The 110523-nt window shown below is 61.4% G+C and carries 112 protein-coding genes, 3 pseudogenes and 1 riboswitch (2 of these 116 running past the window's edge); of the genes and pseudogenes, 38 read left to right on the top strand and 77 right to left on the bottom strand.

The window, feature by feature from the left end:
* The 5 genes from RHEC894_RS12545 to RHEC894_RS12565 form a co-directional block, all read right to left on the bottom strand.
* A protein-coding gene (locus RHEC894_RS12545; protein ID WP_085737507.1) for a glycoside hydrolase family 2 protein crosses the window boundary here: on the bottom strand, window positions 1–421 show its 5' end (the start). 2039 nt of this gene lie to the left of the window's left edge; the window shows 421 of its 2460 coding nt (coding positions 1–421); it begins with the start codon at window positions 419–421; its stop codon lies off the left edge, out of view.
* 275 nt (window positions 422–696) lie between these two features.
* Window positions 697–1803, bottom strand: coding sequence for an ABC transporter ATP-binding protein (locus RHEC894_RS12550; protein WP_085737508.1), 1107 nt, complete (start codon window positions 1801–1803; stop codon window positions 697–699).
* Between the two features lie 4 nt (window positions 1804–1807).
* Complete coding sequence (locus RHEC894_RS12555) at window positions 1808–2752, bottom strand: carbohydrate ABC transporter permease (RefSeq protein WP_085737509.1); 945 nt, start codon at window positions 2750–2752, stop codon at window positions 1808–1810.
* Window positions 2745–3650 carry a sugar ABC transporter permease gene (locus RHEC894_RS12560; protein ID WP_085737510.1) on the bottom strand — a complete coding sequence of 302 codons (906 nt, stop codon included), beginning with the start codon at window positions 3648–3650 and terminating at the stop codon, window positions 2745–2747. Before RHEC894_RS12560 ends, RHEC894_RS12555 begins: the two co-directional genes overlap by 8 nt.
* 179 nt (window positions 3651–3829) lie before the next feature.
* Entirely contained in the window at window positions 3830–5068 is a 1239-nt protein-coding gene (locus tag RHEC894_RS12565) for an ABC transporter substrate-binding protein (RefSeq protein WP_085737511.1), read from the bottom strand.
* A 454-nt stretch (window positions 5069–5522) separates the two neighbouring features.
* Here RHEC894_RS12565 and RHEC894_RS12570 point away from each other — a divergent pair, with 454 nt between their 5' ends.
* Window positions 5523–6566, top strand: a complete 1044-nt coding sequence (locus tag RHEC894_RS12570; RefSeq protein WP_085737512.1) for a LacI family transcriptional regulator — start codon at window positions 5523–5525, stop codon at window positions 6564–6566.
* Between the two features lie 165 nt (window positions 6567–6731).
* Here the strand turns inward: RHEC894_RS12570 and RHEC894_RS12575 are convergent, their stop codons facing one another.
* Entirely contained in the window at window positions 6732–7130 is a 399-nt protein-coding gene (locus RHEC894_RS12575; RefSeq protein ID WP_085737513.1) for a hypothetical protein, read from the bottom strand.
* 452 nt (window positions 7131–7582) lie between these two features.
* Here RHEC894_RS12575 and RHEC894_RS12585 point away from each other — a divergent pair, with 452 nt between their 5' ends.
* Genes RHEC894_RS12585 through RHEC894_RS12595 form a run of 3 tightly spaced genes read left to right on the top strand, consistent with a single transcriptional unit; the run spans window position 7583 to window position 9850 of the window.
* Window positions 7583–8197 (top strand): C39 family peptidase, encoded by a 615-nt coding sequence (locus RHEC894_RS12585; RefSeq protein WP_085737515.1) that lies wholly within the window; start codon window positions 7583–7585, stop codon window positions 8195–8197.
* Window positions 8198–8230: 33 nt separating this feature from the next.
* Window positions 8231–9307, top strand: coding sequence for a D-alanine--D-alanine ligase family protein (locus RHEC894_RS12590; protein WP_085737516.1), 1077 nt, complete (start codon window positions 8231–8233; stop codon window positions 9305–9307).
* Between the two features lie 3 nt (window positions 9308–9310).
* Entirely contained in the window at window positions 9311–9850 is a 540-nt protein-coding gene (locus tag RHEC894_RS12595) for an AAA family ATPase (protein WP_085737517.1), read from the top strand.
* 18 nt (window positions 9851–9868) lie between these two features.
* Here RHEC894_RS12595 and RHEC894_RS12600 read toward each other — a convergent pair whose 3' ends face one another.
* The 5 genes and pseudogenes from RHEC894_RS12600 to gndA form a co-directional block, all read right to left on the bottom strand.
* Entirely contained in the window at window positions 9869–10486 is a 618-nt protein-coding gene (locus RHEC894_RS12600; protein WP_010068552.1) for a class I SAM-dependent methyltransferase, read from the bottom strand.
* A gap of 97 nt (window positions 10487–10583) precedes the next feature.
* On the bottom strand, window positions 10584–11093 hold the full coding sequence (locus tag RHEC894_RS12605; protein WP_085737518.1) for a GNAT family N-acetyltransferase: 510 nt from the start codon (window positions 11091–11093) through the stop codon (window positions 10584–10586).
* Between the two features lie 34 nt (window positions 11094–11127).
* Window positions 11128–11622, bottom strand: coding sequence for an N-acetyltransferase (locus tag RHEC894_RS12610; protein WP_085737519.1), 495 nt, complete (start codon window positions 11620–11622; stop codon window positions 11128–11130).
* A 132-nt stretch (window positions 11623–11754) separates the two neighbouring features.
* Window positions 11755–11914 (bottom strand): annotated as a pseudogene (locus RHEC894_RS33370) (carbon-nitrogen hydrolase family protein); the annotation flags it as partial.
* Between the two features lie 81 nt (window positions 11915–11995).
* Complete coding sequence (gndA, locus tag RHEC894_RS12620; RefSeq protein ID WP_206427856.1) at window positions 11996–13447, bottom strand: NADP-dependent phosphogluconate dehydrogenase; 1452 nt, start codon at window positions 13445–13447, stop codon at window positions 11996–11998.
* A 210-nt stretch (window positions 13448–13657) separates the two neighbouring features.
* Between gndA and RHEC894_RS12625 the strand changes: the two genes are divergently transcribed.
* The 3 genes from RHEC894_RS12625 (at window position 13658) to RHEC894_RS12635 (ending at window position 15269) form a co-directional block, all read left to right on the top strand.
* A complete protein-coding gene (locus RHEC894_RS12625) occupies window positions 13658–14440 on the top strand; it encodes a helix-turn-helix domain-containing protein (RefSeq protein ID WP_085738964.1) in 783 nt (260 codons plus the stop codon).
* A gap of 70 nt (window positions 14441–14510) precedes the next feature.
* Window positions 14511–14909, top strand: coding sequence for a polyketide cyclase (locus tag RHEC894_RS12630; protein ID WP_085737521.1), 399 nt, complete (start codon window positions 14511–14513; stop codon window positions 14907–14909).
* Entirely contained in the window at window positions 14910–15269 is a 360-nt protein-coding gene (locus tag RHEC894_RS12635) for a VOC family protein (protein ID WP_085737522.1), read from the top strand. It abuts the gene before it with no gap.
* A gap of 43 nt (window positions 15270–15312) precedes the next feature.
* On the opposite strand, the gene RHEC894_RS12640 is transcribed toward RHEC894_RS12635, so the two are convergent.
* The 7 genes from RHEC894_RS12640 to RHEC894_RS12670 form a co-directional block, all read right to left on the bottom strand.
* Window positions 15313–16029, bottom strand: a complete 717-nt coding sequence (locus RHEC894_RS12640) for a PAS domain-containing protein (RefSeq protein ID WP_085737523.1) — start codon at window positions 16027–16029, stop codon at window positions 15313–15315.
* Window positions 16030–16266: 237 nt separating this feature from the next.
* Complete coding sequence (locus tag RHEC894_RS12645) at window positions 16267–17202, bottom strand: lipid A biosynthesis lauroyl acyltransferase (protein WP_085737524.1); 936 nt, start codon at window positions 17200–17202, stop codon at window positions 16267–16269.
* A gap of 7 nt (window positions 17203–17209) precedes the next feature.
* Window positions 17210–18238 (bottom strand): zinc-binding dehydrogenase, encoded by a 1029-nt coding sequence (locus tag RHEC894_RS12650; RefSeq protein ID WP_085737525.1) that lies wholly within the window; start codon window positions 18236–18238, stop codon window positions 17210–17212.
* Window positions 18239–18389: 151 nt separating this feature from the next.
* The gene (locus tag RHEC894_RS12655; RefSeq protein WP_085737526.1) at window positions 18390–19676 is read right to left on the bottom strand and encodes a beta-ketoacyl-ACP synthase; all 1287 of its coding nucleotides are present in this window, start codon (window positions 19674–19676) and stop codon (window positions 18390–18392) included.
* A gap of 12 nt (window positions 19677–19688) precedes the next feature.
* Window positions 19689–20894, bottom strand: coding sequence for a beta-ketoacyl-ACP synthase (locus RHEC894_RS12660; protein ID WP_085737527.1), 1206 nt, complete (start codon window positions 20892–20894; stop codon window positions 19689–19691).
* Complete coding sequence (locus tag RHEC894_RS12665; RefSeq protein WP_085737528.1) at window positions 20891–21373, bottom strand: 3-hydroxyacyl-ACP dehydratase FabZ family protein; 483 nt, start codon at window positions 21371–21373, stop codon at window positions 20891–20893. Before RHEC894_RS12665 ends, RHEC894_RS12660 begins: the two co-directional genes overlap by 4 nt.
* A gap of 180 nt (window positions 21374–21553) precedes the next feature.
* Window positions 21554–21832: an acyl carrier protein gene (locus RHEC894_RS12670; RefSeq protein WP_003540486.1), complete on the bottom strand. Its 279-nt coding sequence runs from the start codon at window positions 21830–21832 to the stop codon at window positions 21554–21556.
* 418 nt (window positions 21833–22250) lie between these two features.
* On the opposite strand from RHEC894_RS12670, the gene RHEC894_RS12675 reads away from it, so the two are divergent.
* Window positions 22251–22973 (top strand): Crp/Fnr family transcriptional regulator, encoded by a 723-nt coding sequence (locus RHEC894_RS12675; RefSeq protein WP_010068658.1) that lies wholly within the window; start codon window positions 22251–22253, stop codon window positions 22971–22973.
* On the opposite strand, the gene RHEC894_RS12680 is transcribed toward RHEC894_RS12675, so the two are convergent.
* The 8 genes from RHEC894_RS12680 to RHEC894_RS12715 all read right to left on the bottom strand — a co-directional run bounded on the left by RHEC894_RS12680 (window position 22963) and on the right by RHEC894_RS12715 (window position 29824).
* Complete coding sequence (locus RHEC894_RS12680) at window positions 22963–23391, bottom strand: L,D-transpeptidase (RefSeq protein WP_085737529.1); 429 nt, start codon at window positions 23389–23391, stop codon at window positions 22963–22965. The two genes, RHEC894_RS12675 and RHEC894_RS12680, sit on opposite strands and share 11 nt — an antisense overlap.
* Window positions 23392–23538: 147 nt before the next feature.
* Complete coding sequence (locus RHEC894_RS12685) at window positions 23539–23739, bottom strand: hypothetical protein (protein ID WP_003579852.1); 201 nt, start codon at window positions 23737–23739, stop codon at window positions 23539–23541.
* Window positions 23740–23875: 136 nt separating this feature from the next.
* On the bottom strand, window positions 23876–24856 hold the full coding sequence (gene cbiB, locus RHEC894_RS12690; RefSeq protein ID WP_085737530.1) for an adenosylcobinamide-phosphate synthase CbiB: 981 nt from the start codon (window positions 24854–24856) through the stop codon (window positions 23876–23878).
* Window positions 24853–25875 carry a threonine-phosphate decarboxylase CobD gene (gene cobD / locus RHEC894_RS12695; RefSeq protein WP_085737531.1) on the bottom strand — a complete coding sequence of 341 codons (1023 nt, stop codon included), beginning with the start codon at window positions 25873–25875 and terminating at the stop codon, window positions 24853–24855. The genes cbiB and cobD overlap by 4 nt, the downstream gene beginning before the upstream one ends.
* Window positions 25872–27179, bottom strand: a complete 1308-nt coding sequence (locus RHEC894_RS12700; protein WP_085737532.1) for a cobyrinate a,c-diamide synthase — start codon at window positions 27177–27179, stop codon at window positions 25872–25874. The genes cobD and RHEC894_RS12700 overlap by 4 nt, the downstream gene beginning before the upstream one ends.
* Window positions 27176–28015: a uroporphyrinogen-III C-methyltransferase gene (gene cobA, locus RHEC894_RS12705; protein WP_085737533.1), complete on the bottom strand. Its 840-nt coding sequence runs from the start codon at window positions 28013–28015 to the stop codon at window positions 27176–27178. The genes RHEC894_RS12700 and cobA overlap by 4 nt, the downstream gene beginning before the upstream one ends.
* 309 nt (window positions 28016–28324) lie before the next feature.
* Entirely contained in the window at window positions 28325–29275 is a 951-nt protein-coding gene (locus RHEC894_RS12710; RefSeq protein ID WP_085737534.1) for a nucleoside hydrolase, read from the bottom strand.
* Window positions 29276–29404: 129 nt separating this feature from the next.
* Entirely contained in the window at window positions 29405–29824 is a 420-nt protein-coding gene (locus RHEC894_RS12715) for a cobalamin biosynthesis protein (RefSeq protein ID WP_085737535.1), read from the bottom strand.
* Window positions 29825–29925: 101 nt separating this feature from the next.
* On the opposite strand from RHEC894_RS12715, the gene RHEC894_RS12720 reads away from it, so the two are divergent.
* Window positions 29926–30711, top strand: a complete 786-nt coding sequence (locus RHEC894_RS12720; protein ID WP_010068964.1) for a TSUP family transporter — start codon at window positions 29926–29928, stop codon at window positions 30709–30711.
* Window positions 30712–30734: 23 nt separating this feature from the next.
* On the opposite strand, the gene cobO is transcribed toward RHEC894_RS12720, so the two are convergent.
* From cobO to cobU, 4 genes are read right to left on the bottom strand one after another with little or no spacing between them, the layout of a single operon-like run.
* Window positions 30735–31373 carry a cob(I)yrinic acid a,c-diamide adenosyltransferase gene (cobO, locus tag RHEC894_RS12725; RefSeq protein ID WP_010068963.1) on the bottom strand — a complete coding sequence of 213 codons (639 nt, stop codon included), beginning with the start codon at window positions 31371–31373 and terminating at the stop codon, window positions 30735–30737.
* Entirely contained in the window at window positions 31373–35407 is a 4035-nt protein-coding gene (gene cobN, locus RHEC894_RS12730) for a cobaltochelatase subunit CobN (RefSeq protein WP_085737536.1), read from the bottom strand. The genes cobO and cobN overlap by 1 nt, the downstream gene beginning before the upstream one ends.
* A gap of 4 nt (window positions 35408–35411) precedes the next feature.
* The gene (cobW, locus tag RHEC894_RS12735; protein ID WP_085737537.1) at window positions 35412–36461 is read right to left on the bottom strand and encodes a cobalamin biosynthesis protein CobW; all 1050 of its coding nucleotides are present in this window, start codon (window positions 36459–36461) and stop codon (window positions 35412–35414) included.
* Window positions 36462–36465: 4 nt separating this feature from the next.
* Window positions 36466–36990, bottom strand: a complete 525-nt coding sequence (gene cobU / locus RHEC894_RS12740; protein ID WP_085737538.1) for a bifunctional adenosylcobinamide kinase/adenosylcobinamide-phosphate guanylyltransferase — start codon at window positions 36988–36990, stop codon at window positions 36466–36468.
* A 298-nt stretch (window positions 36991–37288) separates the two neighbouring features.
* Window positions 37289–37685: riboswitch (cobalamin riboswitch) on the bottom strand.
* A gap of 223 nt (window positions 37686–37908) precedes the next feature.
* On the opposite strand from cobU, the gene RHEC894_RS12745 reads away from it, so the two are divergent.
* On the top strand, window positions 37909–39699 hold the full coding sequence (locus RHEC894_RS12745; protein WP_085737539.1) for a chloride channel protein: 1791 nt from the start codon (window positions 37909–37911) through the stop codon (window positions 39697–39699).
* Between the two features lie 6 nt (window positions 39700–39705).
* On the opposite strand, the pseudogene RHEC894_RS12750 reads toward RHEC894_RS12745, so the two are convergent.
* A pseudogene (locus RHEC894_RS12750) lies at window positions 39706–40979 on the bottom strand (adenylate/guanylate cyclase domain-containing protein).
* Here RHEC894_RS12750 and RHEC894_RS32990 point away from each other — a divergent pair.
* A complete protein-coding gene (locus RHEC894_RS32990; RefSeq protein ID WP_010065205.1) occupies window positions 40930–41070 on the top strand; it encodes a hypothetical protein in 141 nt (46 codons plus the stop codon). The pseudogene RHEC894_RS12750 and the gene RHEC894_RS32990 overlap by 50 nt on opposite strands.
* A gap of 37 nt (window positions 41071–41107) precedes the next feature.
* Here RHEC894_RS32990 and RHEC894_RS12755 read toward each other — a convergent pair whose 3' ends face one another.
* Together RHEC894_RS12755 and RHEC894_RS12760 are read right to left on the bottom strand one after the other, a co-directional pair.
* Entirely contained in the window at window positions 41108–41878 is a 771-nt protein-coding gene (locus RHEC894_RS12755) for an SDR family oxidoreductase (RefSeq protein WP_085737540.1), read from the bottom strand.
* Window positions 41879–42053: 175 nt separating this feature from the next.
* Window positions 42054–43508, bottom strand: coding sequence for a cobyric acid synthase (locus RHEC894_RS12760; protein ID WP_085737541.1), 1455 nt, complete (start codon window positions 43506–43508; stop codon window positions 42054–42056).
* A gap of 565 nt (window positions 43509–44073) precedes the next feature.
* Between RHEC894_RS12760 and RHEC894_RS12765 the strand changes: the two genes are divergently transcribed.
* Window positions 44074–45075 carry a glycine betaine ABC transporter substrate-binding protein gene (locus RHEC894_RS12765; RefSeq protein ID WP_206427857.1) on the top strand — a complete coding sequence of 334 codons (1002 nt, stop codon included), beginning with the start codon at window positions 44074–44076 and terminating at the stop codon, window positions 45073–45075.
* Between the two features lie 34 nt (window positions 45076–45109).
* A complete protein-coding gene (locus RHEC894_RS12770; protein ID WP_085737542.1) occupies window positions 45110–45460 on the top strand; it encodes a hypothetical protein in 351 nt (116 codons plus the stop codon).
* 98 nt (window positions 45461–45558) lie between these two features.
* Here the strand turns inward: RHEC894_RS12770 and RHEC894_RS12775 are convergent, their stop codons facing one another.
* Complete coding sequence (locus tag RHEC894_RS12775) at window positions 45559–45714, bottom strand: entericidin A/B family lipoprotein (protein ID WP_004680588.1); 156 nt, start codon at window positions 45712–45714, stop codon at window positions 45559–45561.
* A gap of 99 nt (window positions 45715–45813) precedes the next feature.
* Window positions 45814–46755, bottom strand: coding sequence for a LysR family transcriptional regulator (locus RHEC894_RS12780; protein ID WP_010069198.1), 942 nt, complete (start codon window positions 46753–46755; stop codon window positions 45814–45816).
* Window positions 46756–46827: 72 nt separating this feature from the next.
* On the opposite strand from RHEC894_RS12780, the gene RHEC894_RS12785 reads away from it, so the two are divergent.
* Complete coding sequence (locus RHEC894_RS12785) at window positions 46828–47046, top strand: hypothetical protein (protein ID WP_085737544.1); 219 nt, start codon at window positions 46828–46830, stop codon at window positions 47044–47046.
* Between the two features lie 42 nt (window positions 47047–47088).
* On the opposite strand, the gene RHEC894_RS12790 is transcribed toward RHEC894_RS12785, so the two are convergent.
* On the bottom strand, window positions 47089–47697 hold the full coding sequence (locus RHEC894_RS12790; protein WP_010069200.1) for a LysE/ArgO family amino acid transporter: 609 nt from the start codon (window positions 47695–47697) through the stop codon (window positions 47089–47091).
* A 100-nt stretch (window positions 47698–47797) separates the two neighbouring features.
* Between RHEC894_RS12790 and RHEC894_RS12795 the strand changes: the two genes are divergently transcribed.
* Window positions 47798–48691 carry a LysR family transcriptional regulator ArgP gene (locus RHEC894_RS12795; protein ID WP_085737545.1) on the top strand — a complete coding sequence of 298 codons (894 nt, stop codon included), beginning with the start codon at window positions 47798–47800 and terminating at the stop codon, window positions 48689–48691.
* A gap of 70 nt (window positions 48692–48761) precedes the next feature.
* On the opposite strand, the gene RHEC894_RS12800 is transcribed toward RHEC894_RS12795, so the two are convergent.
* Together RHEC894_RS12800 and greA are read right to left on the bottom strand one after the other, a co-directional pair.
* On the bottom strand, window positions 48762–49115 hold the full coding sequence (locus RHEC894_RS12800) for a hypothetical protein (protein WP_010067297.1): 354 nt from the start codon (window positions 49113–49115) through the stop codon (window positions 48762–48764).
* A 138-nt stretch (window positions 49116–49253) separates the two neighbouring features.
* Window positions 49254–49736 carry a transcription elongation factor GreA gene (greA, locus tag RHEC894_RS12805; RefSeq protein ID WP_010067296.1) on the bottom strand — a complete coding sequence of 161 codons (483 nt, stop codon included), beginning with the start codon at window positions 49734–49736 and terminating at the stop codon, window positions 49254–49256.
* A 235-nt stretch (window positions 49737–49971) separates the two neighbouring features.
* On the opposite strand from greA, the gene RHEC894_RS12810 reads away from it, so the two are divergent.
* On the top strand, window positions 49972–50691 hold the full coding sequence (locus tag RHEC894_RS12810) for an MgtC/SapB family protein (protein ID WP_085737546.1): 720 nt from the start codon (window positions 49972–49974) through the stop codon (window positions 50689–50691).
* Between the two features lie 36 nt (window positions 50692–50727).
* On the opposite strand, the gene RHEC894_RS12815 is transcribed toward RHEC894_RS12810, so the two are convergent.
* The 4 genes from RHEC894_RS12815 to RHEC894_RS12830 form a co-directional block, all read right to left on the bottom strand.
* Complete coding sequence (locus RHEC894_RS12815; RefSeq protein WP_010069176.1) at window positions 50728–50913, bottom strand: DUF3008 family protein; 186 nt, start codon at window positions 50911–50913, stop codon at window positions 50728–50730.
* Window positions 50914–51074: 161 nt separating this feature from the next.
* A complete protein-coding gene (locus tag RHEC894_RS12820) occupies window positions 51075–51284 on the bottom strand; it encodes a DUF2945 domain-containing protein (protein WP_010069177.1) in 210 nt (69 codons plus the stop codon).
* A gap of 50 nt (window positions 51285–51334) precedes the next feature.
* Complete coding sequence (locus tag RHEC894_RS12825; RefSeq protein ID WP_010069178.1) at window positions 51335–51568, bottom strand: DUF2171 domain-containing protein; 234 nt, start codon at window positions 51566–51568, stop codon at window positions 51335–51337.
* An 80-nt stretch (window positions 51569–51648) separates the two neighbouring features.
* Window positions 51649–52143, bottom strand: coding sequence for a hypothetical protein (locus tag RHEC894_RS12830; protein WP_010069179.1), 495 nt, complete (start codon window positions 52141–52143; stop codon window positions 51649–51651).
* Window positions 52144–52464: 321 nt separating this feature from the next.
* Between RHEC894_RS12830 and RHEC894_RS12835 the strand changes: the two genes are divergently transcribed.
* Complete coding sequence (locus RHEC894_RS12835) at window positions 52465–52665, top strand: hypothetical protein (protein WP_085737547.1); 201 nt, start codon at window positions 52465–52467, stop codon at window positions 52663–52665.
* 93 nt (window positions 52666–52758) lie between these two features.
* On the opposite strand, the gene RHEC894_RS12840 is transcribed toward RHEC894_RS12835, so the two are convergent.
* Entirely contained in the window at window positions 52759–55551 is a 2793-nt protein-coding gene (locus RHEC894_RS12840) for a DEAD/DEAH box helicase family protein (RefSeq protein WP_085737548.1), read from the bottom strand.
* A 448-nt stretch (window positions 55552–55999) separates the two neighbouring features.
* Between RHEC894_RS12840 and RHEC894_RS12845 the strand changes: the two genes are divergently transcribed.
* The gene (locus RHEC894_RS12845; protein ID WP_085737549.1) at window positions 56000–57022 is read left to right on the top strand and encodes a GlxA family transcriptional regulator; all 1023 of its coding nucleotides are present in this window, start codon (window positions 56000–56002) and stop codon (window positions 57020–57022) included.
* Between the two features lie 55 nt (window positions 57023–57077).
* On the opposite strand, the gene RHEC894_RS12850 is transcribed toward RHEC894_RS12845, so the two are convergent.
* The 4 genes from RHEC894_RS12850 to RHEC894_RS12865 form a co-directional block, all read right to left on the bottom strand.
* Complete coding sequence (locus RHEC894_RS12850; protein WP_085737550.1) at window positions 57078–58409, bottom strand: diguanylate cyclase; 1332 nt, start codon at window positions 58407–58409, stop codon at window positions 57078–57080.
* A 183-nt stretch (window positions 58410–58592) separates the two neighbouring features.
* Window positions 58593–59423: a response regulator gene (locus RHEC894_RS12855; protein WP_085737551.1), complete on the bottom strand. Its 831-nt coding sequence runs from the start codon at window positions 59421–59423 to the stop codon at window positions 58593–58595.
* Between the two features lie 202 nt (window positions 59424–59625).
* Window positions 59626–60267, bottom strand: a complete 642-nt coding sequence (locus RHEC894_RS12860) for a TetR/AcrR family transcriptional regulator (protein WP_010067722.1) — start codon at window positions 60265–60267, stop codon at window positions 59626–59628.
* A gap of 19 nt (window positions 60268–60286) precedes the next feature.
* The gene (locus RHEC894_RS12865) at window positions 60287–60790 is read right to left on the bottom strand and encodes a DinB family protein (protein ID WP_010067723.1); all 504 of its coding nucleotides are present in this window, start codon (window positions 60788–60790) and stop codon (window positions 60287–60289) included.
* 199 nt (window positions 60791–60989) lie between these two features.
* On the opposite strand from RHEC894_RS12865, the gene arsC reads away from it, so the two are divergent.
* Window positions 60990–61424, top strand: coding sequence for an arsenate reductase (glutaredoxin) (gene arsC, locus RHEC894_RS12870; protein WP_085737552.1), 435 nt, complete (start codon window positions 60990–60992; stop codon window positions 61422–61424).
* On the opposite strand, the gene RHEC894_RS12875 is transcribed toward arsC, so the two are convergent.
* The 7 genes from RHEC894_RS12875 to RHEC894_RS12910 form a co-directional block, all read right to left on the bottom strand.
* Entirely contained in the window at window positions 61417–61683 is a 267-nt protein-coding gene (locus RHEC894_RS12875) for a hypothetical protein (protein ID WP_085737553.1), read from the bottom strand. The two genes, arsC and RHEC894_RS12875, sit on opposite strands and share 8 nt — an antisense overlap.
* 112 nt (window positions 61684–61795) lie before the next feature.
* Window positions 61796–64327 (bottom strand): mechanosensitive ion channel family protein, encoded by a 2532-nt coding sequence (locus RHEC894_RS12880; RefSeq protein WP_085737554.1) that lies wholly within the window; start codon window positions 64325–64327, stop codon window positions 61796–61798.
* A 187-nt stretch (window positions 64328–64514) separates the two neighbouring features.
* A complete protein-coding gene (locus tag RHEC894_RS12885) occupies window positions 64515–65066 on the bottom strand; it encodes a DUF924 family protein (RefSeq protein WP_085737555.1) in 552 nt (183 codons plus the stop codon).
* Between the two features lie 96 nt (window positions 65067–65162).
* Window positions 65163–66227 (bottom strand): histidine kinase dimerization/phosphoacceptor domain -containing protein, encoded by a 1065-nt coding sequence (locus tag RHEC894_RS12890; RefSeq protein WP_085737556.1) that lies wholly within the window; start codon window positions 66225–66227, stop codon window positions 65163–65165.
* A 278-nt stretch (window positions 66228–66505) separates the two neighbouring features.
* Window positions 66506–67951: an MFS transporter gene (locus RHEC894_RS12895; protein ID WP_085737557.1), complete on the bottom strand. Its 1446-nt coding sequence runs from the start codon at window positions 67949–67951 to the stop codon at window positions 66506–66508.
* Window positions 67952–68436: 485 nt separating this feature from the next.
* Window positions 68437–69165: an alpha/beta hydrolase-fold protein gene (locus RHEC894_RS12905; RefSeq protein ID WP_010069530.1), complete on the bottom strand. Its 729-nt coding sequence runs from the start codon at window positions 69163–69165 to the stop codon at window positions 68437–68439.
* Window positions 69162–70121 (bottom strand): acetylxylan esterase, encoded by a 960-nt coding sequence (locus tag RHEC894_RS12910; protein WP_085737558.1) that lies wholly within the window; start codon window positions 70119–70121, stop codon window positions 69162–69164. Before RHEC894_RS12910 ends, RHEC894_RS12905 begins: the two co-directional genes overlap by 4 nt.
* A gap of 269 nt (window positions 70122–70390) precedes the next feature.
* Between RHEC894_RS12910 and RHEC894_RS12915 the strand changes: the two are divergent.
* Window positions 70391–71151: pseudogene (locus RHEC894_RS12915) on the top strand (IS5 family transposase).
* A 123-nt stretch (window positions 71152–71274) separates the two neighbouring features.
* On the opposite strand, the gene RHEC894_RS12920 reads toward RHEC894_RS12915, so the two are convergent.
* Window positions 71275–71892 carry a DUF1442 domain-containing protein gene (locus RHEC894_RS12920; protein WP_085737559.1) on the bottom strand — a complete coding sequence of 206 codons (618 nt, stop codon included), beginning with the start codon at window positions 71890–71892 and terminating at the stop codon, window positions 71275–71277.
* A 280-nt stretch (window positions 71893–72172) separates the two neighbouring features.
* Between RHEC894_RS12920 and RHEC894_RS12925 the strand changes: the two genes are divergently transcribed.
* The 3 genes from RHEC894_RS12925 (at window position 72173) to RHEC894_RS12935 (ending at window position 74013) form a co-directional block, all read left to right on the top strand.
* Entirely contained in the window at window positions 72173–72943 is a 771-nt protein-coding gene (locus RHEC894_RS12925) for a siderophore-interacting protein (protein ID WP_010067573.1), read from the top strand.
* 134 nt (window positions 72944–73077) lie between these two features.
* Window positions 73078–73575: a MarR family transcriptional regulator gene (locus tag RHEC894_RS12930; RefSeq protein WP_085737560.1), complete on the top strand. Its 498-nt coding sequence runs from the start codon at window positions 73078–73080 to the stop codon at window positions 73573–73575.
* A gap of 27 nt (window positions 73576–73602) precedes the next feature.
* Window positions 73603–74013 (top strand): NUDIX domain-containing protein, encoded by a 411-nt coding sequence (locus tag RHEC894_RS12935; RefSeq protein WP_085737561.1) that lies wholly within the window; start codon window positions 73603–73605, stop codon window positions 74011–74013.
* 49 nt (window positions 74014–74062) lie between these two features.
* Here RHEC894_RS12935 and RHEC894_RS12940 read toward each other — a convergent pair whose 3' ends face one another.
* From RHEC894_RS12940 to RHEC894_RS12965, 6 genes are all read right to left on the bottom strand, one after another.
* Entirely contained in the window at window positions 74063–75109 is a 1047-nt protein-coding gene (locus tag RHEC894_RS12940) for a DUF3095 family protein (protein ID WP_085737562.1), read from the bottom strand.
* Between the two features lie 107 nt (window positions 75110–75216).
* Window positions 75217–75612 carry an Ohr family peroxiredoxin gene (locus tag RHEC894_RS12945; RefSeq protein WP_085737563.1) on the bottom strand — a complete coding sequence of 132 codons (396 nt, stop codon included), beginning with the start codon at window positions 75610–75612 and terminating at the stop codon, window positions 75217–75219.
* 180 nt (window positions 75613–75792) lie between these two features.
* Window positions 75793–76416 carry a hypothetical protein gene (locus tag RHEC894_RS12950; protein WP_085737564.1) on the bottom strand — a complete coding sequence of 208 codons (624 nt, stop codon included), beginning with the start codon at window positions 76414–76416 and terminating at the stop codon, window positions 75793–75795.
* Window positions 76417–76533: 117 nt separating this feature from the next.
* A complete protein-coding gene (locus tag RHEC894_RS12955; RefSeq protein ID WP_010067496.1) occupies window positions 76534–76881 on the bottom strand; it encodes a hypothetical protein in 348 nt (115 codons plus the stop codon).
* 100 nt (window positions 76882–76981) lie between these two features.
* On the bottom strand, window positions 76982–78331 hold the full coding sequence (locus RHEC894_RS12960; RefSeq protein ID WP_085737565.1) for an extensin family protein: 1350 nt from the start codon (window positions 78329–78331) through the stop codon (window positions 76982–76984).
* 146 nt (window positions 78332–78477) lie between these two features.
* Window positions 78478–80298 (bottom strand): methyl-accepting chemotaxis protein, encoded by a 1821-nt coding sequence (locus tag RHEC894_RS12965; RefSeq protein WP_085737566.1) that lies wholly within the window; start codon window positions 80296–80298, stop codon window positions 78478–78480.
* A 272-nt stretch (window positions 80299–80570) separates the two neighbouring features.
* Here RHEC894_RS12965 and RHEC894_RS12970 point away from each other — a divergent pair, with 272 nt between their 5' ends.
* Together RHEC894_RS12970 and RHEC894_RS12975 are read left to right on the top strand one after the other, a co-directional pair.
* Complete coding sequence (locus RHEC894_RS12970) at window positions 80571–80957, top strand: acyl-CoA thioesterase (RefSeq protein WP_085737567.1); 387 nt, start codon at window positions 80571–80573, stop codon at window positions 80955–80957.
* Window positions 80958–80981: 24 nt separating this feature from the next.
* Window positions 80982–81569 carry a hypothetical protein gene (locus RHEC894_RS12975; RefSeq protein ID WP_085737568.1) on the top strand — a complete coding sequence of 196 codons (588 nt, stop codon included), beginning with the start codon at window positions 80982–80984 and terminating at the stop codon, window positions 81567–81569.
* 346 nt (window positions 81570–81915) lie between these two features.
* On the opposite strand, the gene RHEC894_RS12980 is transcribed toward RHEC894_RS12975, so the two are convergent.
* The 3 genes from RHEC894_RS12980 to RHEC894_RS12990 all read right to left on the bottom strand — a co-directional run bounded on the left by RHEC894_RS12980 (window position 81916) and on the right by RHEC894_RS12990 (window position 85176).
* The gene (locus RHEC894_RS12980; protein ID WP_085737569.1) at window positions 81916–83100 is read right to left on the bottom strand and encodes a DUF1501 domain-containing protein; all 1185 of its coding nucleotides are present in this window, start codon (window positions 83098–83100) and stop codon (window positions 81916–81918) included.
* A 95-nt stretch (window positions 83101–83195) separates the two neighbouring features.
* Window positions 83196–84707, bottom strand: a complete 1512-nt coding sequence (locus tag RHEC894_RS12985) for a DUF1800 domain-containing protein (RefSeq protein WP_085737570.1) — start codon at window positions 84705–84707, stop codon at window positions 83196–83198.
* A gap of 121 nt (window positions 84708–84828) precedes the next feature.
* Window positions 84829–85176 (bottom strand): DMT family protein, encoded by a 348-nt coding sequence (locus tag RHEC894_RS12990; RefSeq protein ID WP_085737571.1) that lies wholly within the window; start codon window positions 85174–85176, stop codon window positions 84829–84831.
* 275 nt (window positions 85177–85451) lie between these two features.
* On the opposite strand from RHEC894_RS12990, the gene RHEC894_RS12995 reads away from it, so the two are divergent.
* On the top strand, window positions 85452–86408 hold the full coding sequence (locus RHEC894_RS12995; RefSeq protein WP_010068352.1) for an RDD family protein: 957 nt from the start codon (window positions 85452–85454) through the stop codon (window positions 86406–86408).
* Between the two features lie 49 nt (window positions 86409–86457).
* Here the strand turns inward: RHEC894_RS12995 and RHEC894_RS13000 are convergent, their stop codons facing one another.
* The 3 genes from RHEC894_RS13000 to RHEC894_RS13010 form a co-directional block, all read right to left on the bottom strand.
* Window positions 86458–87711 (bottom strand): MFS transporter, encoded by a 1254-nt coding sequence (locus tag RHEC894_RS13000; RefSeq protein WP_085737572.1) that lies wholly within the window; start codon window positions 87709–87711, stop codon window positions 86458–86460.
* A 416-nt stretch (window positions 87712–88127) separates the two neighbouring features.
* Window positions 88128–88928: a class I SAM-dependent methyltransferase gene (locus RHEC894_RS13005; protein WP_085737573.1), complete on the bottom strand. Its 801-nt coding sequence runs from the start codon at window positions 88926–88928 to the stop codon at window positions 88128–88130.
* Between the two features lie 122 nt (window positions 88929–89050).
* Complete coding sequence (locus RHEC894_RS13010; RefSeq protein ID WP_085737574.1) at window positions 89051–89932, bottom strand: NmrA/HSCARG family protein; 882 nt, start codon at window positions 89930–89932, stop codon at window positions 89051–89053.
* Window positions 89933–90033: 101 nt separating this feature from the next.
* On the opposite strand from RHEC894_RS13010, the gene RHEC894_RS13015 reads away from it, so the two are divergent.
* On the top strand, window positions 90034–90948 hold the full coding sequence (locus RHEC894_RS13015; RefSeq protein WP_085737575.1) for a LysR family transcriptional regulator: 915 nt from the start codon (window positions 90034–90036) through the stop codon (window positions 90946–90948).
* Between the two features lie 154 nt (window positions 90949–91102).
* Here RHEC894_RS13015 and RHEC894_RS13020 read toward each other — a convergent pair whose 3' ends face one another.
* The 4 genes from RHEC894_RS13020 to RHEC894_RS13035 all read right to left on the bottom strand — a co-directional run bounded on the left by RHEC894_RS13020 (window position 91103) and on the right by RHEC894_RS13035 (window position 93376).
* The gene (locus tag RHEC894_RS13020; protein WP_085737576.1) at window positions 91103–91354 is read right to left on the bottom strand and encodes a hypothetical protein; all 252 of its coding nucleotides are present in this window, start codon (window positions 91352–91354) and stop codon (window positions 91103–91105) included.
* Window positions 91355–91425: 71 nt separating this feature from the next.
* On the bottom strand, window positions 91426–91803 hold the full coding sequence (locus RHEC894_RS13025; protein ID WP_085737577.1) for a response regulator: 378 nt from the start codon (window positions 91801–91803) through the stop codon (window positions 91426–91428).
* 336 nt (window positions 91804–92139) lie between these two features.
* Entirely contained in the window at window positions 92140–92508 is a 369-nt protein-coding gene (locus RHEC894_RS13030; RefSeq protein WP_085737578.1) for a DUF4087 domain-containing protein, read from the bottom strand.
* An 82-nt stretch (window positions 92509–92590) separates the two neighbouring features.
* Window positions 92591–93376 carry a DUF899 family protein gene (locus RHEC894_RS13035; protein ID WP_085737579.1) on the bottom strand — a complete coding sequence of 262 codons (786 nt, stop codon included), beginning with the start codon at window positions 93374–93376 and terminating at the stop codon, window positions 92591–92593.
* A 224-nt stretch (window positions 93377–93600) separates the two neighbouring features.
* Here RHEC894_RS13035 and RHEC894_RS13040 point away from each other — a divergent pair, with 224 nt between their 5' ends.
* Entirely contained in the window at window positions 93601–94368 is a 768-nt protein-coding gene (locus RHEC894_RS13040; RefSeq protein ID WP_085738967.1) for an adenylate/guanylate cyclase domain-containing protein, read from the top strand.
* A 150-nt stretch (window positions 94369–94518) separates the two neighbouring features.
* Window positions 94519–94974 carry a DUF805 domain-containing protein gene (locus tag RHEC894_RS13045; RefSeq protein ID WP_010066983.1) on the top strand — a complete coding sequence of 152 codons (456 nt, stop codon included), beginning with the start codon at window positions 94519–94521 and terminating at the stop codon, window positions 94972–94974.
* 48 nt (window positions 94975–95022) lie between these two features.
* Here RHEC894_RS13045 and RHEC894_RS13050 read toward each other — a convergent pair whose 3' ends face one another.
* A complete protein-coding gene (locus RHEC894_RS13050) occupies window positions 95023–95412 on the bottom strand; it encodes a hypothetical protein (protein WP_085737580.1) in 390 nt (129 codons plus the stop codon).
* 454 nt (window positions 95413–95866) lie between these two features.
* Between RHEC894_RS13050 and RHEC894_RS13055 the strand changes: the two genes are divergently transcribed.
* Window positions 95867–97606 carry a rhomboid family intramembrane serine protease gene (locus tag RHEC894_RS13055; RefSeq protein ID WP_085737581.1) on the top strand — a complete coding sequence of 580 codons (1740 nt, stop codon included), beginning with the start codon at window positions 95867–95869 and terminating at the stop codon, window positions 97604–97606.
* A 161-nt stretch (window positions 97607–97767) separates the two neighbouring features.
* Here RHEC894_RS13055 and RHEC894_RS13060 read toward each other — a convergent pair whose 3' ends face one another.
* Window positions 97768–98022, bottom strand: a complete 255-nt coding sequence (locus RHEC894_RS13060; RefSeq protein WP_348630141.1) for a DUF982 domain-containing protein — start codon at window positions 98020–98022, stop codon at window positions 97768–97770.
* Window positions 98023–98345: 323 nt separating this feature from the next.
* Here RHEC894_RS13060 and uvrB point away from each other — a divergent pair, with 323 nt between their 5' ends.
* From uvrB to RHEC894_RS13080, 3 genes are all read left to right on the top strand, one after another.
* Complete coding sequence (gene uvrB, locus RHEC894_RS13065; protein ID WP_085737582.1) at window positions 98346–101426, top strand: excinuclease ABC subunit UvrB; 3081 nt, start codon at window positions 98346–98348, stop codon at window positions 101424–101426.
* Between the two features lie 594 nt (window positions 101427–102020).
* Complete coding sequence (locus RHEC894_RS13075) at window positions 102021–103205, top strand: XRE family transcriptional regulator (RefSeq protein WP_085737584.1); 1185 nt, start codon at window positions 102021–102023, stop codon at window positions 103203–103205.
* Window positions 103189–103590, top strand: a complete 402-nt coding sequence (locus RHEC894_RS13080) for a hypothetical protein (protein ID WP_085737585.1) — start codon at window positions 103189–103191, stop codon at window positions 103588–103590. Before RHEC894_RS13075 ends, RHEC894_RS13080 begins: the two co-directional genes overlap by 17 nt.
* Window positions 103591–103656: 66 nt before the next feature.
* On the opposite strand, the gene RHEC894_RS33905 is transcribed toward RHEC894_RS13080, so the two are convergent.
* The 3 genes from RHEC894_RS33905 to tnpB form a co-directional block, all read right to left on the bottom strand.
* Entirely contained in the window at window positions 103657–103962 is a 306-nt protein-coding gene (locus RHEC894_RS33905; RefSeq protein WP_010069757.1) for a hypothetical protein, read from the bottom strand.
* Window positions 103962–105527, bottom strand: a complete 1566-nt coding sequence (locus tag RHEC894_RS13090; RefSeq protein ID WP_010069756.1) for an IS66 family transposase — start codon at window positions 105525–105527, stop codon at window positions 103962–103964. Before RHEC894_RS13090 ends, RHEC894_RS33905 begins: the two co-directional genes overlap by 1 nt.
* 72 nt (window positions 105528–105599) lie before the next feature.
* Entirely contained in the window at window positions 105600–105947 is a 348-nt protein-coding gene (gene tnpB, locus RHEC894_RS13095) for an IS66 family insertion sequence element accessory protein TnpB (RefSeq protein WP_010069755.1), read from the bottom strand.
* 505 nt (window positions 105948–106452) lie between these two features.
* On the opposite strand from tnpB, the gene RHEC894_RS13105 reads away from it, so the two are divergent.
* The 5 genes from RHEC894_RS13105 to dusA all read left to right on the top strand — a co-directional run bounded on the left by RHEC894_RS13105 (window position 106453) and on the right by dusA (window position 109858).
* Window positions 106453–106713 carry a hypothetical protein gene (locus RHEC894_RS13105; RefSeq protein WP_010066276.1) on the top strand — a complete coding sequence of 87 codons (261 nt, stop codon included), beginning with the start codon at window positions 106453–106455 and terminating at the stop codon, window positions 106711–106713.
* 68 nt (window positions 106714–106781) lie between these two features.
* On the top strand, window positions 106782–107168 hold the full coding sequence (locus tag RHEC894_RS13110; protein ID WP_085737586.1) for a GNAT family N-acetyltransferase: 387 nt from the start codon (window positions 106782–106784) through the stop codon (window positions 107166–107168).
* Window positions 107169–107246: 78 nt separating this feature from the next.
* On the top strand, window positions 107247–107714 hold the full coding sequence (locus RHEC894_RS13115; RefSeq protein WP_085737587.1) for a DUF3828 domain-containing protein: 468 nt from the start codon (window positions 107247–107249) through the stop codon (window positions 107712–107714).
* Window positions 107715–108461: 747 nt separating this feature from the next.
* Entirely contained in the window at window positions 108462–108674 is a 213-nt protein-coding gene (locus tag RHEC894_RS13120) for a cold-shock protein (protein ID WP_003540801.1), read from the top strand.
* Between the two features lie 182 nt (window positions 108675–108856).
* The gene (dusA, locus tag RHEC894_RS13125; protein WP_085737588.1) at window positions 108857–109858 is read left to right on the top strand and encodes a tRNA dihydrouridine(20/20a) synthase DusA; all 1002 of its coding nucleotides are present in this window, start codon (window positions 108857–108859) and stop codon (window positions 109856–109858) included.
* 18 nt (window positions 109859–109876) lie between these two features.
* Here the strand turns inward: dusA and RHEC894_RS13130 are convergent, their stop codons facing one another.
* Window positions 109877–110523: the 3' portion of a trypsin-like peptidase domain-containing protein gene (locus RHEC894_RS13130; protein ID WP_085737589.1), read on the bottom strand. Its footprint extends 313 nt past the window's final position; 647 of the gene's 960 nt are visible here — the last part of the coding sequence; its start codon lies beyond the right edge, outside the window; it ends in the stop codon at window positions 109877–109879.

Consider the following 110523-nt stretch of genomic DNA (forward strand, 5'->3'; position numbering starts at 1 on the left):
TCTGCCGCTCGGCGCCAATGGCGGGGTTGGAGGCAAAGACGATGCGGATCGAGTTGTCGCCTGATTTCAGCATGCTCGAGACATCGGGCCGGTAGCGGCGGAAGCTGTTATCAGCCTCAAGCGCCAGGAAGCCGTTGACATAGACACTGGCGACCGTATCGAGATAGTCGATATCGAGATACCAGTCGCCTTCGACCTCCTGTAGCGTAAAGCTGCGCTCGGCCGCCCATTCGCGCTCGGCGACCCATTGCACCTTTTCCTCGTTGCGGCCGAAATAGGGATCTGGGATCAGCCCTGCCCGGTGGAGCGCGGTGTGTACATCGCCCGGCAGGACGATCGCGGTGCGGATCTCCCCGTCGACGGAAGCGAGATGCCACGAACCGGAAAGGTCGATGCTGGAGGGGGGCTGTTGTTGCGTCACGATTTCATTCCGATTTTGAAAGCATTGTGGTCTTGGAAGGAAGGGCAAATGTCACCGCTCGGCGGCCTTTCTAGTCGTTCGTCAGAGACGTTTCGTTTTTCTCCTCATCCGCCCACCCCCACTCTCCGTCATCCTCGGGCTTGACCCGAGGATCTACACCGCACCCACCTGCGGCAGCGGGCATGGATCCCCGGGTCAAGCCCGAGGATGACGGAGAGCGGGGTTGGTCTTTTCGTCAAACTCGCCTGGCTAGCGGCCTCAATCCACAGAACCTCCTAAAGCCGCAGCTCGCTCTCGGCATCGAATACCGAAGCCAGCGTCATGTCGAAGGCGAGCTTTACCTTGGCTCCGACGTTGAAGCGGCGTGCGCCGTTGACGCGGACCGACATCGTGTGATCGGCATGTTTCAGCCACAGAAGATTGTCGGCGCCCATCGGCTCCTCGATATCGACGGTGGCGTCATGTTCTTCGCCGCCGGCATTCTCGTTGACCTTGATGTGTTCGGGGCGAACGCCGAGCACCACCTTGCGGCCGGGCTGCAATGTCTCGTTGGCGTCATAGGCAGCGAGCGAGAAAATGACGCCGTTGGCGGAAAAGGCAATGCCGTCGCCTGCCTTGACCAGCTCGCCACGCAGGAAATTCATCGACGGCGAGCCGATGAAGCCGGCGACGAAGAGATTGCGCGGCCTGTTGTAGATCGTCGTCGGGTCGTCGAGCTGCTGGATGATGCCGCTCTTCATGATGGCGATGCGATCAGCCAGCGTCAGCGCCTCGATCTGGTCATGGGTGACGTAGATCATCGTGTTCTTCAGCGACTGGTGCAGCCGCTTGATTTCGACGCGTAGCTCCGATCGCAGCTTGGCGTCGAGATTGGACAGCGGCTCGTCGAACAGGAAGACGTCGACATCGCGCACCAGCGCCCGGCCGATCGCAACGCGCTGGCGCTGGCCGCCGGATAGTTCGGCCGGCTTGCGCTTCAGGAGCGGCTGGATCTGCAGGATTTCGGAGGCACGCGCCACGCGCTTGTCGATCTCGGCCTGCGGCACCTTGGCGACACGAAGCCCGAAGGAGAGGTTCTTCTCGACGGTCATCTGCGGATAGAGCGCATAGGACTGAAACACCATGCCGATGCCGCGGTCCTTCGGTTCCTCCCAGGTGACGTTCTTGCCCTTGATGAAGATCTGGCCTTCCGAGGCGTCGAGCAGCCCGGCGATGCAGTTCAGCAAGGTCGACTTGCCGCAGCCGGACGAACCGAGCAGCACCAGGAATTCGCCGTCGTTAATATCGAGGTTCAGATCCTTCAGCACGCTGACCGCGCCGAAGTTCAGCGACAGATCCTTGATCGAGACACTTGCGTTAGAGACACTTGAGTTCATGTTCATGGGATCAACCCTTCACTGCGCCGGCGGCGATGCCACGGACGAAAAGCCGGCCAGAGACGAAATAGACGATCAGCGGCACGAGACCGGTGAGGATCGTTGCCGCCATGTTGACGTTGTATTCCTTCACGCCCTGGACGGAATTGACGATGTTGTTGAGCTGCACGGTCATCGGATAGGTGTCCGGCCGGGTGAAGACGACGCCGAACAGGAAGTCGTTCCAGATACCGGTCACCTGCAGGATCATCGCAACGACGAAGATCGGCAGCGACATCGGCAGCATGATCTTCAGGAAGATCTGCCAGAAGCCCGCCCCGTCGACACGCGCCGCCTTGAACAGCTCCTCCGGCAGCGACACGAAATAATTGCGGAAGAGCAGCGTCAGGATCGGCATGCCGAAGATCGAATGGACGATGACGAGGCCGGTCAGCGTGCCGTAAATGCCGATTTCGCGCAGAATGATGACGATTGGGTAGATCATCACCTGATAGGGAATGAACGCCCCGATGATGAGGATCGAGAAGAAAAGCTCGGATCCCTTGAAGCGCCAGTTGGCAAGCGCATAACCGTTCACCGAGGCAATCGCGATCGAAATGACGACCGATGGCACGGTGATACGCACCGAATTCCAAAAGCCGCGCGACAGGCCATCGCAGTTGAGGCCGGTGCAGGCCTCAGCCCAGGCCTTGACCCAAGGTTCGAAGGTGATCTCCATCGGTGGCGAGAAGATGTTGCCGAGACGGATTTCCGGCATGCCCTTCAGTGACGTCACGACCATCACATAGAGTGGCAGCAGGTAATAGAGCGCCGCCACACCCAGCGTTCCGTAGAGTATGATGTTGCGCGACGACAGAGCCGGGCGCGGCTTGGCGCCGCTCGGGCCTTCGCCGAGCCTCGGCGCAACGGCGTCGAGGCCGGCGGCCGTGCTATTGAGAGTTTCGATATTAGCCACGCTTGCGCCCTCCTCCGAATTCCAGATAGGCCCACGGAACGATGATGATCGCGACAGTGACGAGCATCATGGTCGAGGCGGCAAAGCCCTGCCCCAGATTCTGCGCCTGGAACATGTAGTCGTAGACATATTTCGCCGGCACTTCCGAAGAGATGCCCGGCCCGCCCGAGGTCTGCGCGACGACGAGGTCGTAGACCTTGACGATGCCGGAAGCGATGATGACGATCGTCGTGATGAACACCGGCCGCATCATCGGAATGACGATGAAGAGATAGGTCTTCCACATGGGGATGCCGTCGACACGCGCCGCCTTCCAGATATCCTCGTCGATGCCGCGCAGGCCGGCAAGCATCAGGCACATGACGAGGCCCGTTCCCTGCCACAACGCCGCGATCAGAATGCCGTAAATGACGATTTCGGGCGTATAGAGCGGGTTGAAGGTGAAGCTCGTCCAGCCCAGCGAACGCACCACCGACTGAATGCCGAAATCCGGATTCAGAACCCATTGCCAGACGAGGCCGGTCACGATGAAAGACAGCGCGAAGGGATAGAGGAAAATGGTGCGGAAGGTATTTTCGAAACGGATCTTCTGATCCATCAGCGCGGCGAGCATGAAACCGATCACCAGGCTGAAGATCAGCGAGAGCACGCCATAGAGGGCGAGATTTTCAATCGCCGTCACCCAGCGGGGTGCTGCCCAGAGGCGCTCATACTGATCGATGCCGACAAAGCTCAACCGCGGAAGCAGCTTGGAATTGGTGAAGGAATAAAAAACCGTCCAGAACGTGCCGCCGACAAAGATCACCAGCGCTGTCAGGATCATGGGAATGGATGCAATCTTGGCATTCAGATTGCGCAGTAACTTGTTTGGCCGGCCTGCTTGCGCTTGACCCGTCATGAATACTCCTCCTCAAATCGCAATTGCGACCTGTGACGAAACGGCATGGCGCCGTCTGTCGTCCCCACGTCCGAAATCTGCTGAAGATACCGGGAGATGCCGCCTGCCGGACCATCAAAATCGTCCGAAGCGGATCCGGCCCCATAGGAGCCGGATCGCAAAGGCAGCGAATCTACCGATCAGTCAGCCGAAGCGATGATCCCGGCGAAACGCTTCTGAGCGTCTTCCGGCGTCATCGACGGATTGGCGAAGAATTCGGAGAAGAGGTCTTCCTTCTGCTTCTGGCTGTCGGCCGAAAGCAGCTGGTCGGTACCCTGAATGACGTTGCCCTTCGCCAGGATGTCGAGACCCTTCTTCATGCAATCGTTAGCGGCGGCAAGATCGACGTCGCCGCGAACCGGCAACGAGCCCTTTTTCAGATTGAAGGCAACCTGCGTTTTGGGATCGAGCAGGGTTTTGGCAAGGACTGCCTGCGCCTTCGACTTTTCCGCGTCCTTCAGGAGCGGGAAGTAGAAGGCATCGCCGCCGGTCGAGATGATCTCGTTGACGCCGAGACCCGGCAGGCAGGTGTAGTCGGTGCCGGCTTTCTGGCCGGCGAGAGCGAATTCGCCCTGCGCCCAGTCACCCATGATCTGGCCACCGGCCTTGCCCGTGATGACGAGATTGGTCGCCTGGTTCCAATCCTGGACGTTGCTGCCCTTCGACATGCGGCGGGCATCGTCGGCGGCCTTGAAGACCTTGGCGATCTCGGGACCGGCAGCGACTTCCGCATCCTTGTCCTTGAAGACCTTGTTGAAGACGTCCTTGCCGGCAACCGCGACCATCAGCACGTCGAAGGCGCCTGTCGCCTGCCATGGCTGACCGCCGACGGCGAGCGGAATGATACCGGCCTTTTCGAGAGCCGGAGCGGCCGCGACGAATTCGTCCCAGTTCTTCGGAACCTCGACGCCGGCCTTCTTGAAGGCGGCGTTCGAAAGCCACAGCCACTGCCAGGAGTGGATGTTGACGGGAGCGCAATAGATCTTGCCGTCGATGGTGCAGGAATCGAGCAGGCTCGACGGACGAATAATGTCTTTCCAGTGCTCGGCGGTCGCCACATCGGTCAGGTCGCGCATCAGGCCGGCCTGGACGAGTTCTTCCGCCTGGCGGCCATGGTTGAACTGGGTGGCACCCATCGGGTCGCCGCCGGTAATGCGGCTGATCATGATCGGGCGCGCCGTACCGCCGGAACCGGCGATGGCACCGTCGACCCAGTGGTTGCCGGTGGCGTCGAACGCCTTTGCCAGTTCGGCGACAGCAGCGGACTCGCCGCCGGATGTCCACCAATGGGTGACTTCGAGATCGGTGGCGCTGGCGCTGGCGCTGATCGGAAGCGCAGCGGAAGCGGCAAGCATAGCCGCCATCATACGAATTTTCATGAGTTCTCCTCCCTCACTGAAACGTTGCCGGAAAAGCTTAGATCAATCGATTTCCTCACGCAACTGTCAGCCGGCAAATTTTTCCCGAGCAACTGGAATTGCAGCTTCTGCCTGTTTTCAATCGAAGCGCCACGCCCTCTTCATCGATGCAAAATCAGCTCTTCTCGCATATGCGTTGTCGCTATATAATATTGAATATATTATACAAATTTCAACGCGTCGATTCATGAACTGAATTATCGATTTCGCAGCCGCGGAAAAACCGGGGAAGAATTGCCGATTCAACCTGAGCGCACAATGCCGCAGCGCACACAAGAAAAAGCACTCGACATTTCTACTGTATCGTTACAGATTTGCATTTCTTAGGGAGGCGCGATTTTGGCAGGCGCGGGCTTACGGCGCTTGAAAAAGCCTCTATAAGCGACACCAATTCGCGCGAGGCAGGCCTACAGGGATGGAAAACAAGGGAAATTTCGGGCAAGCGGCATCGGCGCCAGCGGCGCGCGAGCGTCCGACATTGAAGACGATCGCCTTCATGACCGGCCTTGGCGTCACGACGGTGTCGCGCGCGCTGAAAGATGCGCCTGATATTGGGGCGGAAACCAAGGAACGGGTGCGTATGGTCGCCCGCCAACTCGGCTACCAACCGAACAGGGCGGGCGTGCGCCTGCGCACCGGCAAGACCAACGTCATCGCCCTCGTCCTCAGCATCGATGAGGAGATCATGGGCTTTTCGAGCCAGATGGTCTTCGGCATTTCCGAAGTGCTGTCCGGCACGCCCTATCATATTGTCGTCACGCCGCACTCCCACAGCAAGGACCCGATGCTGCCGGTGCGCTATATCCTCGAGACCGGTTCGGCTGACGGCGTCATCATCTCGCGCATCGAGCCGGACGATCCGCGTGTAAGGCTTTTGACCGAACGCGGCATGCCCTTTGCCACGCATGGCCGCACCGATGCGGGTCTCACGCATCCCTTCCACGATTTCGACAATGAAGCCTTCGCCCACAAGGCGGTGGAAAAACTCGTCAAGCGCGGCCGCCGCCGCATCGCCCTGCTGCAGCCTCCGAGCAAACTCACCTATTACGCCCATATCCGCATCGGCTTCCAAACCGGCCTGCACGATTACGGCGCCGAGGAAGTGCCGCTGCGCATCAACACCGACGCGCCGCTCGCCGACATCCGCGACGTCGTCGAGGTGATGATGCGCTCGGCCAACGCACCCGACGGCATCGTCTGTTCGGCCGGCAGCGCGGCGATCGCCGTCAATGCCGGCATCGAAGCCGCCGGCAAGGCCCTCGGCCGCGATCTCGACATGGTCTCCAAGCAATCGGTGCCGATCCTCAACTGGATCCGCCCCGAAATCATCACCGCCCAGGAGGACGTGCGCCAGGCCGGCCGCGAAATGGCCAAGGCCGTCATCGCCCGCATCGACGGCGTCGAACCGGAACTGCTGCAGAGCATCAGCCAGCCGGTCTGGCCGGAGGGTGACAGGTAGGGTGATGGCGGAATGAGAGCGAAGAAGAGCCGCAGCGTGGTGACTGGCGGCTGCTGTGGATATTGCCACGCCGCTAGCCAGTAAAAGCCGGCGACTGCTTTCAGCCCGAAGCGGCCAATGCGCAAGGATTGCAGTTTGGTTCAGTCCAGGTGCTGTGGTAAGCGGTTAGCAGGGGGCGCTTACTTTGTTCGCCACTCGCCAAGCCAAGGACTTTTCCACGCGAGCGATCTCGATCCTCGACGCTTTGCCTTTCTCAAGTATCAGCATAGCCGGTGTTGAACCATATGCACATGCTCTTCGAAGAGCCTTGAGAACAGGGCCGTTTATGAGCAGATAATTACCAAGATCAACACAGTTAGGTTCGCCTGTGTCAATCAGATTGCCGTTGGAATCACACCGCTCAGTGTAGTGAAAATTGTTTGCTGCAGCTGAAAGCCGATTAACGGCAGCGGTCGCGCTGAACATGTCCCAGAAGAGACATGTGATAAGAAAGATACAGCCGACGAGCACGCTGACCCTGTAAAGGCCAAGAGCAAGACTAGGGTTGGCTTCATCATCCTGCATATATGCGCCTCGGCTTTGGGGCAGACGTAGAATACGACGGATACTATCGGCTTTGAAGATGATCGCAATGTCCGCTATTGGCGCAAACGAACCCGTCGCCAGACCCCAATGATCCTTTCACTTATCGACAGATATCGGCGTGAGGCCAACCGGGAGCCCCGGATCAGCCTTCCTTCACATTCCTCGGCACGCTCCTCGCCAATTGCTCCAGCACTGCCACAATCTTCGGGTCGCGACCCTCGCCGCGCCGCGTGATCGCGTGGATGCCGCGAGATGCGAGTGGCGCCAGCGGTTTGACGACCAGCCTACCGCCGAAATCGCGAAGCGCCAGGCCGGCATCACCGCTGGGCGATCTGCTGGGAAACGGCCGAGGATGAAATGCCGAGTGCATCGCTCGAAAAAAGCCTTGATTGCCGGCCATCTCGCATGGAGCCACGGGGAATATCGACGGAATGCATGAAAGCAGCGTGCCTTATTTCAGCCAATGGGAAACGCCCGCCATGACGCTGCCGGTGCTTGCCGAGGGGCCGCAGGCGCTGCTCAGCGATCCGCTCTGGCGCCATTCGGGAGCCGCGACCATTGAGGAATATGCGCACTGGGCGGTGAATGTCTGCGGCATGGCCTGCCTGAAGATGATCCTCGCCGCGCGCGGCGAGATCCATCCCACCCTCGAACTCGCCCGCACCTGCACGGTTTACGGCGGCTATGTCGTCAACGAGATCGACGCTTCGATCAAGGGGCTGATCTACGCGCCCTTCGTCCGCTTTGTGAGCGAATGTTTCGGGCTCGGCGCCGAGACAATGACCAACGTCGAGACGTCAGCCATCCCGGAACTTCTGTCGAAACGCCGCTTCTTCATCGCCTCCGTGCATTCGGCCATCCGCTGGCCGGAGCAGGAGCCGCCGTCGAGGGGCGGACATCTCGTGCTGGTGACATCAGCCTCGCAGGAGACGATCCGATTCCACAATCCGTCCGGCCATGACGCGGCAAGCCAGGCCGATGTCACGCTGCCGCTTACCGTCTTCGATCGTTTCTTTGCCAATCGCGGCATATCGGTCGAGGCCTGATCTTTCCGACATCCCATCGCTTCGGAGGCTTTCATGACCCCTTCCCCCAACAGGCTGCGCATCGCCGTGCTCTTCGGCGGCCGTTCGGCCGAGCACGAAGTTTCCATCCTCTCGGCGACCAACGTCATGGCCGCGCTGGAACCGGAGAAATATGACGCCCTTCCGGTCTTCGTTACCCGCGAGGGACAATGGCTGCTGAGCAGCTTCGAGAACGGCCGGCTGGCGACACCCTCGTCAGGCACGGAAATCTGCCTCGTGCCGGGCGGCCACGGGCGCATGCTGGCCATGTCAGCCCAGGGCGCGCCGCATGAATTACCGGGGATCGACATCCTGTTTCCCGTGCTGCACGGCCCGCATGGCGAGGATGGATCGGTGCAGGGCGCAGCTGAAGTGGCCCGCGTACCGCTCGCCGGCTGCGGCATCCTCGGTTCAGCCGCGGCCCTCGACAAGGATATCGCCAAGCGCCTGCTGCGGGCGGCAGGCCTGCCGGTGGCGCGCGCCGTGACAATCCATGCGGGTGCCGCCCCTTCGCTTTCTGTGCTCGAAGGCGAACTCGGCCTGCCGCTCTTCATCAAGCCGGCACGACAGGGATCGTCGGTCGGCGTCGCCAAGGTCCATGCCAGCCAGGAATTCGCCGCAGCGCTCGAGCAGGCCTTCCGCCATGACCGCACCCTGCTTGCCGAGGAATTCGTCGCCGGCCGCGAGATCGAATTCAGCGTGCTGGAGGATACCGACGGCAAGCTCTTCGTCTCGCGTCCGGGCGAGATCGTGCCGGCGGAAAGCCATGGCTTCTACAATTACAACGCCAAATATATCGACGAGAACGGCGCCGCGCTGAAAGTACCGGCCGACCTGCCGTCAGAGATCGAGGCCGCCATGCGCGACATGGCCGCAAAGGCTTTCCGGGCCGTCGGCTGCGACGGCATGGCACGTGTCGATTTCTTCCTGACATCGGACATGCGCTTCGTCATCAACGAGCTCAACACCATCCCCGGCTTCACCGATATCAGCATGTACTCCAAGGCAATGGCGGCAAGCGGCGTCAGCTATGCCGAGATCATCGACCGGCTGGTGGCACACGGCATGGCGCGCGCCCGCAGGGTAGACTAGATCATGAGCAGGTCGGTTCTGATTTCCGGATGTTCCGGCGGCGGAAAATCGACGCTGCTTGCGGAACTTGGCCGTCGCGGTCATAGGATCGTCGACGAACCCGGCCGGCGGATCGTCAAGCAGGAGCTCGAAGGCGATGGTGTTGCCTTGCCTTGGGTCGACATGGCGGCCTTCGCCCGCCGTGCGATCGAAATGACGATTGCCGACCACGCGGCCGTCGCACGGCAGCCGGGCTGGACGTTCTTCGATCGTGGGTTGATCGACGCAGCGGCAGCGCTTCAGCACCTGACCGGAGAACCGATCCTGGAAAGGTTGAGCGCCGCCTACCCTTACGACAGACGCGTTTTTCTCACGCCGCCATGGCCTGAGATCTACGTGAGCGACCCTGAGCGGCGCCATGGCTTCGACGAGGCCATCGCCGAATATGATCGGCTGGCCGCGATCTATCCGACGCTCGGCTACGAGGTCGTCATACTGCCGAAGATGCCGGTCGTCGACCGGGCCGATTTCGTGCTCGACCGCCTGTCTCAGGGAGCGAATTAGCGGCGTCTCGGCCGTATCTCAGCGCCTGTGAAGAACACACCACTGGAAAGACTGCCGGCCGCCGCCGGGCGTTGTATGCTCTTCGCGCCAGTCGCGCTCCAGCATGAAGGCGGGCGAGAACTCCGCCGCCAGCGCGGCCGCGTCGTAGCGCTGGACCGGCAAGCCGCTGCACCGTTCCGGCCCGTCCGGCGCGAAGGTCGCGATGATCACGACGCTGCCCGCCGCCGTGCCGGCTTCGAGCGCGTGGCGATAGGCAAGCCGCTGCTCCGGCTCGGTGAGGAAATGAAAAACGGCGCGGTCATGCCATACGTCGTAGCGGCGCCAGGGTCTCCATATGGTGATATCAGCCACCACCCAGGCGACGCGGATGGCATCGTCGCCCAGCCGCGCCTTCGCGACATCCAGTGCCGGTGCGGCAATATCGAGAACGGTAAGGTCGGACCACCCGCGTTCGATGAGACGATCGACGAGGCTCGACGCGCCGCCGCCGACATCGATCAGCGAAACCGCAATCGGGAGCTGCAGCGACTCAAGCGCCTTGAGGGAGGGTTCCGGTGTCGGCTGATACCAGCTGACGCTGTCGGCTGCCTTCGTGCGATAGACCTCGTCCCAATGCTCCCGCTTCGCATCCGTCATCGGCTATCCCCATCTCTTGCAGCATCCGATGCTGACCTATCGATATGTAAGGATTGAGACGTCGGTCACCAACCGCTCTGCGGCCCGAGAGCCGGACTCAGGAAGCGAGGTGACGATAGACGAGATCGGCAGGATCGGTTCGGGGCGCTACGGGATCAAGATGCGCGCCCAACCGCTCGGCAACGGCCACGGACGCGGCATTGCCGGGAGCGATGTAGCTGACGAGCGACGGCAGCTTGAGTGTCTCGAAAGCCCAGCCGCGCAACGCAAAGGCCGCCTCCGTCGCATAGCCCCTGCCCTCATGCCCTTCGTAGACGAACCATCCAAGCTCCTTGTCCGGAAAGAGCGGCCCATGATTGATCCCCACCTGGCCGACACACTCGCCCGTTTCGGCAAGATCGATCATCAGCGCCCCATGCCCGAAAAGCCGCCACAACGCGATATCGTGGCAGAACATCCCCCACGCTGCCCGCAGATCGAACGGGCCGCCCATTCCAATCGAGCGCGGCGAAGCCATGATCCCGGCATAGGCGGCAAAATCATCGATATCAGGCATGCGGAGCACAAGGCGCTCGGTCTGGATGGTAATCGCGCCCGTTTCGGACATGTCGTCGCCTTTCTGCCGGAGTTCGAATGGAACTCTAGCTTTCAAATGCCGGAGCAAACCGAAGCGTCCCGCTCGGCGCGGGTCCGCGAAGAACGATACGCTGCACGAGCCGCGTATCGAGATCATGATAGGTCAGTTGCCCATCGCTGCTGAAGCCCGCGCCGCGATAAACGTCGGGATTGCCGATCAGCGCGCATCCGCTCGCATCGATCCCCTTCAGTAATTCGAGGCCCCTTGCGATCAGAGCCTTGCCGATGCCCTGCCGCTGTCTTGCCGGCGTGACTGATATCGGCCCCAGCCCGAACCAGCCACCAGGCACGCCATCGATCGCCACCGGTGAAAAGGCGACATGCCCCAGGATCTCACCGTCTTCTTCGGCAACGAGCGATATCGCCAGATCGCCGCTCACGCGAAGTTTTCGGATAATCTCCGCTTCCGTACCACTGCTGTAGGCCATCGGCGTGAAGGCGATCGAGGTCAGCTCATGGATCGCGTCGATATCAGCAGGCGTTTCGTATCGGATATGCATCTCGGCGATCCCTCCGGCGGCACAAAGTAATCCAACAGCGCATCGACGTCATGTTGGGCGGCGGCACTAGCCTGCAGTGTATTTCATTATTTGGTTTTGGCTGTGATGGACTTGATACACTTGGCGACCCCCGTCGATCAGGTAGCCGTGGAGAAACCCTTCGGGGAAAAGCAGCAAGGCAACGTCATCGGCCTCGGCAAGCGCCGCGACTTTTGATGGCAGAATCCAGAGCCGCGTCGATATTCTCCCGGAACGCCGGCGTCTGTGCCGCGGCTATCCGAATGCTCCTCACCTCAATCTCCGCATTTGCGACGTACCTCACGAAAAAGCCCGGCGCGACGGCCGGGCTTTCTCCATGTCTTCTCCGCAAACCTCAGAAGGTCGCTGCACCGCTGCCCCAGGGGCCGTGGTGGAAATCCTTGCCATCCAGGCGGTCGAAGCCGTGGGCGCCGAAGAAGTCGCGCTGGGCCTGGATGAGGTTGGCGGTGCCCCGGCCCTGGCGGTAGGCGTCGAAATAGGTGAGCGCTGAGGTCAGCGCCGGCACCGGTAGGCCGGCGGAAATCGCAGCGGCGACAACGCGGCGAAGCGCCGGGATCGATTCCTTGACCATGTCCGAGAAGGCCGGCGTCACGATCAGGTTGGCTGCGTCAGGCGCCTTGGTGAAGGCCGATGTGATCTCGTCGAGGAACTGCGAGCGGATGATGCAGCCGGCGCGCCAGATACGGGCGATCGTCGGCATAGGCAGCGACCAGTTGAACTCGCGCGACGCTTCCGCCATCACGGCGAAGCCCTGTGCATAGGCGCCGATCTTGGCGGCAAACAGCGCCAGTTCCAGATCCTTGTTGAGCTCGGGGCCGTAAGCGATCGGGAAGGATACGGCCTGCGTGCCGAAGATCTTTTCGGCGGCTTCGCGCTGCGACTTCATCGAGGAAAGGCTGCGGGCGGCGACCGCGGCTTCGATCGCCGTTGCCGGAATGCCCATATTCTGCGCCTCGATCGCCGACCATTTGCCGGTGCCCTTCTGCCCTGCCTTGTCGAGGATCATGTCGACCATCGGGCCGCCGGAAACGGGATCGTTCGCAGCAAGCACCTTCTCGGAGATCTCGATCAGGTAGGAGTTCAGCCGGCCCTTGTTCCATTCACCGAAGATGCCGGAGATGTCGGAGGCGCTCTTGCCGAGGCCATCGCGCAGGATGCCGTAGATTTCGGCGATCATCTGCATGTCGGCATATTCGATGCCGTTATGGATGGTCTTGACGAAATGGCCGGCGCCGTCATTGCCGAGCCAGGCAACGCAGGGCTCGTCATTGTAGCGGGCGGCAATCGAGGTCAGCACCTTTTCGACGCGCTTCCAGGATTCCTCGGTGCCGCCGACCATGATCGACGGGCCGTGGCGCGCACCTTCCTCGCCGCCCGATACACCCATGCCGATGAAGGTGAGATCGGTGTTCTTGAGGCGGTCGAAGCGGGCGACGGTGTCGCGGAAATTGGCGTTGCCGGCATCGATCATGATGTCGCCCTTGGAGAGATGTGGGCGCAACGCCTCCATCTGCTGGTCGACGGCGTCACCTGCCTTGATCATGATGATGATCGGGCGCGGCGGCCGGATCGCATCGACGAACTCTTCGATGGTCTTGCAGGGAATGATCTGCTTCTTCAGATCGCCGGCGCTTTCGTAGAATTCGTCGGTTTTCTCCGGCGTGCGGTTGAAGACCGCAATTTTATTGCCTTTCTCCGCGATGTTGAGCGCCAGGTTGGAGCCCATGACCGCAAGGCCGATCAGTCCGATTTCTGCCTTTTCCACGACAAACCTCCGATGTGTCATTTGGACCGGTGTTGTGGCACTGTCTCGGCCAAACGGCAAGTCTGGCAAGGGTCTAATCGGTTCGCAAAAACCGATGAAATGCAGCTTTCGACGGTCGACTTGTCCGACAACCGCAAACCGCCGCCTGACCGGCATGCGGCAAATTTTTGTGACGAACCTGCCCGCTATCTCCTATCTCATGTTATCATCAGCGCCTCGGGAGATCTCGCTTTGGCATCGGGAAAAAGAAACGATCCGGCCATGCTCGCGGCCAGCGCCGGCCGCTACCGCGAATATGCGCCGCCGCCGGCGTTGCGCCGCCATTTCAGCCGCCTCTGGTCGCATACACTGCGCAACGGGCCGCCGGCAAAGGTCGCGATCGTGCCGGACGGTTATTGCGATCTCCTCTGGATCGATGGCCGGCTGGTCATCGCCGGCCCCGACAGGACGGCCGCCTTTCCTATCATCAAGCCTGGCACCACCGTCATCGGCGCCCGTTTTGCGCCCGGCGCCGCAGCCTCCTGGCTGAAGACGCCGCTCTCGGCGCTAGTCGGCCTCTCGGTGCCGCTGGCCGATATCGGCCGGAAGGACACGGCCGAATTCGAGGCGCGGCTTGGCGATTGCCCCGATCCCTCGGCCGTCGTAGCGCTGTTCGGCCGCATGCTGGAAGAGGCCGCAAGAGATGAAGAGATGCCCGCGCAGGATGCCACCGTCATCTTCGCCGCAGTCAACAACGGACGGCCGCTCTCCCGGCTGCTCGACATAAGCGAAAGGCAGTTGCGCCGCCGCTGCCACCATCACTTCGGCTACGGCGCCAAGACGCTGGAACGGATCCGCCGGTTCCAGCGTTTCCTCGACCTATGCCGCAGGTCGGGCACGACACCGCTTGCCTGCCTTGCGCTTGAAGCGGGCTTTGCCGATCAGGCCCATATGACGCGCGAGGTCGGCGAACTCTCGACGCTGACGCCCGCTGCCATCCTCGGCCAACTCGGCATGCGGAAAACACCCGGCTGACCGTTTTGTTCAAGACGCCGTCGGCCGGTCTGCTATTCCAGGCGGACCAGATACGAAGGACCTGCAAGCCATGTCGACAATGCCTGCGAAAATTGTCCACCTGTCCATCGAGCGCGATTGGCGCGACGTCTACGACTTTGCCGGCAAGCCGGAAAACATGCCGCTCTGGGCCTCCGGCCTTGCGACGGGGCTCGATCCCGATGGCGCCGATTGGATCGCCCACGGTGCGCTCGGCACCGTCAAGGTGAGCTTCGTGCCGACCAATGAATTCGGCGTGATCGATCATACTGTGACGATCGAATCCGGCCTCAGGGTTTATAATGCACTGCGCATCGTGCCGAACGGCGACGGCTGCGAGGTCATGTTCACGCTGTTGCGTCTGCCCGGCATGACCGACGCGCAGTTTTCCGCCGATGCCGCTCATGTCGAGAAAGATCTCGCCATGCTGAAAGCCCTGATGGAGAGATAGATGGCTGAGAAGTCAGAAAACCACGACCGCCGCATCGACTATGTCGAATTCAACGTCGCCGACATCGCCGCCGCCAAAGCCTTCTACGGCTCCGCCTTCGGCTGGCGTTTCACCGATTACGGCCCGAACTACTGTGAATTCGACGACGGCCGGCTGAAGGGCGGTTTCACCGATTTCGGTCCCGTGCGGCCGGGCGGCCCGCTGGTTGTCGTCTACGCCAGGGATCTGGAAGAGGTGCTGACCTCGGTCGAGAGAGCCGGCGGCACGATCGTCCGGCCGATCACCGATTTTCCCGGCGGCCGCCGCTTCCACTTCCTCGATCGCGACGGTTACGAGCTGGCCGTCTGGGCGAGCGCCTGATGCCATAGCCGAGCATCCGGCGGCCAAAGGCAGCCGATCGGGATCAACCAGCCTGCGGCGGCTGATCGAGATCTCCCATGACGATCAGCGCGCCGATCACTGTGCCGCCCGCATCGCGCAGCGGTGACATGCGACAACGCACTTGCCGCGATCCGCCGCTGCCGGCTGAGCGCTCATAGGTGTAGTCGATCTGGCCGCCGGCAAAACAGGTGTCGAGCTTCTGCTTGGCGCATTCGGCAAACCGCTTCTCGCCAATGAATTCGGAAAGATGACGGCCGATCAGTTCCATCGGCTTTTTGTTGAGATAGGCGCTGTTGGCCGGATTGGAATAGAGGTAGCGGTAATCCCTCGTCAGCACTGCCACCCGGTCCGGCATGCTGTCAAGGATCACCGCATTGAGAAACTGGCCGTTATCGGTATCCGGTACGTAGGCCGCCGGCGGCGCGATGCGCACGTCCTGCGGCGAAGGCACGCGCCAGTCCGGCCCATGCGTCCCGAAATAGCGGTCGAGCAGAAAGGAAAGTACCGTCGTGTGTTCGGTGACGCTGGCGCTGTCGTCGGCGTCCTGGCCGATGAGATGCGTCACAAACTGCAGCTGCATGTAGACTTCGAGCAGATTGACCGCCCGGTGAGCGAGGATCGCTTCGACCAGCGGCTCGACATGGCGGTCGAGGGCCGTGACGCGCTGATCGTCGCCCAGGCGTATGGCGTCCTCGATTTGCGTACAGCGCAAGGAAAAAGCTCGAAAAAGCTCCAGCAAGACGCCTTCAACTCCCATTGTCCCAAGAGACGAGTCCGAAACCTGACCTGGCTACACCTCTAAAATGCGCCTTGCAGTAGACATTATTCGCGCTTTGGTGGTGACGGGTAACATGAAGTGTACCTGGTTTCAATCCGAGGGCACCTGCCGCTTTTCACCGCTGATAAATTAGGGTGGACCTTTTCATCTCGAACGGGTTTCAGATTTCATGCCTGACGCCGCCCCAAAAGATCCGTTCTAAGGCGCCAGCGTCTGCTTGATTTGCCAGCGGTCGTGATACCACAGCCACTGTTCCGGATATTCCCGTACCCAGCTTTCCACCTTGTCGTTGAGCAGTTGAGCGGCCGCCGGCAGGTCGAGATTGCCTTTGGCGTCGCGCGGCATCTCCAGCCGCGGCTCGATTTCCAGCCGGTAGCGGTTTCCCGGCAGGCGGATGCAGCGGGCGGGATAAACCTCGCAATCGAACTGGCGCACCAGCTTCGGCAGCAGCGGATTGGTCTTCACATCGCGCCCGAAGAAGGTGCCCTTCAGGCCCTTGCCGAACTTCTGATCGACGAGCACGCCCACCCCCTGGCCCGCTTCCAGCTGGCGCGCGAGCGCGAAGGAGGAGCCGGCATGAGAAGGCACCAGCTTGCCCATGCGCGCGCTGCGGAAATCGAACACCTTCTTGGCGACATAGGGATTGTTCGGCGGCCTGAAGAGCACGGTAACGGTCATCCCGAAGGCCGCCGCCGCCACCGGCAGCAGCTCGAAATTGGCGGTGTGGCCGGTGAAGACGATGAAAGGGCGCGGATTGTCGCGCAGATCGATAAAGGTCGGAATACCCGACACCTCCACCCTGCCCGGCTGGGTTTGGTCAGGATCGAAATCGAACAGCTGGTCGAGGAAAACGTATTCGGCGGCGAGCCGGCCCATATTTCCCCAGCTGCCGAGTGCGATCTCCTCGATCTCGGCGTCGCTCTTCTCGGGGAAGGCGTTGCGCAGATTGACGAGCATCAGCTTATGGCGGCGGGTCCGCCGGCCGAGACGACGCATCATCCGGTCGGCGAATCGGATCGCCCCATCGGCCGGAAACAGCTTCAATATGTTCAGGAAGCCGAACATCGCCTGCGCTACCAGCCATTGCTGGAAATTCCTGAGCGCCAGAACGATCCGGGTGATGAAGAGCTTCACGTGGGGCTCAATCCATCTTCAGGATGATCTTGCCGAAGATCTGGCGCGATTCCATCCGCTCCAGCGCCCGGTCGATATCGTCGAAGCCGACTTCGGTATCGATGACGGGATGGACGAGCCCGCGGCCCATCTTCTGCATCGCATCCGCCATGTTCTCCATGCGGCAGCCGAAGGAGCCGAAGAGCTTCAATTGCTGCTGGAACAGCATCATCAGGTTCATCTCTGTGGAAACGCCGGAGGTCGAGCCGCAGGTGACGAGACGGCCGCCGCGCTTCATGCAGAGCATCGAGCCCGCCCAGGTATCCTTGCCGACATGTTCGAAGACGACGTCGACGCCCTTCTTCTTGGTGAGCTTGCGTACCACGCCTTCGAAGCGATCGGTGCGGTAGTTGATGACGTGATCGGCGCCGAGCGCCTTGGCCTTTTCGATCTTGTCGTCGGAACCGACCGTGGTGATGACCGTGCAGCCGATCTTCTTGGCGAGCTGGATCGCCGCCGTGCCGATGCCGGAGCCGCCAGCATGGACGAGGATCGTTTCGCCGGGCTCGAGCTTGGCATTGTCGAACAGCATGTGCTCGACCGTGCCGAAGGTGACGGGAGCGAGTGCGGCGCCGATCGCATCCACACCGGGAGGTGCGGGAACCAGCAGACGCGCCGGCAGGTTCACCTTCTCCTGCGCGAAGCCATCGAGATGGAAGCCGTGCACGCCGGAAACATGTTCGCAGAGATTGTCGCGGCCTTCGCGGCATGGGCGGCAGAGGCCGCAGGTACGCGCGCCATAGATCGAGACCAGTTGCCCCGGCAGTACGTTGGCAACGCCCGGCCCGATCGCTTCGACGACGCCGGAGGCCTCCGCACCGATAACGAGCGGCATCTTGCGCTTGGCGAATGCCATGCCGCGCCAGCCCCAGACGTCGATATGGTTGAGCGCCACCGCCTTGACGCGCAGCGTCACCTCGCCGGCGGCAGGTGCGTCCGGTTCCGGCAGGTCGGTGATCTCAAGCTTGCGGTCGTCGATCAGTTGCAAAGCGCGCATGATTTATAGTTCTTTCTTCTACGTGGATCGTCGTCATGCTCGGGCTTGTCCCGAGCATCTGCCAGCGGTCATTGAGTGATGCAAGTAGATCCTCGGGACAAGCCCGAGGATGACGTTAAAAACCACTTCGTCCCAAAATCAAGGAGGGTCTCTAAGCCGGTTCGAGCGCCATGACAAGGCTGGCATTCTGCCCGCCGAAGCCGAACGAGTTGGAAAGCACGGCTGAAACCTGAGCATCCCGCTTCTTGTTCGGCACGACATCGAGCACGATCGATGGATCGGGATTGGTATAGTTGATCGTCGGCGGCAGTGTGCCCGTCAGCATAGTCTGCAGCGAAAACACCGCCTCGACGGCGCCCGCCGCCGTCAGCGTATGGCCGATCATCGACTTGTTCGACGAAACCGGGATGCCGACCAGCCGTTCGCCGAAGACGGCGGACATCGCGCCATATTCCATCTTGTCGTTCTCCGGCGTCGAGGTGCCGTGCGCGTTGATGTAGCCGATTCCGCTCTCTTCGATGCCGGCATCGGCAAGGGCCGCACGGATCGTCGCGATCGCCGGGCCGCCGTCCGGCGATGACCGGGTGCGGTGGAAGCTGTCGGCCTTGTCGCCGGCGCCCTTCATGATGCCGAGCACCTTGGCGCCACGGGCAACCGCCGATTCCAGCGATTCCAGCACCAGGGTCGCCGCACCTTCTGCGATGACGAAGCCGTCGCGATCCTTGCTGAACGGCTTGGAAGCCTTGGTCGGAGGATCGTTCTGCGTCGAAAGCGCAGACAGCAGCGAGAAGCGGATCAGCGCTTCGGCGCTCAGCGATCCGTCGGTCGCAACCGTCAGCGCCCGGGTCGTGCGGCCTTGGCGGATGGCTTCGATGCCGAGCTGGATCGCGGTGACGCCGGAGGCACAAGCCGTCGACAATGTCACGGGAAGACCGCGTGTGCCGAACCGGTCTGCAAGGCGCTCGGAAATCGCACCGAACAGCGCGGCTTCGTGGAAGGCAGGGTCAGGCCGCTGGCGCAGCGCCGTCAGAAAACGCTCATAGGCATCACCGGGATGGTCGGAGGCCGGCGAACGGTCGGCAAGTTCGAAACGCGCGCTCCATTCCGGCTCGATCGGCGGGGCGGCGAGAAACAGCGGGCCGTTGAAATCGCCGGAAAGACCGGCATCGGCAAGTGCCTCGATCGTCGTTTCCCGGGCGAAGGCATAGGAGCGCTCGACGGCGTTCGGTACCGGAATGCCGATGAAATCGACCGTGCCGGCAATGCGCGTCGACAGCCCCTCGGTCGGGAAGCGGTTGATCTCGTGGATGCCCGAGGTGCCGGAGGAAAGGGCTGCCCAATTGTCCTTCAGCCCTTGGCCGAGCGAAGTGATGATGCCCATGCCGGTGACGGCAACGATCGGACGGCCGAGATGATCCCTGTAAGCGGAAGCTGTCATATCTCTCACTCCTCACGCATCTGCGGAAAGAACGGCGACGCCCTCGCCGCGCTGGTGGCCGACCGTGGTCACGACAGCGGCGGTCGCGCCTGTGTGCATCGGCGCCTCATGGGCGGCATCGAACGGCGGCACCTTGGCCTTGCCGTCGACCGCAAGGGCTGCGAGCGCCAGACCCAGCGTGAACTGCGTCTCGATCGTATGGCCGGTGACACCGCCAAAGCCGCGGATTGCAACGTCGGGCAATTGATGTTCGAGCACCGCCCGCTCGCGGGCGGCAAGATCGTGCATGCCGGTCGAGCCAGAAAAGATCGCCGTGCTTTCGGCGGCAAGCCCGGCGGCGGGCGCCAGCAGCCGCTCCAGCCGGACTTCGAAATTGCCGGCGCCGCGGTTGCCTCGGTCGCCCTCGACCGCATCGATGACGGCATAGATATGGGCGCTGCGGGCCTCCGCGTGCCGGCGCGATTCGAGCACCAGGAAGGCGCCTGCCGAACCGGTGATCATACCACCGCCGTCGCTGGGTCTGCGCGACCAAAGCGGCACCCAGTCGCCGCGCGCATGGGCGCCGATCGCCTCGGTCAGCAGGATCATGTCGGGACGCTCGGCCGCAAAGGCGCCGCCAACAAGCGCATGCGAGGACTCGCCCGACTTGATGCGGTAGAAGGCGGTCTCGACGGCCGATATGCCGGCCGCTTCCTCGCCCATGAAGGTGCGCGACGAGCCGGTGACCTTGTGCACGATCGAAATATTGCCGGCGAGCAGGTTGGAAAGCTGGGCGAGGAACAGCGTCGGCCTGAGTTCCGTCGTCAGCTTCTCGTTCAAAAGCAGCTCGCGGTCGTTGCGCTTCAGCGCCTCGTCGACGATCAGCGTATCGACATTGATGTCGCGCTCGCCGCCGCCGGCTGCCACGATCATGTCCATCGTGCCGCAGGCCTCGATATCGTCCTTGAAGCCGGCATCGTCGAGTGCCAAGCCCGCGGCGAAGACACCGATGCGCTGCCAGTTCTCCATCTGGCGCTGGTCGCCGCGCTTGGCGATCTGCTGCGACCAGTCGATCTCAGGCAGCGGATGCACCGGATAGGGCTTGAACTTCTCGGTCTCGACGATCGGCTTGGGCGTGCTCGCCGCCGAAAGCAGCGCGACATGCGCATCCTTGCCGACGCCCTGACAGGTGACGATACCGATGCCTGTGATGACGACGTCGTTTGCAGCCTTGCTCATCCAATCACTCCCTGCGCCGCGATCGCTTCGAGAAGCCCGATCTCGCCGGCACGTTTCTTCACGATATCGCCGAGCGGCACCTCGGAAAACGGCATGGTGCGAAGCTTCAGCTGCGCATCGCACACCTTCTTGCCGCCGCTGGTGATTTTAGCCTTGGTGACCGCAAAACCCGAACCGTCGTGCTCGAGCACCGCCTCGATGTCGAGCACGGCTTCCGGTTCGACGAAAGTGCGCATCTTGGCGCCGTCGACCGTCATCAGGAACGGCATGGCGGCAAAATCGGTGACGGCAAGCACCAGCATGCCGGAGGCCTGCGCCATGGTCTCGATCAATAGCACGCCGGGAACCAGCGGCATGCCGGGAAAATGCCCTTCGAAGACGGGGCTCTTGGCCGGCACGACGGATCGCGCCTTAAGCACGCCCTTCTTTAGGTCCACCGCTTCGACGCGGTCAATCATCTGGAAATATTCCAGCAGCATTCGGATCCTCCGGCCCGACAGGCCAGATCCGCCCGCCGGTGACGACTACTTAGAGCAATTCCAGGAAAAGTGCGAAGCGGTTTTCCGTCCGGAAGTGCGAATCTGAACTGATCTAGGAACGAAACCGCCCGGCCGCCATATTCATGGCGGCAGGGCGTTCAAAAAAGACTGATATGTCGCTCAGGCCTTGGCTGCTTTGAGCTCGTCGATCTTGGCGCAGAGGTTCTTCAGCACGAAATATTCTTCGGTGGAAACCTTGCCCTCGTTGACTTCCTGCGTCCACTTTTCGAGCGGAATCTTGATGCCGAATTCCTTGTCGATCGCAAAGACGATGTCGAGGAAATCGAGGCTGTCGATACCGAGGTCGTCGATCGTATGGCTCTCCGGCGTGATCGTGGCGCGATCGATCTCGCTGGTTTCTGCAATAATGTCGGCAACTTTATCGAATGTAGCGGTCACGCGCTGTACCTCATGAAATGACGATTTAACCTCCTCATAGGCAAATCCATTTCAAAAGCCAATGCTTTCGTCCGGGCGTTGCGGCAATTTGCCGATTGGGTGTTGCCTAAACAGCAATGGAATGCGGACCTTTGCCGTCGTCGGGGCTACAGGCGACCCCGCAGCAGGAAGCCCGCTACGGCGGCGGAGCGAACGAGCCGTCCGAATCAAAACCGTGCAGGGCCTCGCCATTCGCAAGCGCCTCCTCCCGTAGGGAACCGCAGACATGGGCAGTTGATCTAGATCAAATCGCGATCCGGGGAAATTGATAATGATCAAGCAACGCGGGAAAGGAATCGGGATAGCCGAACCCGCAATCGAGACGCAATCGCCGGGAAGATTCCGGCATGCCGGGTGCACTAGGATCAGGGATCAGGATATGGACGTCGCACACAGTGAGGTTCTCGAGCTTGGCATCCCCGTCGCCTGCCGCTCCTGCCAGGCGCGGCACGGCGTCGTCTGCGGCGCCTTGTCGAGCAGCCAGCTCCGTGAGCTCGGACGCCACTCGCTGCGCCGCAAGATCGACGCCGGCTGCGAGATCGTCGCCCAAGGGTCGGAAAGCTCTTTCTATTCGAACATCATGCGCGGCGTGGTGAAGCTCTGCAAGGTAATGCCGGACGGGCGCCAGCAGATCGTCGGCCTGCAATTCGCCCCCGATTTCGTCGGCAGGCCTTTCCTGCGCGAAAGCACGCTGTCGGCCGAGGCTGCGACGGACGCTGAAATCTGCGTCTTCCCCCGAAACCTGCTCGACCGCATGATCTCGGAGACACCGGAATTGCAGCGCAGCCTGCACGATCAGGCGCTGAGGGAACTGGACGCCGCGCGCGAATGGATGCTGACGCTCGGCCGGCGCACCGCCGAAGAGAAGGTCGCAAGCCTGCTCCACCTCATCGCCACGCATGCCGAGCCGCAAACGGCGACGAGCACCGCCTTCGACCTGCCGCTATCGCGCGCCGAGATCGCCGATTTCCTCGGGCTGACGATCGAAACCGTCAGCCGCCAGATGACCAGACTGCGCAAGAGCGGCGTCATCCGCATTGAGAACTTCCGGCATATCGTCGTGCCCGATATGGATGAGCTGGAAAAGAAAATCAGCGGGTGATGATGACGCGAGTATTGGCAAGACCGGCTTGACGCGTCAGCGAGAAGAACTGCGCTGCGTTGTCCGGATGCAGGCGGACGCAGCCATGCGAGGCCGGTCGGCCAAGGCGCTTCAGGTCGAAGGTGGCGTGAACGGCATAACCGCCGTTGAAGAACACGGCATAGGGCATCGGCGCATTGTCGTATTTGCGAGAGCGGTGATCGCGCGACAGCCACTTGGCGCTCCACGAACCGGTCGGCGTGACATAGCCGTTGCGCGCGGTCGAAACCTTCCAGCGATACTTGACGAAGCCGTTCTCTGTGACGGTCATCGTCTGCTTGCCGATGCTGACATTGGCAACCAGCGTTGCCGCCTCGGCGGCAACGGGAGAAAACTGCAGCAATAAACTTGCGGCCGCGGCCGCCAAAATCGTCTTCATGATAATCCCTCCTCGAACCGGCGTAGTTTAATTACGCCGCCACGACAGAGAGACTACGGCAATACTTTCTATATAGCTTTAACCCGAATGGTAATCACAATTTTAACACGTTTAGGCCGGAAAGGCGCTGCAAGACAGCGGCCGGCCTCACTGCAGCTTGCGCGCCGCTGAAGGCTGCTTGAGCTGACGGTAGGCCTTGTTCATCTTTTCGCGGATCGAGGCCATCGTGCCCAGATTATGACCGCAGGCGGCACAGGTGATGATGTCGGTCTCGCGGATCTCGGCACGCTCGAACTTCATTTTGGTGCTTTTGCACTTCGGGCACGGTAATTCAACCTGGACTGTCATCGCTCTCTTTCCGGTCTGAGACATGAGGCGTTTCGCATAAACGTTTGAGATGGAGCTGTCCACCGAGACGTGGTTGCCTTGTGTTACCCCCTCCGCCCTGCCGGGCATCTCCCCCACGTTCCACCGACGGATCACCCTACAAAAAACAAACAAACAACCCGAACGTCAAACCGGCGAGGACCATGCAGCTCGCATAAAATACCGATACGCCGTCTTCGATATCGCCTGATGTGGCGACGTCCCGGCCGGCATCGTTGATCATCGGCTCGGTCACCAGGACCCCGCCATAGATCCGGGGACCGGCGAGCTGGACGTTGAGAGCACCCGCCATTGCCGCCTCCGGCCGGCCGGAATTCGGCGAACGGTGCAGGCCGCCGTCGCGCATCCCCACCCGGATCGCCTGGCGGCAGGGGCTGATACCCCGCCGGATCCAGGCGCCGGCGGCAATCAGCAGAATGGAGAGCCGGGCGGCCGGCCAATTGGCGATATCGTCGAGCCGGGCGGCGGCCCAGCCGAAATCGATGTATTTCTCCGACCTGTGGCCGATCATCGAATCCGCTGTGTTCAGCATTTTGTAGGCAAGCAGTCCCGGCAGGCCGAAGACGGCATAGCAGAGCGCCGGCGCCACCACGCCATCGGAGAAGTTTTCGGCAAGGCTTTCGATCGCCGCGCGGCAGACGGCCGGCTCGTCCAGCGTTTCCGGATCGCGCCCGACAATGCGGGAAACAGCGGCTCGTCCGCCGGCAAGCCCGTGGTCGCGCAGAGCTGTCGCGACGGCCGCGACATGATCGGCAAGGCTCTTCTGCGCCAGGAAGATCGCCACGAGCCCGGCCTCCAGCACGATGCCGGCAAGGCCGAAGAGCGCGAAGAACCGGTCGAACACGAAGCCTGCGGCAATCGACAGCAGAAGCAGCGTCAGGATCGCGGCAACACCGTTCATCCGGCGTTGGGAACCTGTAAGGCTCGAGGGATTGAGCTGCTGGTCGGCATAGGAGATCGCCGCGCCGAAGATGACGACGGGATGCGGCACGCGCGACCACAGCCATTGCGGATCGCCGGCGATCCGATCGAGCAGCAACGCCAGAAGCAGCACGAGAAGGTTTTCGTCGATCGTCATCGCTCAAATCCCTGAAGGGCTTCGCCAAGCCGCCAGTCCGCCACCGGATCGGGCGTCAACCCGAAGCGCAGCCAATCCGGCGCATAATCAAACTTGCGGACGAGAATATGATGCCGGCACAGATGCGTGTAAATGTCGCCGGCTCTCGCATCGGCGACAAGGGTAAAAAGCGCCGTTCCTCCCGCCTTCCGCAATCCGGCGCCCGTCAGCACCGCGGAAAGGCCGGCGCAACGTTCATCGATGCGGCCGCGGGTTAGAGACACGTCCGAACGCAGGAGCGAGCCAGCCAGTGACAGCGCCGGCCCTGAGACCGCCCAAGGGCCGAGCCAACTCTCGAAACGCTCCAGAATATCCCGGCGGGCAATGGCAAAGCCGAGCCGCAGGCCGGCAAGCCCGAAAAACTTGCCGAAGGAGCGGAAGATGATCAGGTTGGACAGTTCTTGCGCGCGGGCGTCGAGGCTCAGCTCTGGATCGGCATCACCGAAGGCCTCATCGACGACGAGCAGCCCGCCGGCCGCCTTCATCCTGTCGTGCAGGGCAATCAGCGTTTCGGCCGGCCAGGCCCTGCCGTCCGGATTGTTCGGATTGACGACGACGGCCAGCCGATGCTCGGCCCGGATTGCGGCGACATCGCCAACCGCATCGACGGCAAAACCCGCCGACGTAAAGGCGCGCGCATATTCCCCATAGGTCGGTGATACCACGGCAATTCTATTGTCCGTCACGGCAACTGGCCCGTCCCGTCGAAGCAGGCGTGGCAGAAGCTGGATCACCGATTGCGTCCCGGGCACCGGCAGCGGCAGGATCCCGCCGCTGCGGTAATAGTCGCGCGCGGCACACCTTGCCTCGTCGACGAGATGGCTGTCCGGCAGGCGGTGCCATGCCCTCGCCGGAATGTCCGGCAGGGTGACGGCGCACGGATTGATACCGGTTGAGAGATCGAGCCAGTCTTCCGGCCTGCCGCCGAAGGTGGCGGCAGCGGCGGTAATACCGCCGCCATGGGCGATGGGCGCGCTCATGCAGCCGCTCCGGCAAGATCGATCAGGTGCATATAGGAACCCGCCACCTGTCCGCGCCGCAGCCCGACAGCACCGAGATCGGTTCCGAGTGCGTCCTGCGCTGTGAACAGCCGCTTTCCCTCCCCCTCGGAAACGACCGTGGAATAGTGGAATTCATGCGCCGTCATCGTCCGTGCGAAGAAAGCACCGTCGAGCGGCGTCACGCGGCGATAGCCGAGATGGCGCCGGCGCTCGGCATAACTGGTGACAACAGGCAGCAGGCCGAGCATCTCATGACGCTTCCCCCCTGCATCGATCAACCCATCGCCCAGCACCATGTAGCCGCCGCACTCGCCATAGATCCTGATGCCGCGCGCCGCCGCATCGAGCATGCCGGCGCGAAAATTCTGCGCAGCGGCGAGCCGCCCGGCATGCAGCTCGGGATAACCGCCCGGCAGATAGATCGCATCGGCATCGGCGGCCGGCGCCTCGTCGGCAAGCGGCGAGAAAAAGGAAATATCAGCACCGCGCCGCCGCCAGCCGAGCAGCATATGCTCGTAGGAAAAGGCAAAGGCGACATCGCGCGCCACGGCAACGCGGGCGCCGATCGGCATCAGCCGGTCGATATTGGCCGCCGACGGCCGATTGAGACCCTGCCTGGCGATGCGCAGCAGGAATTCGAAATTGCATTCCTCGGAAACGGCGTCCGCCGCATGCTCGATGAAGTTTTCAAGGGTCGCATGTTCGCCGGCCTGGACGAGGCCGAGATGGCGTTCCGGCAGCGCAAGCGCCTTTTCGGCTTCAATTACGGCGACGACAGGCATGCGGATAGCTTCCAGCGCTTTGCGCAGCATCGCCTCGTGCCGCTCGCTGCCGACCTTGTTGAGGATGACGCCGGCCACGCGAACATCGGCGCGGAAGCCGGCAAAACCTGATACCAGCGGCGCCACCGACTGCGACATGCGCGAGGCATCGACGACCAGCACCACGGAGAGGCCGAGCTGCGCGGCAAGATCAGCCGCGGTTCCCTTTCCGTCGGCCGCTCCGTCGAAAAGCCCCATCATCGCCTCGATGACGAGAATGCGGTCGCCGGAGCGGTGAAGAGCTGAATTGGCCGAGATCAGTTCGGGGCGCATCGCCCAAGGGTCGAAATTCAGGCAGGGCACGCCGCTTGCGGACGCATGGAAGGCGGGGTCGATGTAATCGGGGCCGGCCTTGCCGGGCGCGACCGCGATGCCGCGCCGGCGAAGCGCCCTCAGCAATCCGAGCGTCACCGTCGTCTTGCCGGCGCCGGAGGACGGCGCTGCGATCAGCAGGCCGCTCATATCAGCACCTTGCCGGAGCGGCGGAACGGATCGGGTTGCAGCCGCCGGCCCGCCAGTGCGCCGAGCCAGTCGAGCGAGGCCCGGAGCCGCACCACCTCGCCGACGACGACCACCGCCGGCGGTTCAAACCCTGAGGTGGCGACTGCCGCGGGCGCCTCGCCAAGCGTCGTTTCCAGCACCTTTTGCCGGCCAGTGGCGGCATTGCAGACGAAGGCAACGGGTTCGCTCGGCGGTCGGCCGGCGGCGATCAGCCGGGCGCTGATCTCGGCGATATGTTTCATTGCCATATACATGACGATGACGGGCGAGCCCTGGCCGATGGCCTCCCAGTTGATCCTGTCGGGTACGATGCCGGAGGAATCATGGCCGGTGAGAAAGGTGACGGCGTGGTTGATGTCACGATGCGTCACCGGGATGCCGGCATAGGCAAGACCGCCGATTCCGGCGGTGATGCCCGGCACGATGCGGAAGGGGATGTTGTGCTCGACCAGCGTCAGCGCCTCTTCGCCGCCGCGCCCGAAGACGAAGGGATCGCCGCCCTTCAGCCGCAGCACCCGCTTGCCGGCGCGCGCCAGTTCCACCAGCCGCAGCGAAATGTCGCGCTGCTTCGCAGAAGGCTTGCCGCCGCGTTTTCCCGCATATTCAAGCTCTGCGCCGGGGTGCGCGAGCTTCAGACAGTCCTCATTGACAAGCGCGTCATGGACGATCACGTCCGCTTCGGCGAGCCCCTTGGCAGCCAGGAGCGTCAGCAGGCCCGGATCACCCGGACCAGCCCCGACGAGCCAGACGCTGCCGGGCTCCAGCGCCGGCAGATGTGAAAGTTGATTGGTCAACATTTTGTTGATCTAGGCCCAGCAAGGGGCAAGGTCAACGGCGCCTGCACCGCCTCATTCGAAGTTGCTGAGATCAAGATGACTCACTTTGCAAACAAGCGGATTCGACCTTGCAGGAAAGCGGCGCAACAATATGAATATATTGCAATATTACCAAAATGTCCGCCACCCGCCTGCGCCCCTCATTTGTCGCCAAGCCTCGCGCATATCGACCGGCTGCAGATGTTCGGGACAAGCCGAGCATGACGCAAGAGGGTTAGGCCGATTGTGTCAGTCTGTGGCCGGCCGCGATGCAGCCGGCCTTCACGTCATTCAAGCCGTAAGCAGCGTCTCGCGGATCAGCCCCAGGACTTTTTCCGATTCGATCCCGGTCGCGACGACCTGGCTCGGCAGACCATCCCAGTCACCGGGCGGGAAACGGCGATTATCCGGCTTGACGACCGTCTGACCATCGGCAATGCCGCCGCAGACGACGCGCACCGCGCCTGTGATCGTGGTGAAAAGCTCCGGCGCCACGACATAGACAGAGGCGCAGCTATCATGCACCATCATGCCGTCCTCGACCGCGTGCCTGTAGAAATCGATGTAGGACTGCGACAGCGCGTCGAGCAGCTTCACCGCCGCGTCCCCCTTGGCCGCCACCTCGCCGAGATAGCTGCGGCTCATCGTGGTGATCGAGGTGACGTCGAGGCCGATGACAACCACCTTCCAGGGCGCGGTCATGACGATGTCGGCAGCCTCGGGATCGCCATGGATATTGGCTTCGGCAACCGGCGAGACATTGCCCGGCACATAGAAATTGCCGCCCATGATGACGACGTCCTTGACCAGGCTCGCAATCTCCGGATCTTCCTTCAGCGCCCTCGCCAGATTGGTCATCCGCCCGACGGCCACCAGCCTGATTTCGCCTGGGTTGGCGCGCACGGTGTCGATGATGAAGCGATGCGCCGGGCGCGGATCGAGCGGCAGGTCGATCGTCTCGGGCACTTCGATATCGCCGAGGCCGTTTTCGCCATGTACCATGGCCGGCCATCCCCGCTCGGCGCGCGAGGGATCGATGGTAACGCTGGCGCCCTTGGCGACGGGTGCAGGAATATTCCATTCGCGCTTGAGGAAGAGCGCATTGCGCGTCGTCGTCTCGACCGAGGCATTGCCGAAAACGGTGGTGATGCCGATCAGATCGATTTCGGGATGGCGGTGCAGGAAAAGAAGCGCCATGGCGTCGTCGACGCCCGGATCAGTGTCATAAATGACCTTGTGCATTGGTAACCTCTATAAAGCAATTCCAGCAAAAGTTCCCGAGCGGTTTTGCGCCCGGAATTGCGTTGAAACAACGATGTGATTCGCGGAGCTGCCGGACGGCATCGCGACGTGCCGCCACCATAACGCCCGTCAGGCTTTCTGCAACCCGATGCGGGCAATCGCCGCCGTCGCATGCGCGGATTTGATCTTGCCGAGCAACAACTCCGCATCCGCGCCGATGGCTGAGAGCGCCGCCGATTCCGCCACGCCGTGACAGCCGACTCGGGCAAAGACGAGTGCGGACGGATTTTTCAGCCGCGGCGTTTCCTCTTCCAGCCTCGGCGCATCGAAGAACACCGCCGGTACGGCAAAATGGCTGGCAACGGCAAGGATCGCCGCCTCATGCCTGCGGCTGTCGATGGAAGCGATGGCCGCGAGCTGCGCCCCAGCGATGCCGGCTGCACTCAACGCCTCGACGGCAAGCGCCAGCCCCTCCGCAGGCGGCGTCCCGCGCTCACAGCCGAGCCCGAGCACATGGCGCCTTGCCTTATCGAAGGGAATCTCGCTCATAGAAGCCGTCGAATGCGCCCCACTGTGTCCGTACAGCCATTGCAGCTTGGGGCGGCAAATGCAACAACGCTACCAGAAAGCTCCCGCCCTGGAACAGCATCTTGCCTGACATTGCCCTCCATCTGCTTCTGCTCCTCTGCGCGGCGGCCTTCTTTGCCGGTTTCGTCGACGCCATTGCCGGTGGCGGCGGCCTGATCACCGTTCCCGCCATGCTGATATCAGGCATTCCGCCGCTGCAGACGCTCGGCACCAACAAGGTGCAGTCGATCTTCGGCGCCGCCTCGGCAACGCTCGCCTATGCCCGCAAGGGCCATGTGCAGCTTCAGGAACAACTGCCGATGGCGCTGATGGCCGTCATGGGCGGAGCGCTCGGCGCCGCACTCGCCACGATCGTGCCTGGACAGGTGCTGCAGGCGATCATGCCGGTGCTGCTGCTCGCAATCGCGATTTTCTTCGCCGTCAAGCCGAACCTCGACGATCTCGACAAGCACCGGCTCATCACGCCTTTCGCCTTCGGCCTGACGCTGGTCCCGGCTATCGGCTTCTATGACGGCGTCTTCGGCCCCGGCACCGGCTCCTTCTTCATGCTCGGCTTCGTCACCCTCGCCGGCTTCGGTGTGCTGAAGGCCACCGCGCACACCAAGCTGCTCAATTTCGGCTCGAACCTCGGCGCGCTGATCGTCTTCGCAAGCTTCGGCGCGATCCTCTGGAAGATCGGCCTGTTGATGGGTGTCTGCCAGTTCCTCGGCGCACAGCTGGGTTCACGGCTCGCCATGCGCATCGGCGCAAAGCTGATCAAGCCGCTGCTCGTCATCGTCTGCGTCGCCCTTGCGGTCAAGCTGCTCGCCGATCCGGCAAATCCGCTGCGTGTCTGGCTCGGCGTCTAACCGCCGAGCCATCTTCAGACGCCTCAGAACTCCACGCCCGGTTGGCCCTTGATGCCCGAGCGGAAGGGATGTTTGACGAGTTCCATCTCGGTGACCAGATCGGCGATCTCGATCAGTTCTTCCTTGGCGTTGCGCCCCGTCAGCACGACATGTGTCATATGGGGCTTCTCGCTCTTCAGGAAGGCGACAACCTCGTTGATGTCGAGATAGTCGTAGCGCAGCGCGATGTTGATCTCATCGAGCAGCACCATGGAATTGCGCTCGTCGCGGATCAGCTCCTTGGCCTTTTCCCAGGCGGCCGAAGCTGCGGCGACGTCGCGGGCGCGGTCCTGCGTTTCCCAGGTGAAACCCTCGCCCATGGTATGGAACTGGCAGAGATCGGAGAAATGCTTCTCGATCAGATCGCGTTCGCCAGTCCACATCGCGCCCTTGATGAATTGCACGACGGCGGAGGGCTTACCGTGGGCGATATGACGAAAGATCATGCCGAAGGCGGAAGACGACTTGCCCTTGCCTTTGCCGGTATGGACGATGATCAGGCCCTTGCCGTCGGTCTTGGTCGCCATGATCTTGTCGCGTGCAGCCTTCTTCTTCGCCATCTTCTCGGCGTGGCGCGCATCGTCCTTGCTGCCCGTTTCGTTGTCCGGGATCTCGTCGCTCATCAGTTCACCTCATTGCGTTGCATGGCAGCCAGGTCGAACCGGGCCGAATTGCTGCGCGGCGTCCAGAGGCTGCGGTCGATCGCTTCGCCGAGCCGCTCCCTCATCTCGTCGAATGCCGCCGGGTTCTTCTCCATCATGAAGCTGCTTACGGCCGGATCGGCGACGAAGGCCTGGTACACCGCCTCGAAATGATGGGCGCCGACAGCGCCTGTCGTCGCCGCGAAAGCGAAGAGATAATCGACGGTTGCGGCGATCTCGGCGGCGCCTTTGTAGCCGTGGCGCATAACGCCCGATATCCATTTCGGATTGACGACGCGCCCGCGCACGACGCGGCCGATCTCTTCCTCCAGCGAACGGATAACCGGTTTTTCCGGCCTGGAATGGTCGTTGTGATAGATCGACGGGCGCGCCCCGGCCAGTTGCTCGGCCGCCGCCGCCATGCCGCCCTCGAATTGATAGTAGTCGTCGCTGTCGAGCAGGTCGTGCTCGTGATTGTCCTGGTTCTGAATGACGGCCTGCACCGAGCGCAGCCGCTCCTCGAACAGGCCACGCTCGGCCTTGCCCTCCTCGCCGGCGCCATAAGCGTAAGAACCCCAGACGAGATAGGCTTCGGCGAGATCGGCGCGCCGCTCCCAGCCCTTCTCGTCGATCAGCGCCTGCAGCCCGGCGCCGTAGGCGCCGGGCTTCGAGCCGAAGACACGGTAGCCCGCCCGCCGTTTTGCCGAGCCCTCGTCCAGACCGGCGGCGGCAAGCCTTGCCGCCTCGCTGCGCATGCGTTCTGCAATCGGATTGTCGGCCTCGTCCTCTTCGAGCGCGCCGACGGCGCGAATCGCCTTGTCGAACAGCGCGATCTGCTCGGGAAAGGCGTCGCGGAAGAAGCCGGAAATCCGCAGTGTCACGTCGACGCGTGGCCGCCCGAGCACTGCTTGCGGGATGATCTCGTAGCCCGTGACGCGGCGCGAACTCATATCCCAGAGCGGCTTGACGCCGATCAGTGCCAGCGCCTGGGCGATATCGTCGCCGCCGGTGCGCATATTCGACGTGCCCCAGGCGGTCAGCCCGAAGGAGACTGGCCACTCGCCGTGATCCTGCACATAGCGGCGCACCAAAAGCTCGGCGGATTTCTTGCCGAGCTCGTAGGCCGCCGGCGTCGGCACGGCGCGGCTGTCGACGGAGTAAAAATTGCGGCCCGTCGGCAGCACATCCGGCCGCCCGCGTGTCGGTGCGCCGGAGGGGCCGGGCGCGACGAAGCGGCCGTCGAGGCCGGCCAGCAGTCCTGATATTTCGGCCGGACCGCAGGCGAGGATCGAGGGCTTGAGCCGCGTCCTGATCTCGGAGAGTACTGCCCGCGTCGCCACCCAGTCTGCAGGACATGCAGTCTCACCGGAAACGAGCTTGGCAGCGAGCAGCTCGATCCGCTCGACAGTGTCGCCGTTACTGCGCCAGGGAGCGTCGAGGATATCGGCAAGGATCGGGGGCTTGGGACCGGTCCAGAGCGCGGCCATGTCGCAGTCGAGCGGGTCGAAAGAAAACCCCTCCCCAACCCCTCCCCACAGGTGGGAGGGGCTTGCTGGGCGCGCCACCTCCACATCATCCTTCAGCGCAGAGGTTGCCGCAAACGCAGCGGTAAGTCCCTGCCCCTTGTGGGGGTCCGAAGGACGGGTCGAGACCGGCGGCTCGACCCCGGAAGTGGTTGGGGAGGGGTTTTTCAGCGCATCCCCGACAATCGCCCGCTGCAGGCTCGCATCGCCGCCCTCGCCCAGCCCACGCGGCACCCGCGCCAGCGCCACCGTCAAATCCGTCAGCAGCCGCCCTTGCGGTGACACGCCGAATACATGCAGCCCGTCACGGATCTGCATCTCCTTGAGGTCACAGAGATAGGCGTCGAGCTTCTTCAGCGCCTCGCCCTCGCTTTCGCCACTCACTATGCCCGCATCCCTGTCGAGACCGATATCGGTCACGAGCTCGAGGATCTGCCGGCTGAGCAGCCGGATGCGGCGGGGATCGCCGCCGGAGGCCTCGTAATATTCGTCGACCAGCGCTTCCAGATCCTTGAGCGGCCCATAACTTTCGGCCCGCGTCAAAGGCGGCGTCAGGTGGTCGATGATGACGGCCGCCGTCCGGCGCTTGGCCTGCGTACCCTCGCCCGGATCATTGACGATGAAGGGATAAAGATGCGGCAGCGGCCCAAGGATCGCTTCCGGATAACATGTCTCCGACAGCGCCAGCGCCTTGCCCGGCAACCATTCGAGATTGCCGTGTTTGCCCATGTGAATGACGGCATCGGCGCCGAACTCGTGGCGCAGAAAAGCATAGAAGGCGAGATAACCATGCGGCGGCACGAGATCCGGTGAATGATAGCTTTCCTTCGGATCGATATTGTAGCCGCGTGCCGGCTGAATGCCGACGAGGATGCCGCCGAAGCGGGCGAAAGGCAGTGCGAAGACGCCCTCGCGAAAATACGGATCGTTCTCGGGATCCCCCCAGCGGGCCCTCACCTCATCCTGAATCTGATTGGGAAGAGAATTGAGGAAGCTGTTGTAACGACTCAGGGATAGCGTCTCGCGGATGGCGCGGCAGTCATGTCCCGAATTGGTCGGCCCCTCCATCAGATGCCGGATCAGCGCGTCGCCGTCGGCTGGAATATCGGCGACCGGATAACCCGCGGCTTCCATCGCGCGAAGCACCTCGACACTGCCGGCCGGCGTATCCAGGCCGACCCCGTTGCCGAGCCGGCCGTCGCGGTTCGGGTAATTCGCCATCACAAGCGCGATGCGCCGGTTCCGTGCCGGCGTCCCGCGCAGCCGCGCCCAATTGGCGGCAAGTGCTGCCGTATAACGCACCCGACCGGCATCGGCCTGGCTGGAAACGATGTTTGTCTCGACAGCTGCATCGTAGCGTGCCGCGGCCTTGAAGGAGACGGCGCGCGAAAGCACCCTTCCATCGACCTCGGGCAGCGCCACGTTCATGCCGAGATCGCGCGCCGACAGGCCTTGCGAGGAAGCAGCCCACACATCCCGCGACGAGGCCGACAGGATCGCCTGCAGCACCACAGCCCCGTTCGCCTCCAGCACCGTCGGCTGCCGATCGGCGCCGGGTGCCGAGACGGCGAAGCCGGTCGTGTTGATCACGACATCGGGTTTCAACGCCGAAAACGCGCTTTCGAGAATGCCGGTCGAGACGGTATCCTTGAGGCTATAGGCAAAAACCGGCAGTGGCCTGAGACCCTGCGCCTGCAAGGCTTCGATCAGCGCTTCGATTGGCTGGGTTTCGCCGCTCTGCACGAGGGCGCGGTAGAAGCTGATGGCGATTGTCGGGGGTTCAAATCGCTCCTCCGCTACCATACCCCCCTCTGTCCTGCCGGACATCTCCCCCACAAGGGGGCAGATGTCCGGCAGGACAGAGGGGGGCATCCCACGTTCGACGCACGAAGGTCGCGCGACATGCGAACCGGCAACCCGCCGCCATTCCTCCACCCCGATCAGCCCCCGCCCCGGCCACCAGATACCGGCTTTCATCAGAGGCACCGCCGGCGCCGGCTTCTCCTCGCCCGACAGCATCGCCCCGGCATAATCGAGAAAGGCGCGCGCATTGGCGTCACCGCCCTCGATCAGATAGGCCCAGAGCGCATCGAGATCATCGGAGGCGATATTCGAAAAGGGCGCCAGCCCTGCATCCGGCCTGGCGTCACCCGGCAACACAGCAATCAGCGTGCCATTGCGAGCCGCACACGCATGCAGCGCCTCCAGCGCGTAGCGGAAATAGCTGGCGCCGCCGAGCGCACGCACGACGATGAACCTGGCGTGGCGCGCCGTGCGCTCGACATAGGTATCGACAGACATCGGATGCTTCAGGCTCATCAGGCTGGCGAGCCTTAATGTATGGCCGATCGCCCCACCGGCATGAGCCGCAGCGATTGCCGCAAGCTCGCTGTCGGCAGCCGACAGGAACAGGATATCGCCCGGCGTTTGCCCAAGGTCGATCGCCTCCTCGCCGTCGCTGATCGTTCCCTGTTGGGCCAGAAGCAGATGCATGGGTTTACGCCAGCGCCTCGATCGCCGCCCTCACCGCGCCCTCATCCATTTCGTGCAGGCCGATGACGACGAGGCGCGTGGCGCGCGTTTCGCCAGGGCCCCAGGCGCGGTCGAAATAATGGTCGATGCGACTGCCGACCGCCTGGAGCTGCAGGCGCATCGGCTTGCCCGAAACATCGACAAAGCCCTTGAGGCGCAGCACGTCATGCGTCGAGATGATTGTTTTCAGCGCCTCGACGAAACCGGCTGGATCGGCAACGGCGCCGAGTTCGACGACGAAGCTGTCGAATTCATCGTGATCGTGCGGCGCGCCGTCCTCATGCTCCAGCTCGTGATGCGACTTGCGGTTGGCGATATCATCCTCCGTGCCGATGCCGAGGCCGAGCAGGACGCCGGCCGGCACTTCGCCGTTTTTCGCCTCGATCATCACCGGCTTGCGCGCGGTGCGGGAAGCGACTTCGTCACGGACGCGGCCAAGGCCGGCGACGTCGATCAGGTCTGTTTTGTTGAGCACGATGAGATCGGCGCAAGTGAGCTGATCCTCGAACAACTCCTCGATCGGGCTTTCGTGATCGAGCGATTCATCCTCGGCGCGCCGCGCATCGACGGCATCATGGTCGTCGGCGAAGCGGCCGGCGGCAACAGCCGCGCTGTCCACCACCGTGACGACGCCGTCGACGGTCACCTGGGTGCGAATGTCGGGCCAGTTGAAGGCGGCCACCAGCGGCTGCGGCAAGGCAAGCCCCGAGGTTTCGATGACGATATGGTCGGGCCGCTGCTCCCGTTCCAGAAGCTTCGTCATCGTCGGAATGAAATCGTCGGCAACGGTGCAGCAGATGCAGCCATTGGTGAGCTCGATGATATCGTCCTCGGTGCAGTTCTCAGCGCCGCAGCCTTTCAGCACCTCGCCATCGACACCGAGATCGCCGAACTCGTTGATGATGAGCGCAATCTTCTTGCCCCCGGCATTGGTGAGCAGGTTGCGGATCATCGTCGTCTTGCCGGCGCCGAGGAAGCCGGTGATGACGGTTGCGGGAATCTTCTGCTGGTTCATGGATTTAACCCTTCATTTTCAGCGGCAGGCCCGCCGCGATAAAATAGACTTCGGCGGCCTTCGCCGCGATCGATTGGTGCAGCCGGCCGGCATGATCGCGAAAATCCCGCGCCATGCGATTGTCAGGCACGATGCCGAGGCCGACCTCGTTGGAAACGAAAACGAGCCGCGCCTTCGCGTCAGGCAGGAAATCAGCGAGCGCTGTAAACTCCGCTGTCATATCCCGCTCCTCCATCATCAGATTGGTGACCCAGAGCGTCAGGCAGTCGATCAGCACGATACGCCCCTCGCCGTCGATGGCGGCAAGCTTGCCGACGAGATCGAGCGGCTCCTCATGCGTCGTCCAGGAAGGGCCGCGGTCGGCCCTGTGCTGGGCAATGCGCGCCTGCATCTCGTCGTCCCATGCCCTCCCGGTCGCGAGATAGTGGCGGTCGAGGCCGGTTGAAACGACAAGGTTTTCGGCGAAGCGGGATTTGCCGGAGCGTGCGCCGCCGAGGATAAAGGTGGTGTTGGTGGAAGCGATCGTCATACGCCAGCGCCCCCGCTAGAGAGGGCGCGGCGGTGCCACATCCCTCTTCTCCCCAGCGGGGAGAAGGTGCCGGCAGGCGGTTGAGGGGGTGAACGGCGAAGCCGCGAATGCACTGAGCACAAGCGAAGGGCAAAATGACGGGGGCGCCGTCCGCCCCCCTCATCCGACCCTTCGGGCCACCTTCTCCCCGCGGGGGAGAAGGGGAAATCCATGCGCACCGCACCAGGCCGCACCGAATTCAATCGTTCAGCCAAAACAACCTCCGTGCTGGCAGCGGGACTCTTGCCCAAGGGTGGGCTCCTCGCCCGGCACGAATGGCAGGTCTCCTGGCTCGCGGTTATCGGCCGCGATCGGGGCGGACCGGACACCGGTCGCCCCTGATCGTGCCAGCAGATCTGCCTCGCCTTCCCGGCCGCATCGGTGAAGAGGTGGACGATTCGTAGAGATAGAGGCGTCCGACCCCGGTTGATCACCATGCATGTCCAGTGGCTTTTCCGGCATGTCGCCCATCCGGCCCGCCTGCGCCATTGCAAGGGTCGGCCGGAAGCGCTCGATGCCGGATGGAAGACCCTGACCGCTCTACAGTCGCGGGGTCGGCTGTGATGAAGGCGCCCGGCTTGGGTCCGCCCCGTCACATTCCCTTTTCATCCGGAAGGGCGCTACACCGATCCGGAACCATCCGTTGAGGGATGGTTAGGCAAGCCCGGGGGTGAAGTCAACCGGCCTTGGCGGCCGGCAAACCGCCGGCAAGGTGGAATGGTCACCCAAACACGACTTACTCCACCAGAAATATCGTCTTTTATCAGAGGCTTACGTCATAAATATTTGACCCTCACGCCGGCTTTTCGCCGCAATTGCACGGCAAGCGGACTGCGCCACCGCCCTTGACCGGGTCTCTCCCCGCCTAGTTGTCTAGCCATGCTTATGAAATTGGATCGGCGCCGTCTGCGCGCGCTGCGTATTTTCTTTGATCCGGAGCGGCTGCGTGCGCTGACCCGACGCAGCGAGGTCGGCCTGTCGCTCGCGGGCGCCATCGTCGGCATCGCCTCGGGCCTTGCCGTCACCGCCATGAGCTTCGTCTCCAATGAATTGCACCAGCTGGTCTTCGGCATATCAGACGATGAAAGGCTGAGCTCGTCTGCCATCGACGACAAGCTGCTGCTGCTCGCTGCCCCCGTCGCCGGCGGCATCCTGCTTGGACTGCTGCTTTTCATCCTGGCGAAGCGACGCAAGAAGCCGATGGTCGATCCGATCGAGGCCAATGCGCTGCATGGCGGCCGCCTGTCCTTGACCGACAGCATCATCGTTGCCGTGCAGAACCTGATCTCCAACGGTTTCGGCGCCTCCGTCGGGCTGGAAGCCGGCTATACCCAGCTTGCCGCCGGCCTCGCCTCGAAATTCGGCCTGAAGCTGCAGCTTCGTCGCTCGGACCTGCGCGTGCTCGTCGGCTGCGGCGCGGCCGGCGCCATCGCCGCCGCCTTCAACGCGCCGCTGACCGGCGCCTTCTATGCCTTCGAGCTGATCATCGGCACGTATACGATCGTGTCGCTGACGCCGGTCGTCACCTCCGCCCTCGTGTCCACGCTCGTCGCAAGACTGCTTGCTGAGGGCGATTTCACCATCGATATCGGCAGCTTCGGTTCGGTCGTGCCGGCCGACTACGTCCCGGCGCTGCTGCTCGGCGTCTTCTGCGCCGGCGTCGGCATCCTCATCATGCAGGGCGTCGCCTTCATCGAGGAACTGGCGCGCAAGAGCTCTATCGCCCCGCCCTTCCGCCCGGCGCTGGGCGGCATCATCGTCGGGCTTCTCGCGATGATCTCGCCGCAGGTGCTCTCGGCCGGCCACGGCGCCCTGCATCTCAATTTGTCCCGTGATGTCGCGATCCCGGCGCTGATCGGCCTCTTTCTGTTGAAATCGCTGGCCTCGGCGATCTCGATCGGCTCCGGCTTCAGGGGCGGCCTGTTCTTCGCCTCGCTGTTCATGGGCGCCCTGCTCGGCAAGCTCTTTGCCTATTGCGGCCCCTATTTCGCCGATGCGACGTTGACGCCTGCGATCTATGCCGTGGTCGGCATGAGTTCGCTTGCCGTCGCCGTCATCGGCGGGCCGCTCACGATGACCTTCCTGGCACTCGAAATCACCGGCGATTTCCCAATCACAGCGCTGGTGCTCGCCGCCGTTATTACCTCTTCGCTCGTCGTGCGCTCGACCTTCGGCTACTCCTTCGCCACATGGCGCTTCCACCTGCGCGGCGAAAGCATTCGCAGCGCCCATGACGTCGGCTGGATCCGCAACCTGACGGTGAACAAGCTCATGCGCGCCGACGTCAAGACGGCAAGGGCCGATGTCTCGCTGGAGGAATTCAAGAAGGCCTTCCCGATTGGTTCGACCCAGCGCGTCATCCTCGTCGAGGAGAGCGACAAATATGCCGGCCTCGTGCTGGTGCCGGAGATCTACGCCAATCCGACCGACGCCCAGGACGAGGCTGCGACGCTTGCCGATTTCATCCGCTACCGCAACGATTTCCTGCAGCCGCAGATGAATGCGCGGCAGGCGGCAGCGATTTTCGACAAGAGCGAAAGCGAAGCGCTCGCCGTCGTCAACAACCTGATCGAACGCAAGGTCATCGGCCAGCTCAGCGAAAGCCACACGCTGCGCCGCTACAGCGAAGAACTCGACCGCCGCCGCCGTGAGGTTTCCGGCGAGATTTGAGCAAGTCTACGAGGCAGCGTCGGCGAGCCGGAAGACGCCGGCTTTCTTCGAAACGCCGCGCAATTCGAACGAGCCGAGATGGTCGCAGGGAACGGCGCAGGTCGCCGCGAAGCTCTCAGAGAGCAGCAGGTCTTGTTCGAGCGTTCCGCAAAGCTTTTCCAGCCGAGAGGCTTCGTTGACCGCCCTGCCGATCACCGTGAAATCGAGCCTGCCGTGAGCGCCGACATTTCCGTAGAAAACCTCACCGAGATGCAGCACGACATCGATGCCGATATCGGGGCCACCGTTCAACGTTCGCTCCCAATTGAGCGCGTCGTTTGCTTTCAGCAGATTCTGCGCAGAAGCCAACGCCGCCTTGCAGGCCTTTTGCGGATCCTCGGCGTTCGTGGGAAAGATCGCCAATACGCTGTCGCCCATGAACTTGAGGATCTCGCCGGAATTTTCCTCGACATGCCGGTCGATCAATTCGAAATGCTCGTTGAGAAACTCGACGATCTCGCCCGGCTGATAGACCTCGGTCAGGGCGGTGAAATTGCGCAGATCGGCAAGCAGGATAGCGGCATCGATGGAACCACCCATTCCCCTGCGCGTTTCGCCGGCAAGGATGCGCGCGCTGGTCCTGGCGCCGGTATAGACCGCGAGAATATCCGTCGCGGTCTTCGAAACCGCCACCCGGTAGGCCGCCAGTCCCAGCGCCGGCAACAGCTCGTCGACGATTGCCAGCTGATCATCGGAAAATCCGCCGGGCGCGTCGCTGGTCAGAGAAAAACCGAGCCCGCGCAGCGCGACCTCCTTCGGGAATTCGCAAAGGTTGATGACGTGGTGCGTGCCGCCCTCCAGCGCCAATTCACGAAGCTCGGCATAGTGGAGACCCTCGCCATTCGCCAGGTTCCATCGCCCCGTTTTCTCGCCGCGGTTCAAAAGGTAGAATATCGGCGTCTTCTCGAAATTGCGCTCCGTCTCAATACCATGTCCGGCGGTTTCGATAGTGGTGACCCCGCCCCGGACGAAATTGGCCGCGACGCCGCGATACATGGGATGGATGGACGGCATTCGGATGCTCGCCCGCCAGATCGGAAAGCCCTCCGCAATCAGTCGGTCGCACAGACCGGCGACCAAGTCACCAATATGCTCGCTGGTGATTCCCTGCTCTATAAGCCACTGAATATGATTGCTAATGTTGGAACCTCCACATGATCAGGCGCGATCCTATGATGGGAAATCGGGCAAATGGGCGGCGATGCCGAGCCCGTCGCCGCCAAATCAATGGATAGCCGCACCGGGCCGATATTTCCAGCCATTGTCGATGAGAAGCCTGTTCACCAGCGGGTCTCCCTGGACTGCCGGCTCGACGCAACGAAGAATGCCTGAGAAATGCGGGCCGCGCCCCTGCATGCGGTATCTGCATTCACATCCTGACGGTCATGCCGCCATCGACGGTCAATACATGGCCGTTGACGAAAGAGGCGGCAGCGCTGGCAAGAAACAGCGCCGCGCCGGCAATCTCGTCCGGGCGTCCCCAGCGCTGGACTGGGATGCGCTGGCGCACGAACGGCATCAATTCCTCGTTCGCAGCCATTGCCGCGTTCGTCTCGGTGGCAAACCAGCCAGGCGCAATCGCGTTGCTGGTGATGCCATGCGGGCCGAACTCCACCGCCATGCCGCGCATCAGACCGGTCAGGCCCTGCTTGGCCGCCGGATAGACGCAGTCACCGGGCATGACGACATGGCCGCTGATCGAGGTCACCGCGATCAGGCGGCCGTAGCTGCGCCGCTTCATCAGCACGGCCGCATCGCGCGAAAGCGTCATTGCCGCAGCCAGATCGGTGCGCAGCAATTCGATGATGCCCTCATCATCGAATTCGGCCAGCGGCCGCCTGTCGCGGGCGCCGACATTGTTGATCAGGATATCGAGCCGGCCGTGGATCTTGTCGATATCCGCCATCACGGCACGCTGGGCCTCGCGGTCGGTGACATCGAATACGGCGGCCTCCGCCGCGCCGCCAGCAGCTCGGATGCTCCTGACCGCGCCTTCCAGCGTTTCCGCCGTGCGTCCGGTGACGATGACATGCGCGCCGGCCTCGGCCAGGATGCGCGCCATCTCGAAGCCCAAGCCACGACCGCCGCCGGTCACCAGCGCCACCTGACCGGCCAGTGAAAATCGATCCAATATGCTCATGGTTTCATGGCTCTTAATCGGTTTCGTCGCGAGAATTAATGGACTCAGTCAACTAATTTTGCAAGAGCAGAAAGACGGCTGAGGATAGCAGGTCCCTGCCCGCGTCATCGACCTGGCGTTAGCCCCCACCGAGGAGCAGAAGGAGCAAGCCGCGCCCTTTGCATGGCACACACGTCTAGCCAATCAGCCTGGCAATCCAGCGCGGATCGAGGTGACGTTCCAATTCCTCGGCGACCTCGTCGAGCGCCTGCTCGACGCTCTCGCGGTAATTCCTCCGTTCGCCCGAGAGCCCAAAGCTTTGAAACAGCCGGGCGCGATAGGCATCGCTGCCGAAGAGCCCGTGCAGATAGGTGCCCATGATGCGGCCGTCCACCGACAGCGCCCCGTCGGGCGTTCCGTCGACGATCGCCGAGGGCCTGTTGCAATCCGGGCCGCGGGTGATGCCGAGATGGATCTGGTAGCCGGTAAGCGGCGCGTCATATTCGGTCGAGCGGGCCTGGCTGTTGCGCACGGTTTTCTCAGGCGCCATCTCGGTCTCGACGTCAAGAAGCGCCAGCCCCGGCGTCTCGAGCGTCCCGCCCTCTATGCCGAGCGGATCGTGGACCATGCGACCGAGCATCTGGTATCCGCCGCAGATGCCGATTACCCGGCCACCGCGCCTGACATGCGCCTGGAGATCGCGGTCCCACCCTTCAGCCCTGAAATCAGCCAGATCGGAAATCGTCGATTTCGAGCCGGGAAGGACGATGAGGCTGGCATCGGTGGGCAGCCGCTCGCCCGATCGCACGAAGACCAGTTCGACATCCGGCTCGGTTCGCAGCGGGTCGAGGTCGTCGAAATTGGCGATGCGCGGAAGCACCGGCACGGCGATCTTCAGCGCGCCCGCTCCACCCCTCGCCAGCCGTTCGAGCACGACCGAATCTTCGGCCGGCAGACGCGCAGCGCCCGGCAGCCACGGCACGACGCCGAAGCACGGCCAGCCGGTAAAGCCTTCGATGGCGCGGATGCCGTCGTCAAACAGCGAGACGTCGCCGCGGAACTTGTTGATGATGTAGCCCGCAATCATCGCCCGGTCCTCGTCGGCGAGAATCGCATGCGTGCCCACAAGCGAGGCGATGACGCCGCCGCGGTCGATATCGCCGACGAGCACGACGGGCACGCCGGCCCGCGTCGCAAAACCCATATTGGCGATATCGCCGGGCCGGAGATTGATTTCGGCCGGCGATCCCGCGCCTTCCACGATAACGAGATCGGCACCGGTGGCCACCGTCTCGAAACTTTCAAGCACGGCGCCGAGCAGTTGCGGCTTCAGCCGCTGATAGTCGCGCCCCTTGGCCTGGCCGAACACCTTGCCCTGCACGATGATCTGGCTGCCGTTTTCCGATTGCGGCTTGAGCAGCACCGGGTTCATGTACACCGAAGAGGGCGTGCGCGCAGCCAGCGACTGCAGCCACTGCGCCCGGCCGATCTCGCCGCCATCGTCGGCAACAGCGGCATTGTTCGACATGTTCTGCGGCTTGAACGGCCGCACGGCAAGCCCGCGATTGGCCGCCAGCCGGCAGAGGCCCGCGACCAGCACCGTCTTGCCGACATCCGAGCCGGTTCCCTGCAGCATGATCGCTCTTGCCATGGTGGCCGCCTTTCGCTGAGGCGAGGCCTACAATGGGCTGTTATACCGGGTCAAGGCTTGGCTTGGCTCTCGCGCCGCACAGAAACGCGAAAACCGCGCATTGCCTTGGCTCTGCGCGGTTTGCCGAAAACTCAGGCGTCTTCGCCCCTACACGGCGAAGCTCGCTTTCTCCAGTACGCACTACCTGAACCGAAGAAGCAGCGGTCATTGCCGCCACGACCCAACTGATAACGGCACATTCTTACCGGAGAGTTATTGAAGGCTTACGCAAATGTTAATTTCGAACTTTTTTGACATTCTTGCCGAAATTTCTGTTGAAGATCCGCCGACGATCGCCAAGGGCGTGCGTTTGACGCGCGGGCGCCATTTTTGGGATATTGACATAAATTCTTCGAATTCAATTATTTAGATGCGCAACCATGAGCAGAAGACGGTTGATTTCTGCGAGCGAACGCGTAGGCTTCGCCAAAATGCGCCATTGTTGACCATCGCCTGCGACGACACGCCGGACAGCTTTGTCGGTCGGTTTGAAATCCGGCCGCGCGTCCGCCTAAGAATTCGGGAAATGACGATGAAGACGTATCTGATGACAGCCGTCTTTGCCGCGGCTCTTTCTACCATCGCGCCGGCCGAAGCCGCAGAGTGCGGCAAGGTTTCGATCGCCGAGATGAAATGGGCCTCGGCAGGGATCGCGGCAAACTTCGACAAGATCATCCTGGAAAAGGGCTACGGCTGCTCCGTTACCATCGTCGACGGCGACACCCTGCCGACATTCGCCTCGATGAACGAGAAAGGCACCCCCGACGTCGCCTCGGAATATTGGATCAATTCCGTCCGGTCCCTGCTCGATCAGGCCGTCAACGGCGGCCGGCTGGTGCAGGGAGCCGAGATCCTGGCCGACGGCGCGGTCGAGGGCTGGTGGATCCCGAAATTCATCGCCGACTCCCACCCCGACATTCGTTCGGTCGAAGATGCGCTGAGACATCCCGAACTCTTCCCGGCAGAGGACGATGCGTCGAAGGGCGCGGTCTACAATTGCCCCGCCGATTGGAGCTGCCAGATATCGACCACCAATCTGTTCAAGGCGCTTGCCGCGGACAAGAAGAGCTTCGAACTGGTCGAGACAGGCAGCCCCGAACAGCTCGACGCCTCGATTTCCCGCGCCTTCGAAAACAAGGTTGGCTGGCTCGGTTACTACTGGGCGCCGACCGCCATCCTCGGCAAATACGACATGACGCGGCTGAGCTTCGGCGTCGGTCATGACAAGACCGAATGGGACCGCTGTACGGCAGTTGCCGGCTGCAACAGGCCGCAGCTCAATTCCTACCCCGTCTCACGCGCCTTCACATTGATGACGAGGTCCTTCGCCAGCCGCGCCGGGCCTGTCACCACCTATCTCAAAACCCGCAAATGGGACAATGGGACGATCAATCAGGTGCTCGCCTGGCAGGACGAAAACCGCGAGAGCAACGAGGATGCCGCGATCTATTTCCTTCGCAATTACGAGGGTCTGTGGATGAAATGGGTGCCGGCCGATATAGCCGTGAAGGTCAAGGCGAGCTTATAACGTCAGGATACGATCAACGACCGGACGATTCGACATGACTGGCAATGTTCCCTTCCCCGACCGCGATACCGTTGCGGAAAAGCTTGCTACGCTGTCGGAGGCCGACAAGTCATACTTGGCGCTGCTCATGGAAAACGCCGCTCAGGACGACAATCTGCTGGAAGGCCTGCGCCGCCATCTCGATCTTGCCGCGGCGTCGCGATTGCTTAACTCACTGAAGCTCGAAAATCTCGGACTGTGGCTGGGGACCGAGGCGCCCGACCGTCTGCAGATCAGGCTGATGGAAACTGCCCGTTCCAGCCAGCATCCCGCCTATCAAGCCGTCCGGACCGGCCTTAGCCGATCCGGCGGCCTCGAAAAGGCGTATCCCCCGGTCGCCCGTTAGGCCCCGGCCACCCGCTAGAGTGGTCCGGCCCCGCCACCAATAGAGTGGTCCGGACCCGGCCAAGATGACCCCGATCAGCCGGCAAACCTTTCAGCCGATCACTTCTTTGCGGCACGGTCGACCGAACGGCCGGCGTCCTGAGTCGCGTTGACGGCGTTCGCCGTATCTTTTCCCATGCCGCGGATCGTGTTGCCGCAGGAGGAAAGAGCAAGAAGAACCATAAAGGCTGCGGCAATTTTGGCCGTTGTCGTCATTTCGAATATCCTTGTTTGAAATCAACCCCGAACAGCACTCATGCCATCCGCGCCGATAACGCACAAGGGAGCAAAAGGTTCAACGGCTGAAAGACATGCTCAGGCGGCGACCGCCTTCGCTTTTTCGGCAAAAGCGCCGCGAATACTGTCGGCCACCGTCTCGATCGGCCCCGACATCTGCGAGGCTGTCAGCAGGCGGATATCGAAAGAGCCGAGCTCCGGCAGCCCTTCCTGCAGGCCGAGGATCGTCATGTCCTCGCTGACATAGGAGAGCGGCAGCGGCGCAATAGCCAGATCGGAGAGCACGGCGGCGCGCTGCGCCATCGTATGGCCGCTGAGATAGGCGACCCGATAAGGCCGCTTATTGCGCTCGAGCTGGGAGAGCGCCTCCTGCCTCCAGATGCAGCCGTCTTCCCAGATCGAGATCGGCAAGGGATCGCGCCGATGCGCCGAGCCGCAGCGGGCGCCGGTCCAGACCAGCCGCTCGCGGAATACCACCTCGCCGCCGGTCGGGAACGGCCGCGTCGCGCAGTTGATCAGCGCCAGGTCGAGCCGTTGTTCCTCCATGCGTTTCTTCAATCCGACGCTCATGTCGATCGTCACGTCGACCATGATGCCGGGATAGCTTTCGGCAAAGCTCTTCAGAATTCTCGGCAGCAGCCGCTCGCCGATATCTTCGGGCGCGCCGAGCCTGACGACACCTGTTAGTTCCGGCATGATGAAGCGTGACACCGCCTCGTTCGAAAGCGCCAGGATGTTGCGGGCGTAAGAGAGCAGCATCTCGCCATGCCGCGTCAGCGATACCGAGCGGGCGTCACGCAAAAACAGCGTGGCGCCGAGCTGCTCCTCGAGCTTCTTGATCTGCATGGAGACCGCCGACGGCGTGCGGAACACCGCTTCGGCGGCGGTGGAAAAATTGCCGGTTTCGGCGATGGCGACGAAGGTGCGCAGCACATCGTTGTCAAGCAAAGGAATGGGACGGCGAAAGGGAAGGCTCATCGTCGCATCTTTCAATTTTTCTGATTTATAACCGCATATCATTTTGTTTGATTGAATGTCAATCGCCTCGCATAGTCTGGCTATTGGAAACCGATGCAGCAAAGGAGGCTCGACATGGCGCAAACAAGCACCTGGAATATCCTACAAGCCCTCTCCGCATTCAAGTCGCGCTGGCGCAGAGACGTGAACCGCGAACATGCACTGCGGGAATTGAGGCGATTTCCATCGCACCTGCTGGCCGATTGCCAGCGTGAAATGGAGCTGCCCCTTCTGAGCAGCGCCGCCGGCCAGAAGAAGGTTCTGAGAATCGTCGAATCATCGGGCCGCGCATGATGTGCGGCCCGGCGGTTGTCAGGATTTCAGCTCATGGGGCGATCACATCCCGCCCAGCAGCTTGAACGCGATCACCCACATGGTGAAAGCGACGAGCGTTTCCAGCATCCGCCAGGACGAAGGTTTCGAGAAGATTGGCCGCAGCCATGCCGCGCCATATCCGAGGAAAAAGAAAAACAGGAAAGAGCCCGTTACCGCGCCGGCGGCAAACGATGCCTGCTGCCCGGGATAACGCGTCGAGATCGTGCCGAGCAGCACGACCGTGTCGAGATAGACATGCGGATTGAGCCAGGTAAGCGCGAGGCAGGTCGCGAGCGTCTGCTGGAAACTCGCCGTTTTGGCCTCCGTCGCCGAGAGGGCAGCGGATGACCGCAAGGCGGAGTAAAGGCTCTTGGCGCCGTACCAGGCAAGAAAGGCGGCTCCGCCATAACGCATGAGCGGATCGAGCCAGGGCAGCAACCTGGCGATCTGCTGCAGGCTGGTGACGCCGAGCACGATCAGCGCGGCATCCGACAAGGCGCATGCGAGGCAGACGGCGAAGACATGTTCATTGCGCAGGCCCTGGCGAAGAATGAAGGCGTTTTGTGCGCCGATGGCGACAATCAGGCTGAGGCCCATCATCAGGCCCGTGACATAAATCGAAAAACTCATCGTTTCGGCGAGCGCCCCCACTTCGGTGGTGGTTGAGGTATCGCCATTCGCCGAATTAGGCTAATTAATCTGCGTTACCCCAATTAAGCGAAACTAATCCATGCTCGACTATTCCGCTCTCCGCGCTGTCGCAACCATTGTCCAAACGGGCAGCTTCGAGAGAGCTGCAACCGCGCTGAACGTAACACCTTCGGCCATTTCGCAGCGGGTGAAACAACTCGAAGAGCGTCTCGGCACCGTCCTGATCGTCAGAGGCATCCCGTGCACGGCGACTGAAAAAGGAGAATGGCTCTGCCGCCACATGGAGAATGTCGGCATGCTGGAGGCGGAACTCTTCGGGCAACTGCCGGCTCTCGTCGACCCCGACGAACCACGCCAAAGGGTGACGCTTCAGATCGCGACCAATGCCGACAGTCTCGGGACATGGTTTGTGGAGGCCATGTCGAATTTCGCCAAGAACTCTTCCTATCTGCTGAATATCGCCGTCGACGACCAGGACCATACCGCCGAGTGGCTGCAGCGCGGGCGGGTGATCGCCGCCGTCACCAGCCTGGAAAAGCCGATCCGGGGGTGCCGGCGTTTTGCGCTTGGGGTCCTGCGTTATCACGCCACCGCCACGCCAGACTTCGTCGCCCGCCACTTTCCCCAAGGCGTGACCGCCGAGGCGATTAGCAACGCTCCCGCCCTCACCTTCAATCAGAAGGACAGGCTGCAGAGCAACTGGATACGCAGAACGTTCGGGCAGGATGTCGATTACCCCACCCACTGGCTGCCCTCACCGCAAAGTTTCGTCGAGGCAAGCCTTTCCGGCATGTGCTGGGGAATGAACCCGATCCAGTTGACTCGCGAACATCTGGCATCGGGACGGTTGGTGGAGCTGGTTCCCGACACGCCGCTCGATGTTCCGCTCTATTGGCAGATAAACCGCCTCGCCGCCGATCGCCTGGTGGAATTGACCCGCGAAGTCGTCGCGGTGGCAAAGCGCCGTCTCTGATCGTTATTACAGACGCGTCCTCTTCAGGCGGGTACGGCTCGATCGAAGACCTTCGCGTCGTCCGGAGCGATCAAACATAAGCGGTGCGGTTACCGAATTCGCTGTTTTCGTCAAAATTCTTCGTGCCGATGCGCTCGCTCTCGCCGGAGAGTTCCTTCGGCGCCGTGGCGGCTGGCTTCGAAGCGGCCGACACCTCGGTTTGGCTGCTCTCTGATGCTTCGAGCTTGGCAATCTTGGCTTCCAGCGTCTCGATGGATTTCTCGATCGTGGCCTTCTCTTTCTCGTCCTGCGTTTGCGAGAGAGCTTCCTGCTTGTCGGCAAGCTGCGCCTCGAGAGAAGCAAGCTGGTCCGACGAACTGGACGACGAGGTTGAAGCGGCTGAACTCAAAATGGTGGATGCAGAACTGGAAATTGCGCTGACCATAAGAAGGACTTTCGGTGATGGAATGTCATCTCATAGGCCACGAATGGTAAATGCCCGATAAATAAAGTACTATGCAGTACCATTTTTATAACAATTATGGCGCGGCGCCGAACTCGACGCCGCTTTGAGTATCGTGCCCTATGCGATAGCGATAATCTCCAGCTCCTGGCCACCCGTTTCCGCCACATCGCCGACCGCTTTGCCCATCAGCAATCGCGCCACCGGGGAGACATAGGAAATCGATCCGGCCTTGGGATCGGCTTCGTCCTCGCCGACGATCCGATAGGTCTGCACCCGCCCGTCGTCGCGGCGGAAGGTCACCGTGCTGCCGAAGGCGACAGCGTCGGTTGATGATGCGTCAGCCATGAGCTGGGCGGTGCGCAGCCTTGCCTTGAGGTAGCGCAGGTCGCGCAAGGGACCCGCCGCCTGCCGCCGCCGTTCATTCACATCGTCGATGGTATTCGCCGCATCATAGGCTTCGCGAGCCTGCTGGAACTGCAATTCTAGAGCCCTCAACCCCGCTTCCGTGACAAGGTTCAGATGCGGCGAAACCGGACGGTCGGGCAACAAGGTTTCCGAAGCGGTTTCGAAACTCTCTTCCTTGGTGAACGCGACGGCCAATTCCATACTCCGTTTTGGGCGCAGCGCGCCTATCGCTGACGGGCAAACCGCCCCTATTTGAAATCAACCATACACCGGCTGCGGCCGAACCGCCAATCTCGGCCTGTCGGCGCTGATGCCGGCAACTGGAACGTCCTGCGCTGCATGGCGTTTTAGATCCGGGACGCATCGAGGCTGAGGAGGATCGAATGCCTGGCAAGCAGCGGAAAGGCCGCAACGAAGTCTGGAGCCAGACATGCCGTCGCTCCTGACCGACGCCATGCCGCTGACACCGAGCTGGTGGGATCTCGGCGCGCGCATCATGCTGACGGTGATTGCCGGCGCTCTCGTCGGCCTCGATCGCGAGCGCGGCGGCCACGCTGCGGGCTTCAGGACCACGATCCTGGTGGCGCTTGCCGCCTGCATTGCGATGGTCCAGGCGAACCTCCTTCTATCGACCTATGGAAAAACGCTGAGTTTTTTCACACAGATGGACGTGCTGCGCTTTCCCCTCGGCGTCCTCACAGGCGTCGGCTTCATCGGCGGCGGAGCGATCCTCAGGCGCGGCGACATGATGACCGGCGTCACGACGGCGGCGACCCTATGGTTCATGACCGTCGTCGGCCTCTGCTTCGGCGGCGGCCAGATCGTCACCGGGACGGTGGCGACCGTGGTTGCCTTCATCGTGCTGTCGCCGCTGAAACGCCTGGACACCTGGCTGCGCTGCGAACGCAAGGCGACACTCGTTATCTACGGCTCGACTGCCGATATTCCCGACCTGTCGGACGTGCTGGAATCTCTTGAATGCAGCGCATTATTCGTTTCGCTGGGACAGACCGAGGATGGCCGCATCGGGGTGACGTTCGAATTGCGCTGGCTGGCAAAAGATCCCGACGCGTCCGCACGCGCAATCCTCGTCGCCATCTCCGACGTGCGCGAAGTCGCGAATTTCTCGATGCATTCCACAACGACGTGAACCGGACGGCAGCCATCACGGCCCCTATTCTCCGGCCTATTTGGAGACGTGCTCCGGTTTACCTCTGCTTTTGGTCGAAGCGAATTCCTCGAGTTGCTTCTCGCTCATGGATTGCTCCATCTGCTTCGAAGCGCCCTTGAGTTCCGTCTTGGGCGTCTCTCCGCGTTTGGCCGAAAGTGCGGCACCGGCCGCCTTCTGCTGTGCCTTGGATTTGGCTGGCATATCAATCTCCCATTGCTAAAGCATGTCGCGCAAAAGTGTGCAGCGGTTTTGCCAGGCAAAGCGCGAAGCCCTTTTGCCGCAACGACCTGCGTAAAACAAAGACCTAAAGCGCGAGGAGCGAATCTGAAAGATTGCGACGCGCTTTAGAGCCGATCGTCGCTTCAAAGCTTGCTGAGTTCGCCAGGCCTGTGTGCGGCGCGCTTTCCCGATTTGTCGCTCTCGACGATATATTGCGGCTCCGACGCCGACGCCTTCACCTTATGACCCTTGATCTTCGTCGGGCTGCTCTGCTTCCTGATCACCCTGCCTGCGGTCTTTTCCTGGCTGGCATCCCAGCTCACCGCATCGCCCTTCTTCAATTGCTTGGACATAGGGGCACCTATACGAGGAGGCTGCGGCAAAAGCCGCAGCCGACTACTCGTCAATTGATCGTGGCCCACTGGCTGCGGACATCCCTGGCGTTCTTCGACAGGTGAACGTGCGCGTCGACATGATCCACCCAGTCGAGCGGGATCAGGTGGTGCTTGCCGTCCTCCGAGCCGGTCTTCGTCAGCTTGATGCGGGTGGGACCGTCGAGATGATCCACCGTCCCGACATGTGTGCCGTCGGCCGTCAGAACTTCCATATGTTCACGGATCTGATCTGAGGAAATCATCGTTTGCTCCTTTGCGTTGTCGGTACAACGGCAACGACGTGGAGCGGACATGGTTCCCCGGTCCGACGGCCTCGTTTGTCCTATTCGGTCATCTTAATCGACATCATCATGTCGGTAATTTCAGCATCATGCTTGTCCTCGTCGCCTTTCGTTCCCCAGTAGGTAACGACAAGAGCTTTCTCGCCGGTGCTCGATACGAATGCCATGCCAACGCTCACCGGCCCGTCCGCATCCTTGCCGTCCCAGTCCAGCGTCGTCATTTGGAGGCCGTTCACTTCAGTCACCGGCGTTTCTTTCTGGGTTTTGACGTCGACCGTCACCCCGCTCTTCGCCAGAAAGTCGATGGCATCGGAGGTGACCTTATCCATCGACTTGGAGTCCGCCACATCAACCGAGAAGTAGATCGCCGAGTCCGACGAAGTTGCCTGGACACCGGTTTCCGTCTCTTCGGGTTGCCAGCTATCCGGGATTGTGATGCTTGCGACCGGAGCATCGCTTGGAAACTTCATCGTGGCAGCGTCCGCGAAGGCGGGGATGGAAGCTGCGATAACAGCGTAGACGAAAGTTCTGTACATGGAAAACTCGACGTTTGATTGCGATGATGTGACTTTAGCCGACAGTCGTTAAGATCGCTGACGCGCGATCGTTAAAGAGCGACGGAAAATGTCGGAGCATTCAGACGGGCGAGTTCTCGACGGAGAATCTCGAGGAGTCGACGTAGGTGCGGCATGACGGCGGATAGCCGCCGGGCGCAGCTCCATCATTCAATATCTCTGATGCTATCCATAAGCTCTATTCGTTTGAATGATGAGTCCCGGAGGCCCATATTGTGATCACGGACATGGACGAACCTCCCATCGACGACCATGTCCCTGACCCAAGAAAGGAACCGGAAAATGACCACGCTCACCTACCGGGGTGGTGGCAAGCCCCTCACCTCCGGCCACGGCCATTTCGATCTGGCGCATTATGCCCGTAGGCTCGTGCTTGCCTGGACACGCTGGCAGACCGCCCGTGAAATCGAAGCCATGCCCTTCGATGTCCGCAAGGATATCGGCTGGCCGAGCACTGACGACAACAAACACCGGACCGTTTGATGAATGCGACATTCCTCTCAAGATGACGGCGGCGTCTGCATCACGCGGCGCCGCCTTTTCCGCCTTCAGAACGCGTAGGATTCGCTCCGGCTGTCATTCCCAACGGCTGACTCTATCTGTTTTCCTGGTAAATGCCGAAGCGAATGATTTTGCGCGGAACTGGAGCAGCGTCAGGCGACCCTCAGCACTGCGCGTGTAGACAAGGTCCGAATGACCGACATAGCGATTCCACAGCTGAGCAAAATATATGGCATCCTCCCTTTTTCGCCCGATGATCGAAGGGACCGCATGATAATCCAATCGCTTCAGCCGCCAGAATTTTGACGACCTGACGAGAATGTAGCGGGGATTCTGTGGGGGAACGAGGATTTCCCGCAGGGCGTCGAGAAAGCGGGATCGCTCGATTGTCGTAGCACCCTCGAGCCGGCAGTAAATAATGCCGTTTTGGTCAAGCGTCGCCTCGACACTCAGTTTTCCCAACTCGGTCCTTATAACGCCCATATGATGTAGCGCCTCCAGAACGGTCGTTCCCACCTGCTTCATGCTCCCTTCCAGTGAGCCGTTCCGCAGCAGCAACCGGCTGGCTTTGAATGCGCCTGGCAAACAGAAGATGGCCAGCAATGCGAACACCACAAATAGGACCAACTCCAGTTGTTCGAGCGATCGAATGTGCGTAGCGCGAAAGCTGTGTAAGAATCCGTTCAAGATCATCCCGGCGAGCGCGGCGCTTTGCGCATACAGAAATTTGGTCGTATTCCAGTTGAGTAGCCCCTTGGGGGCATAGTTGCTCTCCAATGTTTCCTGCATCCTCGGAAAAGCGCGATTACTGCGTAGCGCGCTATGCCATCGGGCTTTCAGTGATTTGCGGTCTGCAGCGCCCCGTTCCATCACCTTGTTGACATCATCAACACCCCGCGCATTCCATTTTGCGGCACCCAGCATCAGCCGTTGAAAGCCACTTTCGATCAACGGATGCTCACCGAAGGACAACCCCTCGAAGGCACAAAATCGGCGTTTCAGCGCGTCGACGTCGCTGCCCAGGTCTATTGTCATGGTGTCAAATGGGTCGGGCGCTTTTCTATCGGTCGATTTCCTCCCGAACCGCAGCGGTATTCTCTGCTCAAACTTCTCAGGGTCGATCACTGCCAGATGCCAGACGTTCGCGGCCTTCTGAGGGCTTCGGGGATCTGTGCGAATGGCACGGCCTCGCATCTGATTGGAGAGCACATATGATCCCACCGTACTTGCCAGGATCAAAGTGTTTACGGAGGGGGCGTCCCATCCTTCACCCAGCAATGCCTGCGTGCCGACCAAAACCGTGATCCCGCCGCGACTGAACAATTCGGTGATCATATGAACGGCGTGGCGGCTCAGAGCGCCGCTGATTTCCACGCTTAGAAAGCCGGCATCGAATGCTGCCTGCTGATAACGGATATGTTCCGCGCCGACGCCGAGATGGTCTGCAATCTCGTCAAGAATTACTTTTGATTCCGCTGGAATGAGAATGAGACTCCCCGTCAGAATTCCAAGCTTGAGATCAAGCCCGCACCGCCGCAGCGTCTCGAAGATCGGCACGACGCCCATCCTCTCGATGGGCGGAAGGTCCGCAGGGCCGGTGGGCAGCGTATCCTTCCTGATATAGTCGGAAAGGATAACCATACGGAGTTCGTCACGCATCGACGTGCATTCGAGCCGAGTAATCTCGACGATCGCGTTGAGCTTGCTGACGCTCGATACCAGCAGCTTCTGAACCGACCGCGCATCCGTTAGCCGCACTCTGCCGTGCTCGACTCCCCTAATGTCCCTCAGCCTGCCTTCTTGGTGGCGGAGTATTTGCTCCGCTTCTTCGAAATCGTTGCGATAGGTGTAGATAACGCCGTTCAGCAACACCTCTATCCATTCAAGCGTCAGATCCGGTATTTCACGCGCCTTGACGCCGAGAATGTCGAGAGTCGATTGCGGCAAGTCGACATATTGCGCATTCAGGAAGACCAGCATGCTGGAGAAAAAGCGTGCGTCGTCCAGTATGTGCTCCACATTCTCGATCGGCTGGGTAATCCACGGGTGATGCAGAATTGCCTGCTTGAATTCTGCCCTTTTGAGCAGCGCCTCGATGAAGTCTCCGATCTGCGCGCGAAACTCTGCCAGCTTCTGTGCTTCCAACTCGCTCGGCAGGCTGAAGTGGACATAGTCCTGATGGGGGCAAAGATCGCCTTGCAGCACCAGTTCCGGCACGGAAATTTCACCGTCGATCGGCCCGCAAAGTGCCTGATAACGACCCCATTCCAGGGGATCCACATCATAGGGCGGTGTAGCTGTCAGCGCTACGACCGTGGGCTTGCCCAATGCTTCCTTGAGCATCGTCAGCGCTTTCCACCACTCGTTTCGAAGGTGGTGCGCTTCATCGAGCACAAGGGTGCGAACCTTCTCTTCGCGCAGCTTCGCGATGATTTTCTTTCTCGCCCTCTCCGTCTCCTGCTTGTCCGTTTCGGCGGATTGCACCCCGTCGCTGCCCTCCTCTTCACTGTCTATAATTTCTTCCTCGGCCGTATGACCTGAGAACGCCGCATGCAGAGCCTGATAGGTGATGATCGTGACAGCGCGAGGCGCTCTTACATCATGAGAAATCCAGTTCGGTTCACCGGCATTGGCGGGCAGGAACATCATCCGTAGCCGCTGCGACCATTGATCCCGGATGGTCTTGCTCGGGGCCAAGATCAAGGTCGCCTCGCCAAGCCTGCGCATCACTTCAAGGCCCAGAATCGTTTTACCTGAGCCGGGTGCTGCGACGATATGCAAACCATCATCGCTTATGAGATTTGTCAGATCATCAAGTATCTTCTGCTGATAAGCTCGCCAGGTGCCCTGAAAAGCGAGGTCCTTCATTCAATTCTGCCCTTTGGATTAAATGCGACGAGCCATTGTGAAAACTGCGACTAAAATTCTTCAGTAGTATTGCATCATTTTGGCTTGGTTCATGCAACGTCAGTTGTGTCTAGAGGAAATTTCAAAGGCATTCGCAAGACAACGGAGCATGCAAAGAATGCGACATTCCTCCCAAGATGAGGGTGGCGTCTGCCTCACGCAACGCCGCCTTTTTCGTGCGTGCCCATTCGTTCCCGAGCCGTCTTCAGACTTGAATTTCAGTCCTCTGTAAACGCGCCCCGCATCCGGCCCGGCCCTGTTCCGGCAGTTTGACCGGGCCAAAACGCGGTCAATGTCGCATATTTGCTCTTCCCGGCCGCATTTTTCCATGCCAGTGTCGCTTTCAGGACATCGGCGCGACGCATTCCGCGCAACCAATATGCATCGCCCCTCGAGCATGGATTTCGCTATGAACAGGATGCAGATCAAGAAGCGTTCACTGGTCTTCTTTATGGTACCGCAATTCACCATGCTGCCCTTTTCGGCGGCCGTGGACACTTTGCGGATTGCCAATCGCATGCTCGGCTACCAGGCCTATACCTGGCGGCTTGCCTCCCTCGACGGGGAGAAGGTCTATTCCTCCTGCGGCATCGGCGTCGAGGCCAATTCCTCGCTCGCCGAGGAGCGCCGCCATCTCGGCGGTGAAAACCGGCCGGGCATGGTGCTCGTCTGTTCCGGCATCGATGTCGAGCAGTTCAACAACAAGTCGGCCAATGCCTGGCTGCGGGAATGCTACAATCGCGGCGTTGCCGTCGGCAGTCTCTGTACGGGCGCGCATGTGCTTGCCCAGGCCGGTCTCCTGAACGGCAAGCGCTGCGCCATCCACTGGGAAAACCTGCCGGGCTTTTCGGAGGCTTTCCCGCAGGCCGAGGTCTATGCCGACCTCTACGAGATCGACGGCAATCTCTACACCTGCGCCGGCGGCACAGCCTCGCTCGACATGATGCTGAACCTCGTCGGCGAGGATTTCGGCGAGAGCCTCGTCAACCGCATCTGCGAGCAGCATCTGACCGACCGCGTGCGCAACCCGCACGACCGCCAGCGCCTGCCGCTGCGCGCCCGCCTCGGCGTGCAGAACGCCAAAGTGCTGTCGATCATCGAGCTGATGGAAGGCAATCTCGCCGAGCCGCTGTCGCTGATCGAGATCGCCGACGGTGCCGGCCTCTCGCGCCGCCAGATCGAGCGGCTGTTCCGCCAGGAGATGGGCCGCTCACCGGCCCGTTATTATCTGGAAATCCGCCTCGATCGTGCGCGCCACCTGCTGGTGCAATCCTCGATGCCCGTCGTCGAGGTCGCGGTCGCCTGCGGCTTCGTCTCGGCCTCGCATTTCTCCAAGTGTTATCGCGAACTCTACCACCGCTCACCGCAGCAGGAACGCGCCGAGCGCAAGATGACCATGGCGACCGCGCGTCAACAGGCAGTCGCGGCCTGAGAGTTTGAAGAAAGAGACCGCCGCCTGAAAATGGCGGCGGCTCGCCCGAACGGCTCTACTGCGCCGCCTCTTCCGTCATCCTGGCGTCTGAATAGACCTGATTGCGGCCCCTGTGTTTGGCCATGTAGAGGAACTGGTCGGCGGCGTTGAGGTAGTTTTCGAAGGTTTCGTAACCCTCGATCTCGGCGATGCCGATCGAAATCGTCACGCCGAGGTCCTCGTCGTCGGCGGTGACCTTCAGCCGTGAAATGTCAGAGCGGATCTCGTCGCAGAGTTTGGTCGCCGCAGCCGAATCCATCTGCGGGAAGAGGATGGCGAATTCTTCGCCGCCGAGGCGCGAGAGAAGATTGTCGCTGCCGTCGAAGATCGTGAACAGCCTGTTTGCAACAGCCTTCAGCACCTTGTCGCCGATCTCATGGCCGTAGGTGTCGTTCAGCCGCTTGAAATGATCGATATCGAGAATGGCGACGGAACTCGGCACTTTCAGCCGCAGGCACTCGTTCACCAGCTTCGGGCCGTTGTCGTAGAAATAGCGGCGGTTATAGAGACCTGTGAGATAGTCGCAGGCCGCCGCCGCCCTCAGCTGACGCATCTGCGCCAGCGTTTCAGCATTGTTGGCGATGCGACATTGCAGCTCCTCGGCAACGAAGGGCCGGTAGATGAAATCGCTGGCGCCGGCCTTGAGGAAGCTCGCAGAGAGCATGCGGTCGCTGGAGGAGGAAACGCCGATGACGCGCAGCCTGTCCGAACCGAAACGATGGCGGATGCGCCGCGTCAACTCGTAGCCGCTCATATCCGGCATATGGTGGTCGGTGACGACGAGTTCGATATCGCTGTAGGCTTCGAGTGCTGCCAGCGCCTCAAGCCCGGAATTTGCCTCGATGACGAGATATTGCTGCGCCTTCAGCAGATCGACGAGCACCTGCCGGACCGAGACGACATCATCGACCACGAGCACGCGCGTCTTGCGGTTGGAAATCGCGCGGCGAACTGTAGCGACCAGATTGTCGAGCGCAAATTCATTGTCCTTCAGCACGTAATCGATGACATTGCGCTCCATGATCCTGTTGCGCGTATTGAGATCGAATGTCGCGGTGAAGACGATCGCCGGGATATCGTGCTCGATCGTGCAGTCGAGCGCTTCGCCATAAGGCGAATCCGGCAGGTTGAGATCGACGACGGCCATCGTATAGCCGTGACCATCCTCGGCCAGTTCCTCGCGAAGAGCCTTCAGCGATGAGCAGGATTTGACCGCAAGCCCGAGCTCTGTCTGGAACCGATGGCAGAGCACGGCGGAAAACATGCGGGAATCTTCAACCAGAAGTATTTTGAGCCCGCCGGAACGCAGCCCAATGCCATCTCGCTGAAAATCCGCTTGAAAAGCCACAGCCGCTATTCTCCCATGCGTCCGGTGGCCTCGACTCGGCCCTCCCCCCGGCGCGGCGAACGATAACCGAGAGGCATGCGCGCGTGAAGGGGGCAAATGTCGGCATTACTTTTAATTGCAGAAATCCGACAACGATCTGCGACCGTTATCGCCGCCCTGGCGATCCCGATACTGGAAGGATCGTCAGGCAACCGCCCGCTCCTTGCGCATCGACTGGATTTGCAAGAGCGTATCGAGGTTCTGGTTGACGCGGCAGTAAAACTCCTCGTCGATGAAGGGACGCAGCATGAAATCATTGCCGCCGGCCTTCAGGAACCGCGCCGAAAGCAGCCGGTTGGAAGAAGAGGAAACGCCGATGATGCGCAATTCGTGCGAACCGATATTGGAGCGGATTCGCCTTGTCAGCTCGAAGCCGTCGATATCTGGCATATTGTAGTCGGTGATCATCAGGCCGATATCGCGGTTGGCCTTCAGGATCTCCAGCGCCTTGGCGCCGTTCTCGGCGGTGCTGACACGGAAATTATAGCGTTTCAGCCGGCTCGACAGCAGCGCGCGCGCCGTCGCACTATCATCGACGATCAGCACGTGGTGGCGGTGATTGGTCAGGAACCGGCAGATCGATTCCGCCAGAAGGTCGACAGCGAAGATATTGTCCTTGAGAATATAATCGACGATGTCCTTAGCCATCAGCTTGTCGCGCATCCCCTCATGGAAGGTGCCAGTAAAGACGATGGTCGGGATGGAGAGATCGACCAGATACTCCAGCGCTTCGCCGTTTTCGGCGCCGGGCAGGTTGATGTTCGAAATCGCCAGCGTGATCGGATCGGAAGACTTGTCGTAGGAAAACTGCAGGTCCTCGAAGGTGCGGCAGATCTCGACGTCAATGTCGAAAAGCTCCTTCAGGCGTTTGCTGATCATCGAGGTGAAAACATTGGAATCTTCCGCGACAATAATGCGCGCGCCGGCAAACATTTCCCCGGAATATTGCATCCCCGAAATACCTAGAAACGCCATAGCAAACCTTTGATGTAAAATCTGTCCCCGGGTCAAATTGGTACATCAATTGATTTGAGTAATTATTAATCGGCGCGGCCGGAATGAAACGAAGAAGCGGCCTGATGGGTCGCCTCCGGTTTCTTTGCAGATATGATTAAGAAATAAGACGTGAAGCAAGAGATGCCGGTGGCTGTCCTCGTCCTTCTCCCTGCGGCGCGCCTCAGGACGAGGTCGCAGAGAAGGCACGGCTTAGCCCACTGGAAGGCAAACCCAGCGAGCGCAGGAAATGCGCCTCGATCGCGCGCAGCAATTCGGCGCGATCGAACGATGCCTCGGCGATGCCGGGCTGATGGACCACGCCGTGCAGGGCGTTGAACAGAAAAACCGCCGTAAAGCCGGGATCGTCGACCTCCCAGGCATTCGCGCCTGTGCCGGCACTGATGAGTTCGGTCAGATGGTCGATTAGGATGTTCCGGGAAAGCCCCTCTCGTGTTGCAGGCGGCGCTGCCACGAAGGCGAGATGATGCAGCCCGGCCGCATCGAGATAACCGGCAGCGCACGCCCTCGACCAGGCCGCCAGCCTGCCGCGCCAGTCTTCCTGCCCGCGTCCTTCGACAGCCGCAACGATACCGTCAAGGACGCCCTGCATGAAACGGGCGCGCGACGCTTCCAGCACGTCGGCCTTCGAGGAAAAGTGCAGATAGAAGGTGCCCTTGGCGACCCCCGCCCCTGATGTGATCTCTTCGATGGTGGTCTGCTCCACGCCCTTTTCAAGAAACAGCCGTTCGGCAGAGACCATGAGCTCGTCACGCCGCTCCTCGGCAGGCTTGGTTCTCGGCTTTGAAACGGAATTGGCCATCATCAGCGAAACCGATCCATCCTTACTGGCGTCGCGCGCGGTCTGTCCTGTGGAGATAGCCCGCAAACACGTCGCGCATAGCGGTGCTCTCGATATCAGGCAGAAGGCGACCGACCTCACCACGATGATAACCGGCATGCGTCGCCACATGGGCGAGCATTTCCTCACGCGACATGCGCCCGCGCCCGCCGTCGGTAAAGGTGAAATCGACGACCTCCTCCAATTCCTCGGGCGTTACGCGTGCGGTGTAATCCATATACCAACGGTCCGTCTCACGGATATCGGAGGCCAGTTGCGCCAGGGGCGGCGCCTCGCGGCTCCAGCTCGCTGCGTAGGAGTGTCCCTGCCGCTGAAGATTGGCGGCGAAGATGCGGTCGACGAGGTGGGCATGGTTGAGCACGCGAAGGGCCGAGGAAAACGCCTCGGTCGGCGCCCCTTCGCCAAGCCCGTTCAGCGCATCGAGAAGTTCGTCGTCGATGCTGGCTTTGTATTGGAACAGCTGGTTCAACAAGGTCTGCGCGCTCATGACGATCTCCGGACAGTGAAATGGGTGGCGCCGGGATCGGACCGACAGCCTTTGCATAAATGACTGACCGTCGGTCAGTCAATGCCAATTCCAACCGGGGCTGCCGGTGATCTCCGAGGTCGTCAATCTGGCTTCCGGGCTTTTCTCGCCCACGCAGCTGCGGTAATCGGCTGAGGCAAGCAATTACCGAAGGCAAAGCATGGACGTCAGGATCTACCATCATCCCGCTTGCGGCACGTCGCGCAACACGCTCGCGATGATCCGCAATACGGGCATCGAACCCACGATCATCGAATATGCGAAGACTCCGCCTTCACGGGCGGAGCTGATCGGAATGATCTCCGATGCCGGCTTGACTATACGCCAGGCCCTCCGCGAGAAGGATACGCCCTATGCTGAACTCGGCCTCGGCAATCCCGACCTGACCGATGACCAACTGCTCGACGCCATGCTTGCGCATCCGATCCTGATCAATCGGCCATTCGTCGTGACGCCGCTCGGCACGCGCCTGTCACGGCCCTCCGAGCTGGTTCTGGAAATCCTGCCGGAGACGCACAAGGGCGCCTTCACCAAGGAAGACGGCGAGAAGGTGCTCGACGCCGAGGGCAAGCGGATCGTCTGGTCGTCTACTTGACGACGGCCGAACCCTTGACGATGTCGATCGTCTCACCGCCGTCGAGCCCGATGCGGTCGCCGTCGGGCGTCGTCATGAAGCAGCCGGAGGCGCAAAGGCTTTCCGAGGCGCCGGCATCGACTACGACCTCGACGCGCTGGCCGCTCTCGGTAATGACGAGCACCACGGCGGCGGGATCGGTATTGGTGACGGATGCCGCATGGGCCGCCGGCGCGGCAAGCAGCGGGACAAGCAGAACGGCGGCAAACCTTGCCATCATGTGCGGCGGCGCAGACGCGCCCTCCCCTCGAACGATCGGTGCTGCCCTCGGCAGCAATCCCGATGGTGGAGATGATGCACAGAGATCTGTGAATGATGGCTGAATGAGCCGTTCAGCTCTTCAGGCTGCCATCCGCCGTCCGCCCGCGCAGCTGCCGCACCGGCCGCTCCTCTTCCTCCATCGGCTTATCCCGCGGAGTTTCCTGGCCGCCCGTCTGCTCTTTGACGGCAGTGGGAAGGACAGGCGCAGCGTCGCGATGAATGGTGAGATCGCTCTGCGGCAGCGGGATCTCGATGCCCTCCGCCCTGAAGCGCTTGAGGATTTCGATCCGGAGATTGTTGCGCACCGTCATGCCGTCGCCCATGTCGGCGAGGAAGAAGCGCAGCTCGAAATCCAGCGAATAGGGGCCGAAACGCAGGAATTCGACATGCGGCTCCGGATTGCGCATGACGAGCGGAATCCTCGCCGTCAGTTCCAGCAGGATATCCATCACCTTCTGCGGATCGGCGTCGTAGCTGACGGAAACCGGGATTTCCGAACGGCCGATCCTGTTGCGATGCGTCCAGTTGCCGACGAGACCGTTGATCAGCTCCGAATTCGGCACGATGATCGATTGCTTGCGGAAGGTCTCGATCTCGGTGGCGCGCACCGAGATGCGCTTGACGATGCCTTCGGCCGTGCCCGAGACGACATGATCGCCGACCTTGAACGGCCGCTCGACGAGCAGGATCAGGCCGGAGACGAAGTTGGAGACAATGTTCTGCAGGCCGAAACCGATGCCGACCGAGAGCGCCGAGGCGACGAGCGCGAAGCTCGACAGATCGATTCCGGCGGAAGAAACGCCGATGATCGCCGCCACGCCGACGCCGAGATAACCGATGCCCGTCTTGACCGAATTGCGCACGCCGAGATCGACATGGCTTCGCGCCATAACGTTGCCGTCGAGCCAGCGCTGCAGCCACCGCGTCAGCAGGTAGACGCCGGCAAACAGCAGGATGCCGGTGCAGATGCCGAGCAGCGAGATGCTGATACCGCCGAGCTTGACCTCGGTGAACAGCCGGAAGGCGATCAGCTGCAGGTCCTGCACATGGAAGCCCCAGAGCAGGAGGATCAGCGGCACGCCGACGAGCAGCGCCACCGCATAGATGGCAAGGCCGACGAGCAGGCCGACCTGGTCGATCGCCACCGGCCCGAGATTGAAGCGGCGCGTCAGGAACCGCGCGAAGAAGGTATCGCCGAAGCTTTCCTGCCGCGATATCGCCTTGCCCGAGAGCAGGCCGACATACATCGTTGCAACCACCGCGCCGGTGATGATGAGCTGCGTGGCGACGAAACGCGCCAGCCCCACATACCCCGCGAGCGCTGAAACGATCAGGGCAGCGCCGACGACGCGCAGGATGATTGCCATGCCGCGCGGCCAATGCCGGCCCGGCGCATCCGGATCGCCGCTTCTTGCCAGCATCGGCTTACCGAAGGAGACCGCGATCAGGATCAGGCCGATGATGAGCGCGGCGATCAGGCTTCTCACAACGGTCAGCACCAGCGGCGAGCCCATCGCCTCGCCAATGCTGCTGAAGAGATAGTCGAGCCCGTTGATGACGGCCATCGCCAGCAGGCAATAGCCGATGGAGCGTGCGCCGAGATTGGAAAGCCGCACCAGCCGCCAGTGCGGCTCATGCGGCGCGAAAATTGCGTTGACGAAGCGGCCGACGAAATAGACGAGCCCGATCGTGCCGAACAGCGCGCCGATGACGGGTGCGATGTCGGGTCTCAGCACGTTGAAACTGTTGAGGAAGAAGAAGGATGTAACGAGCAGCACCGAGAGCGCCAGCGTGCGGATCAGCGTCGACCAGAAGGCAATCGACAGCCGGCCGATATAGGACGGGTTCTCGACCGCCTCGTCGCGGCGCAGATACGAGCCGAACAGCCTGTAGCTGCCGGAGAGCAGGATCAGTGCCGAGGCAAGCGACAGGAAGATCGCGGCAAACAGCGGGAAACGCTTGAACTTCCAGACGAAGCTAGCCCAGCTCGACAGCGCCTGCGCGAATTCACCGGTCTCCCGCACGAAGGCGCTGGCCGCGTCGTCGAGAACGGAGACGGATATTTCGGTACGCTTGAAAAGTGTTGCGGCAAAAAGCTGCCGCCGCATCTCGATGATCTCGTTGAGGAGCTTCGTCACCGCGATCGACAGGTTTTCGGCATCACCCGTCACGGCGTTGATCTGCGCGCGCTCGGCGGCCAGCGCGTTGCGCTCCTGGGTGACGATTTCGGCCTCGGGCGGCTGCCCATCCTTCGGCGGATCGCCGATCTCGGCAAGCCGGTTCTTGATCTGGTCGAAACGCGGCCGGAGATTGACCGATATGGTGATGACCGCGCGGCTGAGTTCATCGGCCTTGGTCGCCAGCCCCACCAGCGCATCGTCGTTGTCGGCATTCTGCTTGACGCTGTCCTGAAATGCGGCGAGCTGGGTCTTCGCCTTCTCGATCTCCTTCGCCGCCTGGTCGAACGGCGTATCGACAGCCGGCTGCGCGGCCGCCTGCGTCTGCTGTTCCTGCGCGATGGCCGCGGCACTCTCGAAATGCGCGCCGGCGAGCGTCAGCGTCACGAGAAGAATGGTGCGAAGCAGGATGGACCTCAGCCGCAAAAGTGCCTCCGGAAAGTTGTCGTCGGGACAGAATGCCTGCTTTTCATAGCAAAGAAAGGCGACAGAAAGGCGGAAGGTGCCGAAAGCGCCTTGCCTCGAACTTGTTTCATAGGATGCCGCTGGGCCTTCGTCTCGTCCTTGTCGCCCTCTTGAAACCGCTGCGCTCTGCAGCGACAATCATGAAAACTCAGAAACCGGCGCCGGGCCTGGAGAGATAGTCGCGCTCCCCAGCCGTCGACTCCCGCCCGAGCATGGCGTTGCGGTGCGGAAAGCGCCCATAGGTGGCGATCACGTCGCGGTGGCGGATCGCATAGTCGAGGTATTCCTCGTCGCCCAGCACAGTGAACAATTCCACCGAGCGTTCCTGCTCACCGAGATCCTCCGCATGTTCGAACGGCAAATAGAAGAAGGTGCGGCAGGCGGTCTCCACCGCCTGGTCCGCGCCCGATGCGAGCGCAAGCTTGGCTTCCCGAAGCGCCAGCCCGTCGGTCGCAACAGCAAGCGCCGTTCCGCGATAGATGTTGCGCGGAAACTGGTCGAGCACGATGACAGCCGCCAGCCGGCATATGGGATCGGCCCGCCATTCATCGCCGACGCCGGCGGCAAGCGCCAGATGCGTATCGCGGAAGCCTTCGCGGATCTCGATATCGAGCTCCGGCGGCGGACGGAACCACAGCTCCCGGCCGCATCGGACGAACCAGAAATCATAGACTTCGCGAGGTGTCCGGATCGTCGTCATGCTTCCCTTCCCTCGCGTTAGCCTTGATGATGTCATTCTGGTAAGTTATTATAAGGAAAGAGATAACGGCGTGCCGCGCAGCACCCTCTCTTCTCCCTACTTCCCCTCTTGCAACGAAAACACCAGCGTCGCCTTCGTTCCATCATGCCCGGGGTCATAAGCGAAATCCGATTTCAAGCTCGCCGTCATGGCCGTCAGGATGCGCGTGCCGAGGCCGGTTCCCCTCGCTGGATTCGACGGGTCGAAGCCGGCGCCGTCGTCCTCGACGACCACCCTCAAGGCCTCGTCTTTCTGATCCACGAAAACCCGGATTTCGCCCGGCACGCTGTCCGGATAGGCATATTTGAAGGCGTTGGTGACGAGTTCGCTGACGATCAGGCCGAGGGTAATTACCTTGTCGGTCGCCAGATTGACCGGCTCGGCGGTCAACACGATGCGGTGCGGCCGCTTGTCGTCGCGCATCGAGGCTTCGAGTTCGGTGAGCAGGCTGTTCAGATATTCGTCGACCTGCACCGAGCCGACCTGCCGGTTGGTATAGAGCCGGCGATGCACGCTGGCGATGGCGTTGATGCGCATCTGCGTCTCGTGCAGCGCATCGATCGCCACTTGGTCCTTGGTCATCGAGGATTGCATGCGGATCAGCGCGCCGACGAGGCCGAGGCTATTGGCGATGCGGTGATTGACTTCGGCAAGCAGCATCTCGGCAAGGTCGCGCTGCTGGCGGATCACCTCCTGCGCCTGCGCCGTCTCGCGGCGGAACCGCGCCCGCTCCAGCGCCTGTTCGAGGGCGGCGGCGAGCAGGTCGAAATAATCGGCAGAAATCCCCTTGAGCATGTAGTCATCGGCGCCGGCTTTCAGCGCCGCCACCGCAATGCCGGTATCATCCGAACCAGTGGCGTAGATGACTGGCGGATGGTCCGGCGTCGCCGTGATGCAGGGCAGAATGTCGAGGCCGGTCTCATCGGCCAGGAGATGATCGAGCACGACGGCGTCGACCCCGCCCTCGCCGAGCCGCGCAAGGCCGGCGGCGCCATTCCGCGCCCACTCGACCGAAAAGCCGCGCCGTCCGAGATTCTTCTCCATCAGGAGGGCCAGCCTCTCGTCGTCGTCGATATAGAGGATGTGGATCAGGCCGTCCGCATCGACGTTAGAATTGCTCATTCCGTCTCCCGGCATTCTCTCTGAGCGACGACCGCCCGCAAGCGTCCGAGTCGTCCGCATGGCAATGTCGTATTGCATTGGCCGTCTGAGGTAAACAGCCGCGGTCCCTCGCTCTCGTCGCGGGCGGGCGGAAGGGAGGTCGTGGGAAAGCCGGCATTTTCAGAACTTGTCCAGGCCTCGGAGGGTTTCCCACGGAAGCCGTCTGAAGGGGGTTGGAAAACGAAAAACTGAAATGACAGGCTTGAACGCCGAGCCGCCCGATTGGTTCCGTCGGCAGTTTAATTTTTCTGGAATTTCGTGTGGCCTGATACTTCCGCCCCCGCCCCTGCCGGCAATTGCAGGAAGCGCAGCGACGAGGCGACGCCGATTGCGCCGACCACGACGAAAGCCCAGCGAAAGTCGGCAAGGACGAGATTGCCGACGCCCCTGAAAGCCGAGGAGATGTTGAGCACAGCCGCAGCCACCGCGACGCCGAGCAGCATCGACACCTGCTGCAGCATGCTCGACAGTGTCGAGGCCGAGCTGCGCTGCGCCGGGCCGATATCGGCAAAGGCAAGCGTATTCAGCGCGGTAAATTCCATCGACCGCGACAGACCGGCAAGAAAAAGCAGCGCATGGATTAAAAACTGCGGTGTAGCAGGCGAGAGAAAACCGCAAGCGACGATCGAAAATGCCGCGATCAGCCCGTTGAGCACCAGCACCGTGCGGAAGCCGAAGAACCGCAGGAGCGGCGTCGTCACCGTCTTCATGCCGAGATTGCCGAGGAAATAGACGAGCAGATAGGCGCCGGCGGCAATCGAACTCAGCCCGAAGCCGAGCTGGAACAACAGTGGCAGCAGGAACGGGGTCGCATTGATCGCCACCCTGCAGGCCGTGCCCGCCGACAGCGTCGACATCGAGAAGGTCTGAACGCGGAAGGCCGAAAGGTCGAGCAGCGGATTGTCGACGGCGAGGAAATGCCGCGTCGCCATGACCGACAGCACGATGCCGGCTGTCAGCATCGATATAACAGGCAAGAGACCGCCGTCCCATTTGACCGAAAGCTCCAGGGCGGCAAGCAGGAGGGTCAGCCCGGCAGCACTGAGGACGAAGCCTGCGAAGTCCAGCCGGCCGGGATCGGTCTCCCGCTGTTCCGGCACGAAGCGCAGCACCAGCCCCATGCCGAGAATGCCGATCGGAATATTGATGAGGAAGTTCCAATGCCAGCTGGCATAGGTGGTGATGAAGCCACCGAGCACCGGGCCGATCACCGGCGCCGTCAGCGCCGGCCAGGTGATCAGCGCGATCGCCTGGACGAGTTCGGACTTGCGGGCGTTCTTCAGCACGATAATGCGCCCGACCGGCGTCATCAGCGCGCTGCCCGCCCCCTGCAGCGCGCGCCACAGCACGAATTCCGTGAGGCTGCCTGACAGACCGCAGAACAGCGAGGCGCCGGTGAAGACGGCGATCGACATCAGAAAGATACGGCGTGCGCCAAAACGGTCGCCGAGCCAGCCCGAAAGGGGAATGAAGGCGGCCATCGTCAGCATGTAGACGGTGATGCCGATGCTCATCGACACCGGCTGAACGCCGAAGCTCGTCGCCATCTGCGGCAGCGAGGTGGCGACGATCGTGCCGTCGAGGATCTGCATGAAGAAGGAGACTGCGACGACCAGCGCCACGATTTTCGCCTGGCGGCCGCCTGCCGCCTTTTGCCCGTTTTCGCTCGTCTCTGCCGTGGTCATGGGTCTGCCAATGAAAATTCCGGATGGCGGCGGGCAAGCGGGGAGGAAGCCGATCGGAGATCTGCCGCGTGAGGGACGCGGATTTGAAAAGCCGCGCCTGGCTGAATACGCCCGTTGCATCAGGCCGGAAAGGCTAAATCTCGCACTGTGCGAGAATATTCCCGGATGCGCACGGGTGCGGCGCAACGCCCTAAAGAAAAAGCCCCGCCGGAGCGAGGCCAAGTTTGCACCGCTCCGGGAAAACAGGAACGGCGTTGAGGTCCATAGCCCGTGCCCCATCCCGCAGCGAGGCCATATTTCGCCGGATCGGTACGCTCCCGAATGAAAATTTGCGATTCATCAAAGATCGACACCACTCTGGCCGCCCGCGACACTGGCCCTTTTGAAGCCGCTGGCGTACCCGTCATCAACCCGTGGGAGGCCGGGGTCTGATGCATTCGAGACCGGCAGAGCGGCAGCGCGAAAAACCGACGGGCTCATAAGAATCAGATATAAAGCGGCGCCATCTTGCGCCAGGCGCCGGCACGGTGGGCGCGTCCATCCCAAACATGCAGCTGGTGGCGAATATTCTTTTCGCCGAGCAGACGGCTGAGATAGCGATTATTGTCGAGGAAGGGATCGGCGTCGCCGATGGTGAGCACGATGTCGATCTCGCGCAGCCTGTCGAGCCGCCAGTCCGAGCCGAGGCCCGGCAGGAAATGCGTCGGCGTGTGGAAATAGACGCTGTCGTCGTAATAGCCGTCGAACAGGTCGCCGAAGGATTCCACTTTCATCGTCAGGTCGTAGCGGCCGGAAAAGGCGACGAGCTTGCGGAACAGATGCGGATGGCGGAAGACGAGGCTCGCTGCCTGGAAAGCGCCGAGACTGCATCCATGCGCGATGGTGCAGTCATGCGGGTTTTTCGCCGCCATCAGCGGCAGCACCTCGTTGAGGATGTAATCCTCCAGCGCCGCATGCCGGCGGATGCGCTCGGCCGGATGACGGTGGAAACCGTAGAGGCTGTCGGCCGCGAGACCCTCAATGCAATAGAGTTGGAGATGACCGGCCTGCGGCTTTTCCGTGAGGCTTTCGACCAGGCCGAGCTGCTCATATTCAAAAAAGCGCCCCTCCCGCGTCGGAAAAACCAGCACCTTGGCGCCGGCATGGCCGAACACCAGCATCTCCATGTATCGATGCAGACGCTGACTGTACCAACGGAGATATTCGCGGTTCATGGCACCCTGAAGAACTGTCCGATCTTGTCGCGGAGAACCGCCTCTTGCTCAGCGTTTCCAAGGTAATCGAAATGACCGGCGTCCAGGATGAAGATTTCATTATATTTCGGTATCGAATTGGCGACAGCGAACTGACAGGGCGGCGCAACGGCAGGATCGAAAAGGGCAACTGCCGTCAGCATCGGCACCGTGATCCGACGCGCAGCGGTCGCCGCATCGTAGAAGTGCAGCGTCTCCAGCACATTTCCATGTTCCGCCTGATATTCCTGCACCGATTGAGCGCTGCCGACACTCGGCAGCTTGAGGCGCAGGGGCTGATGGCCGAAGCTCGGCAGCGCCAGATGCCCGCGGTCGATACGCTGGTCATAGGCGATCGCCATTGCCCCGACGCCGCCGCCAAAGCTGATGCCGCTATAGCCGATATGCCCTGAAAGCCAGGGATAGAGCGCGACAAGAGTCGAGACGGCCAGCCAGATATCCTCGACGCAGCCGCCGATAATATAAGCGTCCGGCTTGTCGATATCGTACAGCACATGCCAGGAGGGATTTTCGGAAATCGGCGGATGGCTGCTCAGCGACAGCCCGCGGCAGCAGGGAAAGATGAGCGCCGTTTCCTTGACCGGCAGGTCGAAATCCGGGCGGTCGCGCCCGCCGTAGCCATGCCCGACGACGAGGCCGCGCCGCACCTCCTGCGCGCGCGGCAGAAGCAGCCAGCCGCCGATTCGAAACGCGTCCGTGGAGAAATAGACGAGATCGAGCACGTGCCAGTCGGGATGAGTGAGTTCGCTGCGGGAAAGCACCGGCTGCGGATCGACCGTCAGCGCCTTGCGATAACGCGCCTCCCAGAATGCGTCGAAACCGTCGGGCTCCTCCGGCGGCTCGATCGCCAGAAGCTCTTCAAGCCGCATGCCGTAGGTCGGATCGAAGTCAAAGGGATGTGTCGTAGGAATACTCATGTGAGATTTGTCCCGTGAAACGGCCGGCTGCGCAAGGCTCTGCCGGCACCGCGGACAAAAGCCTGCCGTCACCGTTTGCAGAACAGAAGGACGTGATGCCGCCCCCCCCAACCTCAAGAGATGCGGGTAGAGATGAAGCACACCCTCGAGAACAAGCCCTTTGCTGACGCTCCGCACACTCGCGGGTCCGCCGATCGCTAGGGGCCGTGGACTCTTGGGATTCCCAAAGGTGAGCAAATCAGATTCAAGACTGTCTTTTGGAGGCAGTCATGGGTGTTTTAGATCGTCTCATTCTTCGAGATGACCAGTGGGAGCGGATGTCTCGTCATATTATTGGCGACGATCGCACGCGCGGTTCGTCTGGACGTGACAATCGCATGTTTGTGGAAGCGGTCTTGTGGATCGTGCGGACGGGTTCGCCCTGGCGCGATCTGCCGGAGGTGTTCGGTGATTGGAACAGCGTGTTTCGCCGCTTCAGCCGCTGGAGCCAAAAGGGTGTCTGGTGGCGTGTCTTCGAAGCGATGTCGGAGGATACCGACTTCGAATATCTGATCGTCGACAGCACTATTATTCGCGCCCACCAGCACGCCTCCGGCGCAAAAAAGGGGCTGAAGATTAGGCCCTTGGTCGTTCCCGCGGCGGCTTGAGCACCAAAATCCATATGGCCGTGCGTGGCCTTGGATGTCCCGTTCGTTTCATTCTGACCGCCGGTCAGAAAGGCGATGCACCGCAAGCCGATCTCCTGATCGAAGACCTGCCAGCCGAGGTCGTCATGGCCGATACGGCCTATGACAGCGACCGGCTACGCAAACTCATTGCCGACAAGGGCGCGCAAGCGGTTATCCCGAACAACCCCTCGCGTGCCAAGAAGTATCCGCTCGACAAGGAGCTCTATGCTCAGCGCTATCTCGTCGAATGCTGCTTCTCGAAGCTCAAGCAGTTTCGACGCATCGCCACGCGATATGAGAAAACCGTTCGAAACTACAAAGCCATGATCGCTCTGGCCGCAACAATCTTATGGCTCAGATAAGTGTCCACAGATCCTAGAGCATGATGCCGAAAGTGTGAGCGGTTTTCGGACGACATCATGCCCTAACTCTTTAATTTAGAACAGGATTCAGATTTTAGGCCGACCGGGCCTAAAATCATCCTGTTAGCCTCGATCGAAACGGCTGACCTCAAGCCCGCTGCCGACCGGCAGCAGCACGCTCGATATACCCGGTTTGGCGCGGACGGCCTCGCCGTAGCGCCTCACATCGTCGCCTCCCGGACGCAGCATATTGTCGGCGACGATGATCGCCCCCGGATTGAGCCTGGGATAGAAGGCCTCGAGGCAGGGAACGTAAAGATCCTTCCAGAGATCCACGAGTACGAAATCGATGCCTTGCGAAAGCTCGCCGATCATCTGAACGGCGTCCCCGATCTTGAATTCAATATGATCGGCGAGACCTGCCTTGACGGCCATGTCGCGCGCATAAGCCGACTTGTAATCATGCATTTCCATGGTGATCAGCCGGCCGCCGGAGGCGCGCGCGGCTGCCGCCAGCCAGATCCCGGAATAACCGAAGGAGGTGCCGAGTTCGAGAATGGTCGGTGCCTTCAGGCTTCTGGCAAGGATATTGATGAACTGCCCCGTCTCTGGCCCGACCGCGCGCAGCCGCTGATCCTGTCCGCCGTCGCGGCCGCCGGGAGGCAGCTCGCGCGGGCTGGTGCGCTCCGTCGCGATCATCGTGTGATAGGTGTCGAGCACGTCCTGGATTCTGCCGTCCATTATCTTCTCCATGCCCGCCCGCGCGAAATTCTGCCCGTCGATCGGCCGATCATTGCCCGATCGAAACAGCACCGGAAAGTTAAACTTTGGCAATCATTGCCATTGCCCGCTCCCCTTCGGTTGCGCATGCCGCCATCCTCGGCTAGATCAAACCGCAATGGCCGGGTCACCCGGCCACGTAAGCGTTAACGTCACTCAACGCGTATGATCGAACGGCTTTGCGGCTTCGATCTGCGCGACTGTGTCCTGCGGATCGAGCTTCCAAGCCCCGGAAGGACACATGGATAACAATCAACTCAAAGAACCCGCTTCAACCGCCCCGGGCATCGAACGGGTTCGCCACGACACCCGGCGGCGCAGGCTCACGGTCGAAAGCGTCGTCGACATCACCCCCGGCATGCGCCGCATCACGTTGACAGGCGACGACCTCGCCGATTTCACCAGCCTTGCGCCCGACGACCACATCAAGATCTTCGTCCGTGCTGCCGATGGCAACGAAGAACGCCGTGACTACACCCCGCGCCGCTATGACAATACCGAGCGCAGATTGACGATCGACTTCGCCCTGCACGAGGCAGGCCCGGTGACACGATGGGCGATCGAAGCACGCTCCGGCGACAGGCTCGAAATCGGCGGACCAAGGGGCTCCGCAGTGGTGTCCGCGACGGTCAAACGCTGGCTGCTGATCGGCGACGAAACGGCGCTGTCGGCGATCGGCCGCCGGATCGAGGAGAGTGCGGCCGGAACCGTCATCACCGCCATCGCCGTCGTCACCGGCCCGCTGGAAGAGCAAAGCTTCGGCACTCGTGCCGAGCTTGATATCCGCTGGGCGCACCGGCCTCTATCGCAGGCAACCGATGCCACAGCACTTCTGAAATTCCTGAGCACGGTCGATATCCAGCCGGAGACCTTCGTCTGGGTCGCGGCGGAAGCCTCGGTGACACGCGATATCCGCGCCTATCTCCTTGAACGAGGCTACCCGCTGAGCTGGATCAAGGCATCCGGCTATTGGGTGTTCGGCAAGGCAGATACGACGGAAAAATTCGGTTAGGCCGCCTGACGCCGAGACCGGCCGCCGCCTACCGAAACGGCGTCGGCCGCCCGCGTGAAAATCGCCAAACAACGTTGCGATTTAATCGGATACGATATATAATTGCGAAACCCTAAACCCGATAGGATATTCCGATGCCCGCATCCAAAGCCGCAAAACAGCCTGCATCCATCTCTGCGAAAATTGGTGGTGACGGCCGGAGGCTTTCGAATTTCCTGTGCTTTGCCGTCTATTCGGCCAATCTCGCTTTCGGCCGCGCCTATAAACCGATCCTGGACGCACTGGGCCTGACCTATACCCAATATATCGCACTGGTCGCCCTCTCCGAAGAAGACGACCAGACAGTCAGCATGCTGGGGGAAAAGCTGTTCCTTGAATCCAATACGCTGACGCCGATCCTCAAGAAGCTGGAGTCGGTTGGCTATCTCACGCGCCATCGCGATCCCGCCGATGAACGGCAGGTCCGCGTGAGCCTGACGCCGGCCGGGCGCAATCTCCTCCTGGACGTCGACCCCAGCGGCACACTGGTTGCCGCCACCGGCCTCGGTGACGATTTCCCCGTCGTGCAGAAATCGGTGACGCGGCTGCGCGACAACCTGTTGCAGGCGCAGGCCGAACCAGAAAAATCATGATCGCGGCACATGTCGGCACGTGGTGACATGTCCGAGATCGCAATCGGCGCCTTGGTTGGAAACGGCGGGGTTCTTCTCGCCAGGCGAAATTCTGAGCGCAGGACGCATCCGGATCGGTGGAGCCTGCCGGGCGGCCATGTTGAGAGCGGCGAAGACGCTGAGGCGGCCATGCGCCGGGAGTTGCAGGAAGAAATCGGCGTGACGCCGCAGCGCTGGCGGTTTGCCGGAAAATTCATTTCAGAAAGCCCGCCCGGGGCATCCGCCGTCTTTCATGTCTATCACGTCGACCGATGGCACGGTGTTCCCAATCTCGTCGACGACGAGCACACCGCGCTGAGATGGTTTACCGCTGCGGAGATAGAATGCGAGACCGAGCTGGCGCCGTCTCAACTCGTTGAAATGCTCTTAAGCCTACTGGGGTCGGAAGCGAGCCGATAGGCATGATGACACGGAATTAGACCCGGCCGAGACGACACGCCACCTCAGCCTACAATGCCAACGGCCGGGCCACCTGCGCAAGCGCGCCCTCCTCCATCATCGCGGCCGCCCTGGCATAACCGCCGCCCATTCCATCGAGGAAATGCAGATGCGAATCCGGCCGGCCTGACGGCACAAGGCAGGTCATCAGCGCATGCGATTGCCGATGCAGACCGAAATCGATCTCGCCGCGCGTCCGCGCCGCAATGAGGATGGCTTCGACGCTGTCGATCTCATCCGCGGTGCCGTCGAGCGTCAGGCGCAGGCCGTCATCGAATTTGCGGAAATCCGAATGGGAGGCGACCTCCAGCCAGCGTTCTGCATCGACCTGCTTCGCATTGCCCCTCGCTATGCCGGCACCTCCGGAAAGCGGATGGGACCGGCGCGGCGCAGCATCGAAGACGGCAAGCACGCACTTCGCCAGCGCGGCAAAAACCTCCGGGTGCGTGTGGTCGCGCGGCTCGACCAGCAACGACAGTATCTCGCCGCGTTGGCTCGGGAACGGCGCCCAGTCGCAGCTCAAGCCTGTCAGGTCAGGCCTCATCGCATAACGGCCGGGCTTGACCAGAAAGCGACCCTTCTTGATCTGCTGCCCCGCCCATTTGAGCCCGCCGCCGGCAAACATCGCATAGGTGGCGCGCTCGGAAGCAGCATAGCGTGCGGTCCTGACATCTCGCCCGTTCGCGCGGATTTCGCCGACGGTAACGAGCCCGACGCGCAGGTCGAGATGAAGATCGGCTTTGGCGAAGCCCGCAACATCACGCAAGGCCGATGTCGCGGCCATGATACCGCTCGCCGGCAAGGCGAAGGCCGCTCCGTCTCCGCGAAACACGAAGGGAAAATCGAACGAACCCCAGGCATTGCCCAGCGCGGCGATGATCGATGCGCCAGCGTAGTTGACGTCTTCATAGCGCCCCGATCGGATCGCCGCGGTCGAGCTGACAACGTCGGTGATGCCGATCAGCCAATCGTCAGGCAACGGCTCATAGACATCGGGATCGAGCATAAGCGAAAACTCGTCTTGGGCCCGGTGCGGCCCGACGTGGCTGTTGATCATGGCAGGTTCTCCGGATCGGCAGGTTTGGCTGTTGGCTCGGAAACGGGTCTGCCGCCGATCGGCAGACCCCCGCTTGAAGGTGACGGCACGAGGCCCGCCCTCCCCGTTCAGACAAGCTTGGTTTCGACGTCGATATTCCCGTGGACCGCCTTGGAATAAGGGCAGATGCCATGGGCCGCCTCGATCAGTTCCTCAGCGATTTCGCGATCGATGTCTGCAAGGCTGACACTGAGCCGGGCGCGCAGGAAGTATGAGCCGTTATCGCCGTTGAGCGTAATCTCGGCATCGACCTCGGGACCGGCTGGCAACGTGATCTTCCGCTGCGCGGCGGCGAGCTCGATAGCGCCGATATAGCAGGCCGACCAGGCCGCGCCGAAGAGGTTTTCGGCAGCCGGATGCGGCTGCGGCAGCTTGATGTCGAGCGTGCCATCGTTGCTGCGTGCAGAGCCGTTGCGACCGCCGATGATGTGGGTCTTGCCGGTGAAAAGAAGCTTCTCGGTCATGGTGATATCCTTTCGTTGAATTTTTAACGCATCCGATTAGATCGGATGCGCTTTAATACGCCTCACCGAAATGGATGTCAACAATATTCCGATTTAATCGGATGCGACTTACATTGGTGGCCGAGCAACGTGTGAGAGCCGCCCCTGTTTCTCAGCGGGAAAATGGACTGATCAGAAGCGCTACGACCGCGGCCGGCCATCGTCGAACAGCGTGGCAAGCCACTGATAGTATCGTGGCTGCTTCTCTCTCAGCCGGCTGCGCGAATAAGGCGGCCGTTCGATATCGCCATAGAGATAGACGCTGGCCGTGACCGCGAAGAATTCCCGGTCGTTGCTCATCATGTAGGAGTCTCCCGGCCAGAGCCCGCGGCCGTTGTCGAAGAATTGCCTGATGTCGCTATTGCCGAAACCGCCAGGCACCATCCTGTCGTTAAAGGCATGCAGAAGCTCGTGCAGGATGATCGGCTTGTCGGGATCGAGGCTCCTGACGCGCAGGTCGATGCCGGTCTTGCTGCTGTAGTGGCCGGGGCCGAAACCTGCGGCGGCGGGGTTGGCCCAGATCGGAATGGTCCGCATGAAGGTGAGGACGTCAGTCTTCAGATTGACATGCTCGACGATGTCGAGTTGCCGCTTGACGGCCGCGACCATCTCCTTGTCCGGTTCGGCGCCCCTGGCATTGGTGAGATCGACTTGCCATCCGCGATAGGTGAAAGCGAGTGGATCGGCCGCCGCCGCTCCCGTTGCCGCCAGCATGACAGCGATGGCGGCCCAAAGGGGCGCCATCATTTTCGAAATCGGTTGCATGGCCCATCCCGCATGTCGTGCATGGACTGTCGCACAGGCAAAGGGAGCGTACAATCGCGTCAGTGAAGCCCTGATGTCGCGTACGTGATATCGGAAAAAGGCTTGGCCGGATCGCGCTCAGACCTTTTCCTTCTTCTTGACCTTTTCCTTCGGCTCGACCGGCGCATCGGGCGTCGGGGCCAGAAGCTTGCGCAGCGATGCGATCTTGTCCTTCACCAGCGGTCGGAAGCGCGTCGCACGATAGGGCATGTCGGCCGCACCGTAACCTTCCGGCCCGTCATCATTGCCGCGATGGATCTCCGCAAGTTTTACCCCGATAAAGGTGCCATCGACATAATGGGTATATTCGCCGACCCAGCGGATCGTATAGATTTCGCCCTTGCGGATGAGCTGATCGATGCTGACATGCTTGAAGGTATCGTTGATGCAGACGACCTTCTGGCCGACATGGAAATCATAGCTCATGGATCAAACTCTCTAAGGCAACCGCCTGACCGATCTATAGCGCGCCAGACAGCAGGGATGAACCTTTTTCTGCGCGCCCTGCGGTTCAAGACGATATGGATCAGTCGCAATAGACCTTGCCGCTCTTGCGGGAGCGCAGGTCGAAGTGGAAGTGGTTCCAGTGTTCCGGGTTGCTGCCGGGGCCGAGCACGGTGTTGAAATAACGACAGCTGTCGGTGCGCACCGCCTTCAGGAGCCGGCCTTCGCGCAGCGAGAACAGGCCCTTCTTGCGCACGTCGATCTCATGGCCGTTCTTCAGCACGAACTTGCCGACGTCGATCGCGTTGCCGCGGGCGTGTTCCGACATCGGATTGTATTTCTGCCGGCTGTTGTTCATGCGCCGGCAGGAATAGCCGCCGAGCGGCTGGATCGTCCTGATGCCGCTCCAGTAGCGGAAGCGGGCGGACGGCGCCAGCTCGTTCTTCACCCATTTGGCGAAGGCGAGCGTCACCTGGCAGTTCAGCGTCACGGCCGGCTGCACGCCGATATTGCCGGAAAGCCCCTTCAGCGACACCGGATAGGGTACCTGGCAGGCCGGGCCTTGCGAGATCGGCGGCTTGTCGTCGAAGAGCACACCCATGCGCTTCAGCTCGCGCCGGCAGGCAAGCTCGGAGGCCGGCATGACGCTGGGGTCGACGGGTGCTGCCGGTTCGCTCATCATCGGGTTGTTCGGCCGCAGCATCGCGACCTCTTCGCTTTCATCCTCTTCGGGAACGCGGGTGGGCGCCACCACCGGGCTGCCGTCGCTCCAGGCGGGCGCCCGGCTCATCTGCGCTTGTGCCGCCGGCTGCGGCATCGCCCGCGGTACCGGCTGACGCACGGGTTGGTTCAGTTGCATCGGATTGTCGGTGCCGATGCCGTCGACGACGGGTTCGGTGGCGTTGCCCTCGGCGATCTGCTGCTGTTGCTCCTGCGCCAATCCGACGACTGGCTCGGCTCCAAGCTCATCATCCATGTTGACGCCGCCGGACGGGATCGCAAGGTTCTTCGTGCCGCCCCAGTTGCCGCTCGGCTGGCCCGCCGCCAATGCCTCGTCGCTGTCGATCATCGGCAGCCTGCGCACACTGCCTGCACCCGCCGCAGGCGCGCTCCGGGCCGCCGGCGCCAAATGACCGGTGCCGGCAAGATTCGGCGTGTCAAGATAATCGACGGAACCCTGGTTATTGCCGACAGGCGCACTGGAAACGGGATAGGCGGCCTGGCTTTCCGCGGGTGCAAGGCGCTCCGCACGCGCCATCCCGACGGAAGGCGCCATGCGCGCAGCGCCCCGTGCCGGCGATATCGAACTCACCCTGGTGCCGTTGTCGACATTCGCCGGAGGCACCAGCCCGTCGCTGATCGAACAGGTCGTCAGCGCCGCCGAGAGCAGCACAGGCAGGAGGACTCGCCGAGGAAAGGAAACAAACGCCATACTCTTACCGCTTCCGCAGGCCGGCAGTGACCAGAAAAACTCGGTCCAATTTTAATTAAAAACGGTGAACGAAAACTTACCCGCACAATCTGAACGGGACAAATATAGAAAAGGCCGCTTTCGCGGCCTTTGATCTGTCGTTTAACTCACGCTGCCCGTGTGTGTCGGGCTTGAGGCGATTGCCCCGCCCCACGCAGACGGAAATTCGAAAGCAGCGTCTTCAACTGGGTGCTTTCGTCGGCGAGCGTGCGGCTTGCCGCCGTCGTCTCCTCGACCATCGCGGCATTCTGCTGCGTCATCTGATCCATATGGTTGACCGAACCGTTGATCTCGTTCAGCCCAGTCGACTGCTCGCGTGCTGCCGTCGCGATCGACACGACATGGTCGTTGACCTGATTGACCAGCGCCTCGATCTCCAGCAGCGCATCGCCGGTCGAGCGCACCAGCGCGACCCCGCCCTCGACTTCCGTCGCCGACCGGCTGATCAGTTCTTTGATCTCCTTGGCCGCATTGGCCGAACGCTGGGCAAGTTCACGCACTTCCTGAGCGACGACGGCAAAGCCGCGGCCCGCCTCGCCTGCCCGCGCCGCCTCGACGCCGGCATTCAGCGCCAGAAGATTCGTCTGGAAGGCGATCTCGTCGATGACGGAGATGATCTGGTTGATGCGGCTCGAGGATTCCTCGATGCGGCCCATCGCCGTCACCGCATTGCGGACGATGTCGCCGGAGCGTCCGGCGCTCGCCTTCGTCTCGGCCACCATTTCGCGTGCTTCGTTCGCCCGCTCGGATGCCGTCTTGACCGTCGCGGTGATCTCGTCGAGCGCTGCCGCCGTCTCTTCGAGCGCGGCCGCCTGCTGTTCGGTGCGCTTCGACAGATTGCCGGTCGCCTCGCTGATGTCGGAGGCGCTGTCGTTGACGACGCGGCTCGATTCGGCGATCGCATGGATCACCCCGTTCAGCGCATCGACGGCCACATTGAAGTCACCCCTCAGCTTGGCATAATCCTCGCCGATATCGCCGATCGCAACCGTCAGGTCGCCGCCCGCGAGCTTTTCCAGCCCGACGCCAAGTGCCTGCATCGCCCGGGTCTGACGCTCGGAGGCCGAACGCAGGCTTGCCTCGTTGCCGCGGCGTTCGTCTTCGATCTGCCGCTGCCTCTCGTCTTCCCGCCCGCGCAACGCGCTGCGCTCGTCGACGGAATCGCGCAGCACCAGCAACGCCTTGGCCATCTGGCCGATCTCGTCGCGACGATCGCTGCCTGATATCTCCACCGATGCCTCTTCGGAGGCGATCGCGTTCATCGCCGTCTTCAGCCGAGCGATCGGCACTGTGACGCTGCGGACGATCGCATAGGCGATAGCCATCGTGGCAACAGCGCCGAGCAGGCAGAGCACCGCCGCCCAGATTGCGTTCTGACGATAGAGCGCGGCAAGGTCATCGGCATAAACGCCGGTACCAACGATCCAGCCCCAAGGCTCGAAACCGGCGACATAGGAATATTTCAGCACCGGCTCGTCGGCGCCCGGTTTCGGCCAGTAATAATCGACGAAGCCCTTGCCGTCCTTCTTCACCTTGTTGACGAATTCGACGAACAGGAACTTGCCTGTGGGATCCTTCATCTGCGAGATGTCGGTTCCATTAAGCGCCGGCTTGATCGGGTGCATCACCATAGTGGGATGCATGTCGTTGATCCAGAAATAGCCGTCTGCGCCGTAGCGCATCGCGCCGATCACGTCCTTGGCGGCCGCCTGCGCCTGCTCGCGGGTCATGGTGCCCGCCTGCTCCATCTTGTAATATTTGTCGAAAATGCCGATCGCCGTCGCCTCCATCTTCTCCAGCCCCGCCTTCCGCTCCGCTTGCAGCTCGGAATAGGAATAGTTCAGAAAGAAGACCATCGTTGCCGCAAGCACGGCAAGGGTGAAGCCGACAAGGCAGTAAAGGCGGGTGGAAATCTTGACGTTGCGCATGAGGTTCCCGGCGATTCTAAAACATTTGCAATTCGTCACATACTGGAACAGCTGAATTACCGGACGGTAAAGTTGGATTAGTGGGTTCTCACATAACGCAAGGTGAGGTCCGGCTGTAAAATTCAACCGGCTGAAATCCAACGGAATTTAAATCGTCGCGACCTGCCATATTTGGTCCGCAGCCGACCCTCTCACCGAAAAGGATTGGTGCGGGCACCCGAGTTCGCTAACCTTGGCTGCAGAATCGTATCCGAATATTGAGGGAACCTTCCATGACTGAAGCCGCCAAGCCGAGAGGCGAACTGACGCTGCGCACACTCGCAATGCCTGGCGATGCCAATCCGGCCGGCGATATTTTCGGTGGCTGGGTCATGGCGCAGATGGACCTTGCCTCCGGCATCCGCGCCGCCGAGCGCGCCAAGGGCCGCGTCGTCACCGCCGCCGTCAAGGAAATGGCCTTCGAGCTGCCGGTCAAGATCGGCGATACGCTGTCGGTCTATACCGATGTCGAGCGAGTCGGCCGCACCTCGATCACGCTGATCGTCGAAGCCTGGGCACATCGTTCGCGCTACGCCAAGATGGAAAAGGTCACCGCCGCCACCTTCATCATGGTGGCGCTCGATGAAGAGGGCAAGCCGAAGATCGTCCCCGCGGAGTGACAATTAAAGGCTAGGGGATAAGGGATGGAAACGGTCAGCTCGCCGGATGTCTTCCTTCACATCAAGGTGGTGATGGCCATGGTCATCAGCCTTTCGCTGGCGAGGCTCCTGACCGGCGTTGCCGGCATCGTTCAGCATCCCGGCAAGGCGAAGGTCTACGCCGTTCATCTCGGCTGGGCGCTGTCGCTGTTCCTGTTCATCATCCATATCTGGTGGTGGGAATACCGCCTGCAGGCCGTGCCGGCCATCGGCTTCGGCATCTATCTCTTCCTCGTCTGCTTCTGCAGCCTATTCTTCCTGCTCTGCGCCCTGCTCTTCCCGGCATCGCTCGACGAATATGGCGGCTACGAGGAATATTTCATTTCCCGCCGCAAATGGTTCTTCGGTATCCTCGGTCTTATCTATGCCGTCGATATCCTCGACACGGCGATCAAGGGGCCGGAGCGTATTCTCTCGCTCGGCTGGGAATATCCCGCCCGCAACATCGCCTACATCCTGCTGTGCGCCCTCGCCGCCTGGACCCCCAACCGCCGCTTCCACACCACCTTCGTCATCGCCAACCTGCTCTACCAGGTGAGCTTCATCTTCCGGCTTTACGATGCGCTGGAGTGAGGCCAGGTCCCGCGAAGCGGGAGCGATCGATCCAGTGAATCGATTGCAGCGACGAACGCCCTGAGCTGGAAGCGAAGGGCCGGGCAGCGGCTTGCTCCACAAACCTGCGTCTCAAGCCCGCGACCTCTCTCCAGCCTCATCCCGAGGCGCCCCGCAGGGGCCTCGAAGGACGGGGCTGGCCACCCGCTTCGCCAAATTCCAAGGCTGGCATGGCGCCAAGCCACCGGCCCCCGTGGTTCGAGACGGCCCTTCAGGTCTCCTCACCATGAGGGCTGGTCGTGTGCCGTGCCGCCTCGCCTCTCCGCACAGTGCCTGTCACTCAGAAGAGCAAGGAAATCGCTGCCACTCACACCTTCAAAAACTGCGATCCCTTATCAAACCCCAGCCCCGGAAAGATTTTCCCCGTCAGATCGCCCACGCCGACATCGAACTGCTGATAGAGCATCGCCGCCGCCACCTCGCGCACGTCGGCGGTCGGCATCAGGTCGCGGTCGTCGAGCAGCTGGCCGTCACTGAGCCCGGGCCACTTGCCGAGGATACGGCCGCCGGAGACCGCGCCGCCGGCAAGAAGGGCGCAGCCGCCGGTGCCGTGGTCGGTGCCGCCGGAGCCGTTCTGGCGGACGGTGCGGCCGAATTCGGTCATGGCGAGCACCATCGTCTTTGACCAGATCTCCGGCCCGAGCGTCGTCTTCAGCGTGTTGATCGCCTGCGCGAGATCCTGTGCCGGCCGCTTGAACTGGCCGGCCTGGCCGATATGCGTGTCCCAGCCCGATATCGAGAAACTGGCAATCCGATAGTCACCCTTCAGCATGTTGGCCGCGAGCGCTGCCACATCTGCAACCTTCTCGCCGCGCTGGCCGTCCGGCTCGACCATCATCGAGGCAGCGTCGGCGCGCGTCGCCTCGGCAAGGGCTGCCGCAAAGGGCGGATCGCCGCCATAGAGCCGCGTCAGGAACTGCATCTCGTCACGCGCCGGCGCCAGATTGGAATCCGAGGCCCAGACATCGACATCGTTCGGCCCGGAAAGGATCAGCTCCGTCGAGGTGTTGACGTCGATCGCCTTGCGCGCATCCGAGCGCGGAATGACGGCGAGCGCCCGGTTCAGCCAGCCGGTCTTTTCCTCGGCGACATGCTCGCTGCCTGACTCCAGCATGTCCTGCCCGTCGAAATGGCTGCGCTGGTCGCGATAGGGCGTCGACACCGCATGCACGAAAGCAAGCTCCCGGCTCTTCCAGAGCGGCATGAGATCGGCGGCGGCGGGATTGAGGCCGAAATGCCCATCGAGATCGAGAAGTCCGGTATCGGGCGTCAGCGCCAAGGTCGGCCGGAGCGCGGCAAAGCCGGCATCGCCATAGGGCTGCACCAGATCCAGCCCGTCCATCGCGCCGCGCAGCACGATGGTGACGAAGCGGTTGTCGCCCGGCATCGCAGCGAAGGTGACGGGCGTGAAAACAGGAGCGGCGGCAAGACAGCAGGCAGACGTGAGAAATCCGCGGCGCGACAGCGAGATCCGGTTCATCGACAGCGTCATGGCAGAGCCTCCTCAGCAGGTTCCGGAAAAGTGTCCAGCGGTTTTCCGGTCAGAACCTGCGACAAAACAAATGAGCTAAGCCAACGAAAGTCTGCTTAGCGGCGATTGAATTCGGGCGAAGCCAGCACCAGCGTCAGCCCGCTGATCTTGTTCGGCGCCTGCGACACAATGCGGATCGTCTCGTCGCGCGCCGCATCGGCAAGCGTCGATTTGAGGAACTCACGCGGATCCTCGTCGCGGCCGAACTGCGCTGCCGCCCGCCTTGCCCAGGCCAGCCGCTCAGCGAGCTGGCTGCCGGTGATCCAGGCGGAAAAACCTTCCTCGAAGCCGGCCGGGCTCGGCGGCAGCCAGGTCGGCTGGCCCATGCGCTTCAGCGCGCCCTGCCCCAGCGCCCGCGCCGTCCGGAAGGCCTTGAGGCGTTTGTCCCTCGCCTCGCCGGCAGGATCCGTCGTTACCGTAGACCCCGCCATACCAGGCGTATTCGCCGCCATGTCGCCTTCTTCAGTGCCCTGCTGGTTGGCCGCCAGGAAGCTGCCGACGACGCCGTTGACCGGCCCCGCATTCAGTGCCCGCAGCCCAGCGACGACATAGTCGAAGGGTTGGCGCGCCTTGGCGCCTTCGTTCTGCCAGGCGGCGGGATGGTCGAGCATGGCGGTGTAGACGGCGGTGAGATCGCCATTCGTCTTCTTCCAGGCGGCTGCCATATCGGACACCATGCCTTCGTCGGGCTGGTCGGAGACGAAATGCACTGCCAGTTTGCGGCTGATATGCGCCGCCGTCTTCGGATGGACGGACAGATCGTCGAGCATGTCGAGATAATCGTCACGCGAGCGCTTGCGCCCGCCATAGCTGACACCGAGCACCTCGTGCGCGCCGGGCTCGGAGATATTCGGCCGGAAGGCGATGTCCATCTCCTTGCGGTCGATGGTCAAGCCCGTCAGCACCATGGCCGCCGCCGTCACATCCGCCTGGCTGTAGCCGCTGCCGGCGCCGAGCGTGTGCAGTTCCAGCAGTTCGCGGCCGAGATTTTCGTTCAGCCCCTTGTTGCGCTTGATGCCGCCGGCCGAATCCGGCCCGAGCGAATCCGCCTGATCGAGATAGATCAGCATGGCCGGATGGGCGGTGGCGCTGCGCAGCAGGTCGCCGAACCTGCCCGACATGAACGGCCGGATCGCCTCGGCCTCGTAGAGCGGCACGATGAGGCGCATCGGCAGGCTCTTATTGGCGCTGGTGGAGAAATGATCGGTCCAGAAGGTCGAAAGCCGCTCGTAGAAACCGTAAGGCGACAACACCGCCTGCATCAGCCTCAGGTTCGCATCGTGCTGGAATTGCTGCTGCGCTTGCCGCTGCACGCCCTTGCGCATCTCGCGCTGCGCCGTATCGTCGGTCACCGTCTTGGCATCCTGCCGAATCTGCTTCAGCTGCGCCTGCAGGCTGAGGATCGCGCGATGGCGCATGTCGGGACCGCCGAGCGGAAAGTCCGGCGTCGCCACCGCCGCTTTGCTGAGCTGACCGATCAGCTCATCCTTGCTGCTGGGCGGCTGCTCGCCCGGCCGGAAACCATAGCCGAACCGGATCGCCGCCATCGTCGGGAAAGAGAGGCCCATGGCCGGTCAACTCCTGATCACGTGGTAGTGACAGGCTGCCAGCCGATTGCGACGCCAATCTGTAGGAAATGTGGCGATATCAGGACATGGACGATTTGTAATCTGTTGAAAAAGCTAAGATTTACGCCCGAAAGATGAAGGATGCTCCGATTGCGATGAGCGCGAAGCCGATCGCATGGTTCCAGGTCAGGTTCTCGCCGAGCCAGAAGATCGAGAAGCCGGCGAAGACGAGGAGCGTGATCACCTCCTGCATCGTCTTCAGCTGCGCCGTCGTGTAGACCGCCGAGCCGATGCGGTTGGCCGGCACCGCCAGGCAATATTCGAAGAAGGCGATGCCCCAGCTGACGACGATAGCAAGGAAGATCGCACTGCCCTTGTGCTTGAGATGGCCATACCAGGCAAAGGTCATGAAGATGTTGGACGCAAACAGCATGACGACGGGCCAGAGGGCGGCGGGAGAAAAGGACATGGAGCAACTCGGCTGTGGAGGAAAACGGTCGATCCGGCGAGATACCGGCGGGCCTTACCTAGCACGACGCCATTCGACGGCAAGCCCCCAAGGCTCGGACCGATCGTCTCAGGCGGTGGGCGATGATGCAGGATAACCGCAGCCCCAAACTATCCGCCCAGACCGCCCCGCGAGACAAGATCGCAAAGCCTGTATCAATATGGCGAAATTTGCTACTTAATGTTGAAAAGGCATTCATGCGCCGGACCAGACGGCATCGATAGTTTGTAGAGCAGATGACGCACACCCCCGACATGCCGCAGCCGGTTACTTTACCTCCTCGCTATTTTTGGCGACGCCTCGAAGCTTTCACCATCGATCTCATCATCTTCCAGGCAGTCATCCTGATAGTCGTCTCCCATATTTCAGCAGCATTCCACCTAGATTTCCGTTTCCCTGGCTGGACATCCACGTGGTGCGGCGTGACGGTCCCAGATCAGCTTGCGCAGCGAATTGAGGCCGGTTGGCCATTGAGAGGAAACGAATCCCGTGAGACCTCTATCTGCGAAGTAACGCAAATCGCTTTAGGAAAGCAGAGATACCTCCAGACAGGTGCTGCGGAAGATACAGAGCATTGGGTCTGGACTGATATGCCGACCTTTCCCCTTGACGCTCACGACAATCCGGTGACCACACCGTTGCCCGCCTATTCCATCCTAATATCAGGCGTAGCAAACACCGTATTCGTCGCGGGGGCGTTCGCTTACTTTTCCGCAAATGGCCGCCGCACGATCGGAAAGTCGCTCGCGGGCTTGAAGGTCCAGTCTGTCGATGGGCAAAATCCCGCCATCGGCACCACATTCAAACGCGAGCTCCTGAAATTTAGTCCTAGCCTGTTTTTCAGCGTGACCGTGTTCGTGTTTTCACTGTTTCCAATTCTTCCCACGGAAGACTTCGACACGTTGCTGCGCATGATGCGCGACGGATATACCATCCCCGACGATGGCGGGGCAGGATACTATGTTATACTGACAGTTGCGGTTATGGCCTGGTGGCTGTTGCCGTTCGTCGCCTGGCAAGGACAGGTCTTTTACGATCGCATCTGCGCCTGCAAAGTCGTGTCGCCCCTGGAGGCGAGCCGTCCCATTGAAGCACGGACCAGGCAAAACAAGCCGCGGATGTACCGCAGGCTGGCGCCTATTCGCGGCAGCCGCCGCCGGAGGCGAAGGGCCTGCCTGAGAGTACCGTATTGAGCAGCGAATAGGAGGCCGCGCCCTTGGCGCAGCCTCCATCGAAAAGAAGTCAGGCGCTGTGCATCGCGCCATGCGGCGCTTCGCCCTCCTCCGAGCCGAAGCGCACATCCTTCTTCTCGTAACCGAAGCCGGCGAGCAGGGCGACGACGAGCGCCACGACAGCCGCGACGATCAGCAGCGCATAGGCGTAATCGCCATCCCAACGGGCGGCGAGGCCCGCCTGCAGCGTCGCGTTGCCGGAGGCGAGCAGGTTGCCGAGCTGGTAGGCGAAGCCCGGGAAGGTGCCGCGCACCTCGTCCGGCGACAGCTCGTTCAGATGCACCGGCACGATGCCCCAGGCGCCCTGAACGAAGAACTGCATCAGGAAGGCGCCGATCGCAAGCAGCACCGGCCCCGGCGCATAGGCCCAGAGCGGCGCGACCGGCACGGCGATCAGCGCGGCGATGACGATCGCCCGCTTGCGGCCGATCCGCTGCGACAGCGCCCCGAAGAAAAGCCCGCCGCAGATCGCCCCGATATTGTAGACGATGGCGATGGCGCCGACCGTATGGGTCGAATAGTTGCGCTGGGTCTCGAGGAAGGTCGGGTAGATGTCCTGCGTGCCATGGCTGAAGAAGTTGAACGCCGTCATCAGGAGCACCGCCCAGATGAACAGCGGAATGTTTTTTCGCAGAACCGTCAGGAACGGCCGGCGTCCCGCCGCCTTCCGCTTGAGAAAGGCCGGGCTCTCCTCGACATTGCGCCTGATGTAGAGCACCAGCAGCGCCGGCACCGCGCCGACGAAGAACATGCCGCGCCAGCCGATGATGGGAAAGAGCAGGAAGAACACGATCGAGGCAAGCAGATAGCCCGAGGGATAGCCCGCCTGCAGGATGCCCGAGACGATGCCGCGACTCTCCTCCGGCACCGTCTCCATGACGAGCGAGGCGCCGACGCCCCATTCGCCGCCCATGGCGATGCCATAGAGCGCCCGGAGCACCAGGAACATGGTGAGCCCGGTGGAGAAGCCGGTCAGGAATTCGAACAGCGAATAGAGCAGCACGTCGGCCATCAGCGTGATGCGCCGCCCGTAGCGGTCGGCGGCCAGCCCGAAGATCAGCGCGCCGAGCGCCCGCATGGCGAGCGTCAGGAAGATCGCCACCGAGACGGCGGGGACGTCGGTGTGGAATTCCTCGGCGATATATTTGAGAACGAAGACGAGAATGAAGAAATCGAAAGCATCGAGCGTCCAGCCGAGATAGCTGGCGATGACGGTGTTGCGCTGCTGCGGCGTCAGCCGGCGCAGGCTTTCCAAAGCGGACATATGAATTCCTCCGTCCGAAAGCGGCGGCGAGGCGGTCAATTCCGGATGCCGTCGGAAGGGGTGCCCGAACCGGGCGGGTTGCGGCTGTCAGGGGCTGCGGTTGCGGGAAAGCGCATTCGCAATCGGAGACAGCGGAAACAACGGCAGCAATGCTGGCCGGGTTCCATCACGTTTGTCGTGATCGAGAGCGGCGGCTCGGTGGGGGCACCTCTCGGCGCTCCTATCCGCGGGGCGGCGCCCACCAACCTCCCTCATGCTGAGGCGCGCAGCCCGACAGGGCGGAGCCTCGAAGCACACGCCTCAACATTGCGCCTTGCAACCACAACCGCCCAGCGCACCCGCCCCGTCCTTCGAGGCCCCTGCGGGGCGCCTCAGGATGAGGCTCTCTTAAGCGTCGGCGTATCCTTCAACGTGACTCAAGCCACCCTACCCCGGCACGCCCAAGCCACCGACGCAAACGACCGCGGCCCGTCCGGCTCGCCGGCTTCATACGCGGCTCTCATGGCAACGCCGAGCGCCTTTCGCTTCGCTGACTCGAGCCCCCAGACATACTTGCCGAGCGGCCCCTCACCTACGGCGATCGGCCCCCAATAGTCCTCGAAGGAGCCGTATTCCATCCGGATCAGCAGCGACGTCTCCTCGACGTCGACAAGACCTTGGCTGACAAAACTCTGCTTCAGCTCCCCTGGCCGCATCATCGGCTGGAAACAATATTTGCGACGCAACGGCAGCGCCTCCTCGTCGAGCATGACAGCCGTGTCCCACATCATCCGCATGACCGGCATGCCGCCGTAATGATCCCAGACGGTGGCGGCCACCACACCGCCCGGGCGCACGACACGAGCCATTTCCGAAACAGCCTTGCCCGCCTCCGGCACGAAATGCAGCACGAGCAGCGACATCGCCCGGTCGAAGCGGCTATCCTCGAACGGCAGTGCGCAGGCATCGGCCTGCCGGATCGTGATCCGCGGATCGGTGTTGCGTCGTGTCGCCGCCTCGACGAAAACCGGTGAATAATCGATCGCGACGATCTCCCGCAAACTCGGCTTTTCCGCCAGCGTAAACGCCAGGCTGCCGGTGCCGCAGCCAACATCGAGCACACGATCCCCATCCGCCAATCCGGCGAAATCGATCAGCATCGGCGCCAGCCTTTTGCTCCAGCGCCCCATCAGCCTTTCATAACCATCCGCACTTTCGACATTGAAACTCGACGGCATCGAAGCCTCCCTCTTCAAGGACGATGATCTGTCGCCGCAGAGCCGAGCGATCCGCCGCCTTGCGCGAGGCGGGTCGGGCTCCCCGTCGTCCCCGGTTCGGGCCGGGAACGACGGAGAGTGTATCAGGCGGATGCCTTGCCGAGAACGCTCCAGTCGAAGCCGCGCGCCCAATCGGCATAGCTGTGCCAACCGACATCGGGGAAATCGCGGCGCAGGGCAGCGATGTCGACGTCGTAACCGGTGCGGTCGAACCATTCGAACATCAGCGCCGCGTCCTCGCTCTGCTGCCGCATGGCGGCGATCGGCAGTTCCTGGTAGCGTATCGGCCGATCGAGCGCCTCGGACAGGATCTTCGCCTGCTGCTCGCCGGACAATTCGTCGCCAGCAATATCGAAACGCTTGCCGAACACCTGTTCGCGCCGCTCGGCCAAAGCCGCGACGAAAGCGCCGATGTCCTTGATGGTGATCTGCTGCAGCAGGCGGGTCGGCGGCAGGGCCGCGGCATAGACGCCCTGGCGAAGCCCATCGATCGCCCAGGGGGCCACCGTGTTTTCCATGAAGGCGACGGGCGCGCTGATCGTATAGGGAATGCCGAGGCCTGCAATATGCTTTTCGACGAGGTACTTGCTGTCGAAATGCGGAATGCCGGTCTTTTTGTCGGCATCGGCGACCGAGGAATAGATCAGGTGTACGATGCCCGCGGCCTTCGCCGCATTGGCGACGGTGATACCCTGGCGTGTTTCGGCCTCCGTCCCGGACTCGTAGCTGTCGCCCATCAGGAACATCGTATCGAAGCCTTCAGCCGCCCTCTCCACGGATGCGCCATCGTTGAGATCGCCGGCGGCGACCTCGACCCCAGCCGCGGCCAGCCGTTTTGCGCCCTCGCTATCCGGCTTGCGCGAGATCGCCTTGACATGGTGTCCCCGCGCGATCAGGGCGCGAACGACCGCGCCGCCCTGCTGGCCGGTGGCGCCGGTGACCAGAACCCTTCTCATGTCACTCATCTGTCTGCTCCTTGTTTGTGACCGATGGAGCAAAGTTAGGGCTTGTCGCATTGAACCATAATAGCCTATAGTTGAGAAACATCGTGCCATTTCAGGATACAATGCTCGACCTCAACGATATCGTGATCTTCGCCCGCGTCATTGAAGCCGGCAGCTTCACCGCCGCGGCGCGCCTGCTCGGCATGCCGAAGACAACGGTCAGCCGGCGCATTGCCGCTCTCGAGCGCGAACTCGGCGTGCGCCTGCTGCAGCGCACGACCCGCAGCCTCAGCCCGACGGATGCCGGCCGCCTCTATTACGAGAAAAGCAGCCAGGCGCTCCGCACGATCGAAGGCGCCAACCTGCGTCTTGCGGAAGTAAGGACGGAGCCCGCCGGCACGATCCGCATATCGGCGCCGGTCGGCTTCGGCGGCCACTTCCTGCAGGATGCGATCTTCGATCTTCTGGCGACCTACCCGAAGTCGAGGGTCGAGTTGCGGCTGACCGACGACAGGCTGAATCTCGTCGAAAACGGCATAGACCTCGCCTTCCGCACCGGCATTCTGGAAGATTCGACACTGATCGCCCGCAAGCTCGGCTCTACCCATCGCTTGCTCTGCGCGAGCCCCGACTATCTCGCCCGCTACGGCGCGCCCGATCGCCCGGCAGATCTCGTCCGCCACGACTGCGTTGTCGCCGGCCAATCCACCCATACGCAATGGCTGCTTGAAGGCCCGCACGGACAGGAAACGGTCTCGGTCTCGGGGCGCTTCGCCGCCAATGAAATGCAGGCGGTCATGGCCGCAGCGATCGCCGGTTATGGCATCGCCCGACTGCCCCATGGGGTCGCCAATACCTGCATCAGGGATGGGCGGCTACGCCGCGTTCTCGACGGTTACACAACCCCGGTCGGCGGCCTGCACGTCGTCTATCCCAGCAGCCGGCACCTGCCGCCTCTGGTCAAGACCTTTATCGAACTCGCCGCTAGGCGGTTGAACGCGGGAGCCGATGGCAGCGACGACTTCGCCATCCTGTAGCGGTAGCCCGTTACACCTCCTTCAGCACCACCTTGCCGTCGAGGCTTTCGATCCGCTCTCCTGATCGAGGCCTCGACTTCCGCGGCGATGTGCCTTGACGCGCCGCACGTCCTTATCGAGCACGGCGATTGTGCATTTCAGGAGACGCACACGCTCACTGCCACAAGAAATCCGGCCCCGTGCTCTGCATCGTCAGCTTCAGCGTCCCGTCCGGCTGGACGACATAGGTCTCGAACACGCGGTAGCCGAAGTCGCCGAGGAAGCTGTTCTTGACCACCGTTCCCGGACGATAGGGCGAATGGATGACCTTGCCATAGGTGAGGCTGCCGGGGAGCGGCTGTGGCGCCTCGCCAGCGCTGGCGCAGCCGGCGAGGATGAGGGCAATGGCGATGAGGGCGCGCTTCATCTGGGCTTCCTCCGCAAGGCGCCGGCGGCGGCATGCCGCCGCTCTCTTCTTATCACAAAAAGGCTGCGATATCAGGAAACGGCGTTCCTGCCGTCGAAGTCCCTGCGCAGGGACTGTGCCCGCGAGAGCGCATCGGCGATCCTCTCGTCGGTGAAGGGCTTGGCGATGATATCGAGCGCGCCTTCGATGCCGTTTCCCACGCTCTCCGGACTGCCGGTGACGAAGATGACGTCGACGCCGTAGCGGTCGATCAGCCGGCGGGCAAGCTGCGCGCCACTCGCCCCGTCGGCAAGGTTGAGATCGACGAGCGCGACGTCGCTTCTCGGGGCGTAGGCGAGAGCCTGTTCTATCGTCGAAACTGGCCCGACGGTGTGGTGCCCGGCATCCTGCGCGATGCGCTCGAGTTCCAGGGCGATAAGGCCCTCGTCTTCAACGATCATGACCTTCATGGACCATCCTCCTCGCATCGGCGACCGAACCGACGGTCGCACCGCCGGCAACCGGTACAACGCAACTTCCTCTCGAATGTTTCCCATCCAAAAGGAATACGTGCCGAAAATTGTAACTGATTTCTGCAAGCGTCATGTGCGGCTACCGCGCGATGCTGCCGTGACATCGCCCGGCGCGGGGTGCGGGTGGGCAAAGGGCGGCATCGTCTTCTCCTGTGAGCCCACTCGAACGAAACGCGGACGCCGAGGTTCCTGCCGCACCCGCCCCGGTACGATAGCGAACGTTTGCTTCATCCGTTTCGGAGGTTCGACGCCCGGCAGCGACAGCCTGCCCGATCACTGTTCCTTATCGAAGAACCCGCTGATGGCGGGGTCGTTGCGGCACCGCGAGAGCGGCAATTGCCGCACGGAGTGAATGCGGGTGATCCCTTCCTCGCCGTCCGTGTCGACGTCCATGCAGGCGCAGGCATAACCATGCGCGGCATAGGTGTAGACAAATTCGCTATCCGTCAGGTGCGGGATCTTGTCCATTCCCTCGGCCGCCTTGTAGCCGCTGCCATTGTCCATGATGGTCCAGCCGCCGCCGGCATCGATGAGCAACCATTTGGCCATCGAGGGATTGTCCAGCCAGCCGCAGCGGCGTTCGGCATGCGCCGCGGCGGGCAGGAGAAGCGTCATCACCATAAACGCATGCAATTTCTTCATCGGCCCCTCCGCATCGCCGGCCACTATGCATGCACTGCGGTAGACGGGGCAATGGCCTTGCAGCTGCGCCGATCAATTTCGCTCACGGTTTCTCGTTCGCGCTTTCCGCCCGGAAGGCGGCCTCGCCGGCATCGGAAACCTCGACCCATTTCTTGTCAGGCTCTGCGTCGGCGACATAGGCATCGTTCCAGTTCCACCACTTGTAAGTCGGGGTCTGGGGATAGCCCTCCGGCGAATCCTCCCAGACTTCCTGGCGTCCGAGCGGCGTGATATCGAGGTAGTTCCAGGTGCTGCCCATCTGTTCGTCGCCGCGGTTGTTGACGAAATAGGTGCGGAAGATGCGTTCGCCGTCGCGGTAGAACACGTTGGTGCCGTGCCATTCGTCGACGCCGAAGTCCTTGTCGAAGCTGTCGGTGATCGTCACCCACGGATGCGTCCAGCCCATCCGTGCTTTCAGCCGCACAATGTCGGCCTGCGGCGCGCGCGAGGCGAAGACCAGGGTGGTGTCGCGGGCGTTGAGATGGGCGACATGGGCGACTTGGTCGGCCACCATCGAGCAGCCGCGGCAGGCATGCTCCGGCCAGCCGAAGACGCCGGGCTCATAGAAGGCGCGATAGAGGATGAGCTGGTGTCGCCCTTCAAACAGGTCGCCCAAGCTGACCCTGCCCTGCAGCCCTTCGAATGCGTAATCCTTTTCCACGACCATCCACGGCATCCGCCGGCGCTCGGCGGCAAGCGCATCCCGGGCGCGGCTCTGGGCCTTTTCCTTGACGAGCATCTGCTTCCAGGCCGCCTCCCAGGCCGCCTCCGACACGACCGCAGGCTTGTGCATGGCCGGCTGGCCGCCGTTTTGAGCTATTGTGGTCATTTTGAAATCTCCCGATTGCGGTGAATGCCCGTGCCTCGCCAGGCAAGGCGCGCTTACGTCCGCTGCTTGCCACTGTTCACTGTTGCGGGAGATAGTCTGGCAGCCGATCTCGGCCAGTGGGAGTAACAAGTGTGGCGCTATTCATGTGCTGCCTTGGAGAGTTGCCAAAAGCAGGCGAGTATCGGAAGCTTGTTCTTTGGCTATCAGGCGATGGATTGTTCGATATGACGACAGCCTCTTCCAGTGAGCCGGCCAGGCACGGCAGCGCCAGGATCTGCCGCGGCTGCTGGGATCAGATGCATATGCCGATCCCGATCGGCGGCCCGCTCGCGCTTCCCTTCCGCGCCTTCGGCATCACCCGCAGCAAGATGAACCCCGATATCTGCACGATCTGCGAGCGCTCTTTCCAGTACGTCAAGAAGCAGCGCCAGATCACCGTCGACGCCACCATCCTGTTTGCCGATATCAGGGGGTTCACGGACCTGTCGGAGCGCATCGAGGCGGTGCAGCTGAGCGAGATCGTCAGCCTGTTCCAGGATCGCTGCGCCCAGGCGATCTGGGCGCATGACGGCATCGTCAACAAGCAGATGGGCGACGGCCTGATGGCGATCTTCAACTTCCCGATCGTCAGCAAGAATCACGCTGCCGCCGCAATCCTGGCCGCCCAGGAGATCCAGCGCAACTGCGCCGCGACGCTGAACGGCCTGGCGCTCGAGGCCCTGCCCGGCCGCACCCTCGGCGTCGGCGTCGGCATCCATTCCGGCGAGGTCCAGATCGGCGAATTCTCAAGCTTCCGCAGCGATTTCACCGCCATCGGCGGCGTCGTCAACCAGGCCGCCAGGCTCGAATCCCAGGCCGCCGCCGGCGAGATCCTGATCTCGGCGGAAACGGCGGCGAAAGCTTCCGACCTGGCGGCGGGCGCCGAAACCCGCGTGCTTGCGCTGAAGGGCATCGAACAGCCGGTGCGGGCGAGCGTGCTGATCAAGCACTGAACGACTGCTCGCGCCACGGACTTCTCCCTCATTGCGACAGTCGTAGATTCTCACGCTATGATTGCCGAACGTATAGGCTTGCAAGCCGATTAATCTTCCCGAAACGAACGTTGCTTATCGTTAAGCCGTTTAAATCGTCGGGGTTATCTTATGGCTGGTAGTTTTTCTCTGTTCCATTGGTTGGTCATCTTGGTCCCGCTCAGCGTGGGATTGATCCTCGCCTTTAAAAAACCGGCGGCCGGGCCGAACCGTTTCGGTGACCTGCCGCAGGCAATGGGTTTCGGCCAGGCGATCAGCAGTTTCTTCAGGAAATATGTGGATTTCAACGGCAGAGCGAGCCGATCGGAATTCTGGTTTTCGACGCTCTTCGTCATTCTCGTCAGCTTCGCTTTGTACCTTATCGAGCCAACCGGAGCCTTGGGCGGAATTTGGTCGCTGGCGGTGTTCCTCCCGTCAATCGCCATGGCCACCCGCCGACTGCACGACATCAACCGCAGCGGCTGGTTCCAGTTGTTTGCGCTGTTGGTTCCCATCGGAACGATTGTCGTCCTCGCCTGGTATTGCAAAGCGCCGGCTGCGGCAGACTCCAGGGCGTCCGCGTTCTGAGGCGTCGACCGTGAGAATATGTTTTCGCATTGCGGCCGGCGTGGTGACTCAGGTCTTCATGCCGTTCATCTCAGGAAACGGGTAGTAGTGCAGCCGCTTGTCTTTGCAGCGATCGTCATTCGCCGTCGCCCCTAGGATTTGGCTATCCGTGAAGGAGACGCCGAGATAGGCCCAGTCTCCCCAGCTGTGCTTAGGCACGACGCGTACACAGTAAGCATAGATCTTCTTCTCAGGATCGAGCAGAACCACGCTGGAAATCCGCGCCCAGACGACTTCCCCCGCTTCGTGTCTATAAACTTTCTTGAATATAATGTTGACGAAGTTCTGCCGGACGTCACTCGAGGGCGGACGCTGGGAATCTGCAACGGATTGCGACACAGGGGCGTTGCAGCCGGCCAGCATCAGCAGGGCAGCGCAGGCAAGAAGTTTTACTCTCATTCAGGTGAATCTCCAAAGAATCGGAGCGTGATAAACGCTGCGCATTCCTACAAACACAGCGGGAATAATATTTGCAATACATGAAATCAAACAATGCTGACGCTGTGCATGTTACCGCGTGACGTGTAGATATGGCTGCGGCGCTCCACTGCAACTTGGGGCTCGTTATCCATCCTTGATCCCCACGCCGGATTCCGGCGTGCAAGGATGATGACGCGCCTGCCCGCGGCATTCTACACGATCGGCAATGTATAAAGTTGAGACCTTCAGAGGATGGCGCGCCCACCGGCCGACCGTCATTCGCATCCGCGTTCGAGTTCTTCGAAGCCCGGCTTGCAAAATTCTATTGCAAGTAGATAGTCTCTCTCGGGGAAATCTTCTTGATACGGAAATCACTCGCTTGCGATCTCGGATCAGCGCGGTGCCATGAATACCTTTTCAGTGAGAATTTTGAATGAAGCCGGAAGAATTGCGCAGATCGGAATACGTCTACAACAAAGGCAAATTGCTGCTCATCATCCTGATTTTGATCGCCATCGCGGCCGGGGCCATCCTGTTGGGCTTCCATCCGCCGAAGGACAAGGACCCTCATGCCGTCTGGTTCTTCTCGCTGCTGGGCGCAGTGTTCTTTGGCCTCCTCGCACTACTGCTCGTGCCGAAGCTCTTTTCCAGGGGGCCAGGATTGGTCATATCGACCGCCGGCGTCCGGCTGCCGAATTTCCCCGACCAGATCATACGCTGGTCGGACATCCGGAGCTTCGAAAGATTCCAGAGCAAAGGTGCAGATTCCATAGTCCTCCACCTTGATCCCGGCGCTGCCAAGGCGTTGATCAGACGGGGGCTGGCCGCCAGGCTGCCGGAGTGGTTCGTTGGTTCGCGCCTCAAGGTCGGCATCCCTCTGCATATGTTGCGGGGCCGTTCGAACTTCATATTCTATGAATTCGCGGAAGTGGCGACCGAAGCGTTCGAGGCCAAATGGCAAGCCTTGCAGGAAGCCGGTTTGACCGTCGAGGAGGAAGAAGACGAAGTGCCGGAACCCGCTTTCGATGGCGCCCGTTATCCCGTCTTCACCTATGCTCTTCTTGCCGTTCTCGTCGCCGTCTATGCCGGCGAACTCGCCTTCGGCGTCGAAGCATCGAGGGCCGGCTCTCCCAGTATTCGCACATTGCTGGTGCTCGGCGGCACGTTTCGCCCGAGCATCGTCGAGGGCGCCGAGTGGTGGCGGCTGTTTACCGCCCCCTTCATGCATGCCGGCATCGTTCATCTCGCCTCCAATTGCTTCTGCTTGTGGATGGCGGGCATGCTGTTCGAACGGCTGATCGGCTGGCGCTGGTTTGCGGCGATCTTCTTCGCCAGCGCCCTTGGCGGCTCCATTGCGTCGGTCTGGATCAACGACGTCAATACGGTTGGCGTCGGCGCTTCCGGCGGCATTGTCGGGCTTTTCGCCGCCGTGATCGCCGGCAGCATTCGTTTCCGGTCGACGCCGGTCGCATCTTCCCTGCAGGTGGGCGCCATCCAGATTCTTGTTCCCTCGCTGCTGCCGTTCCTCTCTGCGGCGAAGGAGGGGCAGACCATCGACTATGCCGGCCATTTCGGCGGCGCGGTGACCGGCGCGGCGCTCTCGCTCCTGCTGTTGACCCTTTGGCCGCGGGAACGCCCGACACCGCGTTTCGGCGCAGCCGCGATCGCCTTCAGCGCTGCATTCGTCCTCATCGCGGCCGGGTCGCTTTGGCCTATCACCAATGCGCGCCAATTCTATGTCAACGACCCGATGACCAACTATTTCGGGGGAAGGTACGAGCAGGCCGCGACGGGGTTTGCCGTCTTGGCAAACGAGGAGCCGCGCACCGCCCCCTATTTTCGTCTCTGGCGTTTCATTGCTCAAAGCCGGGGCGGCGATCCGAAAGCGCTCGATGAGCTCAGGGCTGCAGCCGGCGCGATCGATCAAGCAGCCTGGCCCTATCCCATCTATCGTCTTTTCCTCCGCGAACTAACGCCGGGAGAGCTGACGGCGAAAGCGGCCGACAGCAACCAGACCTGCGAGTCGATCTTCTATATTGGCGAATGGTATCTGCTAGCCGGAGCCAGAGATGAGGCGCGCCGCAGGTTCCAGGCCGCTTTGACATCCTGCCCAAGAACATTCATCGAATATGATGGAGCACGCGGCGAACTGGCCAGGCTCGACGCGAAATGAGGCCGCGCCGCGTCCTCAGTCCTCCATGTTGCGTCATTCCAGAAAATCGTAGTAACGCAGCCGTTCATCGTGGCAGCGATAATCGTTCCTCTTCAGGTACAATATCATCTCGTGTTGCAAGTCCCTCTGGCGGCTGCTTCAAAGCGGAGCTTTCACTCCCCCTAATCATCATTGATCGCCACGCCGGCTTCCAGTGCTGCGAGGATAAAGGCCTGACGCACTGTCTCGGCCGGCATGCGGCCCGCAAGCCAGGCACGGCAGAAATCGATCGCCCTCTGCTGATGGACAACGCCATTGACCGGCCAGTCGGAGACCAGTGCATAAAGCGCATCCTCCGGTGAGCGGAGAATCAGCCGTTTCCCGGTATCAAGATCGATCGAAATCGGTTTCTTCCAGAAGGCGGAATGGTCGTTGATGGTAGCAGCACCTGGAACTGGATTGACTGCAGACTAACGGCGGAATGCCGATCTCGGTTCCAGTGTGTGCTCGACAGCCTCACCGGCGTTCAACATGCAAGAAGCATCGCTGCGGCGCGTCCTTCGAGGCTTCGCCCGATGGGCTGCGCGCCTCGGAATGAGGAGTGTTGGAGAATGCGGCGCCGGCGCTCAAAAGCCCCCCCGCGAGACAGCCGCCAACATCCAGAGGCGGCAATTATTCACCCAATCCGAACGATTCGTTCGTTTCCCTTTTGTACTCTTTGCCTCTTCCCTTTCGCGCTGACTCTCTCCATATTCGCGCCATGGCCAAATCTCCGAAGAAATCCCCCGCCCCGAATGGCTTCGAGGAAGCCCCGCAGTCGTCCTTCGAGGGCGCGCCGCTTTCCGGCTCCGTCGCCGATTGGGTGAAGCAGTTGGAGGCGGATGCCGAAGCAGCGGGCGTCGAAAGCCAGCGCGAAATCGCCTCTAAGGCCGGCAAGCACCGCAAGAAGGTGGAGAACGAGGCGCGCAAGCACGCCGAAGCCGTCGCCGCGCGATCGGCCGAAGGCCGCAAGCCCGAACGGGCGTCCGAGCCGATGCGAGGCCCCCGCGGAGCGAAGGCGCAGAGCGCCGGCAGCGTGAGCGCTTCAAAGACCGCGCGCGGCGTCTCGATCGGCGGCTCCTCCGACCCGAAGACGCGCGCCGCCGCCGGCCTCAATCCTGTGGCGGGTCTCGACATCTCGCTCGAGGATGCCGGCAGCATCTCGCCCGGTGGTGTCACCGCGACGGTCGAGGCACTGTCGGCGCTGATCGAGAGCGGCAATCCGCTGCACAAGAACGGCAAGATCTGGACGCCGCACCGCCCTGCCCGACCCGACAAATCCGAAGGCGGCATCCGCATCCTGATGAAATCGGATTACGAGCCGGCCGGCGACCAGCCGACCGCGATCCGCGATCTCGTCGAGGGACTGGAGAATGGCGACCGCAGCCAGGTGCTGCTCGGCGTGACCGGCTCCGGCAAGACCTTTACCATGGCCAAGGTGATCGAGGCGACGCAGCGCCCGGCCGTCATCCTGGCGCCGAACAAGACGCTGGCCGCCCAGCTCTATTCCGAATTCAAGAATTTCTTCCCCGACAATGCGGTGGAATATTTCGTTTCCTACTACGATTATTACCAGCCGGAAGCCTATGTGCCGCGCTCCGACACCTATATCGAGAAGGAAAGCTCGATCAACGAGCAGATCGACCGCATGCGCCACTCGGCGACGCGCTCGCTGCTCGAACGCGACGACTGCATCATCGTCGCCTCGGTCTCCTGCATCTACGGTATCGGCTCGGTCGAAACCTATACGGCGATGACCTTCCAGATGTCGGTCGGCGACCGGCTCGACCAGCGCCAGCTGCTGGCCGACCTTGTCGCCCAGCAATATAAGCGCCGCGACATGGATTTCACCCGCGGTTCCTTCCGCGTGCGCGGCGACACGATCGAACTCTTTCCCGCCCACTTGGAGGATGCCGCCTGGCGCATCTCCATGTTCGGCGACGAGATCGACGCCATCACCGAATTCGATCCGCTGACCGGCCAGAAGGTCGGCGATCTGAAATCGGTGAAGATCTACGCCAATTCGCACTATGTCACCCCGCGCCCGACGCTGAACGGCGCCATCAAATCGATCAAGGAGGAGCTCCGCCTTCGCCTCGCCGAGCTGGAGAAGGCCGGCCGCCTGCTGGAGGCCCAGCGCCTGGAGCAGCGCACCCGCTACGATATCGAGATGCTTGAAGCCACCGGCTCCTGCCAGGGCATCGAGAACTATTCGCGCTATCTCACCGGCCGCGACCCCGGCGATCCGCCGCCGACGCTGTTCGAATATATCCCCGACAACGCCCTCGTCTTCATCGACGAAAGCCATGTCACCGTGCCGCAGATCGGCGGCATGTACCGCGGCGACTTCCGGCGCAAGGCGACGCTCGCCGAATACGGCTTCCGCCTGCCCTCCTGCATGGACAACCGGCCGCTGCGCTTCGAGGAATGGGACGCCATGCGCCCCGACACCATCGCCGTCTCGGCCACACCGGGCGGCTGGGAAATGGAACAATCCGGCGGCGTCTTCGCCGAACAGGTCATCCGCCCCACAGGCCTGATCGACCCGCCGGTCGAGGTCCGCTCGGCCCGCACCCAGGTCGACGACGTACTCGGCGAGATCCGCGAAACCGCCGCCAAAGGCTACCGCACCCTCTGCACCGTGCTGACCAAGCGCATGGCCGAAGACCTGACCGAATATCTGCATGAGCAGGGCGTGCGCGTGCGCTATATGCACTCCGACATCGACACGCTGGAGCGTATCGAGATCATCCGCGATCTCCGCCTCGGCGCCTTCGACGTACTCGTCGGCATCAACCTCCTGCGCGAAGGCCTCGACATTCCCGAATGCGGCTTCGTCGCCATCCTCGACGCCGACAAGGAAGGCTTCCTGCGCTCCGAGACCTCGCTGATCCAGACGATCGGCCGCGCCGCGCGTAACGTCGACGGCAAGGTCATCCTCTATGCCGACAACGTCACCGGCTCGATGAAGCGCGCCATGGAGGAAACCGGCCGCCGCCGCGAAAAGCAGATGGCCTATAACTTGGAAAACGGCATCACGCCGGAGTCGGTCAAGGCCAAGATCTCCGATATCCTCGACTCGGTCTACGAGCGCGACCACGTCCGAGCCGACATCTCGGGCGCCGCAGGCAAAGGCTTCGCCGATGGCGGCAACCTCGTCGGCAACAACCTGCAGGCCCATCTCAACGCGCTCGAAAAGAGCATGCGCGACGCCGCCGCCGACCTCGACTTCGAAAAAGCCGCCCGCCTCCGCGACGAAATCAAACGCCTCAAGGCCGCCGAACTGGCTGTCATGGACGACCCGATGGCCCGCGAAGAGTCGAAGGCGATGGAAGGCATCAAGCGGAATGCCAAAGCGACCCGCGAGTCCCTTCTCCCCACGGGGGAGAAGGTGCCCGGCAGGGCGGATGAGGGGGCCACACCCTCCTATTTCGCCAAACCAACGCTAGACGACATGGGCCCCGGCACCGATACCACCACACCCCTCTTTCGCAAACCGGACCTCGACGAAATGGGCCGCCACGTCGCCACTCCCGGCGACAACAAGAGCCTCTTCCGCCGCAACACCCTCGACGAAATGACCGTCGGCCGCACGGAAAAACCGGTGACCGGTCACGTGCCTGACAAGCCGGACGTCGCCAAGGGCACGAAGCGGTTCTCGCCGTTATTGGAAGATCAGCCGGAACGCGACGACGTGCGGCCGGTGGTCAGGGGAAAGACGGGCGTTGGAAACTATGAGGACCCGGGCGAGCAGAAGCGCAAGGGGCGGACGAAGGGTAAGACCGGGCGGCCGGGGCGGTGATAACTACTTCCCATAGAGTCTATAGATGAGGGCGTTCATAAGCCCCAACTACCCAAAATATGAATGCGTCCAGGTATTGTGATCCTTTTGGTCGGTCATTCAAGACAAGCCAATGGATTCTCCGGCACCGTCAAAAATAACGATCATAGAAACGCAACATCGCCCTAACCGGGCTAGTTTTGTCGAACCAATATAGTAGATAAAACATGCCAAATGAGAATGGCGAAGCGATTACCGAAAGCGTAACGAGGCAGACCCAATACGGCACACAATATGTGGGGCTTAACGTTGATGTGATTATTAGCGAGAACGCAGCTATCCCGATGACGGCGCACAATATCATCAATACTGCGTTCAGCCTGGAAAGACGCTCTATAAAGAACTGGTATCCAGTTAGAACCAAACCAACATCCCGGAAAGCGACGCGATCCGCTTTGATTTTATTCTTCCCCAAGACGCGCCTACACTCTTGAACAATCTTTAAACTCTTGCTCTCTATAATCTGTGATAGAATCGGGAACGCGAGCGAGACACCTACGGCTGTAGACAAGCTCGCTTGTAAAGCAGTGAACACCAAACCGTCACAGACTTCAGATGACATTCAATCCCTCGATGTTACAAAAGCTGATAGCCGTAAGAGGGCTCAACGCCGCCGAAGCATCTAGTGCGGCCGGCATGAGCGCCAAGAAACTACAATCGACTCTTAACGGCGATAACGTCCCAACGAAAAATCAGATCATCAAGCTAGCTGAGCGTTTAGCTGTTCCGCCTCATGCATTCTTCGTGATTGATTTTGATGTTCCGCCCTCATTGATCATGGATTTTCGAGCTTCGGAATCCGCTGTCCTCAAATACGGCAAAGATACTCACAGATTTCAGCACATCATCGATATCCGTGACTTCTTGGCAACCCTCTACAAGCGCCTAGACTGGGATGCGCCTCAAAGTTTGTATGACTTTGATACAAACTCAAATCCAGAACAATTCGCGGCATCTGTAAATCAAACGCTGCAACTGAACAAACTACGTCAGGAAGCCAAAGACAAGGCAGAATTTTATAAATTATTCAGAAGTCGCATAGAAGATATAGGAATATACGTAGTTCAAGATCACAATTTTTCGACTGATATCGATGGATTTGCCATATACCACGAAAGTTTTACTTCGAATTTAATTTTCATAAACTCGATAAAGAGGAATCACGGCGCTAAATCGTTTACGCTTGCCCATGAACTTTCTCATATCTTTGGCAAGAGATCCGCGATTACTAATAACTATCAATATGACAACGAAATTGAGATATTTGCTAACGACTTCGCTGCATCACTGCTGATACCCCGCGATGAACTGATTGACGTGATAAGTCAGCATAAGTTTCACTTTTTCGAATACAATCTGGCTGTCTCCTCAGCAACAAGATTGTCTAATATCTTCAAGACCAGCGTTAGCGCCATGTTGGTCAGACTCGCGAAGCTTGGATATGTGGATGGCGGTTATCCACGTCAGTTTATCGCAGGCTTCGGTAAAGACAGTTTTCTCGATTCCCAGAAGCCGACTGGTGGCGGCGGGAAAGACGGTCCTGAACCAGGTGTGATTGATCTGGCCTATCTCGGCTCTAGAGCTGTCACTGTCTTAACTTCGGCATTAGCTCAAGGCCTTACAACAACATTCGAAATTTTCGAGCACACCGGCCTGTCGAAGAAAAGGATCGATGGTTTAATGACCATCGCGAAAGAGAAATCACTGATGAAAGTAAGCGCTCATGCCGTCGCTTTTTGAACTCTGCATGGCGGAGCGGGTAGCAGCGCTCGTTGACGACCATGGAAACTGCAATCATCTTTGCGTCGCGCATTCGCCGTTCGGGTTGGGCGAGTATGAAGCACAAAAACTCAGGCGATATGACCCTGACGCTTTCGCAAAGTTGGAGGCCGCAGGTTTAGTGACACATGAAGTCGAAGTGGAAGATTTTGAATCTGTCGGACAAAGGGTTGGCGCTTTAACTGCCATTAAAAACTTCAACGACAGCAGCAGTGAGGATTTATATAAACATGCGATCGCTGTTCGACTACAACGCGTATTGTTAATCGCAAATGGCCATTCAAAAAGTGACGAAATAGAGCAAATTAGCAACGTATTCGGAAACGAGTATCAGCGTTACGATTGAAGCGATTTTTGCTACCTACATCGTGAGCGTCCGGCGAATGCATTTTTGCGGTCTACGAGGCGCGTTTTAGAACTTGCGGCTTAGCTCATCGGCCATGATGCGCTCGATCATTTCGGGATCGCATTGTTCATCGACAAGGAACTGGCGGATTCCACCATCCCACGTCCGTATGTCGGCCAAGAGATCTCGAAGGTCGTCAATTCCATTTTCGGTCAGGCCTTTTGTGCCATCTTCACTGCCATCGCGGACATATATCAATTCGCCCTCGGCGATATTGTCCGAGTTGGCGGTCACCTCCTCGATTAATTCGAGGTTCTCGCCGATCATGCCGGCGACTTCTTTCAGCGTATAGATGAACCTCGAGCGTGCCATCACGCAGCCTCGTATCGGTCTTTCGCTGGCGCCCACTGCGACGGCAGCAGTTCCTCAAAGCGATCTTTGGGGTGATCCTGGATCCTGGTCAGGACGTCTGTGAGGTAGGTCTCGGGATTGTGGCCATGGAGTTTGGCCGTTTCTATAATGGTCAGGATGTTGGCGATGCGCTCGCCGCCTTTATCCGAGCCGGCAAATAGCCAGTTTTTTCTTCCGATTCCAAGCGGACGCATGGCTCGTTCAGCTATGTTGTTATCGATTTCGACACGGCCATCGTCGATGTAAACGCTCAACGCTGTCCATCGCGAGAGGGCATATCGCATCGCTTCAGCCAGCTTCTGCTTCTGTGGCAGCGCCGAAAGCGTCTCTTCTATCCAGCGCTTGAGGTCCGCCAGAAGGGGCCTGGCGTGTTGCTGGCGCAGTGTACGCCGCTGGTCAGCCGACATGCCGCGGATACGATCCTCGATATCGTAGAGCGCACCGATGCGCGACAGCGCTTCGTCAGCGATCGGGGATGGCTTCAGCTTGATCACATCATGGAACTTGCGGCGCACATGCGCCATGCAGGCGGCCTCGACGATCTGGTTGCCGTAGAGCTTCTTATAGCCACCATAGCCATCCGCGTGCATCACGCCGCTGAAGGCAGCGAGATGGTCGGCCGGATGCGCGCCCTTGCGGTCGGGGCTATAGTAGTAGGCAATGGCCCTTGGAGTGGGGTCTCGATAGCCGCTGCCATCGAAGACATAGACCCACACCCTGCCGGTTTTGGTCTTTCCTCGCCCAGGGTCGAGAACATCGACCGGGGTATCGTCCGTATGTATTCGGTCGACCGCCGCAATATGGGCCCTGATCAGCAAGACGAGTGGCGTCAGCAGAACGGACACACGGCCGACCCAGTCCGCCATGACAGAGCGGGAGATGTCTATTCCCAGCCGGTCGTACATCTCGGATAGGCGGTAGAGCGGGATGTGATCGTCGAATTTGGCGACCATGATATGAGCGAGCAATCCCGGTCCGGGCTTGCCTCGCTCGATCGGCAAGGTCGGCATTTCGCCAGACACCGTCGTATCGCAGTCCCTGCAGATCATGCGCTTTTCGATATGGCGGACAATCTTTACGGACGCCGGCACGTGCTCCATCACCTGGACCATCTTGTCAGCAGCCTTCAGGAACGATGTGCCACCACAGGTCGGACAATTGCAGGGTGCTGCATAGACCAGCTCTTCGGTTGGAAGACCATCCGGCAATGGTTTGCGCTTCGGCTTGTCTAGTGCGTCATCCAACTCCGGCAAAGGAGCTTTCCCGGAGCGCATCTCAGCCTCGGCACGGGAGGCCTCGATCTCCTCCAGCATCAGTTCAAATTGCTCGATCTTCCGGTCGATCTTTTCCGAAGAAGCGCCATGCTGCCGATGTCGGAGCAACTCCAGCTGCGCGCGCAGAAGCCCGATAATGGAGTCGCGCTTGCAGACTTCGGCTTCTTGGCTCTCAAGTTTCCCCGCCTGTTCAGCAACGAGCGCGCGCAATACAGATAGCTCGTCCTGACTGTCCAGCGGCGTTGTTTCCATGCCCGCATACATAGCCGATTTGCGCCGGAAACGCTAGCATCATGCCCCGGATGTCCTTGCAAAATATAGCTTTTAACCCGTTCGACCGGGCGCGGAAGTCCACGCAGGTCGGCGCCAGTCGATCCCCTCCACAAGCATCGAAAGCTGAGCCTGCGTCAGGGGCGCAACGCCATCTTTCGCCGTCGGCCAGGGAAAGTATCCGCGTTCCAAAATTTTGTAAAACAGGCAGAACCCTTGGCCATCCCACCATAAAAGTTTGATCCGATCAGCGCGTTTTCCGCGGAAGCCGAAGATCGCGCCAGAACCCGGCGCCTCCTTTATGACCGCCTCAACCAACGCCGACAGTCCATCAATGCCACGCCGCATGTCGGTCACTCCGCAGGCCAGATAAACCCGCACATTTCCAGAAGGCCCGATCATGCTGCCTCCACACAAGCAACAAGCGACGATAGCACTTCGAGATCCATGTCCGCTGCAATTCTCAGTAAGCGGCCATTCCTCAGGACGATTTCAACGTCTTTGCATCTCGACCGAGCATCGCTCCTCTTGGAACCGTCACTCACGCTCTCCGATGCTCCGATAAGCGACACCGGGATGAACGATGGGGTCTGTGGAGGGTTCAATTCGGGTCGCGAGAACTTCTTTCGCCAAGCGTATATCTGTTGCGGAAGAACGTCGTGCCGGCGCGCTACATCCGAAACGCTGCCATCCACGCCGAACGCTTCTTGCAATATCAAAAGCTTCAGTTCAGTGGACCATCGACGTTGTCGCTCGGCACCCGTCAGGATCTCAACCTTGGCCATTCATACCCTGTTACGTCACAAATGAATCATCTGTGTCGTAACTTGCGCCAATTCCGCGCCGAACCAAAATCCGCTCACCGGACGCTCACCCTACATCCTTGGCTTGACCTATACATATCGCATTGGCCGCTTCTTGGTATCGGACGACTGTTGCTGATGCAGCGCTGCTGCAGGCAATCTACAATTACGATGCCGACAGCGCCGAGGGCGACGGCCTTCGCCCTAAATCAGTTTTCTTCATCCTCGTAGACGACCGGGCCGAGCTTGAGGTGGAGTTTCGCATCGGCGAAAAGGTGACGCTCTATTATTCGCTGGCGAAGGAGCATGGCGGCTGGAGGGTGGAAGAATCGCCGACCAGCAGGGCGAGGAGCCACGGAGTTTGAGTGGGCTGCGGGGTGATGAATAGTGAGGGTATAGCCTGTCCACGCCCGCTGAACGAAGGCAACCGCCCATGCTAAAACTGCGCATCGATCCCTTCCCCGCCTCGGCCGAACTGGACGCCCTCTTTTCCGCCGCCTGGGGCAGCCCGCACAGCCGGGATTTCACCGCCATCCTCTCCCGCAGCCTCGCCCATATCGGCGCCTATCACGACAACAGGCTCGTCGGCTTCATCAACGTCGCTTGGGATGGCGGCATTCATGCCTTCCTCCTCGACACCTCAGTTCATCCCGAGATGCGTAGGCAGGGGATCGCCACGCTGCTGGTCAGGGAAGCGATGAAAGTTGCCCGCGAGCGCGGCGCCAAATGGCTGCATGTCGATTTCGAACCGCACCTGATCGGCTTCTACCGCGCCTGCGGATTTACCCCCACCGCGGCGGGCCTCATCAAGCTCGCATGAGCCCGAGGCCCCAAAAAATGCAGCTCCACCTCGACACCCGTTTCGGTTATGATTTCTCGTCATCCGAGGAGAGCCCGCATGCGCCTGCCCAAATTCATCCTGGCCCTTGCCATCTCAACGCTCGCAGCTTTGCCCGCATCGGCCGAGACCTACAAGACACCGAAGGCGCTGCTCAAGGCTCTCTACAGTTACAACACCGACAACAGCGACGCCGAGGCGCCCTCGCCTTACTCGATCTTCTTCTCCGACCATCTCAATGAGCTCCTCCAGGCCGACCTCGACAACACACCCGAGGGCGATGTCGGCGCGATCGACTTCGATCCCGTCATCGCGGGCCAGGATGGCACGGCGAGCGACGTCAGGATCGGCCAGCCCATCCTGCTTGACGACAAGGCCGAGGTGGAGGTGCAGTTCGAAAACGGCGAAGAGGTGACGCTCTTCTACACGCTGGTGCGGCAACACGGCGGCTGGAAGGTCGACGACATCGCCAACCAGAAGGGGGATAATCCGTGGAGCCTCAGCGCGTTGCTGGGGGATGCGCAGTAGACGATTGTCGATGGCTCCAAGAGCAGCCCTCATGGTGAGGAGGCCCGAAGGGCCGTCTCGAACCACGAGGGCGGGCGTGGAAACCTCTGATGCACCGCATCCAGAATCGAGGCGATGGCGTCCGTGGCCGCCCTCGTCTTTCGAGGCTTCAGCCTTTGGCTTCCGCACCTCAAGATGAGGCGGAGCGAGGGCGGCGCCAAAGGCACTGGACCTGCCAGGGCTACCCCCACCACCGACACCAACCCACCCGGCCATCCACCCTCGTGGTTCGAGACGAACCTGGGGATCTCCTCACCATAAGGGCTGATTGGTGCACCGAAGCAGCAGGCGCCGCCCGACGACAAAATCCATGCCCGGCCACCGAATCCGCCCCTCATCCCGTTTCGGCACGGAATCTCGCTATGGCACAGCTATGCAAGGAACCGCTAACTTTTCCTCAAGTATCTGAATCTTCGGCATTTCCTGACATAGATGCAGACATGCCAAAATAATCCCGCTTGCTTTTTGCCCGAAAAGCTGGCACCAATTCGCCTACTCGGGCATTTGCATGCCGGTGACTGGACTGATGTGGTAATCCCTTCCGTTTGGAAGGCGGCGCGGGACTACCCGCCTACGTAGACGTTCTTTCCCCGTACGTGACTTCTCCGACTGACCCTTCGTCCCAATCGATCGGGGCGAAAGCTAAAGCCGTCCGCTTCCTCTCGGGGGCGCGGATACTACACAGACTAAGGGAAAAGGACGATCCCAATGGCCACCAAGGGCACCGTAAAATTCTTCAACCAGGACAAGGGTTTTGGTTTCATCACGCCGGACGGCGGCGCAAAGGACGTTTTCGTCCATATCTCTGCGCTGCAGGCTTCTGGCATCCAGTCGCTGCGCGAAGGCCAGCAGGTTACCTTCGACACCGAGCCGGACCGCATGGGCAAGGGCCCGAAGGCCGTCAACATCTCGGCTTCGTAAGTCAGATTTCCGCTTCGGCGGTATGGACGGCGCTCCGCAAGGGGCGCCGTTTCTGTTTGCGGCGGGAGCGTCATTTGTCGATCGCACCGCCAGATGTTATATGCGCGCTTGATGAATGATCCCGCCCCGCGGCGGCGCGGCACCCTTGCGGCGCCCAGAGAACAACGAATAATGGAACGTCGATGACGCAGAAGAGCCCGATTTTTGCGGTCGCCCCGATGATCGACTGGACGGATCGGCATTGCCGCTATTTTCACCGCCAGATCAGCCGGCAGGCGCTGCTCTATACCGAGATGGTGGTGGCCGATGCGATCATCCACGGTCCGCGCGACCGGCTGCTCGGCCATGACGCGGCCGAGCATCCGCTGGCGCTGCAGCTCGGCGGCTCGGACCCGGCAAAGCTTGCCGAGGCGGTGAAGCTTGCCGAGCCCTACGGCTATGACGAGATCAACCTCAATGTCGGCTGCCCCTCCGACCGCGTGCAGTCGGGCACCTTCGGCGCCTGCCTGATGCTGACGCCGAAGACGGTGGCGGAATGCATCGCAGCGATGAAGGCGGTCGCAACCGTGCCGGTGACGGTGAAATGCCGGATCGGCGTCGACGAGCAGGAGCCGGAGCAGGCGCTGCCGGAGCTGATCAGCCACGTCCTCGATGCCGGCGCCGACGCGATATGGATCCATGCCCGCAAGGCCTGGCTGAAGGGCTTGAGCCCGAAAGAGAATCGCGAGATCCCGCCGCTCGACTACGAGATCGTCTACCGGATGAAACAGCGCTGGCCCGATGTCTTCATCGGCATCAACGGCGGCGTCCGCACGCTGGATGAAGCCGCAGCCCATCTCGAACAGGTCGACGGCGTCATGCTGGGCCGCGCCGCCTATCAGAATGCCGCAATCCTTGCCGAGGTCGACCAGCGCTTCTTCGGCGCGCCGGCGGCCGAACCCGACTGGAAAGCCCTGCGCGATCGGATGATGACCTATGCAGAACGCCACATCGCGGCCGGCGGCCGGCTGCAGCATGTGGCCCGCCACATGGTCGGCCTCTTCACCGGCCTGCCCGGCGCCAGGCGCTACCGCCAGATCCTCTCGACCGACGCGGCGAAAGGCGGCGCCGGGCCGGAGGTGCTGGCGGCGGCCTTTGCCGCTGTGGATTTTTCGGGGACGGAGCAGGAGGCGGTCAGCGCCTGACGGTGCGTGATGTCCCTGTCATGACGTCCGCGCCATCGGCAGCAAGGTCTTCTTCTCGATCCGGCCAGCCACCGAAAACACCAGGATCTCCGTCTCCCTGCCGATCCGGCTGCCATCCATCAATCGGACGATATCATCGACGCCGCCGACCGGGCTGCCGTCGATGGCGAGGATATAATCGCCCTCCTGCAGCCCTCCCTTTGCCGCCGGCCCTTCCGGCTCGACCCAGCGCACGCGAACGGATGTCGTCTGCACCGTGCCCGCCGCCAGCGCCACCCGGCGCGGCAGCACAATTGTATCGCCTGATATACCGATAAAGGCACGCCTCACCTGCCCGTAGCGAAGAATCTCCGAAACCACGAAATTGGCCGTATTCGACGCCACGGCGAAGGCGATGCTCTGCGCGCCCTGAATGACGGCGGTATTGACGCCGATGACCTCCCCGCCTGACGACACCAGCGGCCCGCCCGAATTGCCGGGATTGAGTGCCGCGTCGGTCTGGATGACATCCTCCATCAGCCGGCCGCTGGCTGCCCGCATTGACCGGCCGAGCGCCGAGACGATGCCGGCGGTGACAGTCCATTCGAAACCGAGCGGGTTTCCGATCGCTATGGCGATATGGCCTCTGCGCAGGCGCTGGGAATCCCCGAGCTTCGCCCAGGCGC

Source organism: Rhizobium sp. CIAT894 (assembly GCF_000172795.2).
Lineage (GTDB): Bacteria > Pseudomonadota > Alphaproteobacteria > Rhizobiales > Rhizobiaceae > Rhizobium.

Coding starts and splice junctions, on each gene's coding strand:
- RHEC894_RS12550 (WP_085737508.1), bottom strand. CDS start 1,803: ATGAACATGAACTCAAGTGTCTCTAACGCAAGTGTCTCGATCAAGGAT.
- RHEC894_RS12560 (WP_085737510.1), bottom strand. CDS start 3,650: ATGACGGGTCAAGCGCAAGCAGGCCGGCCAAACAAGTTACTGCGCAAT.
- RHEC894_RS12565 (WP_085737511.1), bottom strand. CDS start 5,068: ATGAAAATTCGTATGATGGCGGCTATGCTTGCCGCTTCCGCTGCGCTT.
- RHEC894_RS12570 (WP_085737512.1), top strand. CDS start 5,523: ATGGAAAACAAGGGAAATTTCGGGCAAGCGGCATCGGCGCCAGCGGCG.
- RHEC894_RS12575 (WP_085737513.1), bottom strand. CDS start 7,130: ATGCAGGATGATGAAGCCAACCCTAGTCTTGCTCTTGGCCTTTACAGG.
- RHEC894_RS12585 (WP_085737515.1), top strand. CDS start 7,583: ATGCATGAAAGCAGCGTGCCTTATTTCAGCCAATGGGAAACGCCCGCC.
- RHEC894_RS12590 (WP_085737516.1), top strand. CDS start 8,231: ATGACCCCTTCCCCCAACAGGCTGCGCATCGCCGTGCTCTTCGGCGGC.
- RHEC894_RS12595 (WP_085737517.1), top strand. CDS start 9,311: ATGAGCAGGTCGGTTCTGATTTCCGGATGTTCCGGCGGCGGAAAATCG.
- RHEC894_RS12600 (WP_010068552.1), bottom strand. CDS start 10,486: ATGACGGATGCGAAGCGGGAGCATTGGGACGAGGTCTATCGCACGAAG.
- RHEC894_RS12605 (WP_085737518.1), bottom strand. CDS start 11,093: ATGTCCGAAACGGGCGCGATTACCATCCAGACCGAGCGCCTTGTGCTC.
- RHEC894_RS12610 (WP_085737519.1), bottom strand. CDS start 11,622: ATGCATATCCGATACGAAACGCCTGCTGATATCGACGCGATCCATGAG.
- gndA (WP_206427856.1), bottom strand. CDS start 13,447: ATGACACATCGGAGGTTTGTCGTGGAAAAGGCAGAAATCGGACTGATC.
- RHEC894_RS12630 (WP_085737521.1), top strand. CDS start 14,511: ATGTCGACAATGCCTGCGAAAATTGTCCACCTGTCCATCGAGCGCGAT.
- RHEC894_RS12635 (WP_085737522.1), top strand. CDS start 14,910: ATGGCTGAGAAGTCAGAAAACCACGACCGCCGCATCGACTATGTCGAA.
- RHEC894_RS12650 (WP_085737525.1), bottom strand. CDS start 18,238: ATGCGCGCTTTGCAACTGATCGACGACCGCAAGCTTGAGATCACCGAC.
- RHEC894_RS12655 (WP_085737526.1), bottom strand. CDS start 19,676: ATGACAGCTTCCGCTTACAGGGATCATCTCGGCCGTCCGATCGTTGCC.
- RHEC894_RS12660 (WP_085737527.1), bottom strand. CDS start 20,894: ATGAGCAAGGCTGCAAACGACGTCGTCATCACAGGCATCGGTATCGTC.
- RHEC894_RS12665 (WP_085737528.1), bottom strand. CDS start 21,373: ATGCTGCTGGAATATTTCCAGATGATTGACCGCGTCGAAGCGGTGGAC.
- RHEC894_RS12675 (WP_010068658.1), top strand. CDS start 22,251: ATGGACGTCGCACACAGTGAGGTTCTCGAGCTTGGCATCCCCGTCGCC.
- RHEC894_RS12680 (WP_085737529.1), bottom strand. CDS start 23,391: ATGAAGACGATTTTGGCGGCCGCGGCCGCAAGTTTATTGCTGCAGTTT.
- RHEC894_RS12685 (WP_003579852.1), bottom strand. CDS start 23,739: ATGACAGTCCAGGTTGAATTACCGTGCCCGAAGTGCAAAAGCACCAAA.
- cbiB (WP_085737530.1), bottom strand. CDS start 24,856: ATGACGATCGACGAAAACCTTCTCGTGCTGCTTCTGGCGTTGCTGCTC.
- cobD (WP_085737531.1), bottom strand. CDS start 25,875: ATGAGCGCGCCCATCGCCCATGGCGGCGGTATTACCGCCGCTGCCGCC.
- RHEC894_RS12700 (WP_085737532.1), bottom strand. CDS start 27,179: ATGAGCGGCCTGCTGATCGCAGCGCCGTCCTCCGGCGCCGGCAAGACG.
- cobA (WP_085737533.1), bottom strand. CDS start 28,015: ATGTTGACCAATCAACTTTCACATCTGCCGGCGCTGGAGCCCGGCAGC.
- RHEC894_RS12710 (WP_085737534.1), bottom strand. CDS start 29,275: ATGCACAAGGTCATTTATGACACTGATCCGGGCGTCGACGACGCCATG.
- RHEC894_RS12715 (WP_085737535.1), bottom strand. CDS start 29,824: ATGAGCGAGATTCCCTTCGATAAGGCAAGGCGCCATGTGCTCGGGCTC.
- cobO (WP_010068963.1), bottom strand. CDS start 31,373: ATGAGCGACGAGATCCCGGACAACGAAACGGGCAGCAAGGACGATGCG.
- cobN (WP_085737536.1), bottom strand. CDS start 35,407: ATGCATCTGCTTCTGGCCCAACAGGGAACGATCAGCGACGGCGAGGAG.
- cobW (WP_085737537.1), bottom strand. CDS start 36,461: ATGAACCAGCAGAAGATTCCCGCAACCGTCATCACCGGCTTCCTCGGC.
- cobU (WP_085737538.1), bottom strand. CDS start 36,990: ATGACGATCGCTTCCACCAACACCACCTTTATCCTCGGCGGCGCACGC.
- RHEC894_RS12745 (WP_085737539.1), top strand. CDS start 37,909: ATGCTTATGAAATTGGATCGGCGCCGTCTGCGCGCGCTGCGTATTTTC.
- RHEC894_RS32990 (WP_010065205.1), top strand. CDS start 40,930: ATGGGCGGCGATGCCGAGCCCGTCGCCGCCAAATCAATGGATAGCCGC.
- RHEC894_RS12755 (WP_085737540.1), bottom strand. CDS start 41,878: ATGAGCATATTGGATCGATTTTCACTGGCCGGTCAGGTGGCGCTGGTG.
- RHEC894_RS12760 (WP_085737541.1), bottom strand. CDS start 43,508: ATGGCAAGAGCGATCATGCTGCAGGGAACCGGCTCGGATGTCGGCAAG.
- RHEC894_RS12765 (WP_206427857.1), top strand. CDS start 44,074: ATGACGATGAAGACGTATCTGATGACAGCCGTCTTTGCCGCGGCTCTT.
- RHEC894_RS12770 (WP_085737542.1), top strand. CDS start 45,110: ATGACTGGCAATGTTCCCTTCCCCGACCGCGATACCGTTGCGGAAAAG.
- RHEC894_RS12775 (WP_004680588.1), bottom strand. CDS start 45,714: ATGACGACAACGGCCAAAATTGCCGCAGCCTTTATGGTTCTTCTTGCT.
- RHEC894_RS12780 (WP_010069198.1), bottom strand. CDS start 46,755: ATGATATGCGGTTATAAATCAGAAAAATTGAAAGATGCGACGATGAGC.
- RHEC894_RS12785 (WP_085737544.1), top strand. CDS start 46,828: ATGGCGCAAACAAGCACCTGGAATATCCTACAAGCCCTCTCCGCATTC.
- RHEC894_RS12790 (WP_010069200.1), bottom strand. CDS start 47,697: ATGAGTTTTTCGATTTATGTCACGGGCCTGATGATGGGCCTCAGCCTG.
- RHEC894_RS12795 (WP_085737545.1), top strand. CDS start 47,798: ATGCTCGACTATTCCGCTCTCCGCGCTGTCGCAACCATTGTCCAAACG.
- RHEC894_RS12800 (WP_010067297.1), bottom strand. CDS start 49,115: ATGGTCAGCGCAATTTCCAGTTCTGCATCCACCATTTTGAGTTCAGCC.
- RHEC894_RS12810 (WP_085737546.1), top strand. CDS start 49,972: ATGCCGTCGCTCCTGACCGACGCCATGCCGCTGACACCGAGCTGGTGG.
- RHEC894_RS12815 (WP_010069176.1), bottom strand. CDS start 50,913: ATGCCAGCCAAATCCAAGGCACAGCAGAAGGCGGCCGGTGCCGCACTT.
- RHEC894_RS12820 (WP_010069177.1), bottom strand. CDS start 51,284: ATGTCCAAGCAATTGAAGAAGGGCGATGCGGTGAGCTGGGATGCCAGC.
- RHEC894_RS12825 (WP_010069178.1), bottom strand. CDS start 51,568: ATGATTTCCTCAGATCAGATCCGTGAACATATGGAAGTTCTGACGGCC.
- RHEC894_RS12830 (WP_010069179.1), bottom strand. CDS start 52,143: ATGTACAGAACTTTCGTCTACGCTGTTATCGCAGCTTCCATCCCCGCC.
- RHEC894_RS12835 (WP_085737547.1), top strand. CDS start 52,465: ATGACCACGCTCACCTACCGGGGTGGTGGCAAGCCCCTCACCTCCGGC.
- RHEC894_RS12840 (WP_085737548.1), bottom strand. CDS start 55,551: ATGAAGGACCTCGCTTTTCAGGGCACCTGGCGAGCTTATCAGCAGAAG.
- RHEC894_RS12845 (WP_085737549.1), top strand. CDS start 56,000: ATGAACAGGATGCAGATCAAGAAGCGTTCACTGGTCTTCTTTATGGTA.
- RHEC894_RS12855 (WP_085737551.1), bottom strand. CDS start 59,423: ATGGCGTTTCTAGGTATTTCGGGGATGCAATATTCCGGGGAAATGTTT.
- RHEC894_RS12860 (WP_010067722.1), bottom strand. CDS start 60,267: ATGATGGCCAATTCCGTTTCAAAGCCGAGAACCAAGCCTGCCGAGGAG.
- RHEC894_RS12865 (WP_010067723.1), bottom strand. CDS start 60,790: ATGAGCGCGCAGACCTTGTTGAACCAGCTGTTCCAATACAAAGCCAGC.
- arsC (WP_085737552.1), top strand. CDS start 60,990: ATGGACGTCAGGATCTACCATCATCCCGCTTGCGGCACGTCGCGCAAC.
- RHEC894_RS12875 (WP_085737553.1), bottom strand. CDS start 61,683: ATGATGGCAAGGTTTGCCGCCGTTCTGCTTGTCCCGCTGCTTGCCGCG.
- RHEC894_RS12885 (WP_085737555.1), bottom strand. CDS start 65,066: ATGACGACGATCCGGACACCTCGCGAAGTCTATGATTTCTGGTTCGTC.
- RHEC894_RS12890 (WP_085737556.1), bottom strand. CDS start 66,227: ATGAGCAATTCTAACGTCGATGCGGACGGCCTGATCCACATCCTCTAT.
- RHEC894_RS12895 (WP_085737557.1), bottom strand. CDS start 67,951: ATGACCACGGCAGAGACGAGCGAAAACGGGCAAAAGGCGGCAGGCGGC.
- RHEC894_RS12905 (WP_010069530.1), bottom strand. CDS start 69,165: ATGAACCGCGAATATCTCCGTTGGTACAGTCAGCGTCTGCATCGATAC.
- RHEC894_RS12910 (WP_085737558.1), bottom strand. CDS start 70,121: ATGAGTATTCCTACGACACATCCCTTTGACTTCGATCCGACCTACGGC.
- RHEC894_RS12920 (WP_085737559.1), bottom strand. CDS start 71,892: ATGGACGGCAGAATCCAGGACGTGCTCGACACCTATCACACGATGATC.
- RHEC894_RS12925 (WP_010067573.1), top strand. CDS start 72,173: ATGGATAACAATCAACTCAAAGAACCCGCTTCAACCGCCCCGGGCATC.
- RHEC894_RS12930 (WP_085737560.1), top strand. CDS start 73,078: ATGCCCGCATCCAAAGCCGCAAAACAGCCTGCATCCATCTCTGCGAAA.
- RHEC894_RS12935 (WP_085737561.1), top strand. CDS start 73,603: ATGTCCGAGATCGCAATCGGCGCCTTGGTTGGAAACGGCGGGGTTCTT.
- RHEC894_RS12940 (WP_085737562.1), bottom strand. CDS start 75,109: ATGATCAACAGCCACGTCGGGCCGCACCGGGCCCAAGACGAGTTTTCG.
- RHEC894_RS12945 (WP_085737563.1), bottom strand. CDS start 75,612: ATGACCGAGAAGCTTCTTTTCACCGGCAAGACCCACATCATCGGCGGT.
- RHEC894_RS12950 (WP_085737564.1), bottom strand. CDS start 76,416: ATGCAACCGATTTCGAAAATGATGGCGCCCCTTTGGGCCGCCATCGCT.
- RHEC894_RS12955 (WP_010067496.1), bottom strand. CDS start 76,881: ATGAGCTATGATTTCCATGTCGGCCAGAAGGTCGTCTGCATCAACGAT.
- RHEC894_RS12960 (WP_085737565.1), bottom strand. CDS start 78,331: ATGGCGTTTGTTTCCTTTCCTCGGCGAGTCCTCCTGCCTGTGCTGCTC.
- RHEC894_RS12965 (WP_085737566.1), bottom strand. CDS start 80,298: ATGCGCAACGTCAAGATTTCCACCCGCCTTTACTGCCTTGTCGGCTTC.
- RHEC894_RS12970 (WP_085737567.1), top strand. CDS start 80,571: ATGACTGAAGCCGCCAAGCCGAGAGGCGAACTGACGCTGCGCACACTC.
- RHEC894_RS12975 (WP_085737568.1), top strand. CDS start 80,982: ATGGAAACGGTCAGCTCGCCGGATGTCTTCCTTCACATCAAGGTGGTG.
- RHEC894_RS12980 (WP_085737569.1), bottom strand. CDS start 83,100: ATGACGCTGTCGATGAACCGGATCTCGCTGTCGCGCCGCGGATTTCTC.
- RHEC894_RS12985 (WP_085737570.1), bottom strand. CDS start 84,707: ATGGGCCTCTCTTTCCCGACGATGGCGGCGATCCGGTTCGGCTATGGT.
- RHEC894_RS12990 (WP_085737571.1), bottom strand. CDS start 85,176: ATGTCCTTTTCTCCCGCCGCCCTCTGGCCCGTCGTCATGCTGTTTGCG.
- RHEC894_RS12995 (WP_010068352.1), top strand. CDS start 85,452: ATGACGCACACCCCCGACATGCCGCAGCCGGTTACTTTACCTCCTCGC.
- RHEC894_RS13000 (WP_085737572.1), bottom strand. CDS start 87,711: ATGTCCGCTTTGGAAAGCCTGCGCCGGCTGACGCCGCAGCAGCGCAAC.
- RHEC894_RS13005 (WP_085737573.1), bottom strand. CDS start 88,928: ATGCCGTCGAGTTTCAATGTCGAAAGTGCGGATGGTTATGAAAGGCTG.
- RHEC894_RS13010 (WP_085737574.1), bottom strand. CDS start 89,932: ATGAGTGACATGAGAAGGGTTCTGGTCACCGGCGCCACCGGCCAGCAG.
- RHEC894_RS13015 (WP_085737575.1), top strand. CDS start 90,034: ATGCTCGACCTCAACGATATCGTGATCTTCGCCCGCGTCATTGAAGCC.
- RHEC894_RS13020 (WP_085737576.1), bottom strand. CDS start 91,354: ATGAAGCGCGCCCTCATCGCCATTGCCCTCATCCTCGCCGGCTGCGCC.
- RHEC894_RS13025 (WP_085737577.1), bottom strand. CDS start 91,803: ATGAAGGTCATGATCGTTGAAGACGAGGGCCTTATCGCCCTGGAACTC.
- RHEC894_RS13030 (WP_085737578.1), bottom strand. CDS start 92,508: ATGAAGAAATTGCATGCGTTTATGGTGATGACGCTTCTCCTGCCCGCC.
- RHEC894_RS13035 (WP_085737579.1), bottom strand. CDS start 93,376: ATGACCACAATAGCTCAAAACGGCGGCCAGCCGGCCATGCACAAGCCT.
- RHEC894_RS13040 (WP_085738967.1), top strand. CDS start 93,601: ATGACGACAGCCTCTTCCAGTGAGCCGGCCAGGCACGGCAGCGCCAGG.
- RHEC894_RS13045 (WP_010066983.1), top strand. CDS start 94,519: ATGGCTGGTAGTTTTTCTCTGTTCCATTGGTTGGTCATCTTGGTCCCG.
- RHEC894_RS13050 (WP_085737580.1), bottom strand. CDS start 95,412: ATGAGAGTAAAACTTCTTGCCTGCGCTGCCCTGCTGATGCTGGCCGGC.
- RHEC894_RS13055 (WP_085737581.1), top strand. CDS start 95,867: ATGAAGCCGGAAGAATTGCGCAGATCGGAATACGTCTACAACAAAGGC.
- uvrB (WP_085737582.1), top strand. CDS start 98,346: ATGGCCAAATCTCCGAAGAAATCCCCCGCCCCGAATGGCTTCGAGGAA.
- RHEC894_RS13075 (WP_085737584.1), top strand. CDS start 102,021: ATGACATTCAATCCCTCGATGTTACAAAAGCTGATAGCCGTAAGAGGG.
- RHEC894_RS13080 (WP_085737585.1), top strand. CDS start 103,189: ATGCCGTCGCTTTTTGAACTCTGCATGGCGGAGCGGGTAGCAGCGCTC.
- RHEC894_RS33905 (WP_010069757.1), bottom strand. CDS start 103,962: ATGGCACGCTCGAGGTTCATCTATACGCTGAAAGAAGTCGCCGGCATG.
- RHEC894_RS13090 (WP_010069756.1), bottom strand. CDS start 105,527: ATGGAAACAACGCCGCTGGACAGTCAGGACGAGCTATCTGTATTGCGC.
- tnpB (WP_010069755.1), bottom strand. CDS start 105,947: ATGATCGGGCCTTCTGGAAATGTGCGGGTTTATCTGGCCTGCGGAGTG.
- RHEC894_RS13110 (WP_085737586.1), top strand. CDS start 106,782: ATGCTAAAACTGCGCATCGATCCCTTCCCCGCCTCGGCCGAACTGGAC.
- RHEC894_RS13115 (WP_085737587.1), top strand. CDS start 107,247: ATGCGCCTGCCCAAATTCATCCTGGCCCTTGCCATCTCAACGCTCGCA.
- RHEC894_RS13120 (WP_003540801.1), top strand. CDS start 108,462: ATGGCCACCAAGGGCACCGTAAAATTCTTCAACCAGGACAAGGGTTTT.
- dusA (WP_085737588.1), top strand. CDS start 108,857: ATGACGCAGAAGAGCCCGATTTTTGCGGTCGCCCCGATGATCGACTGG.